Below are 109,004 nucleotides of genomic sequence, written 5' to 3' on the forward strand. Positions count from 1 at the left end.
CGAGACCTACGGCGGGCGCGCCAAGCAACTCGTCGGCCGCGCGAAAGACCAGACGCTGGCCGGCGAAATGTTCGAGGTGCAGCGCCGCAACCTCGAAGCCACGCACCAGCAGAGCGAGCAGGCGCTGCAGAAGGCCTGCGCGCTGATCGAGAAGGCGCCGGCCGTGCATGCCGCGGGCTTCAGGGCCTGCTTTCCGATCGCCTTTTCATTCGTCTACGTGTATCGGCTGTTCCGCACCAGCGTGCACCTGGTCGACGGCCAGGGCGGCTCGCTCGAAATGCAGCAGCGCGCCTTTGCCAAAGGCGACGCGCTGGTGGTGGCGAGCTTTGCGCCTTACTCGCGCGAGGCGCTGCAGGTGGCGCAGGCCGCGAAGGCGGCGGGCTGCCGCATCGTGGCGATCACCGACAGCGTGACGTCGCCGCTGTCGCTGCTGGCGGACGAAACGCTGCTCTTCACCATCCACAGCCCGTCGTTCTTTCCGTCGATCGCCGCCGGCGTGGCGGTGACGGAAGCGCTGGTCGAGCTGCTCGCAAGCCGCGCGGGCAAGCCGGTGATCCGGCGCATCGACCAGGCCGAGGCGCAGTTGTTCGAATCGGGCGCCTACCTGATGGCGCCGGTGGCGCGCGGCGGCTGAGCTGCCCGCGACCTGTCACACAAGCGGTCAAACAAGCGCGCGCGTGCGGCCGGCCTTCTGGCGCAGGTTGTCCACGAGCAGGTCGCGGTTGGCGGTGATGTGCTCGCGCATGACGCTTTCGGCAACGCCCGACTCGCACCGGCCCAGCGCGTCGACGATGCGCCGGTGCTCGGCCAGCGCGTTCTGGGCCTGTTCGCGCCGGTAGAGCAGCACCGAGGCGTCGCGGTTGTGCGGCCGCAGCTTGCTGTCGAAGATGATCGGCAACTGGCAGGAGCGCACCACCGCCTCGGTCAGCCAGCGGTTGTCGGCCAGCGCCAGCAGCTTGCGGTGAAAGTCGAGGTTCAGGTCGTGCCAGAGCATGGCGTGGGCGTCGGTCCATTCCTCGCCGTAGAGCAGCGCATGCTGCTCTTCGAGCATCTGCGCCAGTTGCTCCTGGCCACGGGCATCGAGCCCGCGCTCGCCGAGCAGGCGGCAACCCATGCCCTCCAGCGTGGCGCGCAGGCTGAAGGCGTCGAACACGTCCTTGGCATCGAAGCGGCGCACCTGAAAACCGCGCTGCGGGTGATAGACCAGCAACCCCTCGTCGGCCAGCCGCGCCATCGCGCCGCGCACAGGGGTGCGCGACACGCCGAACTCGTTGGCCAGCGTGATCTCCATCAGGTGGGCGCCGGGCGCGATGTCGCCGTCGAAGATGCGGGCGCGCAGCATGTCGGCCACGGACAGCGCGCGTGTCCGGGAGGGATCTGGGGGGTTCATCGGAGGTCGGAAACGGGGGCGGGCCGGAATCAGGCCGCGCGGATGTTACGGCTCAAGATCGGTGCGTGATATCCCCGATTTCCGTAAAAGTGCGTTTTCGGACTTTTTCGAGGATTACGGAAAATTTCTTAACATTTGCTAACACGTGTAAGCTAAAACACTGTAGTTCGCTTACAGAAAACGCCCCAAGGCGGTGCGCGCGCTGACGCGCCGGGGTCGGCCCTTTGGAACCCCGAGGGCTCCGCAAGGGTCCAACCGGTGTCGCGGCGCCTTGTCGCGACAGGAGGTAATGACCATGAAGCAAGTGAAGCATTGGCAAGACCCCGTCAACGCCGTGGCAGGCGCCTGGCTGATCGTCTCGCCCTGGGTTCTGGGCTTCCAGGACCTGACGCCCGCGATGTGGACCATGGTGGCGACCGGCATCCTGCTCGGCGCCGTGGCCCTGGGCGCGACCTTCGTGCCGCGCCAATGGGAAGAGTGGACCGAAGTCGCTCTGGCCGCCTGGCTCGCGGTTTCGCCCTGGGTGCTTGGCTTCCGCTCGGCGGAAACGGCACTGGTCAATGCGGTGCTCGTCGCCGCGGTGATCCTGGTGCTCGCGCTCTGGGTGCTGGTGACCGACAAGGACTACCTCGGTCACACCATCGACCGTCCGGCCCACTGAGCGAACGCGCGATGTTGAAGAAGGGCCCCGCGCGCAGCCGGCGGCCGGGCTCCGGGGAACGGGCGCACGCATCGTCCGTTCCCTCGATTCCTCAGGGCTTGGGCTCGGAGGCGGACGGTTGCTGCTGCTGCGTCGTCGCTGTCGTCGCAGCCTGCGCATCGCCGCCCATCCACCCGGCCTGCCAGCCACCGCCCAGCGCCTGAATGAGCGCCACGGCGGCGGTCTGGCGATTGAGTTGCACCTGCACCAGCGTGCGCCGTGCGCTCAAGGCGGCGACCTGCGCCGTCACCACGTCGGTGTACGCCACCTGGGCTTCGCGATAGCGGTTCAGCAGTTGTTGCTCGGTCTTGTCGGCCGCATTGGAGGCTTCGCGGTACATGCCCTCCTGCTGGGCGAGCGTGGCACCCGTGGTGAGCTGGTCTTCGACACCCTGGAAGGCGGCCAGCACCGTCTGGCGGTAGTGCGCCACGCTGGCGTCGTAGCTGGCCTTGGCCGCGTCGACGCTGGCACCGATGGCGCCCGCGTCGAACACCACCTGCGCCGCCGTCAGGCCGAGCGACCAGAGCGTGTTGGGGGCACTGAACAGGCTGCCGACCCGGCTGGCGCTGCTGCCGATCGAGGCACTCAGATTGAAGCTCGGGAAGTAAGCCGAACGCGCAATGCCGATCTGCGAATTGGCGGCGGCCACCGCGCGCTCGGCCGCCGCGATGTCGGGCCGGCGCTGCAGCAGCGTCGTGGGCACGCCGGTCGGAATGCCGGGCACGGTCTGCGTCCAGGGTGCGGGCGCCAGGCTGAAGTCGGCCGGTGCTGCGCCCACCAGCACGGCGATGGCGTGTTCGAGCGTGGCGCGGGTGCGCACCAGCGTCAGGCGCGTGGCGCGCGCGTTGGCCAGTTGGGTCTGGGCCTGCAGCACGTCGGTCTGCGCGGCGATGGCGGCGTTGTAGCGGTTGCGGGTGATCTCGAAGGCGCGCTCGTAGCCCTTGATGGTCTCGTCGAGCAGGCCGATCTCGACATCGGCCTCGCGCAACGACAGGTAGTTGGTCGCCAGGTCGCCGATGGCCGACAGCCGCGCCGATGCGAGGTCGGCCTCGCTGGCCTGCGCGTTGGCCGACGCGCTGTTCACCGACTCCCGCAGCCGCCCCCAGACATCGGGCGCCCAGGCGGCGCCGAGCGAGGCGGCGAAAGCGTTGCTCGGGCTGGTGTCGCCACCGCCCGTGCGCTTGCCGGAGCCATTGAGCGTCAGCGACGGGAACAGCGCCGCGCGCTGCCCCCGCACCAGCGCCTGGGCATTGGCGTAGTTGGCGACTGCCGCGGCGATGTTCTGGTTCGACACCTGTACGCGCGAGGCCAGTTCGTCGAGCGTCGGGTCGCCGAACAGCTTCCACCATTCGCCACGGTCCAGCGCATCGGCCGGCGCGGCGGGCAGCCAGCCTTCGGCGGCCTTCTGCTCCTTCCAGTAGGTGGGCGACGCGCTGGCCGGCAACTGGTAGCGCGGACCGACGGAACAACCCGCGAGCAAGGCAGCCAGGGCGAGCGCCGAGAGCGCGAAGCGGCTCGAACGATGAGGGAAAAGCGATGCGTTCATGGCGGTGTTCTCAGGCGGTCATCTCAGGCGTTCGCGGCGCGGCCCAGTTCGTTTTCATGGGCGCCGCGGCGGCGCAATTTGTCGAGCAGCAGGTAGACCACCGGCGTGGTCAGCAGGGTCAGCAACTGGCTGGCGATCAGTCCGCCGATGATGGCCACGCCCAATGGCCGGCGCAGCTCGGCGCCCTCCCCGAAGCCGATGGCCAGCGGCAGCGCGCCGAGCGCGGCCGCCAGCGTGGTCATCAGGATCGGGCGGAAGCGCAGCAGGCAGGCCTCGCGCACCGCCTCCATCGGCGAAAGGCCGCGCGAGCGCTCGGCCTCCAGCGCGAAGTCGATGATGAGAATGGCGTTCTTCTTCACGATGCCGATCAGCAGGAACACGCCGATGAGCGCAATGATCGAGAACTCCATGCGGAACATCAGCAGCGCCAGCACCGCGCCCACGCCGGCCGATGGCAGCGTCGACAGCACGGTGATCGGGTGCACCAGGCTTTCGTAGAGGATGCCCAGCACGATGTAGATCACGATCAGCGCGGCCAGGATCAGCATGGCCTGCTGGCTCTGCGATTGCTGCGCGCTCGCCGCCGTGCCCGAGAACGAACCGCGCACGTTGGTGGGCATGGCGATGTTGGCCTCGGCCTTGGCGATGGCCTCGCGTGCATCGCCCAGGTTCGCGCCTTCGACGAGGTTGAACGAGATCGTCGTTGCCAGTTCGCCGTCTTCGTGGCTCACGGACGTGGCGACCGAGTTCTCGAAGAACTTCGCCACGGCCGACAGCGGCACCAGGCTGGTGGCCGTGTTGCTCAGCACGTTGCCCGACGAGGCATTGCGCAGCGCGGGGTTCGCCGACACCGGCACCGAAGCGCTTGCACCGGTACTCGTGCCCGTGCTCGCCGCCGTCTTGCTGGCGGAAGCCGCTGAATTGGCGGTCGTGGTCGGGGCCGCGATCTGGGTGGTCACGGCCTGCCCGGCCACGACCACGGTCTTGGTCGCGGGCACGTACACGTCGCTCAATGCATTGGGGCTGAGCGTGTAGCGCGGCGCCCATTCCATCACCACGTGGTACTGGTTGAGCTCGGTGTAGATGGTCGCCACCTGGCGCTGGCCGAAGGCGTTGTAGAGCGCGTTGTCGACCGCCGTCGAGGTCAGGCCGAGCCGGCGCGCGCTGTCGGGATCGACCTGCGCCATCATCTCGACGCCGTTCTCGCTCTGGTCGGTGTCGATGTCGGCCAGCACCGGCTGCAGCTTCATCTCGTCGGCCAGCTTGTTGGCCCACACGCGCAGGTCGGCCAGGCTGTCGCTCTTGAGCGTGTACTGGTAGGTGGAGTTGCTGGAGCGGCCGCCCGATCGCACGTCCTGCACCGTTCCCAGGAACACGCGCAGGCCGGCCACCTCGTTGAGCTTGGGCCGCAGCCGGGCGATCACGGCCAGGCCGCTGTCCTTGCGCTGGCTGGCCGGCTTCAGGTTGACGAACATGAAGCCGCCGCCCGCGCGGCTGCCGCCGGTGAAGCCCACCACGGTATCGACCGCCTCGTCGGCACGGATGATGTCGACCACCTCGCGCAGCTTCGCGGCCATGGCCTTCGACGAAATGCTCTGGTCGGCGCGCAGGCCGCCGTTGAGCTGGCCGCTGTCCTGCTGCGGAAAGAAGCCCTTCGGCGCGGCGCTGAACAGGTACACGTTGAGCCCCACCACCGCCACCAGGACCAGCATGACCAGCCCCTTGTTGTCGAGCGCCCAGTCGAGGCTGTGCTCGTAGCGCTTGAGCACCCATTCGTAGCCGCGCGCCGCGATGCGCCCGAAGCGGCCCTGCGGCTTTTCCTTGTCGTGCTCGCCGCCCGGCTTGAGCAGCCACGCGCACATCATGGGCGTGGTGGTCAGCGAGATCACGAGCGAGATCATCACCGCCGCCGACAGCGTGACCGCGAACTCGCGGAACAGCCGGCCCACCTGCCCGCCCATGAACAGCAGCGGAATGAACACCGCCACCAGCGACACGCTGATCGACAGCACGGTGAAGCCCACCTCCTTCGCGCCGAGCAGCGCAGCCTTCATGCGCGACATGCCCGACTCGATGTGGCGGCTGGTGTTTTCGAGCACCACGATGGCGTCGTCGACCACGAAGCCGGTGGCCACCGTGAGCGCCATCAGGCTCAGGTTGTTGAGGCTGAAGCCCAGCAGATACATCACGCCGAAAGTGCCCAGCAGCGCCGCCACCGTGGCCACCGCCGGCACGATGGTCGCGCGCACGCTGCGCAGGAACAGGCTGACCACCAGCACCACCAACAGCACCGAGATGACCAGCGTCAGCTCGACCTCGCGCAGCGAACCACGGATGGAATTGGTGCTGTCCGACGCCACCTGCAGCGTCACGTCGGGCGGCAACTGGGCCTGCAGCTCGGGCAGCAGCGCGCGCACGCTGTCCACCGTTTCGATGATGTTGGCCGAGGGTTGCCGCGTGATCAGCACGATGATCGCGGGCTCGCCGTTGAACAGGCCCAGCGTGCGCGTGTCTTCCACGCCGTCGACCACCTCGGCCACGTCCTGCAGCCGCACGGCCGCGCCGTTGCGCCAGGCCACCACCATCGAGGCGTAGTCGCTGGCGCGCAGGGCCGGCGTCTGCGTATAGATCTGCAGCTTGCGGCCCTCGCCCTGCACCATGCCCTTGGGCCGGTTGGCATTCGAGGCCTGGATCGCGGCGCGCACGTCGTCGGTGCTGATGCCGTAGCGGCTGAGCGCAAACGGCAGCAGTTCCACGCGCACGGCGGGCAGCGAGCCGCCACCGATTTCGACGTCGCCCACGCCATCCACCTGCGACAGGCGCTGGCTCACGATGTTCGACACCGCGTCGTAGATCTGGCCCGGCGTCTTGGTCTTGGATGTGAGCGCCAGGATGATCACCGGCGAGGCCGCCGGGTTCGCCTTGCGGTAGGTCGGGTTGCTGCGCAGCGTGGCGGGCAGGTCGACCCGGCTGGCGTTGATGGCCGCCTGCACTTCGCGCGCGGCGCCGTCGATGTTGCGGCTCAGGTCGAACTGGAGCGTGACGCGCGCGGTGCCGACTGCGCTCGTCGAGGTCATTTCGTTGACGCCGGCGATGGTGCCGAGGTGGCGCTCCAGCGGTGTTGCAACGCTGGTGGCCATGGTCTCGGGGCTGGCGCCGGGGATGGCGGCGCTGACTGAGATGACGGGGTAGTCGACCTGGGGGAGCGGGGAGACTGGGAGGACGAAGAACGCGGCTATGCCGGCCAGGGCTACGCCGATGGTCAGGAGGACTGTGCCTATGGGGCGTTTGACGAAGGGGAGCGAGAGGTTCATCTTTGCGCTCCTTGCGGAGGGCAGAGACTCTGCTCTTGCTGGTCTTGCGCCTCTTGCAGAGGACGGAGGCCGGGTCTCGCCCCGGCGGGCGACCTACTTTTCTTTGCTTCGCCAAAGAAACGTAGGCAAAAGAAAGGCGACCCTGCTGTCTGCGACCCTCCGCTTCGCTCCGGGCAACCTGCGGTGCTCACGTTTCGCGGGGTCTCGCCCAAACTCGCTTCGCTCAAACAAGGGCGAGCCCTGATCCGCGAAACGCTCCGCTCCTCGGCGCAGCCAGAAGGGATTGGAGAACCCAACGCGCCATCGCTGCGCTCGGCGCTCAAGACATTGCGGGCCATCGCTACGCTCGGCTTTGCCTCATTTGACTTCGTCCCGCCAGGCTTTATCTCGCTTGGCTTCTTCTCGCCGGGCTTCGCCCCGCTTTGCTCGACTCGGCTCGACGCAGCCCAGCCGCAGTCAACAGACCCCAACCACCCGTTCAAGGCGGACACGCGCAAGCGCGTGTCCGCCACCCGGGCCGAGCGAAGCAATGGCCCGTTCGGTATCGAAGCCCCTCTGGCTGCGCCGAGGAGCGGAGCGTTTCGCGGATCAGGGCCGCAGCTGTTTGAGCGAAGCGAGTTCTGCGGACCCCGCGAAACGCGAGCACCGCAGGTTGCCCCGTAGCGCAGCGCAGGGGTCGCAGACAGCGGGGTCGCCTTTTCTTTGCTTACTTTCTTTTGGCGAAGCAAAAGAAAGTGAGTCGCCCGCCGGGGCGAGACCCGGCCCCGGAACTCAAAAAGGCAGCAGACCGGAATCAAACCGCCTCCTCCTCAACCACAGACCGCCGAGTACTCCCCCCACCCAGCCGATCAAACGCCAGATAGATCACAGGCGTAGTGAACAAAGTCAGCAGTTGGCTCACGATCAACCCGCCAAAGATCGCAAGCCCCAGCGGCCGCCGCAACTCGGCCCCATCGCCAAAGCTCAACATCAGCGGAATCGCAGCGAACAGTGCAGCCAACGTCGTCATCAAGATCGGCCGGAACCGCAGCAACGCCGCCTGATGGATCGCCTCGCGCGCCGACTTGCCTTCATTGCGCTCTGCATCGATCGCAAAGTCGATCATCATGATCGCGTTCTTCTTCACGATGCCGATCAGCAGGATGATGCCGATGATCCCGATCACCCCCAGGTCGTTGCCGGTGATCATCAACGCCAGCAGCGCCCCCACGCCCGCCGAAGGCAGCGTCGACAAGATCGTGAGCGGATGCACATAGCTCTCATAGAGCACGCCCAGCACGATGTACACGCAAACAACGGCCGCCAGAATCAGCCACAACTGGTTCGACAGCGATTTCTCATAAGCCCCCGAGGCCCCGAGGAAGGTCATGGTCACGCTGCTGGGCAGGCTGATTTCCTTCGCGGCCGCGCGGATCGCATCGACCGAGGTGCCGAGCGACACGCCCGGTGCCGTGTCGAAGTTCAACGTGCTCGCCGGGTATTGCGCCACGTGCGTGATCTGCAGCGGCGCCTGCTGCTCGCTGATGTCGGCAATGGCCGAGAGCGGCGTGGCCGTTCCGGAGCCGGCGATCAGGCTCAGTTGCCCCAGCGTCTGCGGCGTGTTCACCATGCCGGGCATCGCTTCGAGAATCACGCGGTACTGGTTGGTCTCGGTGAAGATGGTCGAGACGATGCGCTGGCCGAAGGCGCTGTAGAGCGCATCGTCGACCGTGCTCGCGGTGATCGACAGGCGCGCCGCGGTGTCGCGGTTCACGTTCACGAAAGCAGCCAGGCCCTGCGCGCCGGCGTCGCTGCTCACGTTGCGCACCTTGCTCGACTCCTGCAGCTTCGCCACGAGCTTCTTCATCCATGACGTGATCGCCGCGCTGTCCACGCCTTCGAGCGACATGCGGTATTCGGTCGGGCCTGTCTCGGCGTCGATGGTCAGGTCCTGCGTGGGCTGCAGGTAGAGCGTGATGCCCGCCACCTCGTGCGCACGCTCGCGCAGCCGGTCCATGATCTGCTGCTGGTTGCCATGGCCCGGCTTGAGGTTGATGAGCATGCTGCCGGTGTGCAGCATGGTGTTGTTGGCGGCGTCCACGCCGACGAAGGAGCTGAGGTTCTCGACCTCGGGGTCTTCCAGGATGGCCTTGGCCGCCTCCTGCTGCAGCTGCGACATGCGGTCGAAAGACACGTCCTGCGATGCCTGGATGCGCGCCTGCAGCTGGCCGGTGTCCTGCGTGGGGAACAGGCCCTTGGGAATCGTGAGGTACAGCACCACGGTCAGCACCATGGTCAGCAGCGCCACCAGCAAGGTGAGCGGCTGGTGCTCGATCACCCAGTGCAGCGAGCGGTCGTAGCGCACCATGACGCCATCGAAGAAGCGCTGGGCGCGCGCGCCGAAGCCGGTGCCGCCGGGTTCCTTCTTGGGTTCATGCTTGAGCCAGCGCGCCGACATCATCGGCACCAGCGTGAGCGACACCACCGCCGAGATCAGGATGGTGATGGCCAGCGTCACCGCGAACTCGCGGAACAGGCGGCCCACCACGTCGCCCATGAACAGCAGCGGGATCAGCACCGCGATCAGCGACACGGTGAGCGAGATGATGGTGAAGCCGATCTGCGTGGCGCCCTTGAAGGCGGCCTGCAACGGCTTCTCGCCCTCCTCGATGTAGCGGGCGATGTTCTCGATCATCACGATCGCGTCGTCGACCACGAAGCCGGTGGCGATGGTCAACGCCATCAGGCTCAGGTTGTTCAGGCTGTAGCCCAGCAGGTACATCAGCCCGAAGGTGCCGATGAGCGAGATGGGCACCGCGACGCTGGCGATGACGGTGGCGCGCAGGCTGCCCAGGAAGGCGAAGATCACCAGCACCACCAGCACCACGGCCAGCACCAGTTCCATCTCGACGTGCTGCACCGAGGCGCGGATGCCGGCCGTGCGGTCGCTCAGCACCTCGATCTTCAGGCCGGCCGGAAGGCCCGCTTGCAGTTCGGGCAACTGGGCCTTGATGGCGTTGACGGTGGCGATCACATTGGCGCCGGGCTGGCGCTGCACGTTCAGCACGATGGCCGGCGTGAGCTGGCCGCTGCCACTGGCCTTGCTGCCGGACCAGGCGCTGAGCTGCGTGTTCTCGGCGCTGTTGACCACCTGCGCCACGTCGATCATGCGGATCGGCGCGCCGTTCTTGTACGAGACGATCAGGTTCTTGTAGTCGTCGACCGTGACCAGCTGGTCGTTCGAGTTGATGCTGTAGGCGCGCTTGGGGCCGTCGAAGCTGCCCTTGGCGCCGTTCGAATTGGCCGCCGAAATGGCAGTGCGCAGCGTGTCGAGCCCAATACCGTTGGCGGCCAGCGCCTGCGTGTTGGCCTGGATGCGAACGGCCGGGCGCTGCCCGCCGCTGAGCGACACCAGACCCACACCCGAGACCTGGCTGATCTTCTGCGCGAGCCGCGTGTTGACGAGGTTCTGCACCTCGGTCAGCGGCAGCGTGTCGGACGTGATGGCCAGCGTGAGCACCGGCGCGTCGGCCGGGTTGACCTTGGCGTACACCGGAGGCGCCGGCAGGTCGGCCGGCAGCAGCGAGCCGCCGGCGTTGATGGCGGCCTGCACTTCCTGCTCGGCGACGTCGAGCGTCTGGCCGAGCGAGAACTGCAGCGTGATGATCGACACGCCGGCCGCGCTGGTCGAGCTCATGCGGTCGAGCCCCGACATCTGGCCGAACTGGCGCTCCAGCGGTGCGGTGACGGTGTTGCTCATGACCTCGGGGCTGCCCCCGGGGTAGAGGGTCTGCACCTGGATGGTCGGGTAGTCGACCTGCGGCAGCGCCGACAGCGGCAGGAAGCGGAACGCCACCAGGCCGGCCAGCACGATGGCGACCATCAGCAGCGAGGTCGCCACCGGCCGCAGGATGAACGGGCGTGAGGGACTCATTCGAAAGCCTCCGCGCTACGCGCTGCGGCAATCACCCGGGTGGAGAGGGCGGCCCGGCGGCTCATTGGCCTTGCCGGCCGTCACCCCGACCCTCTGACATGCGCTGCCAGCGCTCCAGCGCCGCCGGATCGCCACGGTCCAGGGCTTCGAGAAAGCGCTTGCGGCGCTCGAGCTGATCGGGTTGGTCCTTGACCGAATCGAGCATGCGCTGGCGCTGCTCGGCGGTGGGCAGCTTGGCTGGCGTCGCCGGGGCAGCCGCGGGGGCTGCGGCTTGTGGCGTGGTGCCAGTCGGTGCGGCCGGTGCGGTTGCGCCGGGCGTGGCAGGGGCAGAAGGCGCGGAAGCATCGCCCCTCGCGCCATTGCCGCCCTGCCGCTTGCCGCCGCGGTGCGTGCCCGATGCGGCCCCCGATGCCGGCACGGCCGGCCGGTCCACCGTGGTCTGCACGCGCGCGCCGTCCTTCAGCCGGTCGCCGCCTTCGGTCACGACGCGCTCGCCGGACTCCAGCCCGGACATGATCGCCACGTTGTCCACGCTCGCCTCGCCGCGCTTGACGGGGCGCTGCGACACGGTGCTGTCGCTGTTGATCACATAGACATAGTCGCCGTTGGGCCCGTGCCGCAGCGCCGTGACCGGCACCACCACCGAGCTGTCGACGGTGCGCAGCAGCAGCCGCAGGTTGACGAACTGGTTCGGGAACAGCGCGCCGTCGGCGTTCGAGAAACGGGCCTTGGCCTTGACGGTGCCGGTCTGCGTGTCGACCAGGTTGTCGAGCGTGGCGAACATGCCCTTGGCAAGCCGGCGCGTGCGCGTGCGGTCGAAGGCCGTGGCTTCGAGCTGCGCGCCCTGCGCCAGGCGCTCCTGCACCTCGGGCACGCGGTCTTGCGGAACGGCGAACTCGACGTCGATGGGCGCGATCTGGGTGATGGTGGCCACGCCGCCGGTGGTGCCCGTGGTGATGTAGTTGCCTGCATCCACCGGCCGCAGGCCGATGCGCCCGCTCACCGGCGCGGTGATGCGGCTCCACGTCAGGTTGAGCTTGGCCGTGCCTTCGTTCGCGCGGTCGATCGCGACGGTGCCTTCAAGTTGCTTGACCAGCGCAGCCTGCGTGTCGACGTCCTGCCGCGCGATGGAGTCCTGCCCGAGCAGGGTCTGGTAGCGCTTGAGCGTGACGCGCGCCGCATCGAGCGATGCCTCGTCGCGCAGCCGCGCGCCCGTGGCCTGCGCCAGCGCATTCTGGAAAGGTTGCGGGTCGATGGTGGCCAGCACGTCGCCCTTCTTGACCATCTGCCCTTCCTGGAAGAGCACGGCCGTGAGCACGCCCGACACCTGCGGCTGCACCGTGACATTGGCCAGCGGCGTGACCGTGCCCAGCGCTTCGAGCTGGACCGGGATATCGGCCCGCGTGGCCGTGGCCACGCCGACGGTGCTCGAAGCCGGGCCGCCGCCACCACCCGCGCCGCCGCGCCCGCCAGGCCCGCCCGCGCCCCCCGGACGGCCGCCGAGGCCGCCGGGTCCACCCACGCCGGCCACCGGCGTCTTCGAGCGCTGGATCAGGTACCAGGCGCCCGCCCCGAGCGCCGCGAGCAGCAGCAAGGTCAACAGGCCTCCCACCCACCGGCGCCTGCGCACCGGAGGATGTGTGGGAGACACGGTGGCAGGCAGGGGTTCGGGACGGTGGTTGGAATCCATGGGCGGTGCGTGATGCGTGGTGCGTGCGAAGGGGGCAGAGCTGCGACCTAGAGTACAGCGCCGAATGGTAGTCGCGCTGTTGGCTGCGCCGTAAAGCGGCGGTAAAGCTCCCGGCCGTGCCGCCGATCACGCCATTCGCGCCACCCGGCTGCAACTCGCGCCGCCACAGGGCATTCCGTCGCACGCCGATGGCAGGCGCGGGTGCCGCCCGGCACAGTCCGCTCCATCGCTTCCTGATCTTTTTTCAGCTTTTCTTCATCTTCCAACGGAGTGCCACCATGCTGATGCAAGTCATCCTCCATACCCCCAAGTGGGTGTTCGCCGTTCTCGTGCTGCTGGTCTGGCTCGGCGCCAGGCAGCTGCTCGCCAACAGCGTGAGCCTGAACCGTGTCACCTTGATGCCCGTCGCCATGGGCGGCCTGTCGGTGTTCGGTGTGATCTCGGCCTTCGGCGACTCCATCGGCGCTCTGCTCGGCTGGGCCGCTGCCGCCGCCGTGATGGTGGCGCTGCTGCTGCAGCGCCCCCTGCCCGCCACCACCCGCTACGACGCAGCCGAGCGCCGCTTCCACCTGGCCGGCAGCCCGGTTCCGCTGATGCTCATGATGGGCATCTTCCTGACCAAGTACGTGGTGGGCGCGGCCATGGCCATGCACCCCGAGCTGAACCACCAGGCCACCTTCGCGGTGGTGGTGCCCACGCTCTACGGCGCCTTCACCGGTGTCTTCGCGGCCCGCGCCCTGCGCCTGTGGAAGCTGGCCATCGCGACCGACTCGATGGCGAACAGCGTCCGCGCGGCCTAAGATCGTCGCCCGGCCCCAGCTTCCAGGAACCGCCATGAACGTGCTCTTGCTGATCCTCAAGATTTCGGTCACGGTGGTGCTTGTCGCCTCGATTCTCGAAGCGCTCGTGCTCTCATGGCGCAACGGCTGGCGCAGCTACGACTGGAAGGCGTCCGGCGTTTCGGTGTTCGACTTCCTGGTGCGCGAATATCCGCTGCGCTGGCTGCTGCCCCTGGCCTTCTGGACCAGCGCCATGGACTGGTTCTACGCCCACCGGTTCTTCACGCTGCCGATGGACCACTGGAGCGGCTGGGCCGCCTGCTTCATCGGCCAGGAGTTCTGCTACTACTGGTACCACCGGGCGGCGCACCGGGTGCGCTGGTTCTGGTGCACCCACGCCATCCACCATTCGCCCAACCAGCTCAACCTGTCGGCCGCCTACCGCTTCGGCTGGACCGGCCGGCTCACCGGCACGCTGGCCTTCTTCATGCTGGCGCCGCTGCTGGGCATGCCGCCCCGGATCGTGCTGCTGATGCTGACACTGAACCTGCTGTATCAGTTCTGGATCCACGCCACCTGGATTCCGCGCCTCGGCCCGCTGGAATGGTTCCTGAACACGCCCTCGGCGCACCGCGTGCACCACGCCTCGAACCTCGAATACCTCGACGGCAACTACGGCGGCGTGCTGACCGTGTTCGACCGCCTGTTCGGCACCTACATCCCCGAGCGCGCCGACCTGCCCTGCCGCTACGGGCTGGTGAACCCGATCACCTCGAACAACATCCTGGAGATCGAGTTCTCGCAGTGGCGCGCGCTGTTCCGCGACCTGGCTTCGGCACGCTCGGTGCGCGCTTTCGTGGGCTACCTCGTCAAGCCACCGGGCTGGCGGCCGGACGGCCCCGGCGAAACCACCGAAGAGCTGCGGCAGCGCGCCGCATCGGCCGTGCCCGCGCCCGCGCCCCACGAGGCACAGCCGCACCTGGCCGGCGAACGCATCGCGGGCAGCCAACTGTCTTGAGTCTTGAGACGGCCCCTCGCCATGAAGCCCCGTTCCCTTGTCCTGACCGCATCCGCCGTCGTGGCCCTGCTGCTGGCCGGTACCGCCGCGGCGCTCGCCTTCGGTGGCCCGACGACGCCCAAGCCGATGCAGAGCATCAGCGACCCGTTCAGCAACGTCGACTTTTCCGCCTTGCCGCCGCTGCAGCGCTACCCGGCGCGCGATGGCGCCCGGCTCGCCTATCGCAGCTACGCGGCAACCACTCCCGCCGGACAGAAGAGCCGCGGCAGCGTGGTGCTGGTGCATGGCTCGTCGGCCAACAGCCAGAGCCTGCATCCGCTCGCGCAAAGCCTGGCGCAGGCGGGCTTCACGGTCTATGCGCTGGACGTGCGCGGCCACGGCGAATCGGGCCCGCGCGGCGACATCGGCTACGTCGGCCAGCTCGACGACGACCTGCAGGACTTCGTGCGCGCCATCCAGCCCGCCGCGCCCCGCACGCTGGCCGGCTTTTCGGCCGGCGGCGGCTTCGCGCTGCGCATGGCCGGCGGCGAGCGGCAGGCGCTGTTCGACAACTACCTGCTGATGTCGCCCTACACCAACCGCCGCTCCCCCACCTACCGGCCCGATGCCGGCGGCTGGGTGTCGGTCGGCATCCCGCGCGTGGTGGCGCTGTCGCTGCTGAACCGTGTCGGCATCAGCGCGTTCAACCACCTGCCGGTGATCGACTTCGCGGTCAGCAACGCGCCGCGTGCCGAACTCACGCCTTCCTACTCATATGCGCTGGTGACGAACTTCCAGCCGCACATGGACTACCAGGCCGACATCCAGGGCATCCGCAAGCCCACCGCCGTGCTCGTCGGCAGCAACGACGAAGTCTTCGTCGCCGACAAGTTCGCCCAGACCTTCGCCGACGCGGGCCGGCCCGACATTCCGGTCACGCTGGTGCCGGGCGCCGGCCACATCACGCTGACCCTCGATCCGGCGGCGCGTGCCGCGGCGGTGGCAGCCATCGAGCGGCTCGACGCGGGCGGGCCGGCCGACCGGCCCTGAAGCGGCCGGCCTCGATCCATTTATGCTGAGGAGCACCGCCATGAACCACACCGACACGAACTCCGCGCGCCCCGACCTGGAGCGCATCGCCCGCCGCCGCGCCGGCGCCAAGATGGGCTGGTACATCCACGCCTTCGTCTACGTGCTGGTCAACGTCGGCCTCGTCACGATCTCGGCCGCCAACGGCCACAGCTGGGCGATGTACCCGCTCATGGGCTGGGGCCTGGGGCTGCTGATCCACGGCGCGGTGATCTGGCTCCTTGCGCCCGGTGGCGGCTTCTACGACCGGCTGCTCGAACGCGAGCGCCGCGCGCTGGGCGCCGGGGACCGCGGATGAGCCTGGGCCAGCCGTCGTTGTTTACCGCCCCGCCCCGGTTCCACTCCCAAAACCTTCGGGACATGCTGCGGCATGGCCTGATCACCGCCGTCTTCTGCTGCATCATCGCCGCCGCGCTGACCATCACGCAGGGTGGCAGCTGGAGCAACCACCTGGTCTATTCGCTGGCCATCGGCACCATCAGCTGGCTGTGCATCGACGGCGGCCGGCTGTTGCTCGCCGGACGCCACGAGATCCTCTGGCCGAAAGGGCCGTGGGGCTTCGTGCTGGTCGCTATCGGCGTGACCGTCGGCTTTCTCGTCGGCAACCTCATCGGCGACGCCTGGAGCGGCGCCCCGATGCTCGACTTTCTCGACTTCGGCGGACACAAGCTGGCCACGGCGGTCGTCATCACGATCACCGCCACCATCGGCATGTGCTTCTTCTTCTACAGCCTCGGCAGGAGCAAGCACCTGCTCGGGCAGATCGAGCTGGAACGGCGCAACGCCGCCGAGGCGCGGCTCAAGCTGCTCGAAACCCAGCTCGAGCCGCACATGCTGTTCAACACGCTGGCCAACCTGCGCGTGCTGATCACGATCGACCCGCCGCGCGCCGTGGCCATGCTCGACCGCCTCAACAGCTACCTGCGCATGACGCTCAGCGGCTCGCGCGCGCTGGCGCATCCGCTGTCGGCCGAGTTCGACCGGCTCGCCGACTACCTCGAACTGATGTCGGTGCGCATGGGCCCGCGCCTGCACTACACGCTCGACCTGCCCGAAGCCCTGCGCGACACGCCGGTGCCACCGCTGCTGCTGCAGCCGCTGGTAGAAAACAGCATCCGCCACGGGCTCGAACCCAAGGTGGAAGGCGGCCAGATCAGCGTGCGCGCACACCGGGACGCCGACCAGCTCGTGATCGAGGTGAGCGACACCGGTGTCGGCCTCGATGCGGCGCCGCCTTCGGAAGGCAGCGGCTTCGGGCTCGAGCAGGTGCGCGAGCGGCTGGCCACGGTGTATGGCGCGCAAGGCCAGATGCACCTTGCTGCCGCGCCGGACGGCGGCACCTGTGCCACGCTGCGTTTTCCTTTGCCTGCATGAACACCGTCGACGCCAAGAATCCCGTGAACCCCATGAACGCGATGCAACCCACCGCCCTCATCGCCGAAGACGAGCCGCTGCTCGCGCAGGCACTCCAGGCCGAGCTGGCCGCCGCCTGGCCCGAACTGAAGATCGTCGCCACCGCCGGTGACGGCCGCAGCGCCGTGCGCGAGGCGCTGCGCCTGCTGCCGCAGGTGCTGTTTTTCGACATCCGCATGCCCGGCCTCGACGGCCTCGGCGCCGCCGCCGAGCTGGCCGACTGCTGGCCCACCGACGAAGCGCCGATGCCTCAGCTGGTGTTCGTGACCGCCTACGACGAATACGCCACGCGCGCCTTTGAAGCCCAGGCCATCGACTACGTGCTCAAGCCGGTGCAGCCCAACCGGCTGCGCAAGACCGTGGCGCGGCTGCAGCAGGCGCTGCAAGCGATGCGGCAAACCGCGCCCGGTACGCCCGCCATTGCCGACGAAGCCCTCGAAAAGACGCTGGCCCAGTGGCGCCAGGTGCTCACGGCCGCCGGTGCCGGCGCGCCCCCCGCCCCGCTGCGCATGATTGCCGCCAGCGACGCCGGCGGCGCCACCGTGCGCATGGTGCCCATCGACGAGGTACTGTATTTCGAGGCGGCCGACAAATACCTGCGCGTGCTGACCGCCACGCACGAATACCTGATCCGCACGCCCCTCAAGCAGTTGCTGCCCCAGCTCGACCCCGACACCTTCTGGCAGGTGCACCGGGCGGTGGTGGTTCGCAGCGCGGCCATCGAGTCGGTGCACCGCGACGAGGCCGGCAAGCTGCACCTGATGCTGCGCGGCCGGGCCGAGAAGATTCCGGTGAGCCGTCTCTACGCCCACCTGTTTCGCGCCATGTGAAAAACGGGCGGCTCACGCGCCCAAGAAAAAACCGGCCCTTGCGGGGCCGGTTTTTCATTCAGTCACAAACGCCGTGGCGAATTAACGCCAGTGGCCATGACCGCGGTAGTAGCCGCGACCGTAGTAGCGCGGGCCGTAATAGGCCGGCGGGCCGTAGTAGACCGGGGCCGGACGGTAATACACCGGCGGCGGGCTGTAGTAGACCGGGGCAGGCGGTGCGTAGTAGACGGGTGCCGGCGGCACGTAGACCGGGGCCGGGTAGTAGCCCGGGTTGCCCACGCCGACAGCCACGCCCGGAACGCCGACGCCAATCGACCAGCTCACGTCGCTGCGGGCGCTGGCCGACGTGGCGGCAAACAATGCACCGGCTGCCACGACACCTGCGGCGGCCCATTTGAAGAAAGTGGAACGTGTAAGGCTCATGATGTTGGACTCCTTGTTTCGGGGGCTGCGTTCGGGTGTGAACCGCCCATGTGTGTATTGAACGCGGCAAATGCAAAGAGGGTGCACCCAGCAATGTGAAGAACGTTGCCAAAAGTAACCCTTCAGAGGCGCCCTCTAGAATGCCTGAATGACCTCCCCGACCGACAAAAACGGCGCCAAAACGACCGCTGCACCGAGCAATTTCCTGCGCCACGTGATCGAGAACGACCTCGCACAAGGTGCCTACGCAGGCCGCAAATGGGGCGGCTCGCCCGGCGACGCCGCCCACCACGCCCAGGGCATGCCCGACCCGGCCAAGGTGCGCATGCGCTTTCCGCCCGAGCCCAACGGCTACCTGCACATCGGCCACGCCAAGAGCATATGGCTGAACTTCGAACTCGCCAAGGAATACGGCGGCGTGAGCCACCTGCGCTTCGACGACACCAACCCTGAAAAAGAAGACCAGGAATACGTCGACTCCATCCGCGACGCCGTGAAGTGGCTGGGCTACGAAACCTACTTGGCCGACCGCCCCAGCGCCCCCGGCACCCTGCAGCCGCACGAGTACTTCGCCAGCAACTACTTCGACTTCATGTACGAAGCCGCCGAGTACCTGATCGGCGCCGGCCTTGCCTATGTCGACGAGCAGACGGCGGACGAAGTGCGCGCCAACCGTGGCGACTTCAACACCCCCGGCACCGACAGCCCCTTCCGCACCCGCACGCCCGCCGAAAACCTCGAGCGCTTTCGCGCCATGCGCGACGGCCACGTCGCCGACGGCGCCGCCATCCTGCGCGCCAAGATCGACATGGCCAGCACCAACATCAACATGCGCGACCCCGCGCTGTACCGCGTGCGCCGGGCCCACCACCACAACACGGGCGACAAGTGGTGCATCTACCCGATGTACACCTACGCGCACCCGATCGAAGACGCGCTGGAGCAGATCACCCACTCCATCTGCACGCTGGAATTCGAAGACCAGCGCCCCTTTTACGACTGGCTGCTCGACCGCCTCGCCGAAGGCGGCCTTGTCGCCAGTCCGCATCCGCGCCAGTACGAATTCGCGCGCCTCAACGTGACCCACGTCCTCACAAGCAAGCGCAAGCTGCGCCAGCTGGTCGAAGAAAAGTACGTCGACGGCTGGGACGACCCCCGCATGCCCACCATTGCCGGCCTGCGCCGCCGCGGCTACACGCCCGAAGCGCTGCGCCTGTTCTGCGAACGCAGCGGCACCACCAAGTCGGGCGGATGGATCGACTACGCCAGCCTCGAAGCCGCGTTGCGCGACAGCCTCGACCCCATCGCCCCGCGCGCCATGGCCGTGCTCGACCCCGTCAAGCTCGTCATTACCAACTGGGGCGAACTGATGGGCGGCGACGACGTGCTCGACGACTGCTCCGCCCCCGTGCACCCGCACCACCCCGAGATGGGCAAGCGCGACTTCAAGCTCGGCCGCGAAGTCTGGATCGAACGCACCGACTACGAAGAAGTGCAGCCCAAGGGCTTCTTCCGCCTGTTCCCTGGCAACAAGGTGCGGCTGAAGTACGGCCACGTCATCGAGTGCACCGGCGCCACCAAGGACGCCGACGGCAAGCTCGTCGAAGTGCAGGCCACGCTGGTGCCCGACACCAAGAGCGGCACGCCCGGCGCAGACGCGATCAAGGTGAAGGGGAACATCACCTGGGTGGCTGCGGCGGATGCGGTGCAGGCCGAAGTGCGGCTGTACGAGCGGCTGTTTGCCGAAGCCAACCCCGGCAGCGGCGAGCTGCTGGACGAGCTGAACAAGTCGAGCCTGGAAGTGTGCTCGGCGTTCGTGGAACCTTCATTGACGACGGCTGAGCCCGGTGTGGGGATTCAGTTCGAGCGCCACGGGTACTTCGTGGTGGATACGAAGACGAACGCGCCCTACAAGCGGGTATTCAATCGGGCTGCAGGGATGCGGGATAGCTGGGGACGATAAGTTCGCCCCTTAGCGACATTCAATTGCATCACTATACAGGTGCGGTCCCCCCTTTTTTAAGCAGCTTTGCGGCAACACGAAATAAATCAGGCATATCTAATCGCCCATCCTTTCGACTAAACATCACCCCAATTCGCTCCAACGCGAGAAATATATCCTTCTCAGAACTTTTATTTTCAATTTCGAATGGCGGCAAATATTTATTATTTTTTGCATCTGCGGAAAGCTGCGCAAGCGTTCTTGTTTTTTTCCAAGCCTTAAAAACCTCCAATTCATTCTGAGGCAAAAGCAATCCCGCCAAAGGTGCCAACACGCCTTTAATCCACAAAAACTCCTGATGCAATTGATCAACGCGTGTTTTTGAAGCGGCCCTGAGCCCGTGCCGAATTCCTTCTGAGGTAATAGCACGGTCATCAGGGACGCCGCCATATTTTGCCGCAGCAATGACCAATCCAAGAAAACTTCTTGGCGTTACCTCTGCAAATGCATCGGCCAAGTGCTTAACCGGCCAATCATAAGTTTTGCCTTTTTTGTGGCCATTCACCCCTTCACCCATGAAGGCACCGGCTAAAACCTCCATGACCTGAGATTGCGCTGCTTCTTTGTGTGCAAGCGACCATTGGCGAGCCAAGATTGCATTCTGCTGGGCGGGAGCAATTCCAAGCTCTTTCAGCAGCTTTGTAAAAGCTAGCCTCCCAGTCGAGACATTGCTTAGTATCAACCTCGCATAGAGCAAGCCATACAAGTCGGATTTCGACCAATTCAACCGAATAGCACCTGTTCGCAATTTGGGAAGTTCAATAAACCGAAGAGCATCGTCGTCTATTTGATCTGGCCTAAGGAATAGCTTGACTTTTATATGTCGATAAGCCCGCATCGCCCAAACCACTTCGAGCAAAGCCTCCGTCAGAAGGCGGCGCCTAGGCCAAGTGGATGCAACAGTATCCAACGCATCATACACAACCAAAAGAGTAATACGGCTCCTCTGAAATTTATCTTCGTACTTATCGAGCAACTCTCCTCGCAATTCCCAATCCCCGGCAACGCGTATTGCCTCTTTAAAAGACAGAGGAGCATCATTTATACCTCGCGCTGCCGCACGCAATATCGTTGACCACCAGAAGGCACGAGCCACCTCCGCGCTAGCATCTTGACTCACCGCCGAATTCAGCATTTCGGTAGTCACTCCGAGTGGTCCTCCTACTCCACCCGTAAACCCAAAACCAACTCTGGTTCGATCAAGACCTAAATTCGGGTAAGCTTTTGCAGCTGCTTTTCGCGTAGCGTCTTGACCCAAAACACCTGACCAAAAGCTTTTTCCCGTCCCTCTTGCTCCAACAACAATGGGTGTTGCGGGATCAAGCGCTGCAGCGTGCGTTTCTGGTGCAAACATGTCTTCGAGCTTCGGAACATTTTCACCTACTGCATCGTTTGAAACATCCGCGGGGATGGCTGAAATCGCCTGCCGAAGAGCATGAAAATCAATTTTTTTCAGCATTTTTTCTTTCCAAATCAGGAAACGACTCCAAGACGCGGTCAATAAATAATCCGTAGGACTTCATATAAACAGCCTCAGAGAGCAAATCCCTTCGCTGTACAGGGTCAAACTGCCTAAAAACATCACTATGCAATATTGCGACAGGTTCACGAAAATTCTTTTGCTCCGGAGGTAAAACCTCGTCATCGGAGGCTGCATCATTCCATGGAACATTATCAAATGGCTCAGCTGGAGGAAGTGGCTCGCTTATCAAGATCGACACAGGTTTCTCCAATCCACAGGAAACAAACAGCCTTTCGCATTTATCGCAAAATTCTTCTCTAGAACTAATATCCAGCGGAGCTTTTCCTTGCACCATTGAAATGCGCTCCAACCATTCCGGCTGAACAATTGCATCCGGCTTCGAAAATTTTGAAAGATGGGAAAGCAATGCTGAGTAGCCTTGAAACGTTTGAGGCTCATCCAATCCAAACAAGAAAACCTCCGCCCCTAATCCTAATATTGCCGTTGCCGTGGTCTCATGCAACCCAGCTCGTGCATCGATCAAAATCGCATCATATCGATCGGGCTTTGCAAATTGATCCACAATTTTTGAAATCTGGTCAAGCACAGTGCTTGGCCTTCCATCTGGGCCGATATCGTCAATGTATGCACGCGATATTTTTGAAAGTACATCTCCTGGATTCTTTATAGAGCGACGACCAAACGCTGGCATTACGTCGATTCGACCATTATTGTCTGCTAGATTTGATGGTCCAATTAAGTCAGCCAAAAATTCACTATCCAATGGACCCAATCCATTTTCCACCAGAGCATCGATTAGTCCAAATTCTGGCAAAGTGTTTTCATCCAAAAGCAATGAGCCCAGCCCCGGCGCCTCCATATCAAGATCGACAGCCAGTACGCGCTTACCTTTTGCAGCCAAATACGCCGCAGCAATGGAAAGAGCGGTTGATCGGCCGACTCCTCCCTTTAGGCTAGCAAAAACAAAGCGGGCAGGCGGCGAAGCCTTAGGTGCCGGGGTGCGAAGCCAATCCGCCCCAACTAGGCGTCGATCAATGAATCGTATGTTGCAATTCAAAACATCAACCGCTAACGCACTCTTCTCATTCAAAATCGAATCAACACCAAAGTCACCGACAGAGGCAAAAACTCTATCAACTCGAGCGTAAGCTCCCAGCTCCAACTTCAATTTGGCGGTCACTTTTTTTGAAATCTTTGCAGAGGTTTTCTCGGCAGATACGAATGCCAATCTTCCACCAATATCGCGAATCACCACACCGCCAACTACTGGGCCAAGCTCTTCTTTTAAAACTTCAATGAGTTTCGGAAAGCTATCATCGAAACGTATTTTCATTAAAATCCCTCAGGTTCCAATTGAGCCAACCACTTGAGTCGCTTGCAATGCCCACGTGTCGACCCATTTCTTCAATACTTTGGCTCCTTTTGCGTAACGCATCTCAACAGCCCAATTAGAGAAAAACCCGTGATCGGCCACGAAATTACTCAAGGGTCCGGCACGCCTTCCCTGCAAACTATCAAGCAAAACAGTTCGTAGTTGAGGAAAGTGAAGATAAAAGGGATCGTTTCGACGCTCCCCCTTAGGACGCATGCCGGCCTCAAGCATCATGGCCTTCAATGCACATTCGGCCGATATTCCATAAAGATATCCAGCCACATCTCGTCGATCTCCATCGTTGAGCTTATCTCCAGCCTCTAGATGTCGCCTGGCAGAAGCCGGCATATCAGGTGTAAACGCCATTTCAATCCCTCTGATCGTTAATTATAGTTACTCTTAATTTTTATTGGAGTAGCGTTGGTCGTGCGAACGCCTTATAAATGGTCAGAAAAATCCAAAAGAACTCCTGAACCACGAACTGAAGCGGTTTGAGACCCCGGAGCTTAGTCGAACAGTACCCTTATGTCTTCGTGGTCGGCCTCGGATTTCGCGAATAATTGATCAACGAGGCACGCCAACTGCAGCACTATATGTGCCCATCTCATGGATGCCGACAGCTCGAAGCGAGCATCTACAGCTATGAGGGCGGGGCAAGTTAACGCAGTGCGTCCCAGCGCACCAGTCGAGCTATTCTGCGGACAATGCCCTCCTCGAGCCCGCCTCACTTGATCCGCTTCAACAAACCCTACGGCGTCCTCAGCCAGTTCACGCCCGAGGGCCGCTGGCGCGGCCTGAAGGACTTCATCGACATCCCCGGCGTGTACGTCGCCGGCCGGCTCGATGCCGACAGCGAAGGCCTGCTGCTGCTCACCGGCGACGGCAAGCTCCAGGCGCGCATCGCCGATCCGCGCTTCAAGATGGAAAAGATCTACTGGGTGCAGGTCGAAGGCGTGCCCACCGAAGAGGCGCTCGCCGCACTGCGCGGCGGGGTCCAGCTCAACGACGGCCCCACTCGGCCGGCCAGGGCACGGCTGCTCGATCCGCCGCCCGAGGTGTGGGTGCGCGAGCCCCCCATCCGCGAACGCAAGAGCATCCCCACCGCATGGATCGAACTGGCGATCAGCGAGGGCCGCAACCGCCAGGTGCGGCGCATGACGGCCGCCGTCGGGCTGCCGACACTGCGCCTGATTCGCGCCGCCATCGGGCCGCACACGCTCGACGGGCTGGCACCGGGAACCTGGCGGGAATGACGCGGCCACGTGCTCGCCCGCCTGTACATCAACAACCACACATCCATTTCATTCGACGTCTGTTGTCCATGACCACTTCTTCTTTTTCTCCCTTCCCCGATTCTTCTTCCGCAGCCTTGAATCGACGCGCCGCCATGCTCGGCGCACTCGGCCTGCTGGCACTGCCCGCAACGCGCGCTGATGCAGCCGGCACTGCGAAGAAAGCACCGCAGCCGCAACAACAACCGCACGCCGCCGTCTGGCCCCACGCATCCCTGGTGCCCGGCGGCGTCGCCCGCCTCTCGCTCGGGCCGGCGGCTGTGCGCCCCACGGCTTTCACGGGCGACGTGCCATTGCTCGTGCTCGGCGACACGATCGAATGGACCGCGCTGGTCGGCATCCCGCTCGCGGCCACGCCGGGCGACGCGAGCATCACGGTCCGCACCGAAGGCCGTCCCGAACGGCAGATCGCCTACACGATCGCCCCGAAGCAATACCGCGAGCAGCGCCTGACCGTCGCACCGCGCACCGTTGATCTGTCGCCCGAAGATCAATCGCGCTACGAGCGTGAACGCGATCACCAGGCCACCGTGATCGCCACGCTCACCGACATGCGCCCAGACACCGCGCTGCAGATGCGCGTGCCCGTGCCGGGCCGCCGCTCCAGTTCGTTCGGCCTGCGCCGCGTGTTCAATGGGCAATCACGCAATCCGCACAGCGGCATGGACATCGCGGCGGGCACCGGCACGCCGGTGCTGGCACCGCTGCCGGGGAAGGTGATCGATACGGGCGAGTACTTCTTCAACGGCGGCACCGTGTGGGTCGATCACGGCGGCGGCCTGCTGACGATGTATTGCCATCTGAGCCGCATCGACGTGAAGGTGGGGGATGCGCTGAAGACCGGCGAGCGACTGGCCGCGGTGGGCGCGACCGGGCGGGTGACGGGGCCGCATCTGCATTGGTCTGTGATGTTGAATCGGGCGATGGTGGACCCGGCTTTGTTCATTGCGGCTTGAAGGTGTATTTACTCCACTCGAAAAAATCCCTCTCCAGAGCTCTTCGCAAGAGCCGAGATTTTTTCAAATAAGCCAAACCAATTGGATAAAAGCGAGCAAATATAATTTGCATCACCGATAACAAATTACAAAAGGAATCAACTTCTTATGAAAATTATCGAAAGACAATGGCAACGTTACGAAGCAGATGTGGCTGAGTCTGATACAGCAGGATTTCTATCCTTGATGTACGTAGGAGAAGCGCTGATAAAGACATTGACCTGTGCATTACTAGGTGCGGTCGAAGATGACCAAGGAAGCACACGCTATCAACTCGCATACAGGCTAGTGAGAGCTGATGGCATTGGAGAATGGGTTGCCGTGCTTGGTGAGCTTTCTAAGGGACCTGCATCCAATCTCTTACCAACAGCCTTAGGCTCGACACGAACCGCTCTTGCCCAACGGGTTGATGCAGAACAATGGCAAGCAATTTGTCATACTGCGATGAGTGCAGCAGCCACAGAGCTTGGACTGACACCTCAAAATCAAACGGCCAAAGTTGAATTAAGAGCTACGCTTGAACTTTTTGTACAAATTAGAAATAAAACTAGAGGTCATGGAGCAACTCAAGTAGACGACATGTCAAGAGCCAGTGTGCATCTAAAAAATGCTTTGCTTCACCTGGAAAACATTCCAATATTCAAAACATCCTGGGCCTATTTGAAGCAGAATATCTCAGGAAAATATAGAGTATCTTCGATATCCGACACGAGCAGCAATTTCAATTACCTCACAGTTGCCGCATCCACTCAAAAATTGGAGGACGGGATTTATTATTGGGGCGGCAAACCTCTAAAAGCGGCATTAATTGAAAGTACTCCGGATTTAGTGGATTTTTTCTTCCCCAACGGAAATTTTCGCAACGAAAAATATGAGACTCTCTCGTATATAACGTCTTCTCGAAAAGAAATAGAAGCGTCAAAGTACAATAGGCAGCCGATGCAGCTGCCAGCCAGTGAAACTGAAGGACTCTCGGAATTACAGGTTACTGGAGAATCATTCACGAACCTACCAAATGGCGCACCAAACTATGTGGGTCGAATCGATCTAGAAAAAGATTTGACAAAAATCCTTTCTGATGACAGACATCCTGTCATTACACTACATGGAATGGGAGGGATAGGAAAGACGTCTCTCGCCATAAAAGTCCTTCGTGATTTAGCAGATCTCGGAGAATATGAAGTAATCGTGTGGCTGAGTGCTAGAGATATTGATTTGCTAGATCATGGAGTCAAGCCAGTCCGCCCCAGTATTTTAAGTCTTGAAGATGTGGCAAAAGAGCTATATCGCCTAGTCAACCCCCTTCTTCCAGAGATGGCAAGAAGAACAGGGAAGCAATGCCTCTTGGATTTGACCGAAATTCTTGGTGATAAAAGCGTTTCAAAACCTCGCCTTTTTGTTCTCGATAATTTTGAGACCGTGAAAAATCCGGTAGAAGTTTTTACCGCCTTGAGTGATTGCATTCGACTTCCAAACAAATTGCTCATCACATCTCGATTTCGTGAATTCCGAGCAGACTACCCGTTGGAAGTCAGAGGAATGCAACTCCCTGAGGCCAGAGAGCTCATCAGCGGAGTTGCAGCAAAATTAGGAATTACATCAATAATTGATGAGGAATATTTCCTAGACCTATATCAAAGCGCCGGAGGCCATCCATACATCATGAAAGTCGCGTTAGGAGAGGCGTCCAAAAGAAATGCGCCAACTCAAGTCAGTCAGATATTAATCCGACAAGGCGACCTACTTGAAGCACTTTTTCAACGAGCGTATGCATCACTCTCTCTTCTTGGACAGCGCCTTTTTTTGCTAATTTCGTCTTGGTCCAGCCTAATTCCAAGGCTGGCCATTGAAACTGTGGTGCTCGTTTCTCTTGAAGAGATATCAAATCTTGATGGAGCAATCGATGAGCTAATCAGAACATCTCTAATCGACGAGACAAAAACCGGAGATTTCGACATGCTCTTTGCCCCAATTGCAGCAAAACAATTTGCCAAGCAGCAATTAAAAACAAGTCAACTTGGCCCTCAGGTTCGAGAGGATTTGACTGTACTTCAGACAATGGGCACCACAACAGCGCAAGAGAACTCAACCGGCATTGAAAAGAGATTGCAAAAATTAGCCTTCAACATGCTTCACGCAATTGATACAAAACGGGTTGCCGCCGAACAAATACTTCCAGCCTTAGAATATATGTCAAAATACTATTCCTCAACCAGATTTCGCCTTGCGACTTGGTTTGAGGAGCACGGAGAAATTGATAAGGCTTTGAGTGCTGCCGAGCTATTTTTGCAATCATCGGACGCAGATCCTAAGAACACTTTAAATTCTTGGGATTTGATAATTCGATGCAAAAAGCAAACTGGAGACAGTTTGGGCGAGCTCAATGCTCTCTGCAAAAAAGCACTGGTTCCTGAGATAGATCGATTTGAGTTCAGCAACACTGTCAACTCTATAAATCAAATCTTTGCAAGCACAGAAGCACCTACGGCACACCGCAGGGCATTGCTTAACGATGTTTGCACTGCGTATGAGACGCGTTTTTCCCAAAGCGATTTCGATGCAACCGATTTTTCCAGAATTGCATGGTTATATCTTCATGTGCACCGAACCGATGCAGCAAAGAAAACCCTCGACCGTGGTTTGCAACTTGAACCCGAAAATTCATACTGCTACAAACTCACAATTAAATTAGGGGGCACGCGCGGATCACGGAACCAAATTTAAATATTGATTCAACTCCAAGAAAAATCATGATTTCTCACAATCACTTACGACCTCTCCATAACAATGATTTTCTCTTCAAGAACATCAGCCTGCATTTAAATTGCAAGCAACGCCACTTAGTCATCTGATTATTTCTTATTCTTCAAACACAAGAGGTGTTGCTCATCTATCCCAAGTGAGTTAGGTCTGCGGTGCTTACACAATTAATTTCAGCAACACTGCTCGGCCTTGCAGTTGCACCACTAACCCCAAAACCGCTCGTATTCACACGAGATCCGGCAATACAGCGGAATTGCCATTATTGGTTGTCTGTCTTCAGAGCGGCTTGGTGAGGTACACCGCCTCGCGGCCCACGATCGTGCGTTGCGCGGGCATGAAGATCGTGCAGTCGTCGCACGGCGCGCGGATTTCGTCCGGACCGTTGGTGGCGATCAACTCGCCCTTGGCAAAGGTCTCGAAGCCGATGAGCGGGCGCACGAACGCAAAGTCTTCGGACTTGATGACGTGTGTCTGCAGCAGCTGAAAGCGGCGCTGCTCGCCGGGCACGGGCACGGTCGGGTCTTTGTCGATGAGGCCGAAGTGCGCCAGGAAGTCGAGCGAGATGGCCGTCGCCAGTTCCGATGCCGAGCGCAGGAAGTGCTGGCCGCATTCGGCCACCAGCGCCACGCCCTTGCCTTCGGGCAGGCCATGGCTGCCGTGCTGGATCAGCGGGGTGCCGGAGCCCAGGCCGTCGGGCATCACGAGGTGCACCGAGGGGCGGCCGATGGCCAGCGCCGCTTCGGCGTTGCGCTCGAAGGCGGGGTACACCCAGAACGGAATGACGGGCTGGCTGGTGGAGTGGATGTCGAGGATGTGATCGGCCGCGCTCACCACGGGGCGCAGTTCGCGGGCGCGGCGCAGTTCGGGGCTGTCTTCGGTGCCGTCGAGCCACTCGGGCGACCAGATGCGGTTGAGGTTGTGCACCAGCTGGCGGCTGTCGAAGGGCAGCGCCTCGTTGAAGGATTCGTACGCCGCCACGTTGGCAAAGCTGACGGTGAGCGTGCCGATCTTCGGGCGCACGTTGGTGTCGAGCAGGTGGGTGGCGGCGGTCATGCCGCAGATTTCGTTGCCGTGCGTGAGCGCATTGATCAGCACGTGCGGGCCGGGCTTGCCGGACTCGAAGCGGTGCACATAGTCGATGCCGGTGTTGCCCTTGCGATAGGCGGAAAGGTCGCGGGGCAAGACTTCGAGAGCGGGGGGAGATTGGGTCATGGGGCTGTGTGGGGGATTGAAGCGAAGCGGTCGGGCGAGTTTGCTACAGATGTCAATTTTTCGCCTCGCGCACCCCGCCTCGCCTGCCTCGCCTGCCTTACCTGCCTCACCCCGCCTTGCCCTGCCTCACCCCGCCTTGCCCTGCCCGCCCTGCGCGCAGAGCCGCCCGCTTACCAGTTCACCTCGCGCTCCGGCGTGGCCGAGATGTGGTGGATCGACAGGTCGGCCCCGTCGTATTCCTCTTCCTGCGACAGCCGCAGGCCCATCGTCGCCTTGAGCGCGCCGTACACCGCCGCGCCCGCCAGCGCGGCCCATGCCACGCCGATGAGGGTGCCGATGAGCTGCGCCCAGAGGTTCACGCCGCCGATGCCGCCCAGCATCTGCGTGCCGAAGATGCCGGCCGCGATGCCGCCCCAGGTGCCGCACAGGCCATGCAGCGGCCACACGCCGAGCACGTCGTCGATCTTCCATTTGTTCTGCGTGAGCGTGAACATCTTGACGAAGATGGCGCCCGCCACGCCGCCCACCACCAGCGCGCCCAGCGGGTGCATCAGGTCGGAGCCGGCACACACGGCCACGAGCCCCGCGAGCGGACCGTTGTAGACGAAGCCCGGGTCGTTCTTGCCCATGGCCAGCGCGACCAGCGTGCCGCCGACCATCGCCATCACCGAGTTGACGGCCACGAGGCCGGAGATCTTGTCGATGCTCTGCGCGCTCATCACGTTGAAGCCGAACCAGCCCACGCACAGGACCCAGGCGCCGAGGGCAAGAAACGGAATGTTCGACGGCGGATGCGCGCTGAGCGAGCCGTCGCCCCGGTAGCGGTTGCGGCGCGCGCCCAGCAGCAGCACGGCCGGCAGCGCGAGCCAGCCGCCCACGGCGTGCACGACCACCGAACCTGCGAAGTCATGAAACTCGTGCCCCGTGAGCGAGGCGATCCAGCCCTGGATGCCGAAGTGCTTGTTCCAGGCGATGCCCTCGTACAGCGGATAGACGAAGCCGACGATCACGGCGGTGGCGATCAGCTGCGGCCAGAACTTGGCCCGTTCGGCGATGCCGCCCGAGATGATGGCCGGGATGGCGGCCGCGAAGGTCAGCAGAAAGAAGAACTTGACCAGCTCGTAGCCGCTTCTTGCCGACAGTTCGGTGGCGCTCACGAAGAAATGCGTGCCGTAGGCCACGCCATAGCCCACGAGGAAGTAGACGATGGTCGACACCGAGAAGTCGACCAGGATCTTCACCAGCGCATTGACCTGGTTCTTCTTGCGCACGGTGCCCAGTTCGAGAAAGGCAAAACCGGCATGCATGGCCAAGACCATGATGGCGCCGAGAAGGATGAACAGCGCATCTGCGCCCTGTTTGAGTGCGTCCATTGGAGCTTCTTGCAGTTTTTGATTTGAATTGGTGCGTCGCACCCGAATTGCTCGGGGCGCCGGCGCAAGAAAGCAAAAATGGTGCCTAGAGGCTCTTTGATGGTGCAAAACGAACCATTAGCGGGACGATTCACCCGCTCACGCACCGGAACAGGCCATCGCCTGCCGTGTTGCCCGCTGCCCCGATTCAGCCGGCACCGGCGCGCAGCGCGTCGCGGTAGCGCCGGCTGCAGGGCACGGTGGTGCCGTCGTGCATGTGCAGTCGGGCGTCGCCGCCGTCCATCGGCTCGATCTCCTTGATGCGCCCCAGGTTCACCGCGTGGCTGCGGTGCACGCGCACGAAGCGCGCGGGGTCGAGCTGGGTCAGGAAGTCGGTGAGCGTGGCGCGCAGCAGGTAGTCGTGGCCGTTGACGTGCAGGCCGACGTAGTTGCCCTCGGCCTGGAGCCAGTCGATGTCAGTGGCGGCAATCAGGAATTCGCGGCGCAGCTTGCGCACCAGAAAGCGCTCGGGGCGGGCGACGGGTTGCGGTGGGGGCACTTCCGGCATCGAGGATTCGAACCCCTTCGGTTCCGCCAAAGCCGGGCCCAAAGGCGGCAGCGATGGCTCGGCCACGCCCTCCTCCGGCGCATCGAGCACCCGTGCCTCGCCCTGCAGCCGCAGCACGAACAGCCGGTAGGCCCAGATGCCGAAGATCATCGAGGCGTAAACGCGCACGTCCTTCAGGTACTCGTAGCCCCACTGGCTCACCCACCCGCCGAAGTCGTAGTGCGACCCGGCCATGGCGTAGACCAGCGCGCGCAGCCCGAACATCGCCACCACGTGGACCACGCTGAAAACAACGCTGGCCGCTACGTGCCAAGCCAGAAAGCGCACCAGGTGATTGCGCGCCAGCGGCGCCAGCCAGCGCTCGGTGGCCACCAGCGCCGGCACCAGCAGCAACAGCACGAAGTGGCTCGACACCTCCCAGGTCGCGACCTGCCATCGGGGGTGCGGCATGGCGGCGCGCGTGCTGGCGTCGACGATCGCGACGACGGTGCTGAAGGCGGCCTGCAGCGTCATCAGCACGATCCAGAAACCCACCTCCACATAGCGGCGGATCGGCTCGTAGCGTTCGTACAGGTTCTTGCGTGGTTCTCCCATGGCCGGAATTCTCGCGAAAACACCCCCTGGGACCGGCGAATTTCGTCCCTCGGGGCCACCGCTCGTCACAAAGCGGGGGCGATCCGTCCCGCCGACACGCAGTGCAGGGCCGGCGCGGCCGAGCATCGCGGCTTCTTTGCTTCAAGGAGCCCGCCATGCGCGCCACCGCCGCCCCGCCCGACCACGCCGCCGCCGCCCCTCATCGCCGCCACGACATCGACGCCCTGCGCGCCCTGGCCTTTCTGTTCGTGATCCTCTATCACGTGGGCATGTATTACGTGGCCGACTGGCCCTGGCACCTGAAAAGCCCGCACGCGGCCGAGTGGCTGCAATGGCCGATGCGCATCCTCAACCTCTGGCGCATGGACCTGGTGTTCCTGATCTCGGGCGTGTCGCTCGGCTTCCTGAGCCGCGGCCAGGGCACCTGGAGCCTGTTGCGCAGCCGTGGCGTGCGGCTGATGCTGCCGCTGGCTTTCGGCATGGCAGTGATCGTGCCGTACCAGGCCTATGCGCAGGGCGTGGCCAACGGGTTGGTCGCGCCGGGCTTCGGCACCTTCTTGCTGCGCTACCTGTCGATGGCCGAGCCGTGGCCGCGCAAGGCCTTCGACGGCGCGGAGTTCGGCATCACCTGGAACCATCTCTGGTACCTGCCCTACCTGTTCGCCTACACGGCCGTGATCGCGCTGACGCTGACGCTGTGGAACTCGGCCGCCGGCCAATGGATGCGCCGCCGCTTCAACGGGCTGCGCGGCTGGCGGCTGTTGCTGCTGCCGGTGGTGCCGCTGCTCGCCTGGACGATGCTGCTGGCCTCGCACTTTCCGCCCACGCACAACCTGGTGCGCGACTTTTACCTGCACAGCGTCTACTTCACGATGTTCCTCTACGGCTACTGGATGGGCGTGGACACCGGCGTGTGGCAAGAGCTGGAGCGGCTGCGCCGGGTGTCGCTGGCGCTGGCAGTCGCGGTGATCGCCACCCTCATCGTGCTGCGCATCGGCGCCAAGGGGCCGGCTTCGGGCCTGTTGATGGACGTGCTGCGCACGCTCTACCTGTGGCTGACGGTCACGACCATCCTGGGCCACGGCCATCGCTATTTGAACCGCCCGTGGCCGTGGCTGCGCTGGGCCAACGAGTCGGTGTACCCGTGGTACGTGCTGCACCAGACGCTGATCATCATCGGCGTGACGCTGCTGGCACCGCTCGCGCTGGGCCCGATGCTCGAGCCCGCGCTGCTGCTGGCGCTGACGCTGCTCGGCTGCTGGGCGCTGACCGACGGGCTGATCCGCCGCAGCAACTGGCTGCGGCCACTGTTCGGCCTGAAGCTGCGGCGCCGGGCCCAACCTACGCAGCAGCCGGCTTCGCCTGAAGCTCTTCCACCGGAACCAGGATGGCGTTCCCCGTCGCCACGAGCTTGAGCGCGTCGTCGCCCTTGCCTTCGGGCTGCGCGAACAGCTCGGCCCCGACGAACACCTGCTTGCGGCCGGCCTTGATCACCCGGCCGCGCGCCACGAAGGCCTGGCCGATGGCGGGCGAGATGCAGTTCACCGAGAAGTGCGAGGCCAGCACGCGGCCCGCCTGCGTGGCGGCCGCGTAGCCGCTCACGGTGTCGAGCAGCGCGGCGATCATGCCGGCGTGCAGGAAGCCGGCGTACTGGCCCATGTCTTCGGCGCGCCAGTTCATGCGCAGCTCGGCCTGGCCGTCGCCGGCGTGCGTCACCTCGAAGCCGGCCCAGCGGTTGAAGGCGGCGGACTGGTTGATGGTCTTGATGGTGTCGAGCATGGAAGGTCTCCTTGGCGTGGCGATGCCGGTGAGTGGTGATGGGTGGACAGGTATGGGCCACTCTAAGAAGCGCCGGCCGCGCGCGTCGTCGCGCGGGTGACGGCCCACGCCGTTGCGGTTGCATTGGCGACAGCGCCACCAGTCACCGCACCCCGGTGAAATTTTTTTGACACCGCCTTAACCCCGTTCCGCGAGCCCCGCCGTATGAGTGGAGACAAACCCATTCACTTCCTGCGAAGGCTCCTCATGAAAGCACCGTACCCCACCCTTCTTCTGCGTGCCACTGTCGTTGCCGCCGGCTGGCTGGTCCTGAACGCCACCGCCCAGGTGCCGCCCCCCATGGCCGACAGCTCGCGCATCACCCAGGTCAAGGTCTACCCCGGCAGCGCCACGGTGGAGCGCGTGGCGCGCGTCGCGGCGGGCAGCCGCTCGGTCACCTTCGCCTGCCTGCCCGCGGGGCTGGACGTGCAAAGCCTGCAGGTGTCGGCCGACGCCTCGGTGCGCGTGGGCGAGACCTCGGTGCTCAACGAGACACGCGAGCTGTCGGCACGCTGCTCCACCAGCGCGCTCGACGGCCGCATCCGCGAGCTCGAAGACCAGAAGGCCGCGCTGCAGGCCGAGACCGACGCGCTGGGCATGGTCACCGGCTACCTCAAGGGCCTGTCGGGTGGCAGCGGCGACGGGGCCCAGGGCGCACGCGCCCCGCTGGACGCACGCAACCTCGCCGCGATGACCGAGGCGATGCGCCGCACCGGGCAGGAATCGCTGCTCAAGCAGCACCAGATCCAGCGCAAGCAGACCGACATCGACCGCCAACTCAACCCGCTGCTGGCCGAGCGCACGCGCTCGCAAGGCAACGGCGGGCAGGTGGTGGCCGTCACCGTGACGCTGGCCGCCAGCGCCGATGCCGACGTCAAGCTCAGCTACCAGGTCAACGGCCCCGGCTGGACGCCCACCTACCGCGCGCTGCTCGACACCAACACGCGCAAGGTGCGCATCGAGCGGCAGGCGCTGGTGGCGCAGTCCACCGGCGAAGACTGGCGCGGCGTGAAACTGGTGCTGTCCACCGGCCAGCCACGCCGCGAAACCACGGGCCGCACGCCAGGCGCGTGGCGCATCGGCATCGAGCCGCCGCCGCGCAAGCTGGCCGCGCAGGCCGACGAGGTCTACATGGCCGCCCCTGCTGCGCCGGCCATGGCGCCGATCGCCGCCAAGCAGGCCGCCGTCGACCGCCGCGAGCCGGTGTTCGACGTGAGCGTGTTCGACAACAGCTTCGCCACCGAATTCGCAGTGCCCCAAAGCATCGACGTGCCCTCCAACGGCCAGCGCGTGACGATGGCGCTGGGCCAGCACGAAGACACGGCCAAGCTGGCGGTACGCACCAGCCCGCGCGTGGACGCCAGCGCCTTCCTGGTCGCCGAACTCCCGCAACCCGCGGGCGTGTGGCCGGCCGGCCCGATGCAGCTCTACCGCGACGGCAACTTCGTCGGCAGCGGCCGCTGGAACGCGCCGAGCGACGCCAGCCTCACGCTGTCTTTCGGCCGCGACGAGCTGGTGCGCGTGCAGGCCGAACCCGAGCGCGACAACCAGGGCACCGGCGGCTTTGCCGGCTCGCGCGCCGAGCGCAAGGTGCAGCGCGCCTACGTGGTCGAGAACCGCCATCGCACGCCCATCGCGGTGCAGGTGCTCGAAGCCGCTCCGGTGTCGGTCGACGAGCAGGTGCGCGTGGCATCGCAGTTCTCGCCGCAGCCCGCCGAGTTGGCCTGGAACAAGCAGCCCGGCCTGACGATGTGGCGCTTCGACCTCGACGCCGGCAAGACCGCCCGCGTGACGGCCGACTACACCATCGGCTATCCGAAGGACGCGCGGCTGCAGATGCGCTGAGGGTGCACCACCGGGCGAATCACCGGGCGCATCACCGGGCGCATCAGAAGTCGAACTTGGCCGACAGCTCGAAGGTGCGCCGTGGCGCCAGCAGCACCTGGCTGGTCGCGCGGCCGGCCCAGGTGGCGTAGAGCTTGTCGGTCAGGTTGCGCACGCGGAAGGTCAGCAGCGCCTTCTCGAGCCGGTAGCTCACCGCCGCATCCATGGTGGTGTAGCCGTTGATGCGGATCAGGTTGGCGTTGTCGGTGAACATGTGGCCGGTGCGGTTCAGCGACACGAAGTACTCGAACTTCGAGCCGTCGGGCCGGTGGGTCGCGAAGAGATTGGCCACGCGCTCGGGCACGTTCGGCGGCGTCTTGCCCACGCGCGAGACGCCACCCGCCTCGACCAGCGTGTCGAAGCGCGCATCGAGCGCCGCAAGATTGCCCGCCAGCGTCCATTCACGCGTGGGCCGCCACACGGTCGACAGCTCGATGCCGCGCGAAGACTGGCGCCCGTTGTTCACGGTGTTGGCGACGTTGTTCGGGTCACGCGAGAGCACGTTGCTCAGCTCGATCTTGTAGACCGCCGCCGTCCACTCCAGGTTGGCTTCGGGAATGCTCTGCTTGAAACCCACCTCGGCCTGCTTGCCGCGCGACATCGGAAACGCCGCGTTCGACGCCGACAGCAGGAACAGCGAGTTCACCGGCAGCGTGGCGTTGGTGTACTGCGCGTAAATGCTCGACTGCGGCGTGATGTCATACACCGCGCCGAGCCGGCCCGAGGTCGAGCGGTAGCTGGTGCCGAAGCGGTTGAGCGTGGCCAGGTTCAGGTCGAGGATGCCGCGTTCGACTTCGGTGCGGTCGTGGCGCAGGCCGCCGACCAGCGTGAGGTTGCGCATCGGCTTGAGCGCGTCTTCCATGAAGACCGAGGTGACCTTCACCTTGGCCGTGGTGTTGGTGCGGTTGCCGCCGCCCACGCTGAGGGCCGGGTCGTCGTTGAACAGGCCAACGTACGGGTTGAACACCGACACGCGCAATGCGTTCGCGGTGCTGGCGCTGCCGTTTGAAAAGCGGCGCTGGCTGCCGAAGCGCGTTTCGCTGTATTCGCCGCCGACGACGAAGCGGTTGTCCATGCCGCCGAGCGTGCCCTTGTGGGTGGCGTCGAAGCGGTTGAGCCAGAAGTCCTGATCGTGCGAAATCATCGTCTGGTCGCGCCCGATGTTGCCCGGCTGCTCGAAGGCGGCGAACTCCGAGTTGCGGAACATGCGCTTCGCCTTGTTGGCCGAGAACTCGTTGCGCCACGACCAGCCGCCATCGAGCTGCCCCGTCAGGCGTGCGCGCAGCCAGTAGGTTTCAGACGAGTTGTCGTCGTCGAGCACGTTGTAGTTGATGCCCGTCATGCGCCGGTCGATCACGCGGCCGTCGGGCGTGCTGACCACGCCGGTCGGCTGCGTGGCAAAGCTGCGCGGCACCAGCGGCGTGCCCCAGTAGGCCTGGTTGTTGTCGCGCAGGTAGTCGAAGGCCAGGTCGAGCTTGACCGAGCCGCCGAAGTCGACCATCAGCCCGCTGGTGAAGTGGTCGATGCGCTCGCCGTTGCGCGCGATGGTGCCGACCTTAGTGTCGTTGCGGCTGTAGTCCAGCCGGTAGGCGCTGGCGTCGCCGAGCGCACCGCCGAAACCGAAGGCCGCGCGCGTCGATCCATAGCTGCCGTAGGACAACAAGGCCTCCTTGTGCGGATTGTCGCGGTCGGGCCGCTTGGTCACGAAGTTGACGACGCCGCCGATGGCGCCTTCGCCATCGAGCACCGAGGCCGGGCCCTTCAGCACTTCGATGCGGTCGTAGTTCCAGGTGTCCTGCACCCGGTTGACCACGCCCGCACCGGAGCTGCGAACGCCGTCGTACAGATACATGATGCTCGTGAAGCCGCGCGTGGACAGCGTGGTCGGCGACGACGGCGGGCCGCCGCCCGACAGGCCGGCCATGCCGCGCAACGCCTCGCTGAAGGTGCGCGCGCCGCGCTGCTGCATGGCGTCTTGCGACAGGATCTCGACCGAGGCCGGTGTCTCGCGCACCGACAGGCCGAGCCGCGACGCGGTGCCGCTCGACTCCTCGAGATGCAGGCTGTTGGCGTCGCGGCTGCCCTCGATGGTGACGGTGCCAAGCTCGGCATTGGCTTGTTGCGCGTAGGAAGGCTGGAAGACGGTGGCGGCAGCCACTGCCATGGCCGTGCGGATGAACGGGGTCATTGGATTGTTTCTGAAGGCTGGAAAGAAAACGGAACGGACGCTCAGGCGACCGAGAAGCGGCGCAACCGCCACGCGGCCACGCCGAACAGCAGCAGGCTCGGCAGCAGCAGTTGCAGCACGGCGAGCGCGGCCTGGTTGCGCACGAGCGCGGCGGGCTCCTCCTGCCAGGTGAAGGCCGGAATGCGGTCGAAGTCGGCTGGCGAGAGTGCATCGCGCGCGTCGATGCGCGGGAAGAAGAAGGCCTTCCACGCCTCGTGGTAGGCGACCGTCTGCGCGTCGAAGCGCGCATGGCGGCGCGCGCCGGTGCCGGCCAGCGCGGTCATGCCTTCGTACGCCACCGCCGCCGGCGACACCGCGCCGAAGCGCCCCACCAGCACCTGCTGGCGCGCCTGCTGCGCGTCGAAACGATCCAGCTCGGGCCGGATGGCGTCGTCGACCTCGCGGTCGATGGCGTACATGGCCAGCGCGCGGCCGGCAATTTCGATCTTGCCGTCGCGCGGCAGAAGGATCGCGCCACGCCCGACATGCTGGTAGTCGGCACTCAGCAGGTCCGCATGCCGCTTCATGGCCTCGGCGGTGACCACGCGCTGGCGCGTGGCGAGTTCGGTGCGCGAAGGCGCGGGGCTGGCCTGCGTGACGGCGAGGTTGAGCAGCACCGGCGCGACCAGCACCAGCAGCACCCATGCGATGACCAGCACCATCGCATTCGTCGCCGACGAGGCACCGAAGGCGTTGACCGCGACCACCAGCGCAAACCAGAAGAGCGCATAGGCGCCCACCAGCAAGGCCCACCAGAGCGTGGCGCTGCCTGCATCGCCCGCACTGCCCGCGGTGCCGATCCACCCGGCCTGCCGCGCGATCAGCAACACCGCCACCGGCAGCAGCACCGCCGGCCCCAGCAGCACCGCGGCGCGCACCGAGAGCTTGCCCGCGAGCAGCGTGCGCAGGCGCAGCGGCTGCGACAGCAGCAGGCGCAAGGTGCCGTTCTCGCGCTCGGCCGACAGCAGGTTGTAGCTGAGCGCGAAGATCAGCAAGGGCAGCAGGTAGACGATGACAAAGGCCAGGTCGAAATGCCCGCTCATCAGGTGCCACGGGCTTTCGATGTCGCTCGGGTTCATGAACACGACACGGCTCTGGTTCGTGACCTCGTACTGGCTCGGGAACAGATCACTCTGCCCCAGAGCCACGGGTCCGAGCGGCGCGGTCGGCAGCAACGCGTGATGGCCGCCGTAGCTGCTCGCCATGCGCGATGGATCGGCCGGGTTCTGGAACGGCGTGGGCTGCGCGGTGCCCGCAAGGATCGCTTCGAGCTGCACGCGCTGCGCGGCGCGGGTGTCGCGGTCGGCCTTTGCCACGGCCGCCTGCGCGCGGTCGCGGTGCGCGCTTTGCAGCAGGCCGTTGCCGAGGGCATAGGCCACCAGCAGCAGGAACAGCGCGCCGACGAGCCAGAGGCCGCGCTCGGCGAGCATCAAGCGGCATTCCTGCCGCATCACGGCCAACAGGCGACGGCCCTGCGAGGGTTGGAGAGGTGTGTTCATGGTCATGCCCGTCCCCTCACAGCGCACGCTGGCGCACGGTGGTGAAGGCCGCGAAGGCGGCGGCCAGCAACAGCGCCACGCACAACACCGCAAGGCTGCGCGCCTGGTGCCGCAGCGCCCACGTCGCGCCGGGCGGGTGGTAGTCGAACGGCGGCACGGTGGCCCACAGTTCGCGCGGCGCCTGGTAGGCGAAGTGACGGTCGCCCAACGGATCGGCGTGTGCCACGAGGTCCTGGCTCATCAGGTCCTGGATGTCGCGGCGATGCAGTTCGGCCTCTGTCGTGAAGCTGCGGTGGTGCGCGAAGTCGGTGCCGGCCATGCCCATCGAGAAGCTGCGGATCGCAAGGATGGGCAGCAAGAGGCCGCTCCATTCCTGCACCGTCTGCTGCTGCTCCCAGGTGTCCCAGAGGCGGCCGTAGTGGCGGTCGTAGACGGCGTACGACGACTGGTCGTCGAGCCGCAGTGCCAGGCCCCACTTCGACAACGGCACGTCGCGCCCCCAGCGCTCGGTGGTGCCGAAGTTCTTCTGCCAGACCGCGTCGGACACGGCCTTGCGCTCGGCGTCCAGGGCCTGGTCGAAGGCCAGCCGCGTGGGGCTGGGGAACCATGCGCGCGAGAGTTCCGACATCACGCGCGGCGCCATCACCGCCTGCCCGATCCACAGCGCCAGCAGCACGGTGATCGCCATGCGCGAGGTCGACGACGCCGCCGACACGCCCAGCACCAGGAACACGAAGATGCCGAGGTACACGGCGTAGCCGAGCGCCCATGCGGCCAGCCGCAGCAGCGCGTCGAGCCGGTCGCCGGGCCCCGCGCCGACGGCCACCGCGATGGCCGCGACGATGGCGGCCGGCACCAGCAACACCGCCAGCGAAGCCACCAACGCCAATGCCTTGCCGCCGAGCAACCGAAGGGGCGACACGCCCAGGCTCAGGGTCTGGCGCAGGATGCCTTGTTCGCGCTCGCCCGCGAAGGCGTTGAAGCCGAGCACGATCACCAGCAGCGGCCCGAGCACCTGCAGGATCCAGCCGACCGACAGGTTGCCGAAGCGCTGCAGACCGGTCGCGTCTTGCGCGGCGTTGAACTTCACCTCGCTCTGGCGATGTGCCTGCAGCCACACGGTGCTGCCGATGTAGGGGTTGATGCCCGGGTCCATCATGGCCAGCGCGGCTTCGGGCTTGAAGGCGTGCATGCCCTGGTGCGCGGCATCATGCGGATGGCGCCGGTCTTGCTGCAGCCAGTCGCGGTAGTCCATGGCTTGCGCGGCGTGTTGTTCGGCGCGGGCGTCGCGCTGGTGCGTCCAGCCGACCGCGAGCGCGGTGAGCAGCAATACCAGCACCAGTCCGCCAGCCCAGTACAGGCGCCCGTCGCGCAGGCGTTCGAGAAATTCGCGCCTTGCGATCCAGATGAGCGACATGCCTATGCCCTCATGTGCTGAAGGTAGAGCGACTGCAGGTCGGTGCGCGCGATCTGCGCGTCGCCGTCCAGGCTTTCGACGAGCAGCCCGCGCTTCATGATCCCGACGCGCGTGGCGGTCTGCTGCGCATGGAACAGGTCGTGCGTGGTGGTGAGCACGGCCACGCCGTTGTCGGCGGCGCGCCGCAGCAGGCCCGAGAACTCGCTGGCCGCCTGCGGGTCGAGCCCCGAGGTGGGCTCGTCGAGCAACAGCGCCTTGGCCTGCTTGGCCAGCGCCACCGCGATCCACACCTTCTGGCGCATGCCTTTCGAGTACGCAGACACGCGCTTGTCGGCCGCCGCATGGTCGAGCCCGACCTCGGTCATCAGCTCGAGCAGCCGGTTGCGCGGCAGCTCGCGGCCCAGCGCCAGCCCGGCGAAGAAGCGCAGGTTTTCCAGCCCCGACAAGGTGCCGTACAGCGTGACCTGCTCGGGGATGTAGGCCACGTGCTGCTTGGTGGCGACCGGGTGGCGCGTGACGTCGATGCCGTTGATCTCGACCGTGCCAGCGGTCGGCGCGATGAAGTTCAGGAACAGGTTGATGGTCGTCGTCTTGCCGGCCCCGTTCGCGCCGAGCAGGCAGTAGATGTCGCCCGCGCGGATGTCGAGGTCGAGACGGTCGAGCGCGGTGTGCGTCCCGTACTGTTTGGTAAGGCCGATGGCTCGGAGCATGAAGAGGTTCCGGTTTGAAAAAAAACGCGCGCAGGCCAGCCCCGGCGGGCATGCGCCGATGCTTGTGTTCAGTGGTGGTCTGGGCGCCGGCGAAGGCCGCCAGCGCGCGAAAGAAAAAGAGGCGGAAGGGTCAGCGGCGGCGCATGGGCGCGCCGCGGCCCTTCAGGTTGCGATCAACGCTTGTGCTTGTTTTTCGCGCCGCCCTGCCTGGCCTTGAAGCGTGGGTTGGACTTGCAGATGACGTAGGTGCGGCCGCGCCGCGTCACCACCTGGCAATCGCGGTGGCGCTTCTTTGCTTCTTTGAGGGAGGACAGGACTTGCATAGGTAGGCCGAAAGGAGGAAGACCCGAGACTATACGTTATTGAGAATTCATTCTCAATAACATCGAGACCCTGACCGCCACCCTACCCCGCCATGCCGCCGCCCCTGCAACGGCCGTCCGCCCGAAGCGGCTCAGTGCGCTTTTGGCGTGCGCGCCTTCTTGCCGTTCGTGTCCGCGCACGATGCGCACAGCCCGTGCAAGGTCACCTCGTGGCTTTGCACCTGGAAGCCCTTGGGCACGAGATCGTCCATCGGCCCCGGGCAGGCGTGCAGCAGAAAGACCTGCCCGCAGCCCGCGCAATGAAAGTAGTGATGGTGGTGGTCGGCCTCTTTGCCGTCGTGCTGCGAATGGCGATGCGCATCGGGCTTGCACGCCACTTCGTAGCGCGCCGGCTCGCCCGGCAATTCGACCTTCGCGATCTCGCCGTCCGCCAGCAGCAGCGACACCTGGCGGTACACGGTCGACAGGCTGATTTCGGGAACGATCTCGCGTGCGCGCTCCAGGATCTGGGGGGCGGTGAGTACGCGACCGGCGTCGCTGAAGGCGGAGAAAACTGCGTTGCGCTGGCGCGTGAGACGTTGCATGTTTCGATGATAGTGGGCGGGCCCCAGCGCTTCAGCCGACGGTGCGAACGACCTTGCCGCTGGCGTCCTTGATCGTGGTCTTCTCGATCTGCCAGCGCACGCTGTCCAGGCTTTCGAGGGTGTAGGTGCCGGCGCGCGGCTGCAGTGTGCGGGCCAGTTCGCGCACCGCGTCGTCGGTCAGTTGCAGCGTCAGTTGGCCGTCGCTCTCGCTCACGCTGTTGGCGTCGCCGCGCTCGAACACCAGCGCGCCTTCTCGGCCGGCGACGCGAAAGCCCCGGCCGAAGGGCAGCCGCAGCGGCAGCAGCGTGACGAGTTCATCGACCTGGCGCGCGCCCAGCACGATCTCGGTGAGGGGCGTGCGCAGCAGGCGCTTCTTCACTTTCCAGCCGAGCACGTCGGTAAAGAGAAATCCGCTCGACGAACCATCGCGCTGCGTGCCTTCGGCCACCCGCGCACGCACCTCGGCGTTGTCGAGCAGCGAAGGCCGCGCCAAGTCGGTCACCCACAGCGGCATGTCGGGCAGCAGCACGTCGAGCAGCTTGCGGGTCTGCCATTGCTTGGCGGCGCGCTCTTCGTCGAACGTGAGGCCGACCACCTGGAGGAAGTCCACGCGCCCGTGCGGCGTGTCGATGGCCGGCAGTTCGGGGTCGAACACGAAGCCCATCGAGCAGATCAGCGTTTCGCGCTCCAGGGCAATGGGGCCGTTGGCCGTCATCCAGTGGCCGTCGTCGAACACGTTGCCGCTGTTGAACACGTAGCGCGCCAGGTTCTGCAGGAAGTTGATGGCCCAGGCGGGCGGCTCCTCTTCGACGGGATGGCAGGCCAGCCGGAAGGTCAGCTCGAAGCCGTAGCCGCTGGTGTCGGCGTCGTCCGATTCCTTGCGGTACAGCTCGGTCAGCCCGTAGCTCACGAAGTGCCAGTGCGGCACCGGGTCCATGCGCTTCCAGGCGCTGATGCCGTCGAGCGGATCGGGCCCGCCGAGCATCCACTTGATGACCGTGCCGTAATGCTTCGGTTCCTGTCCGGGGTAGAGGCGGTCGAGCGCGCCGCTGATGGCGTCCCAGCCCGGAGAGCTGTCGTCGGCCTCGTCGGCCCGGCCCTGCGTTGCATCCGTCATGTCGCTCCTCGCGATGTCGATGCGGGCAAGCCTACACCGGGGTTTCAGTCAGGGGTCAGGCCGTCGTGGCATCCTCGGGGGCCGAAACGTTTTCCCTTGGAGAAAAATCGTGAGTTGGATCCATCGACGGGGTGTGCTTGCCCTGTCGGCCGCAAGCGCCGCCTCTGCCCTGCTCGCCGCCGCCGGCTGCGGGCAGAAAGACGTGCCCGCAGCGGCCGCTCCACCGCAGACGCCTGCCCCGGGCAGCATCGCGATCACGCAGGACGACATCGACACCTTCCGCCGCAGCCATGCCGAGTGGATCGACTGCGAATCGGGCGCGCCCGCCATCGTGCCCGCCGACATGTCGCTCGAACAGTTCGGCGAGCTGCTCGACGGCGGCCAGTCGCCGGCCTTCGACCGCTTCGTGAACGTGGCGTCCGCCTTCTTTTTGCACGCGAGCTTCGCGGCCGGGCACTACGCCTTTCTGCCGCCCTTCGGCAAGCGCGCGAGCTTCGACGTCACGGACGAGCACATCCGCCTGCTGCAGCGGGCGAACTGGCAGACCTTCCTGATCGACTGCAAGCGCCCGTACGGCGACTTCACGCATTTCGAGATCGACATGGCCGACATCCTCGGCCTGCCGGTGACGAAAGACGCCAAGGGCCACGCACAGATCGGCAAGGACGCCGAAAAGCGCATGGACGCGTTGCATGCCGACATGCTCTTTGCGCTGCAGGCCTACATCCGCTTTGCGCGGCTGAATCCGGGGCGCTACGTGGTGCCCGACCGGCGCTTTTCGCTGCACCTGAGCCGGCCGCTGTGCCGGCCGGTTTCGGCCACCCGCATCGCGATGTACCAGCGCGCGCTGAAGGCCGCGGGGCCCACGCCCGATTCGCACCGGCTGGCGGCGCTCAGCGAAGCGGCGGCGGGGTTGTTCGCGCTGGACTGAGCCGGGCTGCTGCAAGGCAGCCCTTGCAACAGCAGAAGGCGCTGGGCGTCAGGCGTCGCCTTCCGGCGTGGCCTCGGGCGCACTTTCGGGCTTCTGCTTGCCCTTCTTCCCACGCGCCGCTTTCTTCGCGGCACGCTCCGCATCGATGCGTTGGCCTTCGGCCAGCCACTGCAGGAACTCTTCAGGCGTTTCGAGCGTGATGCGCCCGAGGTTGCCCGCGCGAAACTCGTGCATCACGATCTCGGCGGCCTTCTGCAGATTGACCTTGCCCTTGCCCAGCAACGCGCCGCGCTTGCGGCCGATGGTGTCGAGCAGTGCCTCGTCCTTCATCCCGGCCATGGTGGCGGCGTCGAGCTCCACGAGCTTGAAGCGCGCGGCCACGCCGTCGGCGTAGTTGACCTTGAGGTAGTTGAGCAGCTCGAGCGCCACTTCTTCCTCGTCGAAGGCATTGCGCCCGATGGCGCCGCTGGCCGCGAGGTTGTAGCCGCTCTTGGGCACCACGATGCGCGGCCACAGCATGCCGGGCGTGTCCCACAGGTAGAAGTCGTCGGCCAGCGTGATGCGCTGCTCGAGCTTGGTGATGCCGGCCTCGTCCCCGGTCTTGGCCTTGCGCCCGCCGGTCAGGGTGTTGATGAGGGTCGACTTGCCCACGTTCGGAATGCCGCAGATCAGCACGCGCATCGGCTTGGCCATGCCGCCGCGCCGGGGCGAAAGCTCGTGGCAGGCGCGCACGATCTGCTGCGCGGGCGTGGTCTGGCTGGCATCGAGGCCGATGGCGCGCGTGTCGGGCAACGCGTTGTAGTGCGCGAGCCAGAGCAGCGTGCGCGCCGGGTCGGCCAGGTCCTGCTTGTTGAGCACCTTGAGCGTGGGCCGCCCGGCCGTGAGCTCGGCCAGCATCGGGTTGGCGCTGGAGCCGGGCAGGCGCGCGTCGAGCAGCTCGATGACCACGTCGATGTCCTTCACCCGCTCGGTGATGGCCTTCTGGGTCGTGTACATGTGCCCGGGGAACCACTGGATCGCCATCGATGGATGCTCTTTCTTTCGCGCTGTCTGGAAGGGGTCGGCCAAGGGCCGGGGGAGGATTGTGGCCCGCGAACCTGAACAGTAGCTGGCTGCTATATCTTTGATAGCTGAAGGCCGCCATTCTGCCTTCGTTGCGGGCGAGATCGATCCTAGAATCCCCGCGCTGCGCCCGCGCAGCCATTTCAACAAAGACACCCGAGGGACATCCATGCTCAAGCGCCTTGCCGCTGCCGCCCTGCTGGCAGCCACCGCCCTGCCCGCCACCATCGTCCATGCCCAGCGGCCTTCGCCGCCGCCCGGCCCGATGCTCGACGGCTTCCTGTGCTGCAACATGCGGACCTACGGCGAGTCGATCAGCGACATCAACTACGACGAGCAGGGCACTCGCATCGTCGCGGTCGGCACGCCGGCGCGCATCACGGGCTACGACTTCCGCTGGTTCAGCCTCGACCTCGGCGGCAAGCCCCAGCGCATCAAGAACGACTACAGCCGCAACATCACGCTGCCCGAATTCGCGCAGCGCTACGTGGTGACCACCGACCCCAAGCAGAAGATGGCGGCGTTTGCGCCCGCGGTCCGCGACGCGATCCTGGCCGCGAAGGTGATGCCCGGCATGACGCGCGAGCAGGTGCTGATGGCCATCGGCTATCCGGTGGCCAGCGAGAACCCCAGCCTCGACGCGCCCACGTGGCGCTACTGGCGTGACAGCTGGTCGGAGTTCCAGGTCAACTTCGACGACAAGGGCCTCGTGAAGACGGTGGTCGGCGACGCGGTGGCGCTCAGCCGCGTGCTGGCCGCATCGGCAGCACCGGCGCAGCCTTAAGTTCTCGCACGGCGCACACGCGCAATCCCCTAGAGGGTTTTGCATCGCGAGGGGCCATCGCGCCCCTATCATTTGACCGAGTGCGGCGCACGCGCGTCGGTGTGAATCGAAACTTTATTCATGGAGTTACCGCGATGAAACCCGTCTCCGAACTGCTCAAGCGTCACGATTCCGCGGCCTGGCGCACCTCGCCCGATTCCAGCGTGTTCGACGCGCTGGCCACGCTGGCCCACTTCGAGGTGGGCGCGCTGATGGTGATGGACGGCGAAAAGCTGGTGGGCTTTCTTTCCGAGCGCGACTACACCCGCAAGGTGGCGCTGCAGGGCAAGAATTCGAAGGAGATGAAGGTCTCGGAGATCATGACGCCCGACGTGATGACCGTCACCCCGCAGACCCGCACGCGCGCCTGCATGACGCTGATGAGCCAGCGCAAGTTCCGCCACCTGCCGGTGGTGGACGGCGACAAGGTGGTGGGCATGATTTCCATCCAGGACTTGATGGACGACATCATCTCGGACCACGAGGCGACCATCGAACAGTTGACCACGTACATCCAGAGCTGATCAAGCCCGGCGAATTGCGGACCCTGCCCGGCTCGTGGGTAGGTAAAAGGCCTACGGACACCGGGGCGCTTCAGGGCGCACAGTGGGCACTCGTTCATCCATCCAGCAGGGACATTGCATGCAGATTCAGGTCAACACGAGCAACGGCATCGAGAACAAGGACACGCTGGAACGCTGGGCCGACACGGAGATCAAGCAGCATCTGAGCCGTTTCATCGAAGACGTGACGCGCGTCGAAGTGCATCTGAGCGACGAGAACCACGACAAGGCCGGCGGCGGCGACAAGCGCTGCGTGATGGAAGCCCGCCTTGCACACCACCAGCCCCTGGCCGTGACGCAGCACGCCAACACGCTCGACGAGGCCTTTCGCGGCGCGGCCGACAAGCTCAAGCGCCTGCTCGACAGCACGCTGGGACGCCTGAACAACCACCGCGACCGCGGCTCGATCCGCAAGGACGCGGGCTTTACCGCCGAGTAGCCTCTTTGCGCAGAAAGCCGAGCAGCAGGCGGCTCACCTCGCCGGGCTGCTCCTGCTGCACCCAGTGGCCCGCGCCTTCGATGAGGTGCACGCCGCGCATCCGCGTGCAGGCCGTGGCCTGCATCGCCTCGAAATCCCCGGGCTTCTGGTAGATGCCCCAGTCGCTGCGGCCCGCAATGAAGCACGAGGGCACGTCGATCGTGCGGCCCGACCAGGCCTGCATCTCGGCGGTGTAGCGGCCGCTGGTGCCGCAGCGATACCACTGCAGCCCGCCCTGAAAGCCGGTGCGCGCGTACTCGGCGGCGTAGGTGGCCAGTTCGTCGTCGGGCAGCCAGCGGCAGGCGGCGATCTGTTCGGGCGACGGCATTTCCTCGGCCACGGTCTCGGCCATGGTCCGGTCGGCGCGCATCACGTAGTAGCTCGGCAGGCGGGCCAGTTCGGCGCCGCTCATCGCGGCCAGCCTGAATGGCTGGTTGCCGGGCCAGTCGGCGCTCTTGTGGTGGTAGTAGGCGCGCAGGAAGGCGTGCAGGCCTTGCGGTGCGTGCTGCATGTGGCCATTGGCCTCGCGCGTCGAGTAGTACCACTGGTAGTGCTGGCGCGGCGGCTGCAGCGCCGCGAGGCCGTCGAGCAACTGCCGCGTGGCCTCGGCCAGCCCGGCCGTTGCAGCTGGCGGCGGACCGCCGAAGGGCGCGCTCATCAGCACGACCGAGCGAAACACGTCGGGTCGCGTCAGCGCGCACCACGCCGCCACCGGCGAACCGAAGTCATGGCCTACCACGGCGGCCACCGAGTCATGCCCCAGCACAGCCAGCAGCCCGAGCGCATCGCGCACGAGGTTGAGCAGGCGGAACTCGTCGAGCCCTGCGTCGTAGCCCTGCTGCCAGCCGGTGGTGCGGCCATAGCCACGCTGGTCGGGCGCGACCACGTGATAGCCCGCCTCGGCCAGCGGCAGCATCACCTTGCGCCAGCTGTAGGCCAGCTCCGGAAAGCCGTGCAGCAACAGCACGCAGGGCCGGCCCGGTGCCTCGAAGCCGGCTTCGAGCACGTGCATCGACAGGCCGTTGCCGTTGTCGACCTGGCGCGAACGGATGTCCACGGGCAGCGGCAAGGGAGCGAGGGTGGTGTCGGTCATCGGGCTTTCCCCTTGCGTCTGTTCGGCGGCTTGAGGCTCGGCGTCTCGGCGGGAATGAGCGGCGGCCGGTGGCCGCTTGCGATCCACGCGTCGTAGAAATCGATCTTGCGGTCGACCAGCGACAGTGCCCTCTTCCATTCGGCGATGGTCTCGGTCACGCGCGCGCGATGCGCCGCGAGCAGATCGCGCCGCTCGCGCAGCGTGACCTTGCCCTGCACCGCCAGCGCCGTGTATTCGCGCATCTCGGCGATCGACATGCCGGTGCGGCGCAGCCGCTCCATCAGGTCGAGCCAGCCCACGTGCAGTTCGCCATAAAGACGCCGGCCACCATCGTCGCGCGCCACGCCGGGCACCAGGCCCTGCGTCTCGTACCAGCGGATGGCGTGCACCGTGCGGCCGGTGCGCATGGCCAGTTCACCGATGTGGAAAGGCGTGCCTTTCGCCGATGCGGGTGCCGCCACCGGCGCGGCGAGCGGCTCAGTGGCCGGCATGGGCCACGGCCGAAGGCGCATCGAGCGCCTCCTGCACCAGTGCGGTATCGAAGTACTCCGTCAGCTCTTTCACCTGGCCTCCTTCGAGTCGGTAGATGTAGCAGTAGCGGTTGTTGTAGCGCTTGCCGGCCTTGGTGGGCACGTCGCCGCTGAAGAGCACGACCACGCGGTCGCCTTCGGCAATGATGCGCTCGGTCTTGCTCACGTAGGGGCCCGCGAACTGCGCGAAGAGCGGCTTCAGCAGCTCTTCGCGGATCGCCTTCTTGCCCGCATAGGTGCGCGACCACGGCGTGGTGCCTTCCAGTGTCCAGCAGGCGTCATCGGCCAGGCTGTCGACGAAGACCTGGCCGTTGCCCTTGTCCAGCTCGGCATGGATGCGCTGAACCAGGGCCTTGTTGTCGATGGTGGTGTTCATGGCGTGATTTCCTCGATGAATGATGGAACCGGGAAGCCCGGAAAATTCATTGGAAATGCTCGAGTGCACTCGAGGTCAAGCGCCACGAACGGCGCCATGAACGGCGCCGTGCGCTCAGCCCTTGCGGGCGCCCGCTCCGGCCTTCGCCTTGGCGACCTCGTTGCCTCCTTGTGCGGCACCGCTTTGCGGCACGGCCTCCCCATCGCGCGAAGTCACTTCGGCCAGCCGTTCGGCCAACTGCTCGGGCACGTCTGGGCCGATGCCCAGCCACGCGCCCTGCGTCAGCGTGATGTGGGCGGCTTCGAACACGCCGGCGCCGGCGCACAGCACGGTGCGGTTGGGTGCGTCCTGTGAGGCCAGCACCAGCATGGCGGGCACCACGGCCTCGGGCTGGAAGGCTTCGAGCATGTCCTTGGGAAACAGGTCCTCGGTCATGCGGGTGGCGGCGGTGGGCGCCAGGCAGTTCACGCGGATGTCGTTCTTGGCGCCTTCGATGCTCAGCGTCTGCATCAGGCCCACCAGCGCCAGCTTGGCGGCGCCGTAGTTGCTCTGGCCGAAGTTGCCGTACAGGCCGGTGGACGAGGTGGTCATCACGATGCGGCCGTACTTCTGCTCGTTCATGAGCGCCCAAACGGCCTTGGTGCAGTTCACGGCGCCCATCAGGTGCACGTCGACCACGAGCTGAAAGTCGGCCAGCTCCATCTTGGCGAAGCTCTTGTCGCGCAGGATGCCGGCGTTGTTCACGAGGATGTCGACGCGGCCCCAGGCATCCACCGCCTGCTTGACCATGGCCTGCACGGCCGCGAAATCGGTGACCGACGCGCCGTTGGCAATGGCTTCGCCGCCAGCGGCCTTGATCTCGTCGACCACCGCCTGCGCGGCGCTGACCGAGCCACCGGAGCCGTCGCGCGCGCCACCCAGATCGTTGACCACCACCTTGGCGCCGCGCGCCGCCAGGGCCAGCGCATGCTGGCGGCCCAGGCCGCCGCCCGCGCCGGTCACGATGGCCACGCGGCCCTTGAAGTCAATGCTGTTGCTGCTGCTCATGGTGTCTCTGTCGCTTTCCTTGGGAGTTGCCGGTATTCGGTTGCCGCACAGCGGCAGCGTGGCGTTTTACCCCAGAAAGACACCCCGGCGCAGTCACCCGCGCGCGGCCCCAGTCACTCGTGCGACGAACGGACCAGGTCGCAATAGGCCACGAGCTGGTCGAGCTCGGCCGATTTGTCGAAGAAGGCATCGGCGCCCAGCTGTTCGGAGCGCTGGCGCATGTCGGCGGTGGCGTAGTTGCTGAGCACCACCACCTTCTGGTGCGGTGCGCGGTTGCGGCACGCGTGGATCACGCCGAGCCCGTTGCCGCGCTTGAGGAACAGGTCGACGATGGTCATGTCCCAGTCGTCGCGGTGCAGGCCCAGCCAGGTGATGGCTTCGTCTTCGGTGCTGGCCGAAGCGACGACCTCCGCGTCGGCCACGTCCTCCAGAAAACCGACGAGGTTCTCACGGATCACGGGGCTGTCCTCCACCAGGTAGGCCTTGAAAGTCATGGCGACCTCGCCGGGTCGGAGCTTGCGCAATGCATGGATGCCATCCTCGCAGCCCCGGCGGCGCGTGCGGTGGGCCATACAGGTCAAACCCTGTAGGCCATCGGCCCCCGCCGCTGTCCGCCGTTGGATGTCGAGCTAGGCAGCGACGGCCATGCGGCCGCGCGCCATGCCCAGGCGCGCGGGCGAGACGTACTGCTCGCGGTAGATCTCGAAGGGCAGCGTGTCGGCCGCCTCGATGCGCTTTTGCTCCTGGATCGACTCGGCCGTCATCTGCTCGAACTCGGCCTGTTGCGCGGCCGAGAACGGCAGGCCCAGCAAGGTGGCGCGAGTCTGTTCGGACTGGGCCCGCACGAAACCGACGAAGGAGTTGCCGTGCTGCTGCTCGATGGCCGCGAGCACGCGTGCCGAAGGCAGGCTGTCGGGGTTCTGCAGCGCGGCCCTGGCGGCGTGCACCGCCTCGGTGTGCTGCGTGCCACCGTGGGCGGCATCGAGCGCGGCGGCGATGGGCAGGCATTGCTCTACCAGCTCGAGGCCCCAGTCGGCCAGCACCACTTCGCTGCCGCCACGCGCAAGGCGCAGGCCCGGCTCGCGGCCGCGCGCGGCCGTCAGGTGCTGGTTGCGGGCGAGGTCGGCAATTTCTTGCGGCGTGTCGTCGGGGCTGTCGCTCAGCAGGCAGTGCAGCAGGAACACGTCGATGAAGCGCATGGTCTGCGCGTTGATGCCGACGGTCTCGAAGGGGTCGAGGTCCATCAGCCGCACTTCGACGTATTCGACGCCGCGCTCGCGCAGCGCATGCAGCGGGCGCTCGCCGGGGTTGATCACGCGCTTGGGGCGGATGGTGCCGTAGAACTCGTTCTCGATCTGCAACAGGCTGGTGCCGAGCTGGTTGTAGTCGCCGCCCAGGTTGCGGATGCCGATGGCTTCGTAGGCTGGCCACGGGCGCGTGAGCGCGTCCTGCAGCGAGGCGCCGTAGCCGTCGAGGCTGTTGTAGCTCACGGCCAGCGAGGCCTGCGCGTCGCTCTGGTAGCCCAGGCGGCCCATGCGCAGCGAGGTGCCGTGCGGCATGAACATGCTGCCGTCGCCCAGCGGCTGCAGCTCGTGCGGGCGGCCCGCGACAAAGCTCGAACACAGCGCCGGCGAAGCACCGAACAAATACAGCAGCAGGAAGGCGTGGCGGCGGAAGTTGCGGATCAGCGCAAAGTACTGCTCGCTCGACACGTCGGGCAGCGACCAGTTGTAGTGAATGCCCGAGATGGTCTGCATGCGGCGGCCATAGCGGTGGCTCAGGCCCATGCGGTAGACGCTCTTGGCGCGACCCACGTTCGACGAGCCATAGCGGCCGATCGGAATGGTTTCGTCGGTCGGCAGGCCGCAGGGCATGCTCGACACCCAGAGGCGCTCGTCGCCCAGCTGGTCGAGCACGCGGTAGGTGAACTGGTGCACCCGGGTCAGCTCTTCGAGCGCCGATTCGACGCCCGCGTGCACGCCCGTGATGAGTTCGAGCTGCGATTCGCTGAAGTCGGTCGTGATGTGCGGATGCGTGAGCGCGGCGCCCAGCGCTAGCGGATGCGGCGTCAGCGCGAGCTTGCCGTCCGGCAGCGCGCGCAGGCTTTCCTTCTCGATCCCTCGGCGCATGCCCTGGAGGCGTGCGGCTGAGAGTGCACCCAACCTCTCCTGCAATCTGTTGCTCATATTGTTATCACCCATCAATCTTCTGAGGGGCTGGAAGGTAGCACGGGTGCGCGGGCACTGCTCGTGCAGGGAATCCCGGGGTTGGCTACCCTGTGATGCGCTACTTTTTTAATAGCAAACAACAGCAGCGGCATGGTCGTTGACCGGTTGTTCGGCGAACGCGATTCAGCCCTTGGCGCGGCCCGCCGACAGGTCGATCTCGTCCGACTGGTAGACGTGGATCTCCGGCGTGCCGTCGGCCATGGCCGCGAGCGCCTTGCCGAAGGCGCGCGAGGCATCGACGCGAAAGTGGGCCTGCAGCGTGGCCATGTCGCTCCAGCGCTCCACGAAGGTCAGGCGCAGCGGGTCTTGCACGTCGGTCGTGACTTCGTGCGAGATGCAGCCGGGCTCGGCGCGCGAGCGCAGCACGTGCTCCACGCTGATGGCCAGCATCGCCTGCAGGGTGTCGGGCTTGGCGAGGGCGTGTCCGATGACCAGGATCATTTCGTTGTCTCCTTTTCTCTCGTGGGCCTGCGCGAGGGGGCCTGTTCAGCCCAGCACGCGCAGCAGGAAGCGGTTCAGGTCGGCAATTTCTTCCATGCAGACCGAATGCGCCATCGTGTACTCGTGCCACTCGACGGTGTAACCCAATGCTGCGAGCGCATCGCGCGACTGGAGCGCCCTGGCAATGGGCACCATCGGGTCTTGCCGGCCGTGGCCGAGGAACACCGGCGTGTCGTGGTTGGCCGCATGGCGCTCGGCCGCGGTGCTGGCCGCCAGCGGCAACCAGCCCGACATGCCGACGATGCCCGCCAGGCGCTCGGTGTGGCGCAGGCCGGTCAGCAGCGCCATCGCGCAGCCCTGGGAAAAGCCCGCCACCACGATCCGGTCGGCGGCAATGCCTCGGGCCTTTTCGTTGGCGATCACCGCCTCGATGGTGGCCTGGGAGCGGCGCAGGCCGGCCGCGTCTTCCTGCACGTTGAAATCGGCCGCCGCGATGTCGAACCACGCCGGCATCTGGTAGCCGCCATTCAGCGTGACGGGGATCACCGGCGCATTGGGAAACACGAAGCGCACCGGGCCCACGCCCGACAGGTCGAGCTCATTGGCGATCGGCACGAAGTCGTTGCCGTCGGCGCCAAGGCCGTGCATCACGATCACCGTGGCGGTGGGGTTGGGGGCGGTTTCGATTTCGATGGGGGGACGGGACATGGTCGGGCAAAGGTATTCAAAGACGCGAATGGCCAGACCTTAGCGCATTCGGGCTGCCCCACCCAGGAAGGCCCCGAAACCACAAGCCCGCCGCGACGGCCATACCAAGGCCTTCGCCAGAGCACCGGCCGGCCGGTTCGGTCGTTGCCGAAAGTTACTCGGCCTTGATGCCGACCGCCTTCACGATCTGCGCGTAGCGCGCGTACTCGGCGTTCACCTGCGTCTGGAACTGGCGCTGCGGATGGCCGGTGGCCTCGATGCCCTGCAGCGCGAGTTCGGCGCGGGCGGCCGGCGCCTGAACGATGCGCCCGGCTTCGGCCGCGATGGCATCGAGCACCGGCTGCGGCGTGCGCGCCGGCGCGAACAGGCCGAACCACGTGCCCGAGCGGTAGCCCGCGTAGCTCTCGCCCACGGTCGGCACTTCGGGCAACAGGGCATGGCGCTTTTCGCCGCTGGTGCCCAATGCCACCAGCCGGCCGCTGCGGATGTGCGGCAACGCTGGGCCCACGGCAATGAACATCACGTCGACCTGCCCCGCGATCACGTCCTGCATGCCGAGCGGCCCGCCCCGGTACGGGATGTGGGTGACGTAGATGCCCGTCTTCTGCTTGAGCAGCTCCATGCTGAGCTGCTGCGGGCTGCCGTTGCCGGCCGAGGCGTAGTTCAGGTGGCCGGGATGCGCCTTGGCCGCGCGGACGAAGTCGGTCACGGTGCGAAAGCCCGTCTTCGGGTTGGCCACCAGCACGAAGTCGATCTGCCCGAGCGACACCACCGGCACGAGGTCGCGCCGCGCGTCGTAGGGCAAGCCGGCCTGGATGTTGGGAAGAATGGTGATCGGCCCGTCGGCGCCCACCAGCAGCGAATAGCCGTCGGGCTGCGCCTTGGCCAGCCCATCGGCCGCCAGGATGCCCGCCGCCCCGGCGCGGTTGTCGACCACCACCGGCTGCTTCCACTGCTCCGACAGGCGCTGCGCGAGGTAGCGCGCCAGCACGTCGGGCGAGCTGCCCGGCGTGTTGGCGACCGTGATGTGCACGGGCTTCGACGGATAGCTTCCCGCCTGCTGCTGTTGCTGCGCCTGCGCGCCCATGGCCAGCAAGGCACCGGCCCACAGTGCAAGGAAGGGTTTCAGCAGGGAATGGGCACGCATGGAAGGAAGACTCTCGGTTGCGGAAGGCAAAGCGCGCGATTCTGTCGCGCACCCGCCTCTGCGCAAACGACGTATTCGTCAGATGCTTAGCTGCATCCGGGCATATGCAGGCCCGTCAAACCGGCGGCGCGCGCAGCGCATCGAGTTCGCGATAGAAGGCATCGACCTGCTGCTGGGCCATCTCCCGCATCGCCATGTTGCGGCGCGCGCAACTCTCGGCGTCTTCCACCGCACCCGCCTCGCCGACCTTGCGCGAGGCGTCCTGAACGAACCGGCACATGGGATAGCGGCGCTCACCGAAGGCCTTCAGCACCTGCTCGCTGATACCGTCCGCCGCAAGCATTCCGGCGAGCACCACGGCATCTTCGACCGCCATCGCGCCGCCCTGCCCCATGAACGGCGTCGAGGCGTGCGCCGCATCGCCGATCAGCAGCACGCGGCCCGCGTGCCATGGCAAGGGCGCCTGCACTTCCTCGACCGCCGTGTAGAGCACTTCCGAATCCGCCGAGAGCTGATCGAGAAACTGCCGTGCCGGGCCACCGAATTCCGCGAACCGCTCGCGCATCAGCGCGGGCCATTGCGCCCGTGGATACCAGCGGTCGGCCGGTTCACTCACCGTGCCGAAGATGTAGAGCCTGTCGTCGCTGATCGGCATGATGCCCAGCCGCTTGCCGATGCCCATCATCATGATCTTCGCGTCCAGCGTGCGCGGGCGGTCGTGCACGCTGCGCCACACGCCGAAGCCGGTGTAGCGCGGCGCCACGGGTCCGGTCACGGCCTCGCGGACCTGCGAGCGGATGCCATCCGCGCCGATGATCAGGTCGAAGTGCTGCGTCGATCCGTCGGACAGCGTGACCTGTGCGTGATCGCTTCCGGCGGGCGAATGGATCTTCTCCACCGTCGTCGCCAGCCGGATTTCGACACCGAGCGCACCGAGCCGGCCAGCAAGGATGCGATGCATCTCCGCACGCTTGATGCCGAGGATCGGCACCGCGCCGCCGTGCGAGCGCGGATAGAACACATCGACGATCGGCGCGCCGTGGTGGTCGAGGTACACGTTGCGCCCGTCCGCGATGCCGAAACCCGCATCGAGGATCTGCGGCAGCACCCCGACGCTGCGCAACGCCTCCAGCCCGTTGCTGTAGATGAAGATGCCCGAGCTCTGGAAGCGCCACTCGGCCTGCTTCTCGATCAACGTGACGTGCATGCCCTTGTCGGCCAGCGCGATGGCCGCGGCACAACCCGCGATGCCGGCGCCGACGATCAGCACCCTGTTTGTAGTGGTCATGAACGGGCGCCTCAGAGTTGCGTGCGAACAGACCACAGCTCGGGAAAGAACCGGTGATCGACCACGCTGCGCAGCCACCCCACGCCGGCCGAGCCGCCCGTGCCCGGCTTGAAGCCGAGGATGCGCTCGACCGACACGAAGTGCCGCCAGCGGTATTGCGAGAACACGTCGGCAATGTCCATCAGCGCCTCGCCGAGCCGGTAGAGATCGTTCTCCGGCGTCGGGTCGCCGTACACCCACAGCCACGCGGCCTCGACGCCCGGGTTCACCACATAGGGCGCCGACCAGTCGCGCGACAACGCCTCGGGCGGCACCGCGATGTCGCGGCGGTGCAGCAGCGCGAGCACGTCGTCGTACAGGCTCGGCGAGTTCAGCGCCTTTTCCATGTAGGGCCACACGTCGGGGTTGTTCGCATGCGCGCGTGCCAGCGGCACCGACTTGTTGCCCAGCACGAACTCCACATGCCGGTACATGTACGACTGCTGGCCCGAGGCAATGCCCAGCGTGTTGCGGAACTGGTTGAACTCGTGCGGCGTGATGGTCGAGAGCACGTCCCAGGTCTTGCCCAGAAACTCCAGCAGCGCGCGCACCCGCGGCACCAGCTGCAGCGCACCGGCCACGTCGTCGACGCGGATGCGCATCTGCATGTTCACCAGCTCGTAGTGCAGCGCCTTGAAGGTCAGTTCCTTGCAATGCGTGATGCACATGAAGACCATCTCGTCGTGGCCTTCGCTGCGCATGTGCTGGATGCTCAGCAGCAGGTCGTTGCGCTGGTGCTCCAGGTAAGGGTTGCTGCGGCCCTCGAACTGCAGCAGCGGCTCGCCGTCGGTGTTCTTCACCGTGGCTTCGCGCTGCTGGTTGTCGCCGGTCGCGATCGGCTTCACGAGGGAATTTTCGAGCGCCGGGTTGCGGACTTCGGGAATGACTCTTTGGCGTTGGATGGGCATGCGCCGATTGTTCGGTGCACCTGCAGGCGGCTCAACCTCCGGCACGCCGGATTTGGGCACCATTCGTCCGGCGCGACAGGCCGGGCCCGAATCAGCCGGACGCGGGCCCGCCGTGCTGGCGGGCGTAGGCGCTGGGCGTCATGCCGGTCCAGCGCTGGAAGGCGCGCGAGAACGCCTTTTCTGATGCATAGCCCACGGCCTCGGCCACCTGGTGCAGGCTCAGTTGCCGGTTCTTGAGCTTCTCGGCCGCCAGCGTCATGCGCCAGGAGCCCAGGTAATGCATGGGCGTCACGCCCACCAGCGCACGGAAGCGCTCGCTGAAGATGGTGCGCGAAAGGTAGCTGGCCTGCGCCAGCGTCGCCACCGACCACGGATGCCCCGGCCGCTCGTGCATCAGCGACATCGCGCGGGCGATGCTCTCGTCGTCCAGCCCGCGCAGCCGGCCGGTCTGCTGCGCCTGCCGATCCTGGGGCTGGGCATAGAGGTGCTCGCAGAGGATGTGCACCAGCAGCAGGTCGGCCATGCGCGCCGCCGACAGTTGCCAGCCCGGCCGCTGCGCAATGGTCGCGTTCACCAGGGACTCCATGGTCTGCGCGAGCGATGCGGTGGTGGCAATCTGCGCCTGCCGCAGCACGATCAGCGGCGGCAGGCTGCCGATGATGGAGCCCAGGCCTTCCGCCGGCATCCAGAGGTGCAGCGAGAACAGCTCGGTCGCCGGGCCACCGCCGCCATGCGAAAACACGATCGGGTGGTCGCCGTGCCGGCCGACCAAATGGGCCGCGATCAGGTCGCGAAAGGGTTCGGCTTCAAGCCCCGGCGCGGACGACACCGTGTGGGCGCTGCCCTGCGGCAGCATCGCGATGTCGTGCGGCGCAATGACCACCGGCTCGGCACCGTCCACCGCGATCCAGTACGGCGCGCCGGTGCACATGCGGATCAGCGGGCCATCGACCCCGGTCGAGTGCAGCGCCCAGGGAGCGGTCAGCGAAAAGCGGGCCGTGACCGCCCGCTCGGACTTGTACGTCGCAAGCACGTGGCTGAGTACGTCGCCGCCCCGCTCTGTGTCCATGCTGTCCGTGCCGCCCGGTGATCTCGATGCGGGCGATTATCTGGCATGGCAGGCGGGCGATTTTTCGCGGATTTGCACAACAGGCCCGGGGATGCAACACAATGTCGTTTCGCATGAAGACCACGAACCCGCACCCGAAGCCCCCGCTCGCCGCCGCTGCATTCGACAGCGAATCCCTGTTGCGCGACAGCGGCCTGCGCGTGACACGCGCCGCCCAGACGGTGCTCGAACTGCTCGAACACAACTCCCAGCCCCTGACGCACGAGGAAGTGGCCGCCGCCTACACCGCCGCCGCCGGCGAGGCGCCCGACCGGGTGACCATCTACCGCGTGCTCGACCGGCTGGTCGAAGCCGGCCTGTGCGACCGCCGCGTGGGCCTCGACCGGGTCAACCGCTTCTCTCGCCACGTGGAAGCCGCCTCGGGCAACACCTTCGAATGCGACCAGTGCCACAAGGTGCTGGCGCTGCCTTCGGACCCCGAACTGCCCAAGGTGATGGGCCGGCTGGGGAAGGCGCTGCGCAAGCAGGGCATCGACACCCGTCACACGGCGCTGACGCTGCACGGCACCTGCGGCGACTGCGCCCGATAGGCACTCGGGCCCTCGGGCTTCGCGCACAGGTAGCGGCCTATGCGTTCCAGGACGGGAAGGGGTCCGAAAAGTTCTGCCACCACGAAGCTCCGAAGCGCATTTCGTTTTCAGTGAGCAGGCAGGCATCGAATTTCGCGCGAAGGTCGGCTTCGTCCATGCCGATGCCGATCAGCACCAGCTCCTGCCGGGCGTCGCCGGTGGCCGGGTCCCAGTTCTTGCGGATCATCTCGAGCGCCTCGGGGTCGGTCGGCCAGTGTTCGCGCGGCACCGCCGCCCACCAGAAGCCCGCCGCGCCATAACGGCAGGCGCCACCGGCCTGCGACCATGAGCCCGCCCGCGTGGCGCGGCTGGCAAGCCAGAAGAAGCCCTTGGAGCGCACCACGCCCTCCCATTCGGTTTGCACCAGCTTCCAGAAGCGCGTCGGGTGGAACGGCAGCCGCGAGCGGTAGACAAAGCTGCGGATGCCGTAGGTTTCGCTCTCGGGTGCGTGCTCGCCGCGCATTTCGGCCAGCCAGCCCGGCGCCTGCTCGGCCTGCTCGAAATCGAACAGGCCGGTGTCGAGCACGCGGTCGAGCGCCACGCGGCCGAACTCCGACACCTCGATGCGGGCACGCGGGTTCAGGCTGTGCAGGATCGCCATCAGGCGCTCGCGCTCTTCGAGCGTCACCAGGTCGGTCTTGTTGACCACCAGCACGTCGCAGAACTCGACCTGCTCGATCAAGAGGTCGACTACCGTGCGCGTGTCCTCGTCGCCGAGCGACTGGCCGCGTGCCCCCAGGCTGTCGGCCGAGCCGTAGTCGCGCAGGAAATTGAAGGCGTCGACCACCGTCACCATGGTGTCGAGCCGGGCCACGTCGGCCAGGCTCTTGCCGTCTTCACCGGCGAAGGTGAAGGTCTCGGCCACCGGAAGCGGCTCCGAAATGCCGGTGGACTCGATCACCAACTGGTCGAAGCGCCCTTCCTTGGCGAGCCGCCCGACCTCGATCAGCAGGTCTTCGCGCAAGGTACAGCAGATGCAGCCGTTGCTCATCTCGACCAGCTTCTCGTCGGTGCGCGACAGCTCGGCGCCACCGTCGCGCACCAGCGCGGCGTCGATGTTGACCTCGCTCATGTCGTTGACGATCACCGCCACGCGGCGCCCCTCCCGGTTGTGGAGGATGTGGTTCAGCAGCGTGGTCTTGCCGGCGCCGAGAAAACCGGACAGCACTGTAACGGGGAGACGGGCGGTCATCGTGGCGAACTCCATATATGCAACAGTATTGCATTATATGAATCATCGCAACCATGTTGCATTTCAGTCCGAACAACCGGCCCGGATCTCCCCTTTTCAGCCTCAGGCGGCCCGCGCAATCGCCTTCACGGAAATGTCGGGCTTGCGCTTGCAGCCCAGCGTCTTTTCGATCACGTACTCCACGCCCTTCCAGAAATTGATTTCTTCCAGCAACGGGTTGAGAAAGTTGGTGATCGAGCAGTAGTGCGAGTTCTTCTGCCCCGCGTGGTGCTGCGCATGGTGGCGCTGCGTCTGCAGCAGCCTGAGTTTTTGCAGCATCGTGATCAACCGGCCGTTTTCGTGCGGCGCGCGGTGCGCCCACTTGTGGACCTGGTTCGCATTGATGCTCACTGCCGTGAAGAGCCACACCTTCCAGGTCAGCGCCTTGAGCCACCAGGCCCCCATCAGCACCAGCGCACCGGTGAGCACCAGGTCCCACGAACTGGCCCACCAGCCGCGCAGCACGAAGGCCCGGGGCCGCACGTGGTGCTCGATGTTGGCCTCGCCGATCCATTTGCCCACCACGGGCGTTTCCTTGCGGACGTAGGCGTCTTCCGCCCAATGCACGAGACCACTGATGAAGTCGGCCAGAAGAACCACACCGACGAACTGGAACACAAGATCTCTCATACAAGCGACGCGGGAGCGTCATGGACTTTCCGGAGTTGAACACGCATGCCCTGGAGCGGGTTCGCACAAGGGCGAGGGCATTGTTTCCGGGCCGCGGGTTTTCGCGGTGTCGTGCTTGCGCAGTATCTTTCCGTGATGCCTGATGTGCCTTGCGGCGCTACTTCGGCGCGCGCGACGGCGCACTGCGGCTCATCTGCCGCACCTACAGCGCGACCTGCGCCATCTTCTGCAGATAGTGCGCCAGCGGCGGCGTCACCCTGCCCTTCACCTTGGCCAGGTCGTCGTAGCGGCGCACGCGCAGCGACTCTTCGGCGAACGGCAGGCGCATGAAAGCCTCGGCTTCTTCCTGCGTATGGCGCCCGCCCTGCAGCTCGAGGCTGTGTTGCGAAGCCGGCGACAGCGTGGCCAAGTAACCCGCATCGAGCGTGCACAGGCAGCGCTTCGCATCCACATGCAGGCGGATCGGCGCCAGCACGCCGGGCGGAAACACCCCGTGCAGGAAAGGCAGCGCGATGTACTGGTGCAGGTCGTCGCGCGCCCGTGGCGTCGCGGTTTCTTCCTGCGCGTTCTCGGGCGCGAGCAGATGGCCGAGGTCGTGCAGCAGCGCCGCCACCACGGTCTCGGTGCTCTCGCCCGCTTCTTCCGCCAGCGCCGCGCACTGCAGCGCGTGGTCGAGCTGGCTCACGGCTTCGCGGCCGTATTGCTGCTGGCCAGGTCCGGCCAGCAGCTGTGCGATGTCATTGAGGGTCAGAGCCATGCCGCGCGCCTAGACCAGCACCTTGCGGATGCGCGCCGACACCAGGTCGATGGCGCTCACGCTCACCACGATGATGATCATCACCGCGCAGGTTTCGGCGTACTGGAAGCCGCGAATGATCTCCCACAGCACCACGCCTATGCCGCCCGCGCCCACCATGCCCACCACCGACGCCGAGCGCACGTTCGACTCGAAACGGTACAGCGCATACGAGATCCACAGCGGCATCACCTGCGGCAGCACGCCGTACACGATCTCGTGCAGCGCGCTCGCGCCAGTGGAGCGGATGCCCTCGACCGGCTGCGGATCGATCGCCTCCACCGCTTCGGCAAAGAGCTTGGCCAGCACGCCCGTCGTGTGCACCCAGAGCGCCAGCACGCCGGCGAAGGGCCCCAGGCCCACGGCCACCACGAACAGCATCGCGAACACCATCTCGTTGATGGCCCGGCAGCTGTCCATCAGCCGGCGCATCGGCTGGTAGACCCACCACGGCACGATGTTGGCCGAGGCCAACAACGCCAGCGGCACCGCCGTCAGCACCGCCAGCGCCGTGCCCCACAGCGCGATCTGCAGCGTGACCACCATCTCCTGCAGGTACATGCGCCACTGCGTGAAGTTGGGCGGAAAGAACTCGGCGGCGTAGGTCGCCATGTTGCCGCTGTCCCGGATCAGGTCGAGCGGCCGCATGTCGGCCCCCTTCCACGAGGCGAGCAGCAGCACCAGCAGCACCGCCCACGAAAGCTGCCACGCCAGGTTGCGCTTGGGAACCGCGGTGGCAAGCGGCGGGCGGGTCATCGGAATCGCCGAGGGCATGGCGTTCGGTCGGTGGTGCTGCTGCGGCGTGCGCTCAGTTCAGCGCGGCCAGCTTCTTGTCGATGTCGGCCAGGCGCGTCTTCTTGTCGGCGTCGCTCAGCACGGTGTCTGCTTCGATCTTGGTGCGCTGGCCGAACAGGTCGAGCTGGCGAATCGGCACCAGTTGCTTGTCGCTCGACTCCTTGAAGCCCGAGAGCTTGGAGATCTTCATGACGATCTCTTTCTCGCGCGCATCGGTCTTGGCGTAGTTGAAAAAGAAGTTCTTCAGCTTCGTCTTGGTGGCTTCGGGCAGGTCCTTGCGCATGACCAGCGGGTCGAGCGGGATCAGCGGCGAGGTCCAGACGATCTTGATGTCCTTGAACTTCTCCGGAAAGCGCTCCTTGACCTTCTCCAGGTTCTCGCTGTTGTTGGTCGCCACGTCGACCTGCTTGTTGGCCACTGCCAGCGCGTTGGTTTCGTGGTTGGCGCTGCGCGTGACCTTGAACGCGGTCTTGGCATCGACCTTGTTCTGCGCAAAGACGTAGAAGCCGGGCACGAGGTAGCCCGAGGTGGAGTTCGGGTCGCCGTTGCCGAAGCTCAGGCTCTTGGCGTTCTTCAGCACGTCGTCGAGTGTGTTGAGCGGGCTTTCGCGGTTGACGATCAGGTGCGAGTAGTAGCCCTGCGTGCCGTCGGCATTGACCATCTGCGCAAACACTTCGCCGCTGGCGCGGTCCACGGCTTCCATGGCCGACTTGTTGCCGAACCAGCCGAGCTGCACCTTATTGAAGCGCATGGCTTCGATGATGCCGGCGTAGTCGGGTGCAAAGAAGGCCGTGACCTTCAGGCCGGTCTGCCGGCTCATGTCGTCGATCAGCGGCTGCCAGTCGCCCTTGAGGTTCTGCGTCGCCTCTGTCGAGATGATGCCGAAGTTGATGTCCTGCGCGAACGCGCCGACCATGCCCAGGCCGAGGACCATGGCTGCGCAGAGTTTCTTGATCATGGATGACTCCAAAAAGGGGAAGGAAAAAAGAGGAAGGAAACGTCGTAAAGACGCGTGCGGTTCAGGCGGCCTTTGCCGGGCGCGTCGCCCAGGACACCACGGCGGGCTGCGGCAGCACGTGCACGCTCGCGCCCTCAGCTGCAACAGGCCCCGTCGGCCCCGCCGGCCGCAGAAGCTCTTCGGCCTGCACGCCATACAGCGCATGCAGCAGCTCAGGCGTGAGCGCGGACGAAGGCCCGTCGAACACCACCTGGCCCTGGTTCAGCGCCACCACGCGCGGGCAGTACTTCATGGCGATGTCGACCTGGTGCAGCGACACGACCACGGTGCAGCCGTCTTCGCGATTGATGCGCGCCAGGATCTCCATGACCTTGCGCGACGATTCCGGGTCCAGCGATGCGATCGGCTCGTCGGCCAGCACCACCTTGGCGCCCTGCACCAGCGTGCGCGCGATGGCGGCGCGCTGCTGCTGGCCGCCCGACAGCGTGGACGCGCGCTGCGCATGGCAATCGGCAATGCCCACGCGCGCCAGCGCATCGAGGGCCAGTGCGCGCTCCTGCGCATTGAAGATCCGCATCCAGCTGCGCCACCACGGCATGCGGTGCAGCGAGCCCACCAGCACATTGACCAGCACCGGCAGCCGCGCGACGAGATTGAACTGCTGGAACACGAAGCCGACCTGCGAGCGCACCTGGCGGATGTCGCGGTGGATGCGGCCGCCCTGCTGCACGCAACGCCCGTCGATTTCCACCAGCGACTGCGTCGCGCCATCGGCCGCCACCAGCCCCGCGATGTGCCGCAGCAGCGTCGACTTGCCCGAGCCCGAGGCGCCGATCAGCGCCACCATCTCGCCGCGCGCCACGTCGAGGTTGATGTCGCGCAATGCATGCCGCCCGTTGGCGAAGTGCTTGTTGAGCTGGCGGATGTGAAGGAGAGTGTTCATGTGGCTGGGCCTCAAGTCGTCTAGACAAATGCAGTCTCGCCAACCGGTATGACGCGGCGGCGACACTTCCGCGACGCCCGCATGTCACGCGGATTTCAGATCAGATGACGCGACGCCCCTCGCGCCACACGCCGCGCACCAGCGGATGCCGCGCGCCATCGGACAAGGTGCACATGCGCACCTGCACCAGGTCCGCGCGCAGGCCGGGCGCGAGCGCGCCGCGGTCGTGGAGCCGCGCGGCGCGTGCCGGCGTGCGCGTCACCATGGTCACGGCCTGCGGCAGCGTGGCGAGCCCGTCGTCCACCAGCCGCATCGCCGCGCCCAGCAGGCTGCTCGGCACGTAGTCGGATGAGAGGATGTCGAGCAGCCCGTCGCGCGCCAGGTCGGCCGCCGCCACGTTGCCCGAATGCGAGCCGCCGCGCATCACGTTCGGCCCGCCCATCACATTCGCCAGGCCGTGGGCACGCGCCGCGCGCGCGGCCGCCATCGTGGTCGGAAACTCCGACATGCTCGCGCCCTCGGCGTGGGCCTGCTCCACATGCGCCACCGTGGTGTCGTCGTGGCTTGCGAGCGCAATGCCATGCGTGCGGCAGTAGTCGACGAAGTGCCGGCGATGCGGCTGCGCGTACTCGGTCTGCAGCCTGCCCGACTCGGCCACGCGCAGCTCGAACTTGCTGTCGCTCCAGCCCTTCTTGCCGGTGTAGTAGACGCGCGCCAGCTCGATGTTCTCCCACTGCCGCTGGCCCGGCGTGTGGTCCATCAGCGAGATCAGCGACACGCGTGCGTGCCCGCGAAAGGGCTCGAACAGCTCGATGGTGTTGGGCGCGGGCAGCTCGCAGCGCACGTGCAGGTGATGGTCGGCGCGCAGCACGTCCTGCGCGGCGCAGGCGTCGAGCATCGACAGCGTCGAGCCCCAGGTGCTGCCGCGCAGGCTCTCGGGGTCGGCCTCGCCCACGCCGAGCGCATCGAACACCGTGGTGATGCCTGCGGCGGCCACTTCGGCGTCGTGCGCCAGCAGCGCGGGCAACGGGTTCCAGTGCACCTTGGGCCGTGGCATCAGGTGGCGCTCGAAGTTGTCGGTGTGGATCTCCACCAGGCCGGGCAGCAGGTAGTCGCCGTCCAGGTCGATCGTGCCTTCGGCGCTCGGGCCACCGTGAATGGCGTCGATGCGGCCACCAACCACCGACAGCGACCCCGACACCACCTCGCTCGGCAGCACCATGCGTGCGTTCGAGAACACCATGCCCGCGCTCATGACTGGCTCCTGAATTCGCCGACGTTGACGCGGCGCGTGGCCACCGCCGCGCCCACCTCGGCATCGTGAAAGATCCCGACCGTGGCGGCGCCGCGCGCCGTGGCCTCGCGGATCAGCGCGATGACCGTGTCGGTGTTGGCCGCGTCCAGCGATGCGGTGGGTTCGTCCAGCAACAGCAGCGGCTTCGGCTTGATCATGTTGCGGGCGATGTTGATGCGCTGCTGCTCGCCGCCCGAAAAGGTGGCGGGCGGCAGGTGCCACAGGCGCTCGGGGATGCGCAGGCGCGTGAGCCAGCGGCGCGCCTCTTCGCGCGCGGCCTCGATGCCGGCGGGGTCGTCACCGGCGTCTTCGGCCAGCGGCTCGGCCACCACGTCGAGCGCCGGCACGCGCGGAATCACGCGCAGGAACTGGCTCACGTAGCCGAGGGTGTCGCGGCGCAGGCGCACCAGCTCGCGCGGCGTGACCTGCGTCACGTCGACCGGGCCGTCTTGCGACTGCACGGTGATGCGGCCTTCGCTCGCGCGGTAGTTGGCGTAGATGAGCTTGAGCAGCGTGCTCTTGCCCAGGCCCGAGGCACCGTCGAGCACCACGCATTCGCCGGCGGACACGCTCAGCTCGACCTGATCGAACACCGACAGCTCGAGCTGGTTCTGGTGGTGCAGCGTGAAGCGCTTGGCCACGCCCTGGATGCAAAGCAAAGGGGTCGTCATGGGGTCAGTACCGAAGAAACGAGCAGTTGGGTGTAGGCGTGCTGCGGGTCGTCCAGCACCTGGTCGGTAAGGCCCGACTCGACCACGCGGCCGTGCTGCATCACGACCATGCGGTGCGCGAGCAGCCGCGCCACGGCCAGGTCGTGCGTGACCACGATGGCGGCCAGCTGCATCTCCCGCGTGAGCTGGCGCAGCAGGTCGAGCAGGCGCGCCTGCACCGACACGTCGAGGCCCGAGGTGGGCTCGTCCATGAACATCAGGCGCGGCTGCGTCACGAGGTTGCGCGCGATCTGCAGGCGCTGGCGCATGCCGCCCGAGAAGGTGCGGGGCGCGTCGTCGATGCGCTGCGGATCGATCTCCACGCGCTGCAGCCATTCGGCGGCGGCGGCGCGCAGGCGGCCGTAGTGGCGCTCGCCCAGGCCCATGAGCCGTTCGCCGACGTTGGCACCGGCCGACACGTCCATGCGCAGGCCATCGGCCGGGTTCTGGTGCACGAAGCCCCAGTCGGTGCGGGCCAGCAGGCGCTGCTGGGCCTCGGTCATCGCGAAGACGTCCTGCAGCCCGCCGCCGCGCACCTGGAACTCGACGCTGCCCGCATCGGGCTTGTCGCGTGCGGCAATCGCGTTGAGCAAGGTCGACTTGCCGGAGCCCGACTCGCCGACCACCGCCAGCACCTCGCCGGGCCAGAGATCGAAAGACGCGTCGTGCAGCGCCACGCGGTCGCCGTAGCGCTTGCCGATGCCGCGCACGCGCAGCAGGGGAGGATGGGAAAGTGCGGCGTTCATGCGGGGACCTGTTGTTCTTCAGGCGCGGCCTGTTCGGTCGATGCCTGCTGGCGCGACTGGCAGTAGTCGGAGTCCGAGCACACATGCATGCGCGAGCCCCGGTCGTCGGTGATGATTTCGTCGAGAAAGCTGTCGGTCGCGCCGCACAGCGCGCAGGGTTCGTCCCAGCGCTGCACCTCGAACGGGTGGTCTTCGAAGCCGAGGCTTTCGACCGGCGTGTACGGCGGCAGCGCGTAGATGCGCTTTTCGCGGCCGGCGCCGAAGAGCTGCAGCGCGGGGTTCATGTGCAGCTTGGGGTTGTCGAACTTCGGGATCGGCGACGGCGACATCACATAGCGGCCGTTGACCAGCACCGGGTAGTCGTAGGTGGTGGCGATGTGGCCGTAGCGCGCGATGTCCTCGTACAGCTTCACGTGCATCAGGCCGTACTCGGCCAGCGCGTGCAGCGTGCGCGTGGTGGTCTCGCGCGGCTCCAGGCGCTGCATCGGCTCGGGCACCGGCACCTGGTAGACCAGCACCTGCCCTTCGGCCAGCGGCGTTTCGGGGATGCGGTGGCGCGTCTGGATCAGGGTGGCATCGGTGGTGCGCGTGGTGGTTTCCACGCCCGTGGTGCGCTGGAAGAAGCGGCGGATGTTGACCGCGTTGACGGTGTCGTCCGAGCCCTGGTCGATGACCTTGAGCACGTCCTTCGGCCCGATCACGGCGGCCGTGACCTGGATGCCGCCGGTGCCCCAGCCATAGGGCAACGGCATCTCGCGCGAACCGAAGGGCACCTGGTAGCCGGGAATGGCCACCGCCTTCAGGATGGCGCGGCGGATCATGCGCTTGGTGCGCTCGTCGAGGTAGGCAAAGTTGTAGCTGATGGCGGTGGTCATGGCTGTTCTCCCGTGGCTTCCTCGTTCTTGCCGGAGGTCGCGCGCATCTTTCGCACCAGTTCGAGTTCGGACTGGAAGTCGACGTAGTGCGGCAGCTTCAGGTGCTGCACGAAGCCCGAGGCTTCGAGGCTGTCGCTGTGCGAGAGCACGAACTCCTGCATCTGCGCGGGCGCTTCAACCGGCTCGCCCAGTTCTTCGGCACGCAGCGCGCGGTCGACCAGGCTCATCGCCATGGCCTTGCGTTCGCTGTGCCCGAAGGCCAGGCCGTAGCCGCGCGTGAACTGCGGCGGCTCGGTCTTGCTGCCGGCGAACTGGTTCACCATTTCGCATTCGGTGAGCTCCATGTCGCCGATGGAGATGGTGAAGGGCAGCTCTTCGGGCGCCAGTTCCAGCTCGACGGTGCCCACGCGGATCTCGCCGACGAAGGGATGGCTGTGCGAGTAGCCGCGCTGCGTCGAATAGGCCATGGCCAGCAGAAAGCCTTCGTCGCCACGCACCAGGTTCTGCAGGCGCGTGGCGCGGTCGGCCGGAAAACGCAGCGGCGTGCGCGTGAGGTCCACGGGTGCCGGGTCGCCGGGCGGCACCTCGTGGGTTTCGATCAGGCCTTCGTGGTTCAGCAGGTCGACCACGCGCGGCGTGACGGTGGGTGCGGCCGCGCCTTCGCGCGCTTCGGCCTGCTGCGACGGCTGGGCATTCGCCAGCAGCGTGAAGTCGAGCAGGCGCTGCGTGTAGTCGTAGGTCGCGCCCAGCACCTGCCCGCCCGGCAGGTCCTTGAAGGTGGCAGAGATGCGGCGGTCGAGCTGCATGCGCGCGGTGTCGAGCGCAACGCTGGTGCCCAGGCGCGGCAGCGTGGCGCGGTAGGCGCGCAGCAGGAAGATGGCTTCGACCATGTCGCCCGACGCCTGCTTGATGGCAAGCGCGGCCAGCTCGGGGTCGTACACCGAGCCTTCGGTCATCACGCGATCGACCGCGAGCTTGAGCTGCCCGCGGATCTGCGACACCGACAGCTCGGGCGTGCCCGCGTCGCCGCGGCGTTGTTCGGCCAGCAGTTCGTAGCTGCTGAGGATGGCGGCTTCACCGCCCTTGACGGCAACGTACATCTCAAGCCCCCTGTTCTTCGACGTGCGCTTCGATGCGCGTGGTGCGCGGCAAGCCGACGATCTGCTGCGGCGCGGCCAGGAACAGGTCGATGCCGCGTGGGAAACCGGCGTGGTTGGCCGCCCATTGCGCGGTGAAGTCGGAGGCGCCGGGATGCGGCAAACCATCGACCTCGATCCGCGTGCTGTGCTGGATGCCGGGGCCGCGCAGCGTCCACCCGGCCGTGCCGCCTTCGGTCAATGCGGCCACGTCGAGCACGCAAGTGGCCGACTGGTCGGGGTAGGCGTCGCTGCCATGGGCGAAGCTGCCGAGCGGCGGGCATGCATCGCCCTGTGCAACCCATGCGAACTGCGCGTTCTCCGGCGCGTCGACCAGCACGCAGCCGGTGTGAAAGCGCAGCCAGGCAGCGGCATCGCTGCCCGCCAGCGAAGGCGAAAGCCAGAGCGTGCAATCGGGATCGAGCAGCGCCAGCAGCAGCGCGGCGGATGCGGCATGGCCACGCGACGGCGTCTGCGCGTCGTGCGGCAGCGCGATCACGCGGCCGGGGTGCGACAGCGCCTGCAGCGCCGCGCGAAACACCGACTGGCTGCCCAGTGCCGCATCGGAAAAGCCGGCGCCGAGTTTCGACAGATCGTGCGCGTTCATTCGTCGCCCTCCTCTTCATCGGCGCCACCGGCTTCGCGTGCAACGGTGAAGAACTCGACCCTGCTGCTCTGCGCACGGGCGTGGCCCTTGGCACGCTGCAGCGCGAGGTGGCGGCGCACCGGCACCAGCAGTTGCGTGTTCAGCGTGGCCTGCTGCGCCGGGTCTTGCAGCAGTGCATCGGCCACGGCCGCCAGTTGTGCGTGGCGGTGCGAGCGGCCCAGCACGTAGGCAACGCCGACGGCATCGCTCACATCGCCCAGACGCAATGCGCAACGCGTGACCGTGACCTCGCCCACGTTGAATCGCTCGCCCGTGCCGCCGGCGCGGCCCTGCACCATCACCAGCCCCGTTTCGGGCGGGCGCAGCCAATGCGGCGCACGCTGCGCATGCGCGCCCAGCGCGGGTTCGAGCATGTCGAGCGGTGCCCGCGCCAGCGTCGCCATCCACTGCGCACGGTCGAGCGGGCGCTCTGCGGGTTCCGTGTCAAAAGCATGAAACATGAAAGTGATATTCTGAAAGTTGTATAGACAAATTGAACAACCGGCGCGAGCTTAGAGAGCGCACAAGACGACTTCATGACAAGCACAACAAGTTCTCCCGCATCGCTTCCCGCACGCTCCGAACGCCCGGCGCGCGACAGTTTCTGGACCCGCATCGCCGCCGATCTCGCCGACGCCATCGCGCGCGGCGTCTATCCGCCGGGGCAGCGCCTGCCCTCCGAACACGCGCTGGCCGAGCAGTTCGGCGTCAATCGCCACACCATCCGGCGCTCGCTGGCCGACCTCATCAGCCAGGGCCTGTTGCGCGCGACGCAAGGCAGCGGCACCTACGTCGAGGAGTTCGCGGTCGACATCGCACTGGGCAAGCGCCCGCGCCACCATCAGCGGCTGGCGCAGGCGGGGTTGCGCGGTGCGCTGCATGTGGTGGCATCGAGCACCGTGCGCGCCACTGCCGCACAGGCCCGCGCACTCGGCGTGCCGGCGCGCAGCACACTGCTGTGCCTGAACGTGATCGGTGACGCCGAAGGCCAGCCGCTGCACTTCAGCGAGCGCTTCTTTCCGCTGCCGCGCTTTGCAGGGCTGGAGGCCGTGGTGCGCGAGACCGGCTCCATCACCGCCGGCTTCGCGGCCCACGGCGTGGACGACTACACGCGGCGCGAAAGCCGCATCACCGCGCAGATGCCCGAGTCGCCGGTGGCCGCGCAATTGCGACAGCCGGTCGGCCGGCCGGTGCTCTTCGTCGAGAGCGTGAACGTGGACACGGCCGATGTGCCGATCGAATACGCGCGCACCTGGTTCGCCGGCGACCGCACCACGCTGACGGTGAAACACGATGACTGAGCGCCACGCCCACTCGCTTCCACTGCATCGCAAGGCACACCGCTACGCCGCGTACTTCGCGCCCGCCATCGACAGCGCGTGGTGGAAGGCCGGCAGCGACTGGCTCGGCCGCTGCGCGGCCAGCGGCGAAGCAAGGCCGCAGCCGGTCTTCGACAGACTGCCGGTCGACCTGCAACGCAAGGCGACGGCCGCGCCACGGCGCTACGGATGGCACGCCACGCTCACGGCGCCCTTCACACCGTGGCCGCACATCGAGGAAGCGACTTTGCGCGACGGACTGCAAACGCTCTGCCAGGCCTGGGAGCCGTTCACCATGCCTGCGCTCGAAGTCGCGCTGCTCGACGACTTCCTGGCACTGGTGCCCGCGCGGCCGAGCCCCGCGCTGCAGGCGGTGGCCGGTGCCTGCGTGACGGGGCTGCATGCCTTTGCCGAACCGCTGTCGCCCAGCGAACTGCAGCGCCGCCGCGCGGCCGGCCTCACACCCGAAGAAGACGCGCTGCTGGTGCGATGGGGCTACCCCTTCGTGCTGGAGCGCTTCCGCTTTCACATGTCGCTGACGGGCGCGCTGCGCGACACCGAGCCCGCCATGGTCGACGCCCTGCGCGCGGCGGCGCGGCGGCATTTCGCACCGCTGCTGGCGTCGCCGCCCTTGCGCTTCGAAGCCGTCAGCCTCTTCGCCGAACCCACGCCAGGCGCCGACTTCATGTGCCTGGCGCAGATGGAGCTGGGCCGGTGACCGGGCGGCTCGTGTACGTCGCCGGCCCCTCGGGCGCGGGCAAGGACAGCCTGCTCGCGTGGCTCAAGGCGCAACTGGCACCCGACGCTCCGGTCGCCTTTGCACGCCGCACGATCACGCGCGCCGCCACGGCCGATGGCGAGCAGCACGACAGCGTCGACATGCGCGGCTTTCTGCACCTGCGCGAAGCCGGCGCCTTCGGGCTCGACTGGGCGGCCAATGGCCTGTGCTACGGCGTGCGCCATGCCGAGCTGCCACCGCGACGCGGCAGCGAGGTCGTGATCGTCAACGGGTCGCGCGCCTACCTGCCCGAAGCGGCGCGGCGCTATCCGGACATGACGGTGGTCCACGTCACGGCCAGTGTCCAGACCCTGCGGCAGCGCCTCATGGCCAGAGGGCGCGAGTCGGCGGAGATGGTCGAAGCGCGGGTGCAGCGGGCGCTCGATTTCCGGATGCCGCCAGGCCTGGCCAGCATCGAGATCCACAACGACCGTGCGCTGGCCGAGGCCGGCGCGCAGCTCGCGCACGCGCTCCAGTTGACCGCCTTTGCATGAGGCGCGGCTGCCGCGCCTACATCTCGAACGCTTCGACCTGCCGCCCGTCGATGTCGGTGAAGCCGTATTCCCGTGCGAGGTCGGCCACGCGCAGCACCTCGCCGCTCTTGGCCATCACCTCTGGATCACCCGCCAGCGCGGCGATCGCGCGCCCCAGGTAGCGCGGCGATTCCGTGCGCGCCAGCGGCGGGTGCTCGTGCCAGTGCGCCTCGTCGGTCTTGTAGGCGGCCAGCACGAATTCGGTACGCATCCAGCCCGGCGACACGGCGATGGACGCGACGTTGTGCGGCCGCAGGTCTTGCGCCATGCCGAAGGCCAGGCGGGTCATCGAGGCCTTGGCAAGGTCGTAGAAGAGGCTGCCGCGCAGGTAGTGGCCACGGTTCCAGAAGGTGGTGGTGAGCACCAGCCCCTTCTTCTGGCGCACCATCAGCGGCGCGGCGCAACGGCTGGCCACGAGGTGGTTGCGCACGCCACGGTCGAACATCGAATCCCAGTTCGACAGCGGGTGCTCCCAGAACGGCGCCTCGAACACGCCGTTGAAGGTCTCGTGGCCGCCCCATGCGTTGTTGACCAGCAGGTCGAGCCGGCCCGCTTCTTTCTCCACGCGGGCGAAGAGTGCCGCCACGTCTTCTTCGCGCGTGTGGTCGCATCGCACGGCGATGCCGCGGCCTCCCATGCGGGTGACTTCGTCGGCCGTGTCGTCGATGCTGCCGGGCACGGCCTGCATGTCTGACAGGGCCAGCAGCTGCCCGTAGGTGGCCGCGGGTTGTTCGCGCGTGCTGCGCCCGGTGACGTACACGGTGGCGCCGGCGGCGCCCAATTCAAGCGCAATGCCGCGCCCTGCCCCACGGCTTGCACCGGTCACCACGGCCACGCAGTCTTTCAATGGGCGGTTGGCGCTTTCTGTCTTCATGTCGGGTTGCTCCTTCGATCTGCTTCGATCTGCCTGCTTGAGAGCCGGCGAAGATAGTCCGCCCTCAGGCCGCCGTCTTGGAAGAACCCGAAACCGCATGCCCCATGAACTCGGTCGGCGTGACACCGCAGAGCGCCCGGAATTCGTTCACCAGATGCGACTGGTCGTAGAAGCCTCCATCGACCGCCACGTCCGCCCAGGCGGGCGAAGGCTGCAGGCGCAATGCGCGCAGGCAGGCATGCAGCCTTGCGAGCCGGCTCCATGCGCGCGGCGACAGGCCCACGTGGGCGTGAAAGAGCTGCTGCAGGCGCCGCTCGCCCACGCCGACAGCGGCAGCCACGTCGCGCACGGACTTGCGCCCGCCCGATGCGGCGATGAGCCGTGCCGCATGCATCGCGGTGGCAGCGGAGCCGCGCGCGACATCGCCGTCGAGCAGCCGGCGTCGCAAGGCAGCGTGCAGCAACACACCGCGCGCTGCATCGTCCGGCGCCTCGGCCATGCGTTCCAGCAGCTCGGCGCCTTCGCCATGCCACAGCGCATCGAGATGCACGGCCGTGCCACCAATTTCACCGGCCGGCACGCCCAGCAAGGCTGCGGCGGCACCGGGGCGCAACGTGACGGAGAGCCCTTCCACCCGCCGGCGCATGCGCACCACCACCGGGGCGGTCGATGCGCCGATGGCTTCCACTGCGTGCCCCTCGCCTTCGTCCGCGGACGGTGCGTCGCCGAAGTTGAAGATCAGCCGCACCGCGCCATCGGGCAGCACGCGCTCGCGCATCTCGTGGCCTTCGGCGAAGGTCTCGCGGTACAGCAGGATGTGCGATACGTGCGCCCGCAACGCGGCCCCTACCGGCAATGCGCGCAGTGTGCCGGCGGGCACGCCCGATTCCGGCCCGTGCAGCGGGTCGTCGTCGAGGCGAAGGAAGAGGCGTTCGGCCATGGCTGCCGATTGTGATGAAAACCCCGTGCCGGCGCGAGCCGCCGGCCGTCGCTGAAAATCGGCTGCTTCGCCCGCACGCACGCATGTCCGCCACCGCCCTCCCCGTTCTTTATTCGTTCCGCCGCTGCCCCTATGCGATGCGGGCCCGGCTCGCGCTGGTCGCGAGCGGCCAGCCCTGCGAACTGCGCGAAGTCGTGCTGAAGAACAAGCCCGCCGAAATGCTGGCCGCCTCGCCCAAGGGCACGGTGCCCGTGCTGGTGATGGCCGACGGCACGCTGCTCGAACAAAGCCTGGACGTGATGCGCTGGGCCCTGCAGCGCAGCGACCCGCACCATTGGCTGCAGCCCGATAAGGGCACGCTCGGCGACATGCTGGCGCTGGTGGCCGCATGCGACGACGGGTTCAAACCCCTGCTCGATCGCTACAAGTACCCCGGCCGGTTCACTGATACGAACGTGGGCAGCGCCGCCCGCGAGCAGGGTGCGCAGTTCCTTCGCGATCTCGAAGCCAGGCTCTCGACCTCGGCCCACCTGGCGGGCGCGCACGCCACGCTGGCCGACGCCGCCGTCATGCCCTTCGTGCGCCAGTTCGCGATGGTCGAGCCGGCATGGTTCGATGCACAGCCCTGGCCGCATCTGCACGCCTGGTTGTCGGACTGGACGGCCTCGGCGCTGTTCGCACGCGCCATGCACAAGTACGCGCCCTGGCAAGGCGGCGAACGCGGCGTCGACTTTCCTCCGGCCTGAGTCGCGCCCTTCGGCTTAGCCCGCCTTCGCGGCCATCGCAGCCGCCGACGCACGCTGCACGCATTCCACGAAGTGCTGCGCCGCCGGCGTCAGCAGTTGGCCCTTGCGCTTGATGACGCACACGTTCAGCGTCGGCAGCGCCTCTTCGATCTCCACGCGGCGGATGCCGTGGCGCTTGAAGGCGAGCTTGACCAGCGGCTCGACGAACAACCCGATCAGGTCCATGTGCCCGACCAGCCCGAGCGCGACAGTAACCGACTGCCCCTGGATGACGCGCGCCGGCGGCGGCAGGCCCAGCGGCATGAACAGCGGCGCCACCGCATCGCCGCCGCGCTGGCCGTGGTCGTCGCCCGGCAGGATCCATTCGCCTTCGTACAGGTCCATCAGCGAGCGGCTCGCGCGCAGCGGATGGCGCTCGCGCAGGCCCACCACCAGTTGCACAGGGAACAGCTCGATGGTCTCGAACTGCGGGTCGAGCCGGCCCGGCACCACGTGCGCGACCGCGAAGTCCAGGTAGCCGTCGCGCAGCCGCGCCAGCATCCACGGCAGCACCGCTTCGCTGAACTGCACGTCGACCGCGGGCAAGCGCGTGTGGAAGTCCTTGAACGCGGCGGGCAGCACGGTCAGCGCGAACGATGCGCTCACCGCCAGCGAGATGGAACCGGTGGCGCCGTTGCGGATCTGCGCGATCTCGTCGCGTGCGCGCTGCATGTCGGCCAGCAGCAGCCGAGCCCGGGGCGCGAAGGCCCTGCCGAACTCGGTGAGCCGCACGCCCTTGACGCTGCGCTCGACCAGCGGCGCCCCCACTTCGCGCTCCAGCTCGCGCACGATCTTGGTCACGGCCGGCTGCGAAATGCCCAGGACGCGCGCGGCGGCGCGGATGCTCATCTGCTCGATCACCGCCACGAAGGCGTGCAGCTGGTTGGGCTTCATGAAAACCAAAAGTTATCTTTGACGCCCAATTATTGTCTTTTCATGACAGCGGCGAGTCTCTAGCATCCGGCGCGGTCGCGGTGTATGCAGATACCTTCGACCGACATCCTCGAAAAGCAAGACACACACTGGAGAGACATGAGCACCCCAAGCAAGCAGCCCTCGGCGTCCGCGCAAAGGCGCCAGACCATCGTGGCCACCACCATCGGCAACGGGCTGGAATTCTTCGACTTCACGGTCTATGGCTTCCTGGCCCTGGTGATCGGCAAGCTGTTCTTTCCGACCTTCAATTCATACGGCCAGTTGCTGCTGACGGTGGCCAGCTTCGGCGTGGGGTTCATCATGCGGCCGCTGGGCGGCATCGTCATCGGCGCGTATGCCGACCGCGCGGGCCGCAAGAAGGCCATGACGCTGACGATCTTCCTGATGGCGCTGGGCTGCGCGCTGATCGCCTTCACGCCCACCTACGCGAGCATCGGCGTCGCGGCACCGATCATCATCGTGCTGGCGCGGCTGATCCAGGGCTTTTCGGCCGGCGGCGAAGTGGGCGCATCGACCACGCTGCTGGTCGAGCACGCCACGCCGGCCAACCGCGGCTACATGGCGAGCTGGCAGTTCGCAAGCCAGGGCCTGGGCGTGCTGCTCGGCGCCGTGGTGGTGGGCGCGCTGACCGCCGCGCTGTCCACCGAAGCCATGCAGAGCTGGGGCTGGCGCGTGCCTTTCGTCCTCGGCATGCTGATCGCGCCGGTGGGCATGTACATCCGCCGCCACCTCGAAGAGTCGCTCCACATCTCGCCGGCCGAAGCCGCCGCCCCGCGCGAAAGCAGCCTGAAGATCGTCTGCACGCAGCACGGCAAGACGGTGCTGGCCGCCATCCTCGCGCTGATCGGCGGCACCACGGCCGCCTACGTGGTGACCTTCTACATGCCGACCTACGCCGTGCGCGAGCTGGGCTTCACGCCATCGGTGGCGCTGATCGGCGCGGCCCTGACCGGCCTGATCTCGTTCGCGTTCGCACCCTTCGTCGGCAAGCTGTCGGACGTGGTGGGCCGCAAGCCGCTGATTCTGTGGAGCCGCGTCGCGCTCGCGATCGTGATCTACCCGGCCTTCCTCTGGCTCAATGCCTCGCCGACGCCGACGGTGCTGTTCGTCGTGCTCGGCGCGCTGAGCGTCGGCCTCGTGGCGCAGACCGTGCCCGGCATCACGATGCTGCCCGAGATGTTCCCGAAGGCGGTGCGCGCCAGCGGCATGTCGCTGGTGTACAGCGTGGGCGTGGCGCTGTTCGGCGGCTTCGCGCCCTTCATCAGCACCTGGCTGGTGAACGCCACCGGCAGCAAGCTCGCACCGGCCTGGTACCTGGTCGCGATGACGGTGGTTTCGCTGCTGGGCCTGCTCTGGCTGCGCGACCACACCGGCCGCGACATCGATGCCGCCAACGCGTACGCGCGGACCTGACCGCCCCCCATTCCCCCCACTTACCGCACAGGAGCCACTCCATGCCAACCACACAACGCAGCGCCGCCACCCGCCACTTCTCGGGCACGTATGTCGAAGCCCGCGCCAAGTTCCTCGATGCCGCCGCACAGCGCGGCGCGGCCGTCGAATCTTTCGTGCTCAACGCGCACCGCGGCGCGCTCGGTGAAGAACTCGCCACCGACGTGGCGCTGATCGGCGCCATCGACGCCAAGAAGCTGCTGCTCGTCACGTCAGGCACGCACGGCCCCGAGGGCTTCTGCGGCTCGGGCGCGCAGATCGCCACGCTGAACGACGCGGACCTGCTCTCGCGGCTGGCGCAGGCCGGCGTGGCGCTGCTGCTGGTGCACGCGGTCAACCCGCACGGCTTCTCGCACCTGCACCGCACGAACGAAGACAACATCGACCTGAACCGCAACCACATCGATTTCAATGCGCCGCTGCCGGTGAACGCCGGGTACGCCGAGGTCGAGCCGCTGGTGCTGCCCGCCACCTGGCCGCCGACACCCGCGGACGAAGCGGCCGTGGTCGCCTACATCGGCAAGCACGGCATGACCGCCTTCCGCGCGGCCGTCACCAAGGGCCAGTACACCTCGCCCGATGGCCTGTTCTACGGCGGCACCGCGCCGTCGTGGAGCAACAAGACCATCCGCGCGATCCTGCGCAAGTACGCCGCATCCGCCACGCACATTGGCTGGATTGACGTTCACACGGGCCTGGGCCCCTACGGCCATGGCGAGAAGATCTACCCGGGCCGCAACACGCCCGAAGACCTCGCGATGGCGCATGCATGGTGGGGCGCCGACGTGTTCGCGCCCTTCGCGGGCGACTCGGCCTCGGCCGACGTGTCGGGGCCGGTCATCTCGACCGCCTACGACGAATGCCCGAACGCGCGCGTCGCGCCGATGGGCCTGGAGTTCGGCACGCTGCCCGACCTGGAAGTGCTGACCTGCCTTCGCGCCGACACCTGGCTGCGCCGTCACCCCGAAGCACCGGAAGCGCAGAAGCGCGAGATCCGGGCGCAACTGCGCGATGCCTTCTATTGCGACAACGAAGAGTGGAAGGGCATGGTGCTGGGCCAGACGCGTGTCGTGCTGCTGCAGACGCTGCAGGGCCTCAAGTCGAGCTAACCCCCAGTCTTCGCGCACTTCGTGTCGCTTCGCCAACCCCCTTGCAGGGGCGACACCAGCGGCCCGGTAAAGCCGGTTCCGCGGTGTCCCGCGAGAAATCAGGAAATCAGCCGAAGTTCGGCGCGCGCCGCTCGCGCAGCGAGGCCACGCCTTCGCGCACGTCGGCGCCCGCGAAGCCCATGAATTCGAGCGCCAGCGAGGCGTCGAAGGTCGGCCCGGCCTGGCGCAGCCAGTTGTTGAGCGCGTACTTGGTCAGACGGATCGCGCTCTGGCTGCCGGCCGCGAGCCGGTCGGCCACTTCGTAGGCACGCGGCAGCAGGTCGGTTTCGTCCACCGCGAGCGACACCAGGCCGATGCGCTCGGCCTCTTCGCCGCTCACCGGTTCGCACAGCAGCAGGTGGTACTTGGCCTTGGCCATGCCGCACAGCAGTGGCCACACGATGGCCGCGTGGTCGCCCGCCGCCACGCCCAGGCGCGTGTGGCCGTCGACGATCTTCGCGTTCTTCGCGGCGATGGAAATGTCGGACAGCAGACCGGCCACCAGCCCCGCGCCCACCGCCGGGCCATGCATGGCGCTCACGATGGGCTTGTCGCAGTTGATGAGGTTGTAGACAAGGTCGCGCGCCTCTTTCCACACGCGCTGGCGCACCGCGTCGTCGGTGGTCATGTCCTGCACCATGGCCAGGTCGCCGCCACCCGAAAAGCCCTGCCCTTCGCCCCGCAGCACCGCGCAGCGCACCGTGTCGTCGGCCGACACGTCGCGCCAGATCTCGGCCAGCTCGCGATGCCCGTCGTGGCCGGCCGTCGGCAGCTTGCCGTTGGCGGCGCGCATCTGGATGTCGAGCACCGCCCCGTTGACGCCACGGCGCGTGATGGCAAGGGTCTGGTAGCGGGCGTAGTCCATGGCGGGGCGTCTCTTTCTTTCGTCTCTCTCTTGCCTATTTCCTGGCGGCCACTTCGCGGCAGCGCTGCACGTTGGCATCGAAACGCGACGCCAGCCCGGGCTCGCATTCCTCGGAAGGCGTGAGCCTGCACATGCCGACGACCACGTAGTCCATGACCGCCGAAGTGCACATCGGGTAGGCCGCCAGATCGGGGTTGGCCTTGACCTTGAAGCCCCAGCGCTCTGAAAACTGCACCGTGCGAGCCATCGCACCGCTGAAGAAGCTGCGGTCTTTCGCGGCGATGGCGGCCTCCATGCGGGGCAATTCCTCGTTCAGGTAGCCGACCGAATCCAGCGGAAAGGCGGACGGGTCCTGCTGCGCGCCGGCCAGCGAGGCCGCCAACACGAGCGGCAGGACGGCAAGGGTGCGCGGCAGCGAACGGAACATGGAGCGGATGAGCGTGCGGTGGTGTTGCATGGCTTCGGATTCTGCAACGTTTGGAAGCACTTTTGAATTCGTCGCGATGCGCCGACGCGACGCTCCGGGGTCGGGGCGCCGGTATGGGCCCGTGCCTAGCGCCCCTTTTTCTGCTTGTCGAACTTGCGCCAGTACTGGAATTCGTCCTCGTGCACTTCGAGGTCGACCTCCGAAAGGCGGGACTGCAGCCGCTCCTGTACGTCGGTGACGGCCTTGTTGTAGACCACGGGCCCGACCTCTTCGAGAAAGAAACCGAGCAGCGCACCCGCCCCGATGTTGCCGATGGGCTCTTCCATGTTCTCGCGGAAATAGCGCTCGATGGAGGTGATGGCCTGCTGTCGCGCTTCCTTCGATATCTCGATGCTCACGGGTGTCTCCAGGGGTTCGGTCAATCGATTGTGCCGGGGGCAGGCTTGGCGACGAAGCCGCGTTCCACGTCGCCACGGAATCCGACGGACTCGTAGAGGCCGTGCGCCTCCTGGCGCGCCACGCCCGACAGCAGCAGGACCTTGCAGCAATCCTGCCGCCAGGCCAGCGCCAGTGCATGCTGAAGCACCACGCGGGCCAGCCCGCGCCTGCGGAAAGCCGCCGCCGTGATCACATGCTCGATGACGCCGATGCGGCGGCCGCCACTGGCGAGGTTGGGAATCGTCGCCAGCATGCAGGTGGCGCCCAGCCGGCCATCGATCTCGGCGACGACGACGCAGGCATGCGGGTCGTCGACGATGCCGGCCCACAGCCGCATCGCGTCGGCCGGCAACAGCACCGGGTCGTGCGGCCTGAGCTCGGCGTACAGCGCCTGCACCGCGGCGAGGTCGTCCATCCGGGCTTCACGCACATGGGCTCCTGCATTGGCGGAAATGGCAGAAGAGGTGTTTGTCGAGGTGTTCATGGCAGGACCGGATGGCGGCGATTTTTCGCATTCTCGCTACCATCCGCTGCCGGGCCGCGCGGCACGGACCACGACGACACAACAACACGGAGACAGCGCCATGAAGTTTCGCCCTGCCGCACTGGCGGCCCTTGCCCTCGCCGTCCTCTCGGGCTGCACCACCCTCACACCCACCGTGCCGCAGCGCCAGCTGATGCTGGTCGCCAACGACGAGAAGCAGTCGTGGAACGACGCCGGCGCCGTGATCCTCGGGCCGATGGGGCGCGACACGGTGCAGGTGCTGGACATCGGCACCGATCCGCTGGCGCCCAAGATCCTCGGTACCCTGCAGCTGGACAACACCATCGCCGGCCCGCCGACCAACCTGGCGATCACGCCCGGCGAAACGCTGGCACTGGTCGCCAATTCGCTCAACGTGGTCGAAGACAACGGCACGCGCAAGCAGGTGCCCGACAACCGCCTCTTCGTGATCGACCTGACCACCACGCCGCCGAAGCTGATCGACACGCTGCAGATCGGCAAGCAGCCCTCGGGCCTGTCGATCAACCGCGCGGGCAACCTTGCGCTGGTGGCCAACCGCGCCGACAACTCGGTGAGCGTGCTGCGCATCGCGGGCAAGAAGGTCACGCTGATCGACACCGTGGCCATGGGCGACTCGGTGGCGCACGTGCGCTTCACGCCCGACGGCAAGCGCGCGCTGGCCGCCAAGTTTCCGAGCCACAAGATCGCGCTGCTCGACGTGAACGGCGAGAAGGTCAGCTACAACAAGGTCGACCTCGCGGCGGGCCTGTGGCCCTACAACGTGGACGTGACGCCCGACGGCAAGCTCGCGCTGACGGCCGACAACGGCAACGCCGGCGCATCGGATGGCCAGATCGACACCGTGAGCGTGATCGACATGGAGGCCGCGCCGCCGCGCGTGGTCGACAAGGTGGTGGTAGGCGACGGCCCCGAAGGCCTGGCCGTGAGCCCGACCGGCAGGCACGCGGTGGCGGTGATCCTGCGCGGCAGCAACGCCGCGAAGAACGCCTACTTCTACAACCGCAACGGCTCGGTCGTGCTGCTGAAGATCGACGGCAAGAAGGTCACCCGCGCCAACGAGGTCGAGGTGCGCGGCCTGCCCGAAGGCGTGGTGTGGAGCGCGGACGGCAAGTACCTCTACGTGGGCAACTTCATCGACCAGGACATCACAATCCTGCGGCTCGACGGCGATACGCTGGTGCCGACGGGGAAGTCGTTTCCGCTGCAGGGGCATCCGGCCTCGATGCGCGGCGCGATGACGCACTGACGAAGACAGGACCACGCGGCACAGATGAATCGGCATTTCTTCGAGCCGTCAATCGAAGATCAAAAAATCAAACTGAGGAAGAGGGAATTCATGTTGTTCAATTCATTGAAGCGTTTTTTGAGCGCGCTCGGCTACCTTTTGCTTTTTGGTATCGCGGTTTCCAGCCATGCTGGTCCCCTTGGCAATCCAATCCTGGTCAATACGAATACAGCCGGCACGCAAGGCCTCTCTGGCCAGTTCGCCCTGACCGCGGGACGCAATGGAGAGAAGTTGCTGATGTGGCGGGACTCGGCGGCGAACATGACCTATGTTCAGCGGATCAGTTCCTCCGGGGAGCTTTCCCCCCTCAAGTACCCCATCAGCAGTGGGAATTGCATCTCGGCGGATCGGGTCGGGAATTTCGCGGTCATCGGTGACCTTGGGGCGATCACGCTCTACGACCGGAACGGAAACATCAGGACCAACGCATTTCGCCCCAATCCTGGCGCCGAAGGTGGCTGCATCAGCGTCGATCCGGACGGCAACATTTCGGCCTTCTACTCTGTCTACTCTGGCGGCAACCGCTGGCTCGCGCTGAGACGGTTCACTGTTGCGGGCGTGGCGGTGGGCAACGAAATCCAAATTACGCCTCCCTCGACCTTGGTGGTCGCAGCCAACAGCGTCGCTTCGGATGCATCGGGAAACATCACCATTGCCTGGACGACCGACAACCCCACGACCTCCGGCGACGTGTGGATGCAGCGCTTCAACAGCGCCGGGGCTGCGCTCATTGCGGCAACGCCAGTCGTCACCGCACCTCGCACGCAAGATGGCGCATCGCTTGCCGTGGGTCCGCTCGGTAATTTCCTGATCGCATGGAACACATACGAGAACGACAACACGCAGAACGCGTATGTCCAGAGATTCAACTCGGCGGGGGCCGCCGTCGGAACACCGCTTCGCATCACCAAGACCGCGTCCTCTGCGCCGGCCTTCCTGAACGTGAGCATGATGGAGGACGGCAGCTTTTTCACCGTCTGGAACGTCGACAATCCGACGCCGGGGTCGTGGCCGATCATCGTGGCCCAGCAATTCACGAGCGATGGCGTGCCCATCGGCAACGAGTTCCAGGTGGACCTGCCAGGAATCGCGGGGCGCTATGCCAACATCGCCAGCGACCTTGCAGGCAACTTCACCGTCGCCTGGAACGCCTACGACCCCGTCTCGGGGTTCGACGTGAAGATCCGCTCGTACAAGATCGACACGCAACCTGCCATCACCACGCTCACCAACAACCAGCCAGCACAGGGCCTGGCAGGTGGTACCGGAAGCTGGCGCTATTTCAAGGTCACCCTGCCCGCGGGCGTCACGCAGATGAACATCAACATGGCGGGCCCTGCGGGCGGCGACGGCGACATGTACGTCCGCTTTGGCGGATTGCCGAGTGCAAGCACGTGGGACTTTCGCCCCTACGTCAACGGCAGTAACGAAGCGCTGGCCATCGGCACCCCACCACCGGGCGACTTCTACATCGCGATCTACGGATACAGCGCCTACTCGGCGGTCAGCCTGAACGTCAGCTATTGGTGATCCATCGGCCGACTACACTCTCGCGCTCATGACACGCCCCTCTCGCCCCCTCCGCACCCTCGAACGCGGCATCCTCTGCCTCGTGATCGGCGCCGCCGTTCTGCTGGGGCCCCGCTTCCTGCAAGGCACGCGCTGGTTCGAGATGGTGGCGGGGGCCTATCTGGTCGGCTGGTTCGCGCTGGTGCTGGGGGCCGCGTTGATCGTGGTCGAGCTGGTCAAGCGCGGCAAGTCGCGCCAGTAGCAGCAGCAGGAAACGCGCGGCGGCAGGCTCAGGCCTTCTTGCCGCGCAGCTTGCCGACCAGCTCCACGCCCACCAGCACGATGGCGCCGGCCACGACGCCCACGCCGGCGTTTACGCCCATCGAGCCGAGCGTGCCGAACACACCGCCCGTGGCCTTGGCCCAGTCTTCGACCGCATGGCCGAGCGCGGGCACGCCGTGCACCAGGATGCCGCCGCCCACGAGGAACATGGCCGCCGTGCCGGCAACCGACAGGGCCTTCATAAGCCAGGGTGCGGTAGCGAGGATGCCCCGGCCCATGGCGCGTGCGGCGGCGCTGGCGCGCTGGCTCAGGTAGAGGCCCGCGTCGTCGAGCTTCACGATGCCGGCCACGAGGCCATAGACGCCGATGGTCATGATGAGAGCGATGCCGACCAGCACGCTGAGCTGCGTCGTGAACGGCTGGCCCTGCACGGTGCCGAGCGTGATCGCGATGATTTCGGCCGAGAGGATGAAGTCGGTGCGCACGGCGCCCTTGATCTTGTCCTTTTCCATCGCCACCACGTCGATCGCGGCATCGGCCACGGCCTTCTCGTGGCGCTCGGTGTCAGCCTCGTGCGTCTTCTTGTGCAGGAACTTGTGCGCGAGCTTTTCGGTGCCTTCGAAGCAGAGAAAAGCGCCGCCCACCATGAGCAGCGGCGTCACCAGCCAGGGCAGCCAGGTGCCGATGGCCAGCGCCGCGGGCACCAGGATGGCCTTGTTGATGAACGAGCCCTTGCACACGGCCCACACCACGGGAATCTCGCGCTCGGCCCTGACGCCGGACACCTGCTGCGCATTGAGCGCCAGGTCGTCGCCCAGCACGCCGGCGGTTTTCTTGGCGGCCACTTTGGTGAGGATCGACACATCGTCAAGAACGGTCGCGATGTCGTCGAGCAGCAGGAGCAGGCTGGTGGCCATGGGCAAGGAAGGGGCTGAAAAGAAGCGGCGAGCTTATCCGCAGCCGCCAGGTACTCCGGCAATACCCGTACGCCCGAGCCCCGAACGAAGGGGCCGGATGCGAAATTTGTCTGCGGGCTAGAGCGCGCTGAGCGCGATCGCCAGCATGGCAGCCAGCGAGGCCCCAAACAGAGCGAGCCCCACGCGGCGGCGGCGGTGCGTGAGCATCCACAGCGCCACGCCCGAGATCGACAGAAAGATCAGGCTGCCGGCCAGCGTATCGACCAGCAGGATCCACGGCAGCGACATGCCGCCGCCCTTGTGCATGTTGGTGAGCGTGGCGACAAAGCCGTTGTGCGTGGTGTTCACGCCGACCGAGCGGTTGCCCTGCCAGTACTCGGCCTGCACCATTTCGTTGGGGCCGCCGAAATTGAACACCCAGTGCGCCGGCTGCGTGAGCGCGGGGGCGCTCTTGTCGCTCTTGTCGGCCCAGGCCACCGGCTTGGCCGGTTCGATGCGGGTGCTGTTGGGCGGCCCGCTCATGCGCAGCGCGCCCTGCAGCCACTGGCTCATGGCCTCGGGGGTTTCGGGCACCGGATCGGGCAGCGCCAGCTGGGCGCGGGTGCGCTCCTGGGCCTGCGGCAGCTTCAGCACGTTGCGGTGGTTGAGCCAGATGCCGCTGAAGCCGAACAGCAATCCCAGCACCGCGCCCCACAGCCCGAACCAGCCGTGGGTACGGCGAATCCATTGCACGGCAGTCGTGCGGCGCTGGTGGGCCCGCACGCGTGCGGCGTGGCCGGGAGAGCTGTCGTGCGTCATCAGGCCACGCTGCGCTTGAGGCGAATTTCTTCCACGCGCACGGTGCCCAGGGCGGTGGTCTTGGCGGTCTTCATCTCGCGCTTGAAGCCGGCGAGCTCGTGGAAGCGCATGGCGCGGTCGTTGCGGATGGGCACCCAGATGGTGACCGTGGTGCAGCCCTCTTCTTCGAGGCCTTCGCGGGCCGCGTCCCAGAGGGCCACGCCCACGCCCTTGTCCCAGTGTTCGGGCTTGACGTAGATGGCCCAGATTTCGCCGGTGGTGGGCGGCGTCTTGGGGTCGCGCGAGCGGTCGAAGCCGACGAAGCCGACGATTTCGCTGCCGAGCACGGCCACGCGCACCTGCGGTTCGCTGTATTCGATGGCTTCGCGCCACTTGGCTTCGCGGGAGGCCGGGGCCAGAACGCGCAGGTCTTCTTCCGGCAGGATGCCTTCGTAGGCGGCCTTGGCGGCCAGGGCATGGACTTCGGCGACGGCCTTGGCGTCGCGCAGAGTGGCGGGGCGAACTTCGTAATCTGACATGAATGCGGGGAAATCAATGGAACCGCGTATTGTCGCCGCACCGCTAAACTGCCCGTTGCATCCGTAGCATCAACAGGAGAAATCATGGCCAAGGGTCAGCAACGCAGCACCAAGGAAGCAAAGAAACCGAAGAAGGACACCTCGCCACCCAAGCCCGTGGGCACGGGCGGCATCGAGCCGGTCCGCACGATCACCACCGCGGTGATCCCTCGCGGCAAGCTCAAGAACAAGTGACCGACGAGACGCCGGCGCCGGCCAGGCCCACCCAGCCGCGCAACCCGTTGCACGGGCTCACGCTGGAGGCCATCGTGACGGCGCTGGCCGACTACTACGGCTGGGAGCACCTGGGCGAGCTGGTGCCCATCCGCTGCTTCATGATCGACCCCAGCGTGGGCTCCAGCCTCAAGTTTTTGCGCAAGACGCCGTGGGCGCGCGAGAAGGTCGAGAGCCTCTACCTCTTCATGCTGCGCGAGCAACGCCGCGAACAGCAGCAACAGAATCCGACGTCGCCGTGACGATGAGGGTCCGCCTCGAACCGTCAGGCCTGGAATTCGAGACCGAAGCCGGCACCACGCTCCTGAAGGCCGCCGAGGCGGCCGGCATCGAGCTGCCGAGCTCGTGCCGCAACGGCACCTGCCGCACCTGCATCTGCCAGAAGCTGTCTGGCGAAACGCGCCACACCATCGAATGGCCCGGCCTGAGCGTCGACGAAAAAGACGAAGGCTGGATTCTTCCCTGCGTGGCCGAGGCGCTGGGCGACCTCGTGCTCGACGCGCCGAAGGCGTTTTCGCTCTTCTCCGACAGCTGAAACGCTAGACCGCGCCGGGCGACTTGGCGGCGACTGGCGCAGGCGCAGGCGCAACGGGCCTTGCCACCGTCATCCGGTCGCGCTGCGCCAGCGACGGGAACAGCCGGAACCAGGTCAGCGCCACCAGCATCGTTCCCACGCCACCCACGACCACCGAGCCGACCGGCCCGAGCAGCGCCGCCGTGGCACCCGACTCGAACTCGCCGAGCTGGTTGCTCGCTCCGATGAAGATCGAATTGACCGCGCTCACCCGCCCGCGCATGGCATCGGGCGTCTCGAGCTGCACCAGCGTCTGGCGGATCACCACGTTGACCATGTCGGCCCCGCCGGACACCGCCAGCGCGATCAGCGACACGATGAAGCTCTTCGACAGGCCGAACACCACCATGCACAGGCCGAAGAGCGCAATCGCCATCAACAGCGTGCGCCCGATGTGGCGCTCCACCGGCCGCCGCGTGAGCGCGATCGACATGACCAGCGCCCCCACCGCGGGCGCCCCGCGCAGCAGGCCCAACCCCCAGGGCCCGGTGTGCAGGATGTCCTTGGCGTAGATCGGCAGCAGCGCCACCGCCCCGCCCAGCAGCACCGCGAACAGGTCGAGCGAGACGGCGCCCAGCACGGGCTTGCGCTTCCAGATGAAGTCGACGCCCGCGAATACCGCGGCCAGCGTGACCGGCTCGCGCGCGGCCGGCGTGTAGGCATAGCGCAGCCGCAGCACCAGCGCGCAGGCCGCGGCGAAGAAGGCCACGCTCGCGCCATAGACCACCGCCATGCCCGCCACGAACAGCAGACCGCCGAGCGCGGGCCCGCCGATGATCGCGCCCTGCATGCCGGCCGAGCTGAAGGCCATCGCGCGCGACAGCATGGTGGGCGGCACCAGCAACGGCGTCAGCGCCTGTTGCGCGGGCATCTGGAAGGCCCGCACCGCGCCGAGCACCAGCGACAGGCCCAGCAGCAGCGCGCGCGAGTCGTGCTTTTCGAGCACCGCCAGCAGCAGAGTCAGCGCCACCAGCCCCTGCACCGCGAAACAGGCGGCCACGATGCGGCCGCGATGGTGGCGGTCGACGATGTGGCCGGCCAGCAGGGCCAGCAGCAACGCGGGCACGAACTGGTAGAGCCCCACGAGGCCGAGGTCCCAGGCGCTGCCGGTCAGGTCGTACATGTGCCAGCCGATGGCCACCAGCAGCATCTGCGAGGCGGCGGTGCCGAAAAGCCGCGCCGTCCACATCTGCATGAACGGGCGCTCGCGCGTCAGGTCGGAAAAGCTCGGTGGAGGGGCCACGGTGCCGGGCAAGACGGCGGCAGGGTCTGGGAGAGGGTTGGAGGCAGGAGCGGGGCCGGACATTCGCTCAAGGATAGCCGAGGCTCCGTGAGCGGCGCATGAGCGGGCCGCCGCCCCCGGCAGGCAGGTGCCGCCCCTCTCTACACTCGACGGCATCCATGACCGCGCCGCCACCGCTTCTGCAACCGATCCACGAAGACCCGTACCTGCTGGTGCTCGACAAGCCTGCCGGCCTGCTCTGCGTGCCCGGCCGCGGCGAAGAAAAGCAGGACTGCCTGAGCGCGCGCGCCATGCGCCAATGGCCCGACGCGCTGATCGTGCACCGCCTCGACATGGGCACCAGCGGCCTCGTGGTGATGGCGCGCGGCATCGAGATGCAGCGCGCACTGAGCGCGGCCTTTGCCGAGCGCCGGGTGCACAAGCGCTACGAAGCCGTCGTCGATGGCCGCATGCCGCTGCACGAAGACTGGTCACTCATCGACACGCCGCTGATGGCCGACTGGCCGCGTCGTCCGCTGCAGAAGACCGACCCGGCCGGCAAGCCCAGCCTCACGCGCTGGCGTGCTTTGGCCTTCGCTTCATCACCCGGCGAGCCCGAGGCCACCCACGTGCTGCTGGAGCCGCTGACGGGCCGCTCGCACCAGTTGCGCGTGCACCTGCTCTCGATCGGACATCCGATCCTGGGCGATGCGCTGTACGGCGATGCGGCGGTGCAGGCACGTGCGCCGCGCCTGCTGTTGCATGCGAGCGAGCTGGGTCTGGTGCACCCGGTGACGCAGCAAGACCTTCGCTGGAAAAGTCCCTCAGGGTTTTCGCTCAGCCGGCCTTGACGACCAACACCGGCATGCGGGCGTCTTGCAGCACGCGCTGCGTCACGCTGCCGAGCAGCAGTTTCTCGATGCCGCTGCGGCCATGCGAGCCCATCACGATCAGGTCGGCCGCGATGGCGATGGCGGTGTCGACGATGCCTTCATGCACCACATGGCCGTCGATCACGCGCTGGTCGCTGTGCAGGCCCTCGGCCGCGAGCGCCGCGACGCCGCGCGCCAGGGCCGCGTTGGCACTTGCCGTGGCCGCGGCCAGGTATTCGTTCTGGCCGAGCGCGTAGTCCGCGCCCACGCCGATGAAGGGATAGTTGTCGATCACGTGAATCAACGTGATGCGGCTTCCAAAGGCCAACGCCAGGCCACTGGCCTTGCTGACCGCGAGCATGGAAGTTTCGGAGCCGTCGATGGGTACCAGGATGTGATTGAACATGGCGGACCTCGCTTTCGTTCGCAGACAGACACGGCTCGATGTCGAGCCGGGCCCCGAATTTAACCTCTGTTCCCAGGGGTGGCTGTAGGACTCCAGCCAGCGACGGCACACGGCCTGCGTGCGCGCGTCGCGCGGGGCTTCAGTCCCCCTGGAAACCCTTGGCTCTGCAGGTGATCACGAGCGTGTCGCGCCATCCTTCGCCGCCCTCTTCCAGCGGCTGGATCGGCGTCGACTCGTGGATCACGCGCGCATCGTCGAGCACCAGCAGGGTCCATGGCTCGGTCATCGTGAAGCGTTCGCCGCGACGGCCGTTGGCCTCGAACACACGCGTTTCTCCGCCCTTGATGCCATGGCGTGCGACCAGCGCCACCGCCACCAGGTCGACACCGTCGCGGTGCGCGCCTTCGGGTGTCGGCCGGCCGATGCCGCCCGCGGTGTCGATGCGGAACTGGTGCGCCTCGACGTACCAGCGTTGCGGTGCGCCGCGCATGTCGCTGCTGGCCTTGCCGAGTTGCTGCAGCAGCCGCTGCCACACGGGCTGCGCCACCGTGGCGTCGAGCATCGGCGCGAACCAGCGCTGCATGCCGCCGTGCAGCGCGTTGTATTCCACCGGCTGCCAGTGCGCGCGATGCGGCACCTGCTGCAGCGTGGTGTGGTCGTCGGCCTCGACGGTGAAGCAGGCATGGCGCCGCGTGCGATAGCGGCCGCCGTCCTTCAGGTAGTCGTCGGGCGGAAGATCGTTCCAGTCCGCGTGCAGTGCGTTGAGTTGTTCAAGCGGCACGCCGAGCCAGTCGGACACGCCTTGCGGGCTCAGCACCGCGTAGCCCTGCTCGCGCAATGCGGCGGGCAGTTCGGCCGGGGCGATGAATGGTGGGGTGAATGCGGCCGTTGTCACGCGGCGACCTTCACGTCCTTCCAGAACGCGACGCGGTCGCGAATTTCCTCGGCTTCGGGCTTCGGGTCGGCGTAGTACCAGGCGGCGTCGGTGTTGAGCTCGCCGTTGACCAGCAGCGAGTAGTAGTTCGCGGTGCCCTTCCAGGGGCAGGTGGTCTTGTGGTTGCTGAAGGTGACGTGATCGCGGTTGAGCGAGCTCATCGGGAAGTAGTGGTTGCCTTCGACGAGCACGGTGTCGTCGCTTTCGGCGATGGTGACGCCGTTCCAGGTTGCTTTCATGGTCTTGGTCTCCAGGGGGAGGGGTGGCGGGGGCGCTGGCCGTTGCGCTGCCGCACGGGGCTTGGGTATTGTGCCGTTGCTTGGTTTGGCTGCTGTTTTGGTGGTTTGTATGAACCTTATTGGTTTGTTTGTTTTCTCAGGGGGTTTTGCTTCCCTCGGCTTTTGGAGTGCTTCGGTTGCGGGCTTGCTTTTCGCTGCTGGGGGTTTGCTTCCCGAGGCCGGGTCTCGCCCCGGCGGGCGACCTACTTTTCTTTGCTTCGCCAAAGAAACGTAGGCAAAAGAAAGGCGACCCCACTGTGCGCGACCCTCCGCTTCGCTACGGGCAACCTGCGGTGCTCACGTTTCGCGGGGTCTCGCAGAACTCGCTTCGCTCAAACAGCTGCGAGCCCTGATCCGCGAAACGCTCCGCTCCTCGGCACGCCCAGAGGGGCTTCGAAACCACTCGGGCCTTTGCTTCGCTCGGCCTCCAAGGCACTGCTGGCGCTTCGCGCCTGCAGTGCCTTGGTATGGCGGTTGAAGCTTGGCGTTGGTGGTGTGCTGCGCGTCAGCGCAGTGTGGGGTCAGTGGAGTTGGGCGTGCTGCCCGTTGCCGGTTGTCCGTTGGCGGTTGCAGGGCCGAGCGAAGCGACGGCCCGTCGGTTTCCAAGCCCTTCTGGCTGCGCCGAGGAGCGGAGCGTTTCGCGGATCAGGGCTCGCCCTTGTTTGAGCGAAGCGAGTTTGGGCGAGACCCCGCGAAACGTGAGCACCGCAGGTTGCCCGGAGCGAAGCGCAGGGACGCAGACAGCAGGGTCGCCTTTTCTTTGCTTACTTTCTTTTGGCGAAGCAAAAGAAAGTAAGTCGCCCGCCGGGGCGAGACCCGGCCCCGGGAAACAAAACTAAGCAGCCAGCCAGTGCACGCTGAAGAGCCTCTCGGGGTCCGTCCAAACAGCCCTAGGCCGAAACCCGGCCCGCACAGCCAAAGCACGCAACCCCTCAACGGTGAACTTGTGCGAGTACTCCGTATGAATCGTCTCCCCCTCCTCGAACCCGAACCGTTCCCCATTCAAGAAAACGCTCTGAGCCCGGCGACTCACAAGATGCATCTCGATCCGCTGCCGCGGCGCGTTGTAGAACGCCGCATGCGCGAACCCATCCAGATCGAAGTCCGCATCCAGCTCCGCATTGGCCCGACGCAGCAGGTTGAGATTGAACTCCCCCGTCACCCCTTGCGCATCGTTGTAGGCCGCATGCAGCCGCCCCGGGTCTTTCACCAGATCGACACCAATCAGCAGCCCGCCGCCACGCAACATCCGCGCAGCCAACTGCAAAAACGCCAGCGCCTCTTCGGGTTCGAAATTACCGATCGTCGACCCGGGAAAGAACCCCACGCGCCGCCCCGCCCCCACCATCGGCGCAGGCAGCACAAGCGGCATCGTGTAGTCCGCCGCAATGGGCTGCACCACCAGCTTGGGGTAGTCCGCCTTCAACCGTTCGGCGGCAGCCTCGAGGTGCTCGCCTGAAATGTCGATCGGCAGATAGCGCTTGGGCGTCTCCAGCGCATCGAGCAGCAGCCGCACCTTGGTCAACGACCCCGCGCCAAACTCGACGATCTCGGCATTCGGCCCGATCTGCCCTGCGATCTCTCCCGCGCACTCACCAAGAATCCGCAGTTCGGTGCGCGTGGGGTAGTACTCGGGCAATTCGCAGATGCGGTCGAACAGCTGCGACCCGGCAGCGTCGTAGAAGAACTTGGGCGAGATGCTGCGCGGCGTGCGCGCCAGGCCCGCCTGCATCTCGCGCCCAAACTCGGAAAGCGGCTCGCTCGCCGATGGCGCGCGCGGCGACTGCGACGGCTTTTGCTGTTGCGGCTTCGCGGACACGAACGACAGCGACGAAGGCGAGGTGTTTGGATTGCGCATGATCAAAGGTCTTTCGCGAGCCGCAGCCCCGAGAACTGCCAGCGCGCCGCCGGCGGAAAGAAGTTGCGATAGCTGGGCCGCGTGTGCCCGGCCGGCGTGGCCACGCTGCCACCGCGCAGCACCAGTTGCCCCACCATGAACTTGCCGTTGTATTCGGCCGCGATGCCGGGCATCGGACGAAAGCCGGGGTACGGGTCATAGGACGAACGCGTCCACTGCCAGACATGGCCGGTCATCTGCGAAATGCCGGGCGCATCGCATGCGGCTTCCCACTCGAACTCGGTCGGCAGGCGCGCACCGGCCCACTCGGCGTACGCGGCCGCCTCGTAGAAGCTGAGTTGCGCCACCGGTGCATCGGCCTCCATCGGGCGCACGCCGTGCAGACCGAACACATGCCAGCCGGCTGCAGGAGCACCTTGCTGCGATGGCTGTTGTTGCAGCCCGAAGCCCAGACGCGGATCGTCGGGCGCCAGCCAGTACGCCGGATGGCGCCACCCATGCGCCTGCACCGTAGCCCAGCCATCGGACAACCACAGTTCGGCCCGCTGGTAGCCGCCATCGGCAATGAACTGCGCGTAGTCGCCACAGTTCACAAGGCGGTCGGCGATGGCATAGGGCTGCACCAGCGCCTGGTGGCGCGGCGTTTCGTTGTCGAAAGAAAAATCGGAACCCGCATGCCCCACCTCGACCACGCCACCGGGCCGCGAGAGCCAGCGCACCGCAGGCGGCACGGCGGCCAACCGCAATGCGGGCCCGCTCACGGGCTTGTAGGCCGGCAGCAAAGGGTTGCACGACAGCGCATGCAGGATGTCGGTGAGCAGCAGTTCCTGGTGCTGCTGCTCATGGTTGAGCCCGAGCGTGACGATGGGCTCGATCGCGCCCCAGTCCAGCCCGCTTTCTTCTTCGAGCAGCGCGACCACCGCTTCATCCACATGCCGGCGGTACGCATGCACCTCGTCCACCGAAGGCCGCGTCAGCAGCCCGCGATGCGGCCGCGGATGGCGCGGCCCCAGCGCCTCGTAGTACGAGTTGAAGAGGTAATGGAATCGCGGATCGAAAGCCTGGTAACCCGCCGCATGCGGCTGCAGCAGCACGGTCTCGAAGAACCACGTGGTGTGTGCCTGGTGCCACTTGGTCGGACTCGCGTCGGGCATCGACTGGATGCACTGGTCTTCGGCGGAGAGCGACGCGGCAAGCGCCAGGCTCATGGCGCGCACCTCACGAAACTTGTCGCGCAGTGCGCCCGCCGCTTGTGTGATCGGCTGGGAAAGCGTCATGGGGTCTCCAGTGAGGTCAGCCGCAAGTTTTAGCCCATTCGGGTTGCGGCGGTGCGTAGGACAAAACGCCGCGGGCCCGCAGCCGTGAATTCGACGGGCAGCCACTGTGGCACAAGATTCCGGGGCGTGCAAAACGCCTGCGTATCATCCGTCGAATGCAAACGACCAACCCTTCGGACAGGCCCCGCGTCGTCATCGTCGGCTGCGGATTCGGTGGACTCGAAGCGGCGCGCAAGCTGCAGGGCGCCGACGTCGATGTCACGGTGATCGACAAGACCAATCACCATCTGTTCCAGCCCCTGCTCTACCAGGTGGCGACCGCCGGACTCGCCGCGCCGTCGATCGCGGCACCGGTGCGTTCGCTGTTCCGCAAGCAGCCGCGCATCACCACGCTGCTGGGCGAAGTGAGCGCCATCGACCCGGCCGCGCGCTCGGTGCAGCTGGGCAACGGCGACCAGGTGCCGTACGACCACCTCATCGTGGCCGCCGGCGCCACGCACAGCTACTTCGGGCACGACGAATGGGCGCCCGTTGCGCCCGGCCTGAAGACGCTGGCCGATGCCTTCGAGATCCGCCGCCGCGTGCTGCTGTCGTTCGAAACCGCCGAGATCACCGCCGACCTCGAACACCGCCGCGCCCTGCTCACCTTCGTGGTGATCGGCGCCGGCCCCACGGGCGTCGAGATGGCCGGCACGCTGGCCGAGATCGCCAAGCACACGCTCTCGGGCGAGTTCCGCCACATCGATCCATCGAGCGCGCAAGTGCTGCTGATCGAAGGCGGTCCGCGCGTGCTGCAGGCCATGCCCGAATCGCTGAGCCAGAAGGCGCTGGAGCAACTCGAGAAGCTGGGCGTCGAAGTGCGGCTGAACGCGCGCGTCACCGCCATCGATGCCACCGGGCTCGAAGTGCAGACCGGTGGCGGCGCAGACGGCACGGCCGTCACGAGCTACCGAATCGATAGCAGCTGCGTGGTCTGGGCGGCCGGCGTCGCGGCCTCGCCGCTGGGGCGCATGCTCGGCACCGCCACCGGCGTCGAATGCGACCGCGCAGGCCGCATCAAGGTCGAGCCCGACCTGAGCCTGGCGGGCCACCCCGACATCAGCGTGGTGGGCGACCTGGCCGCCGCCATGAGCCACGCGCCCGGCAAGCCGCCGAGGCCGGTACCCGGCGTGTCACCCGGTGCCAAGCAGATGGGCCGCGCCGCGGCCGCGAACATCCTGCGCCGCATCGCGGGCCAGCCGACCGTGCCGTTCCGCTATGCGGACTACGGCAACCTTGCCACCATCGGCCGCAATTCGGCGGTGGTGGACCTGGGCACGCCCTTCGGCCCGCTGCGCTTCAGCGGCCGGCTCGCGTGGCTGTTCTGGCTGTTCGCGCACGCGTACTTCCTGATCGGCTTTCGCAACCGCATCGTCGTGATGATGGACTGGGCCGGCGCCTACTGGAGCTTCCAGCGCAATGCGCGCGTGGTGGCGGATGTTCAAGGCAAAGGCGAATCCTGACCGGCCATGTCGCTGTTCTGGTGGACCGTCTTCCACGCACTCGACGCCACGCTCTGGCTCTGGATACTGCGCTGGGGCGGCGCGGCCTGGCTTGAAGGCACCTTTCTCTCGGGCTTCATCGTCAGCACCTTCGCGCCGCGATGGAACGCTGAAGGGCTGCGCATGGCGGCGCTGATCATGCTGGTCTTCTGCGCGATCAGCTTCGCCCTGGGCTTGTTCATGCCCGAGGTGCGCTGCTGGTACTCGCGCAGTTGCTGAGGGCACCGCGCGAGGCGGTGCACGCGCGCCCTACCCGGCTATTTAGAAAAAACCGCCCCAGTGCGGTTGCTGCGCCCGCTGGCGCTTTCGCCAATCCCACGGCGGGGTCGGCCTGGCGTCGGCCCACAGGCCCAGGCGCCTGGCCCGCGCGCCGTCCTGCAGCTTGAACAGACCGCCACCGCGCCTGGTGGCCAGCCGGTTGTAGTCGTAGACCCAGGCCCAGCCTTGCGACACCATGCGGCTGCCGACGTCTTCGCCGTTGCAGCTCACGTCGGCCACGGTGCGGCCATAGCGGTCGGTGTCGATCGCGGTGATGAGCGCCTGCTCGCGAAAGCAGAGGTCGCTCAGCGCCTGCTTGCTGCGCTGGCCGTAGGGCTGCGCCTTCTCGGGCGCGTCGATGGCCGCGATGCGCACCCTCACGCGCTCGTAGGCGCCGATGCGGCCGCAGCGCGCGGTGAGCGTGTCGCCGTCGCTGATGCCGACGACAAGGCAGGTTCGGGGGGCCGCGTGGGTCAGGAGAGGAGAAAAGGCAAGAAGGCCGGAAAGCAGCAGCGCGCGCAGGAGCATGAAGAAGAAACGGGAGGTAGGCAGAATGGCGAAACCGATCGAGGCTAAGTGATCCGTTCGCCGGAACGAATCGGTACACAGACTTTTTCTTTTGAGCAGCGCTTCGAAGGAGAGCACGCACCATGCAAGAACCCACCCAGGACGACTGGTTCCTCGCGGCGAACGACGCATGGGATGCCGGTGCGCACAAGAAGGCGCTCTCGCTGTTCCTCAAGGCCGCGGCGGCGGGCGAGATCCACGCGCTGAACAGCGTCGGCTATTTCCTCGACCACGGCATCGGCGTGAAGAAGAACGCCGCAGCCGCACGCGACTGGTACCGCAAGGCCGCCAAGGCGGGCGACGCGGCAGGGTGCGCCAACCTCGCCATCTGCTACCGCGACGAAGGCAACTTCCGCTGGGCCCGGTTCTGGTTCGAGCGCGCCTATGCGCAAGGCGACGGCGACGCGGCGCTGGAACTGGGGCGGCTTTTTCTGTGGGAGGGGGCGAACCGGAACGACCACAAGGTCGTTCACTACCTGGGCAAGGCGGCGGCGTCGCCCTCGATCACGCCGAATGGCAGGAAAGAAGCGCAGGCGCTGCTGAAGTCGCTGGGGCGCAAGCAGAGCCCCAGCGCCCGGTAGCTTTCGCAGGCAGGCTTGGCGGGCCTGCTCTGCTTACTTCTTCGCCCCGTTCTCGTCTTCCTGCAGCAGGCGCCACATCACCTTGCCGCTGCCGCTCTTGGGCAGTGCATCGACAAACTGCACCTTGCGCGGGATCTTGTAGACCGCCATGTTCTCGCGGCACCAGTCGATGATCTGCTGCTCGGTGGTGTCCTTGTGCGTGGGGCGCAGCACTACCACGGCCTTGACCGATTCGCCGCGGTAGTCGTCCTTGGTCGAGATGACGCAGGCCTCCTGGATCGCGGGGTGGCGGAACATCAGCAGTTCGACCTCGGCCGGCCAGACCTTGAAGCCGCTGGCGTTGATCATCCGCTTGAGGCGGTCGGTCATGAAGAAGTAGCCGTCCTCGTCCATGCGGCCCATGTCGCCCGAACGGAAGAAGCGCTTGCCCTCGAACTCGACGAAGGCGGCGGCCGTGGCGTCGGGGCGCTTCCAGTAGCCCTGGAACACCTCGGGGCCGTGGATGATGATTTCGCCCGATTCGCCGATGGGCATTTCCTTCAGCGTGTCGGGGTCGACCACGCGCGCGTCGGTGCTCATGAACGGAATGCCCAGGCACTGCTGCTTGGGGTTGTCCGACGGATTGGTGTGCGAGGGCGCGGCGGTCTCGGTCAGGCCGTAGCCCTCCTGGTACTTCAGGCCGTACTGCTCCAGCAGGCGCTGCGCCACGGCCTGCGGCATCGCGGCGCCGCCGCCGCCGATGTAGTTCATGCTCGACAGGTCGTAGCTTGCGAAGTTCGGGCTGGCCATCAGGTCGATGACCATGGTCGGGATGTTGGTCCACGCCGTCACCTTCCAGCGCGAGATGAGCCGACCGGCCACGTCGCGGTCCCAGCGCGGCATGATGATCAGCGTCGCCGCCGCCAGGATGGCCGTGTGCATCATGCTCACCACGCCGGTGATGTGGAACATGGGCACCACGGCCAGCACCACCGCCTCCGAGGTCGAGCCGCCCCACATCTGGCCGGCAACGGCGTTGTGCATCAGGCTCGAATGGTGATGGACGCAGCCCTTGGGCAGGCCGGTGGTGCCGCTGGTGTAGGGCAGCAGCGCCATGTCGTTGGCGCCCACCACGTGCTCGGGCGGCGGGTGGCCGGCCTCGAGCGCATCGGTCCAGGCGATGACCTTGCCGCCGTCCAGCGCGGGCAGCGGATGGCGGGTGGTGAGCCAGTCTTTCCAGGCAGGTGCCGGGGCGTCGTCGCCCGAAGCGTCGGCGTCGAAGGCGTCGGTGAACTGGGTCACGATCATGTGGGCCAGCCGCTGCTCGGGCGGCAGGGCATTGCTGGCCTTGGCCAGTTCACCGGCCAGGTCGCCCGTGATGAAGGCCACCTTGGCGTCGGGGTCGGTGATGTAGTGCTTGAGCTCTTCGGCCCGGTTCATGGGGTTGACCGGCACCACCACGGCATTGGCCCGCAGGATCGCGAAATGCGCGATCACCAGTTGCGGGCAGTTCTGCATGTCCAGGATCACGCGGTCGCCGCGCTTCACGCCCAGCGCATGCAGCGCGCCGGCCAGCCGCTCGGCCTGGGCGGCGAAATCGCGGTAGCTCACCACACGGCCGAAGAACACCAGCGCGGGCTTGTCCGGGTAGCGCGCGGCCGAGGTGGCCAGGTTGTGCCACATCGATGTGGCGGGCACGGTGATCGAATGCGGCAGGCGTTTGGGCCAGAACTTGTAGTGCGGGCGTTGTTGCATGGTGAAAACGGCGGGGAAGGGAGAAGAAAAAAGAACGGGAGGAAGGCGAAGGAAGACGCACCAGCCTAAGCCGCCCCGGCCACGCCTCCCATCGGGGAAGCCCCCGGTGCGTCACATTGGCGACGCCCTTTCTTCTCACACTCGCCGCAGATGGCGGATGCGCCGTGCGACTACAGACACGGCCGGTTTTCCGCGCGATACCTGACGCTCTCTTTCACGACCCCATCCACCCAACCACCGAAGGAACCCACCATGGCAGCAGACAAGCACGCAAGCGTTCACTGGGAAGGCGCCGGCAAGACCGGCAAGGGCCAGATCAGCACCGAGACTGGCGCCTTGAAGGACTACCCCTATGGCTTCGCGAGCCGCTTCGAGGACGACAAGCGCGGCACCAACCCCGAGGAGATCGTCGGCGCGGCCCATGCGGCCTGCCTGACGATGGCCTTTGCCTTCGCGCTGGAAGCGGCGGGCCTGACCGCGACACGCATCGACACCAAGGCCGCCGTGCGGTTAGCCAAGGACGGCGCCGGTTTCAAGATCGACCGCATCCAGCTCGAACTGGACGCGGCCGTGCCCAACCTCGACGAAGCGAAGTTCCAGGAAATCGCGGCCGCCGCCAAGGCCGGCTGTCCGCTGTCGAAGGCGCTCGCGAGCGTGCCCGAGATCACGCTGAAGGCCACGCTGGCCAGTTGATCGCGCCTCCGAAGAGAAAAAAGGGCGGGCGGATGGCGCACTGACGGGGCGCATCGCGTCCCGCCCCAAGGCACGCGCCGCACGGCACCGATCCATTTCGGTGCACAGATCTTGCATACCAGTTGGCACAAAAGCTGCTGGTATGCAGGCGAATGTCTACATCCGCATCCGAAATCAGTGCGCGCATCGTCGAGGCGGTGATGGCGCAGAAGCTCGCACCGGGTTCGCGCCTGGGCGAGCAGCAGCTGGCCATGCTGTTCGACTGCAGCCGCACCATCGTGCGCGAAGCCCTCACCCGGCTGGCGGCGCGCGGCATCGTCACGGTGAGCGCGCGGCGCGGCTGGTTCGTGATCGAGCCCTCGCAGGACGAAGCGCGTGAAGCCTTCGAGGCACGCCGCGTGATCGAGCTGGGCCTCATCCGCAGCACCGGCCGCATCGACAAGGCCGCCCTGCGCCAACTGAAGGCGCACCTGCAGCGTGAAAAGGCCGCACTGAAAGAAAGCGACGTCGGCAACCGCAGCTTTCTGCTGGGCGACTTCCACGTGTGCCTGGCCGAGTGCCTGGGCAACACGCTGCTGGCCGACACGCTGCGCGACTTCACCGCGCGCACCACGCTGATCGCCATGCTTTACCAATCCACGCACGACGCGGTGCAGTCGTGCGAAGACCACGTACGGATCGTCGTGGCGCTGGAGCGCGGCGACCACGCCGCCGCCGAGGCGCTGATGGCCGAGCACATCGGCACGGTGCAGTCGGCGCTGCGGGTGCAGGCGCCCAGCGATCCGCTCGCGCAGCTGCGCGATGCGCTGGCGCCGCTGCAGAACACGGCGACCGCAAAACCCAGGCGCCGCAACAAGGCCGCCACGCCCTCCCCCGACGACGCCACAGATTCTTCGACTTACCTAGGAGCCCTGCTATGAACTTCTCTTCGTCCAAACGCCATCTCTCGCTCGCGCTGGTGTCCGTCGCCATGCTGGCCGCCGCCGGTGCCGCCCAGGCCCAGAACGCCCTGGACAACGTGCTCAAGGCCAAGACCATCAAGATCGCCGTGCCGACCGACTACCCGCCCTACGGCTCGGTCGACAAGAACATGAAGCCGCAGGGCCTCGACGTCGAAATGGCCGAGCTGATCGCCGCCAAGCTCGGCGTGAAGGTCGAGCTGGTGCCCGTGACCAGCGCCAACCGCATCCCGTACCTGCAGACGCGCAAGGCCGACCTCGTGATCTCCACGCTCGGCAAGAACCCCGAGCGCGAGAAGGTGATCGACTTCTCTTCGGCCTATGCCCCCTTCTTCCAGGCCGTGTACGCCGCCAAGAGCATGAAGCTCACCAACTTCTCCGAGATGGCCGGCAAGACCGTTGCCGTGACGCGCGGCGCGATGGAAGACCAGGAGCTGAACAAGGTGGCGCCGCCGAACGTCGACTACCGCCGCTTCGAGGACAACAACGCGACCATCGCGGCCTTCGTGGCCGGCCAGACGCAAACCCTTGCGACCAGCGCGGCCGTCGCTGGCGACATGCTCGCCAAGAACCCGAAGGTGAGCGCCGAGTTCAAGCTGCTGCTGAAAGACAGCCCCTGCTTCGTCGGCATCGCCAAGGGCGAAACCGCGTTGAAGACCAAGGTCAACGAGATCATCGCCGCCGCCAAGAAGGACGGCACGCTGGACGCCATGTCGAAGAAGTGGCTCGGCAAAGCCGCCGGCGATCTGCCGGTCTGATCGCATCGCGCGGCCATGAACATCGAGTTTGACTTTGGCGCGGTGCTCGCCGAATGGCCGCTGCTGCTGCGCGGCGTGGCGTGGACCGTCGGCCTCACGGCCGTGGGCACGGTGCTGGGCATGGCCGTGGGCACCTTCTGCGCCTGGGCGCGCTCAGGCGGGCCACGCTGGCTGCGGCTCATCGTGGGCACGTATGTGGAGCTGATCCGCAACACGCCCTTCATCGTGCAGCTGTTCTTCATCTTCTTCGGGCTGCCGGCCGCGGGCGTCAAGCTCTCGCCCGAAGTCGCATCGGTGATCGCGATGGTGATGAACCTGGGCGCCTACTCCACCGAGATCATCCGCGCCGGCATCGAGGCCACGCCCAAAGGGCAGATCGAGGCGGCCGTGAGCCTGGCGCTCAGCAAGGCGCAGGTCTTTCTGCGCGTGGTGCTGCCACCGGCACTGAAGAAGGTGTGGCCCGCGATGGTGAGCCAGATCGTCATCGTGATGCTGGGCTCGGCGGTGTGCGGCCAGATCTCGACCGAAGAGCTGAGCTACGCGGCCAACCTGATCCAGAGCCGCAACTTCCGCGCCTTCGAAGCCTTCATCGTCGCCACGCTGATCTACCTGGCGCTGTCGGTGGCGCTGCGGCGGCTGCTCGACTGGGCGGGGCCGAAGTTCTTCTTCGGCCGCTGAACGCAGGAACCCGTCGCCATGACCGATTTTTCTCTGTGGGACATCCTGCGCAACCTGTTGATGGCACTGCGCTGGACTGTTGTGCTCTCGCTCATTGCCTTCATCGGCGGCGGCATCGTGGGGGCGCTGCTGCTGTTCTTGCGCATGCGCGGCGGCAAGGTCGCGGACAAGGCCGTCGGCCTGTACGTGCAGCTCTTTCAGGGCACGCCGCTGCTGATGCAGCTCTTTCTTGCCTACTTCGGCATTGCGCTGTTCGGCATCGACGTGTCGGCGTGGACTGCGGCCAGCGTCGCGCTCACGCTCTACACCAGCGCCTTTCTCACCGAGATCTGGCGCGGCTGCGTCGCCTCGATTCCGAAGGGCCAGTGGGAAGCCTCGGGCAGCCTGGCCCTGAGCTTCGGCGAGCAGATGCGCCACGTGATCCTGCCGCAGGCCGTGAAGATCGCGATCGCGCCCACGGTCGGCTTTCTGGTGCAGGTCATCAAGGGCACGGCGCTGGCTTCGGTGATCGGCTTTGTCGAACTCACCAAGGCCGGCAGCATGATTTCAAACGCCACCTTCCAGCCCTTCGTGGTGTTCAGTTGCGTGGCCCTGCTTTACTTCGTGCTGTGCTTCCCCGTGAGCCTGTACGCCAAGAACCTCGAGAGGAAGACCCATGGCCGCCGTGCTTGAAAAACAACCGGAGCCCGCCACCTCGGTGGGCGCGCCCATCGTGCGCATCACCGCGCTGCGCAAGTCGTACGGCACCAACGAAGTGCTCAAAGGCATAGACCTGGACGTGAAGCGCGGCGAGGTCATCGCCATCATCGGCAAGAGCGGCTCGGGCAAGAGCACGCTGCTGCGTTGCATCAACGGGCTGGAGGTGTTTCAGCAAGGCTCGCTCACCGTCGACGGCAAGCCGCTGCTGCACGAAAGCGCCATGGCCATGCGCACGTTGCGTCAGCGCGTGGGCATGATCTTTCAGAGCTTCAACCTGTTCCCGCACCTCACGGTCGGCAAGAACGTGATGCTCGCGCCCACGCTGGTGAAGAAGCGCTCGGCCACCGAAGCCGCCTCGCAGGCGCGCAAGCTGCTCCAGCGCGTGGGGCTGGCGGAAAAATTCGACGCCATGCCCGAGCAACTGTCGGGCGGCCAGCAGCAGCGCGTGGCCATTGCGCGCGCGCTCGCGATGGAGCCCGCGGTGCTGCTGTGCGACGAGATCACTTCGGCGCTCGACCCCGAACTGGTGGGCGAAGTGCTGCGCGTGGTGGAGTCGCTGGCCGACGAAGGCATGACGCTGCTGATGGTCACGCACGAGATGAGTTTCGCGCGCAAGGTCAGCGACCGCGTGATCTTCATGCACCAGGGCCGCGTGCACGAGATGGGTCCGCCGGCAGAGCTGTTCGGCAATCCGCAGACAGCGGAGCTGAAGCAGTTTTTGTCGTCGCTGCATGACTGAAGGCTTCGGCCTCGGCTATCCTCGGCCCATGGCCTGCCTCCGGATCGCGTCGATTATTCGCACCATCGCAAAGATGGTGGGTTAGCGCGCGATCCGAAGAAGAAGTTCACGCCACACGACCCGCCCCACGAGGCGGGTTTTTTGTCTCCTGGGGTCTTGTTCCAAAGCCACAGGAGATGAAATGAAATTGACCCCATCGACGCCCGCCACGCTTCACATGGTCTGCGGCAAGATCGGTGCCGGCAAATCGACGCTCACCCGGCGCCTTGCGCTGGAGCCCGCCACGGTGCTCATCAGCGAAGACGCCTGGCTCGATGCGCTGTACCCGGGCGAGATCCGCGAGCTGCCCGACTACGTGCGCACCTCGGGACGACTGAAGCAGGCGATGGCGGGCCACGTCTCGGCGCTGCTGGCCGCCGGCGTTTCGGTGGTGCTCGACTTTCCGGCCAACACGGTGAGCAACCGGGCCTGGGCGCGCGGCATCTTCGAGGCGGCCGGTGCGGCGCACCAGCTTCACTTTCTGGACGTGCCCGACGCGGTCTGCAAGCAGCGGCTGCGGGCACGCAACGCCAGCGGAGAGCACCCGTTCGAGACGAGCGATGCGCAGTTCGACCTGATCACGAGCCACTTCGTCGCGCCATCAAAAGACGAAGGGTTCCATGTGGTCCGCCACGCCTAGGGCCGACCGATGCACGGCGCATGCTTATGCTTGCGCCCCATGCAGATCGAACAAGCCCACCCCACAGAAGCAGCCACCGTTGCGGCCGTCCTGACCGAAGCCGCCCAGTGGCTGGCCACCGCAGGCCGGCCGTTGTGGTCGGCTGCCGACACCGGTCTCGAGCGCGTGCAGCGCGACACCGACGCCGGGCGCTACTTCATCGCCCGGAAAAACGGCGAGGCGCCGGGCGTGATGCGCTTCGACCTGGAAGACCCGCACTTCTGGCCCGAGATCGAGAGCGGCAGTTCGGCCTTCGTCCACAAGCTGGCGGTGGGCCGGCGCTGGGCGGGGCACGGCGTGTCGACGGCGCTGCTGAATTTCGCGCGTGAACGTGCCTCGAGCCTGGGCCTCAAGCATCTGCGGCTCGACTGCGTGGCAGACCGCGCACCGCTGCGCTCGCTCTACGAGCGCTTCGGGTTCTCGCTGCACAGTGAGATCCGCAAAGGGGCCACCTCCTTTGCACGCTACGAACTTCCGCTGGAACGCCAGTAACCGAAACGGAGAACTCGTCCATGACCGCCACCCAAGACAACGCCTACCCCACGCCGTACGAAAGCGGCAACCACAACCAGACCGCTACCTGGGCCGAGTGCGTCGCCTTCTACGAACGGCTGGCCGGGCACTTTCCGACGGTGCTGCGCTGGGCGCAGATCGGCGTGTCGGACAACGGCATTCCGATCCATGCCGGCGTGGTGACGGCCGATGGGGAATTCGACCGCGAAGCGCTGCAGCGCCAGCGCCGGCCCGTGTTCTTCAACAACAACGGCATCCACCCCGGCGAGCCCGAAGGGATCGACGCCTGCATGGCGCTGGTGCGCGATTTCTGCACGCAGCCAGATCGGCTGGCCGCGCTGGGCAACACGGTCTTCCTGTTCATTCCGGTCTACAACGTGGACGGTTGCCTCAACCGCCAGACGACCTCCCGCCCGAACCAGCAGGGGCCGGAGTCTTTCGGCTTTCGCGGCAACGGACGGCACCTGGACCTGAATCGCGACTTCATCAAGTGCGACAGCCTCGCCGCGCAGGTGTTCAACCGCTTCTTCACCGCGTGGGACCCGGACGTGATGGTCGACACGCACACCTCCAACGGCGCCGACTACGCCTGCACGATGACGCTGATTCCGACCCAGCCCGACAAGCTGGGCGCGGGGCTCGGCCAGTTCCTGCGCGAGCGCATGCTGCCGGCGATCTACGGCGGCATGGACCGGCGCGGATGGCCCACCAGCCCGTATGTGAACTGCGTGGCCGAGACGCCGGACGACGGCATCGCCGATTTTCTCGACCTGCCGCGCTTTTCCACCGGCTATGCAGCGCTGCACCACACCATCGGCTTCATGCCCGAGACCCACATGCTCAAGCCCTACGCCGATCGCGTGGCGTCCATGCGCACGCTGGTCGAGGTGGTGCTCGATTTCACCGTGGCGCATGCGGCGCAGATTCAAGCGCTGCGGCGCGAGGCCAAGGCCGGTGCCGCACGGCAAGTGCACTGGCCCCTGCTGTGGAGGTCTGACCTCGGCCAGCCGGCCAGCCTGCGCTTCAAGGGGTACCGGGCGGTGCGCACGCCCAGCAGCCTCGGCACCTACCAGCGCCTGTCTTATGACCGCAACCAGCCGTGGGAAAAAGACATCCCCTACTTCGACCGCTACCTCGAAGACGCCTCGGCCACTGCGCCCAAGGCCTACCTCATTCCGCAGGCCTGGCGCGAGGTGATCGAGCGCCTGCAATGGAACGGCGTGACGCTGGAGCGGCTGACGCAAGACCAGGTTTTTCATTCCGCGAGGGTCTACCGCATCCAGAGCGTGGTCTCGCGGGCGGGCCCGTACGAAGGGCACATGTTCCATGACGAAGTGGTGCTCGCGACCCGAGCCGAGACCGTGCACGCCCGTGCCGGCGACGTGCGTGTTTCCCTGGACCAACCCAAGGCCCGCTACGTCGTCGAGACGCTGGAGCCCGAAGCCCACGACAGCTTCTTTCGCTGGGGTTTCTTCAACAGCGTGCTGGAGAAGAAGGCGGGCTTCTCGGATTACGTCTTCGAGGACACGGCCCACCAGATGCTGGAAGACGAACCCCTGCTGAAGGCCGGCTTCGAGCAATGGAAGCGGGACAACCCCGACAAGCTCTCCGATCCGCAAGCGGTGCTGCGCTACATCTTTGCGCACGGACAGCGCCACGCGGAACCCGAATGGCGGCGCTACCCGGTGGCGGGCCTGAACTAGCACACGCACGCAACCCGCGAGCCGCGCCACACACCATGCAATTCAAGTGGATGGAAGACTTCATCGCGCTGGCGCAGACGCGCAGCTTCACGCGCGCGGCCGAGCTTCGGCACGTCACGCATCCAGCCTTCGGGCGGCGCATCCGCGCGCTCGAGTCGTGGGCCGGCACGACGCTGATCGAGCGCGGCAGTTCGCCCGTCGTGCTGACGGCCGCGGGCGAGAGCTTTCTGGACAACGCCAGCCAGATGGTGCGCAGCCTCGAAGGCTCACGCGAGGAAGTGCACAACGTGGCCGGCCGGCAGGCCCGCACCGTGACGGTGGTCACGGGCCGCACGCTGGCGCGCACGGTGATGGCCGACTGGCTGGTGCGGCTGCAGCCCGTGCTGGGCCAGGGCGAGGTGCGCGTGCTGACGGGCGCGCTGGCCGAAACCGTGCGGATGCTCGAGCACAACGAGGTCGACTTCTCGCTCATCTTTCACCACGCCGCGCTCACCTTCCGGCTCGACGGGCGTCAGTTCGCCCATGTGACGGTGGCCTCCGACAAGCTGGTGCCGGTGTCGCTCGCCGACGCGCAGGGCCGCGCAGTGCACAGTTTCGACGGTGCCGGCGAGGTGCCGTTCCTGTCGTACGTTCGCACGCTCGCCATGGGGCGCATGGTCGAAGACCTGCTCGCCAACAACCCGCAGGCGCCGCGCCTGAAGCGCCGCATCGAATGCGATTCGGCCGACGCGCTCTACGAATACGTGCTCAGGGGGCTGGGCGTGGCGTGGTTGCCGTGGTCGATGGTGCAAGGCGATTGCAAGTCGGGCCGGCTGGTGCAGGCCGGCGGACGGCGGATGGAAGCGCGTTTCGAAGTCCGGCTGTACCGGCCGAAGCGCCGCCTGGGCCCGCTGGCCGAAGATGTGTGGCGGGCCATGACCCCGCGCTGACCCCGCATCGCCCCCTTTTCAACCCAATCGGCACGGCTTCGTGCCAGCACGGCACCGCGCAGGCAGGGCCGGCTCCGCAAAATCCCCGGGATTACTACAACTCCGAGGCAACGATGCGTCTTCCCCGTCCTTTTTCCTCCTGTCTTGCCGTCGCCCTGTGCGGCCTTGCCTGGGCAGCGTCCGGCCCGGCCGGCGCCGAGACCTACCCGAACAAGCCCATCACGCTGGTGGTGGCCTACCCGCCGGGCGGCTCGACCGACCTGACCGGCCGCGCGCTCGGCGTCGAGCTGTCGCACCGCCTGGGCGTGCCGGTGATCATCGACAACGTGGGCGGCGCCGGCGGTGCCATCGGCGCACAGAAGGTCGCCAATGCCGCGCCTGACGGCTACACGCTGCTTGCCGGTGCCAGCAACGAGATCGCCATCAACAAGCTGGTCAACAGCAACGTGAAGTACGAGCCGAAGGACTTCACGCCCATCGGCCTGATCGCCTCGCAGCCGCTGGTCCTGGTGGCGGCGCCGGGCGTGGGCGTGAAGAACAGCGGCGAATTCCTCGCGCTGCTGAAGAAGAACCCCGGCAAGTACAGCTACGGCAGCTCGGGCGTCGGCACTTCGCTGCACCTGGCCGGCGAAATGCTCAAGCAGCAGGGCGGCGTCTTCATGACGCACGTGCCCTACCGCGGCGTGGCACCGCTCACCAACGACCTGCTGGGCGGCAACATCGACTTCGGCGTGTTCGTTCTTTCCAGCGCGCTGCCCTACATCCGCAGCGGCAAGATGGTGGCGCTGGGCACCACCGAGGCCAGGCGCTCGGCCATCACGCCCGACCTGCCGGCGCTGAGCGAGAACCCGAACCTCAAGGGGCTGGACATCGGCGTCTGGTTCGCGCTGATGGGGCCGGCCAAGCTGCCGGAGCCGGTGCTCGCCAAGCTGAAGACCGCGCTGAACGAAACCCTGCAGTCGCCCGACTTCCGCAAGAAGATGGAGGCCACCAGCTCGGTCGTCCCGACGTCGAACGTGGACATCGACAAGTTCCTGGTCACCGAGACCGCCAAGTACAAGACCATCGTCAAATTCGCCAACATCAAGGAATGAGCTTGTCCACGCTGTTCGAACTCCCCGCCCCCGACCTTTCCGCCTGGCGCGCCGGCAACACCGGCGTCGAAGGCGTCTGGCATTTCGAGGCCGACGCGCCCGGCCGCCACGTGATGATCAGCGCGCTCGTGCACGGCAACGAGGTGTGCGGCGCCTGGGCACTCAAGGGCCTGCTCGAAGCGGGCGTGCGTCCGCAGCGCGGCAAGCTCACGCTCGCGTTCTGCAACCTGGAAGCCTTCGACACCTTCGATGCGGCCGATCACGATGCCTCGCGCTTCGTCGACGAAGACCTCAACCGCCAGTGGCTGCCCGATCGCATCGAGGCCGGCGGCACGCGGGAGCGGCGCCGTGCCGCCGCGCTGCAGCCCTACGTGACGCAGGCCGACTGGCTGCTCGACCTGCACTCGATGCACGAGCCTTCGGCGCCGCTGACGCTCACCGGCATCCAGCCGCGCAACCTGGTGCTGGCGCAGGCGATGCGCAGCCCGGAGCACGTGGTCATCGACGCGGGCCACAAGGACGGCGTGCGCATGCGCGACTTCGGCCGCTTCGGTGCGCCCGATGCCGACGCGCAGAGCGATGCGCTGGCACTGCTGGTCGAATGCGGCTTCCACGGCGATCCGGCCAGCCGCACCGTGGCGCAGGACCAGTGCGCGCGCTTCCTGCGCGCCGCCGGCACGCTCGGCGACGACGCCATCGCGCAGCAACTGCCCGGCTGGCTGCAACCCGATGCGCCCCGCCAGTGGGCGCTGGACGTGACCGGCCCGGTGGTGGCGCGCGGCGAAGACTTCCGCTTTGCGCAGCCCTTCACCGGCCTCGAAGTGATCGAACGCGCAGGCACCGTGATTGGCTGGAACGAGGGCGAGCCCGTCGTTACGCCTTATGACGACTGCGTGCTGGTGATGCCCTCCACGCGCCAGGCCAAGCCGGGCGTGACTGTCGTGCGGTACGCCCGTCGCCGGCCACTCTGAAACAACGCCGGGGCGGCTGGCGGGAACCTTTGCGGCTGTGGCAAGCTCGGGACGGTATGAACCTCCGCACCCCGTCCCCCACCACCTCCCGCCGTCGGTTGCTGCGTGCGCTGCTGGGCGCCGTGGCCCTGCCGGCGCCGTTCGCGGCGCTGGCAGGCTTCAACTTTTTCACCAGCGAATACACCGCGACGCGCGACGAGCTGCAGGCGCAGATCGCCAAGCGCTTTCCGGTGGCCGAGCGCTATGCCGAGATCTTCATGGTCGGGCTGCGCGATCCGCAACTGGCCCTCGATGCGCAGGCCAACCGCGCGGCCATCACGGCCACGCTGACCATCGCGAGCCCCCTGCTGGCGGCATCGCCGGTGCAGGGCATCGTGTCGGTCAGCAGCGCGCTCAGGTACGACGCCGCCACCCGCGCGCTGCGGCTCG

General features: G+C 66.4%; 112 protein-coding genes (2 of these 112 running past the window's edge). 48 read left to right on the plus strand and 64 right to left on the minus strand.

Annotation, left to right across the window (positions count from 1 at the left end; all coding sequences use genetic code 11):
• A protein-coding gene (locus ACGLHS_RS23705; RefSeq protein ID WP_093239145.1) for a MurR/RpiR family transcriptional regulator crosses the window boundary here: on the plus strand, window positions 1-634 show its 3' portion. The gene continues 233 nt to the left of window position 1, outside the view; the window shows 634 of its 867 coding nt (coding positions 234-867); its start codon lies beyond the left edge, outside the window; its stop codon occupies window positions 632-634.
• Window positions 635-661: 27 nt separating this feature from the next.
• Here the strand turns inward: ACGLHS_RS23705 and ACGLHS_RS23710 are convergent, their stop codons facing one another.
• Entirely contained in the window at window positions 662-1,390 is a 729-nt protein-coding gene (locus tag ACGLHS_RS23710; RefSeq protein WP_093239143.1) for a GntR family transcriptional regulator, read from the minus strand.
• A gap of 295 nt (window positions 1,391-1,685) precedes the next feature.
• Here ACGLHS_RS23710 and ACGLHS_RS23715 point away from each other — a divergent pair, with 295 nt between their 5' ends.
• Window positions 1,686-2,051: an SPW repeat protein gene (locus ACGLHS_RS23715; protein ID WP_394483772.1), complete on the plus strand. Its 366-nt coding sequence runs from the start codon at window positions 1,686-1,688 to the stop codon at window positions 2,049-2,051.
• A gap of 91 nt (window positions 2,052-2,142) precedes the next feature.
• Here the strand turns inward: ACGLHS_RS23715 and ACGLHS_RS23720 are convergent, their stop codons facing one another.
• From ACGLHS_RS23720 to ACGLHS_RS23735, 4 genes are all read right to left on the minus strand, one after another.
• Entirely contained in the window at window positions 2,143-3,636 is a 1,494-nt protein-coding gene (locus tag ACGLHS_RS23720; RefSeq protein WP_394483774.1) for an efflux transporter outer membrane subunit, read from the minus strand.
• Window positions 3,637-3,659: 23 nt separating this feature from the next.
• A complete protein-coding gene (locus ACGLHS_RS23725) occupies window positions 3,660-6,950 on the minus strand; it encodes an efflux RND transporter permease subunit (protein ID WP_394483776.1) in 3,291 nt (1,096 codons plus the stop codon).
• A 793-nt stretch (window positions 6,951-7,743) separates the two neighbouring features.
• Window positions 7,744-10,863 carry an efflux RND transporter permease subunit gene (locus tag ACGLHS_RS23730; RefSeq protein ID WP_394483778.1) on the minus strand — a complete coding sequence of 1,040 codons (3,120 nt, stop codon included), beginning with the start codon at window positions 10,861-10,863 and terminating at the stop codon, window positions 7,744-7,746.
• A 61-nt stretch (window positions 10,864-10,924) separates the two neighbouring features.
• The gene (locus ACGLHS_RS23735) at window positions 10,925-12,553 is read right to left on the minus strand and encodes an efflux RND transporter periplasmic adaptor subunit (protein WP_394483780.1); all 1,629 of its coding nucleotides are present in this window, start codon (window positions 12,551-12,553) and stop codon (window positions 10,925-10,927) included.
• Between the two features lie 278 nt (window positions 12,554-12,831).
• On the opposite strand from ACGLHS_RS23735, the gene ACGLHS_RS23740 reads away from it, so the two are divergent.
• The 6 genes from ACGLHS_RS23740 to ACGLHS_RS23765 all read left to right on the plus strand — a co-directional run bounded on the left by ACGLHS_RS23740 (window position 12,832) and on the right by ACGLHS_RS23765 (window position 17,661).
• The gene (locus ACGLHS_RS23740) at window positions 12,832-13,353 is read left to right on the plus strand and encodes a DUF6622 family protein (RefSeq protein ID WP_093239466.1); all 522 of its coding nucleotides are present in this window, start codon (window positions 12,832-12,834) and stop codon (window positions 13,351-13,353) included.
• A gap of 34 nt (window positions 13,354-13,387) precedes the next feature.
• Complete coding sequence (locus ACGLHS_RS23745) at window positions 13,388-14,350, plus strand: sterol desaturase family protein (protein ID WP_394483782.1); 963 nt, start codon at window positions 13,388-13,390, stop codon at window positions 14,348-14,350.
• A 21-nt stretch (window positions 14,351-14,371) separates the two neighbouring features.
• On the plus strand, window positions 14,372-15,379 hold the full coding sequence (locus tag ACGLHS_RS23750; RefSeq protein ID WP_394483784.1) for an alpha/beta hydrolase: 1,008 nt from the start codon (window positions 14,372-14,374) through the stop codon (window positions 15,377-15,379).
• Window positions 15,380-15,419: 40 nt separating this feature from the next.
• On the plus strand, window positions 15,420-15,716 hold the full coding sequence (locus tag ACGLHS_RS23755; RefSeq protein ID WP_394483786.1) for a 2TM domain-containing protein: 297 nt from the start codon (window positions 15,420-15,422) through the stop codon (window positions 15,714-15,716).
• A gap of 62 nt (window positions 15,717-15,778) precedes the next feature.
• On the plus strand, window positions 15,779-16,792 hold the full coding sequence (locus ACGLHS_RS23760) for a sensor histidine kinase (RefSeq protein WP_394483788.1): 1,014 nt from the start codon (window positions 15,779-15,781) through the stop codon (window positions 16,790-16,792).
• Window positions 16,793-16,833: 41 nt separating this feature from the next.
• Window positions 16,834-17,661, plus strand: coding sequence for a LytR/AlgR family response regulator transcription factor (locus ACGLHS_RS23765; protein WP_394484338.1), 828 nt, complete (start codon window positions 16,834-16,836; stop codon window positions 17,659-17,661).
• An 81-nt stretch (window positions 17,662-17,742) separates the two neighbouring features.
• Here ACGLHS_RS23765 and ACGLHS_RS23770 read toward each other — a convergent pair whose 3' ends face one another.
• The gene (locus ACGLHS_RS23770; protein WP_093239129.1) at window positions 17,743-18,084 is read right to left on the minus strand and encodes a hypothetical protein; all 342 of its coding nucleotides are present in this window, start codon (window positions 18,082-18,084) and stop codon (window positions 17,743-17,745) included.
• 148 nt (window positions 18,085-18,232) lie between these two features.
• On the opposite strand from ACGLHS_RS23770, the gene ACGLHS_RS23775 reads away from it, so the two are divergent.
• The gene (locus tag ACGLHS_RS23775) at window positions 18,233-20,047 is read left to right on the plus strand and encodes a glutamine--tRNA ligase/YqeY domain fusion protein (RefSeq protein WP_394483790.1); all 1,815 of its coding nucleotides are present in this window, start codon (window positions 18,233-18,235) and stop codon (window positions 20,045-20,047) included.
• A gap of 31 nt (window positions 20,048-20,078) precedes the next feature.
• Here ACGLHS_RS23775 and ACGLHS_RS23780 read toward each other — a convergent pair whose 3' ends face one another.
• The 3 genes from ACGLHS_RS23780 to ACGLHS_RS23790 are packed head-to-tail and all read right to left on the minus strand — an operon-like array spanning window position 20,079 to window position 23,307.
• Complete coding sequence (locus ACGLHS_RS23780; protein ID WP_394483792.1) at window positions 20,079-21,545, minus strand: hypothetical protein; 1,467 nt, start codon at window positions 21,543-21,545, stop codon at window positions 20,079-20,081.
• Window positions 21,529-22,902 carry a ParA family protein gene (locus ACGLHS_RS23785; RefSeq protein ID WP_394483794.1) on the minus strand — a complete coding sequence of 458 codons (1,374 nt, stop codon included), beginning with the start codon at window positions 22,900-22,902 and terminating at the stop codon, window positions 21,529-21,531. The genes ACGLHS_RS23780 and ACGLHS_RS23785 overlap by 17 nt, the downstream gene beginning before the upstream one ends.
• A 9-nt stretch (window positions 22,903-22,911) precedes the next feature.
• Window positions 22,912-23,307 carry a hypothetical protein gene (locus ACGLHS_RS23790; protein WP_394483796.1) on the minus strand — a complete coding sequence of 132 codons (396 nt, stop codon included), beginning with the start codon at window positions 23,305-23,307 and terminating at the stop codon, window positions 22,912-22,914.
• Window positions 23,308-23,645: 338 nt separating this feature from the next.
• Here ACGLHS_RS23790 and ACGLHS_RS23795 point away from each other — a divergent pair, with 338 nt between their 5' ends.
• From ACGLHS_RS23795 to ACGLHS_RS23805, 3 genes are all read left to right on the plus strand, one after another.
• Window positions 23,646-24,194 (plus strand): pseudouridine synthase, encoded by a 549-nt coding sequence (locus ACGLHS_RS23795; RefSeq protein ID WP_394483798.1) that lies wholly within the window; start codon window positions 23,646-23,648, stop codon window positions 24,192-24,194.
• Between the two features lie 68 nt (window positions 24,195-24,262).
• Window positions 24,263-25,189 carry a peptidoglycan DD-metalloendopeptidase family protein gene (locus tag ACGLHS_RS23800; protein ID WP_394483800.1) on the plus strand — a complete coding sequence of 309 codons (927 nt, stop codon included), beginning with the start codon at window positions 24,263-24,265 and terminating at the stop codon, window positions 25,187-25,189.
• A gap of 147 nt (window positions 25,190-25,336) precedes the next feature.
• Entirely contained in the window at window positions 25,337-27,952 is a 2,616-nt protein-coding gene (locus tag ACGLHS_RS23805) for an NB-ARC domain-containing protein (RefSeq protein ID WP_394483802.1), read from the plus strand.
• Window positions 27,953-28,267: 315 nt separating this feature from the next.
• Here ACGLHS_RS23805 and ACGLHS_RS23810 read toward each other — a convergent pair whose 3' ends face one another.
• The 3 genes from ACGLHS_RS23810 to ACGLHS_RS23820 form a co-directional block, all read right to left on the minus strand.
• A complete protein-coding gene (locus ACGLHS_RS23810; protein ID WP_093239120.1) occupies window positions 28,268-29,203 on the minus strand; it encodes a succinylglutamate desuccinylase/aspartoacylase family protein in 936 nt (311 codons plus the stop codon).
• Between the two features lie 170 nt (window positions 29,204-29,373).
• Complete coding sequence (locus ACGLHS_RS23815) at window positions 29,374-30,576, minus strand: ammonium transporter (RefSeq protein ID WP_093239119.1); 1,203 nt, start codon at window positions 30,574-30,576, stop codon at window positions 29,374-29,376.
• A 187-nt stretch (window positions 30,577-30,763) separates the two neighbouring features.
• On the minus strand, window positions 30,764-31,717 hold the full coding sequence (locus tag ACGLHS_RS23820) for a LytTR family DNA-binding domain-containing protein (RefSeq protein WP_394483804.1): 954 nt from the start codon (window positions 31,715-31,717) through the stop codon (window positions 30,764-30,766).
• Between the two features lie 155 nt (window positions 31,718-31,872).
• Between ACGLHS_RS23820 and ACGLHS_RS23825 the strand changes: the two genes are divergently transcribed.
• Window positions 31,873-33,132 (plus strand): acyltransferase family protein, encoded by a 1,260-nt coding sequence (locus ACGLHS_RS23825; protein ID WP_394483806.1) that lies wholly within the window; start codon window positions 31,873-31,875, stop codon window positions 33,130-33,132.
• On the opposite strand, the gene ACGLHS_RS23830 is transcribed toward ACGLHS_RS23825, so the two are convergent.
• The gene (locus ACGLHS_RS23830; RefSeq protein ID WP_394483808.1) at window positions 33,059-33,496 is read right to left on the minus strand and encodes a PaaI family thioesterase; all 438 of its coding nucleotides are present in this window, start codon (window positions 33,494-33,496) and stop codon (window positions 33,059-33,061) included. The genes ACGLHS_RS23825 and ACGLHS_RS23830 overlap by 74 nt on opposite strands.
• 246 nt (window positions 33,497-33,742) lie before the next feature.
• Between ACGLHS_RS23830 and ACGLHS_RS23835 the strand changes: the two genes are divergently transcribed.
• Window positions 33,743-35,380, plus strand: a complete 1,638-nt coding sequence (locus ACGLHS_RS23835) for a DUF4139 domain-containing protein (RefSeq protein ID WP_394483810.1) — start codon at window positions 33,743-33,745, stop codon at window positions 35,378-35,380.
• A 43-nt stretch (window positions 35,381-35,423) separates the two neighbouring features.
• On the opposite strand, the gene ACGLHS_RS23840 is transcribed toward ACGLHS_RS23835, so the two are convergent.
• From ACGLHS_RS23840 to ACGLHS_RS23870, 7 genes are all read right to left on the minus strand, one after another.
• A complete protein-coding gene (locus tag ACGLHS_RS23840; RefSeq protein ID WP_394483812.1) occupies window positions 35,424-37,607 on the minus strand; it encodes a TonB-dependent receptor in 2,184 nt (727 codons plus the stop codon).
• Window positions 37,608-37,648: 41 nt separating this feature from the next.
• Window positions 37,649-39,145: an ABC transporter permease subunit gene (locus tag ACGLHS_RS23845; protein WP_394483814.1), complete on the minus strand. Its 1,497-nt coding sequence runs from the start codon at window positions 39,143-39,145 to the stop codon at window positions 37,649-37,651.
• Between the two features lie 16 nt (window positions 39,146-39,161).
• Complete coding sequence (locus ACGLHS_RS23850; protein ID WP_394483816.1) at window positions 39,162-40,562, minus strand: ABC transporter permease subunit; 1,401 nt, start codon at window positions 40,560-40,562, stop codon at window positions 39,162-39,164.
• A 2-nt stretch (window positions 40,563-40,564) separates the two neighbouring features.
• A complete protein-coding gene (locus tag ACGLHS_RS23855; RefSeq protein WP_394483818.1) occupies window positions 40,565-41,272 on the minus strand; it encodes an ABC transporter ATP-binding protein in 708 nt (235 codons plus the stop codon).
• Window positions 41,273-41,445: 173 nt separating this feature from the next.
• Window positions 41,446-41,595 (minus strand): type B 50S ribosomal protein L36, encoded by a 150-nt coding sequence (gene ykgO, locus ACGLHS_RS23860; RefSeq protein ID WP_125951190.1) that lies wholly within the window; start codon window positions 41,593-41,595, stop codon window positions 41,446-41,448.
• Between the two features lie 131 nt (window positions 41,596-41,726).
• Window positions 41,727-42,179 carry a Fur family transcriptional regulator gene (locus tag ACGLHS_RS23865; RefSeq protein ID WP_394483820.1) on the minus strand — a complete coding sequence of 151 codons (453 nt, stop codon included), beginning with the start codon at window positions 42,177-42,179 and terminating at the stop codon, window positions 41,727-41,729.
• Between the two features lie 31 nt (window positions 42,180-42,210).
• Window positions 42,211-43,296 (minus strand): suppressor of fused domain protein, encoded by a 1,086-nt coding sequence (locus ACGLHS_RS23870; RefSeq protein ID WP_394483822.1) that lies wholly within the window; start codon window positions 43,294-43,296, stop codon window positions 42,211-42,213.
• A 109-nt stretch (window positions 43,297-43,405) separates the two neighbouring features.
• Here ACGLHS_RS23870 and ACGLHS_RS23875 point away from each other — a divergent pair, with 109 nt between their 5' ends.
• On the plus strand, window positions 43,406-44,227 hold the full coding sequence (locus tag ACGLHS_RS23875; RefSeq protein WP_394483824.1) for a hypothetical protein: 822 nt from the start codon (window positions 43,406-43,408) through the stop codon (window positions 44,225-44,227).
• 48 nt (window positions 44,228-44,275) lie between these two features.
• Here ACGLHS_RS23875 and ylqF read toward each other — a convergent pair whose 3' ends face one another.
• Entirely contained in the window at window positions 44,276-45,250 is a 975-nt protein-coding gene (gene ylqF, locus ACGLHS_RS23880; protein WP_394483826.1) for a ribosome biogenesis GTPase YlqF, read from the minus strand.
• 208 nt (window positions 45,251-45,458) lie between these two features.
• On the opposite strand from ylqF, the gene bamE reads away from it, so the two are divergent.
• The 3 genes from bamE to ACGLHS_RS23895 all read left to right on the plus strand — a co-directional run bounded on the left by bamE (window position 45,459) and on the right by ACGLHS_RS23895 (window position 47,114).
• A complete protein-coding gene (gene bamE, locus ACGLHS_RS23885; protein ID WP_394483828.1) occupies window positions 45,459-46,073 on the plus strand; it encodes an outer membrane protein assembly factor BamE in 615 nt (204 codons plus the stop codon).
• 134 nt (window positions 46,074-46,207) lie between these two features.
• A complete protein-coding gene (locus tag ACGLHS_RS23890) occupies window positions 46,208-46,636 on the plus strand; it encodes a CBS domain-containing protein (protein WP_093239099.1) in 429 nt (142 codons plus the stop codon).
• A gap of 118 nt (window positions 46,637-46,754) precedes the next feature.
• A complete protein-coding gene (locus tag ACGLHS_RS23895) occupies window positions 46,755-47,114 on the plus strand; it encodes an HPF/RaiA family ribosome-associated protein (RefSeq protein WP_093239097.1) in 360 nt (119 codons plus the stop codon).
• On the opposite strand, the gene ACGLHS_RS23900 is transcribed toward ACGLHS_RS23895, so the two are convergent.
• The 12 genes from ACGLHS_RS23900 to ACGLHS_RS23955 all read right to left on the minus strand — a co-directional run bounded on the left by ACGLHS_RS23900 (window position 47,101) and on the right by ACGLHS_RS23955 (window position 58,027).
• Window positions 47,101-48,246 carry an alpha/beta fold hydrolase gene (locus ACGLHS_RS23900; RefSeq protein ID WP_394483831.1) on the minus strand — a complete coding sequence of 382 codons (1,146 nt, stop codon included), beginning with the start codon at window positions 48,244-48,246 and terminating at the stop codon, window positions 47,101-47,103. The two genes, ACGLHS_RS23895 and ACGLHS_RS23900, sit on opposite strands and share 14 nt — an antisense overlap.
• Window positions 48,243-48,737, minus strand: a complete 495-nt coding sequence (locus ACGLHS_RS23905) for a MerR family transcriptional regulator (protein ID WP_394484340.1) — start codon at window positions 48,735-48,737, stop codon at window positions 48,243-48,245. Before ACGLHS_RS23905 ends, ACGLHS_RS23900 begins: the two co-directional genes overlap by 4 nt.
• The gene (locus ACGLHS_RS23910) at window positions 48,724-49,152 is read right to left on the minus strand and encodes a nuclear transport factor 2 family protein (RefSeq protein ID WP_394483833.1); all 429 of its coding nucleotides are present in this window, start codon (window positions 49,150-49,152) and stop codon (window positions 48,724-48,726) included. Before ACGLHS_RS23910 ends, ACGLHS_RS23905 begins: the two co-directional genes overlap by 14 nt.
• Window positions 49,153-49,266: 114 nt before the next feature.
• A complete protein-coding gene (locus tag ACGLHS_RS23915) occupies window positions 49,267-50,199 on the minus strand; it encodes an SDR family NAD(P)-dependent oxidoreductase (protein WP_093239091.1) in 933 nt (310 codons plus the stop codon).
• Between the two features lie 113 nt (window positions 50,200-50,312).
• Window positions 50,313-50,693 carry a response regulator transcription factor gene (locus tag ACGLHS_RS23920; protein WP_093239461.1) on the minus strand — a complete coding sequence of 127 codons (381 nt, stop codon included), beginning with the start codon at window positions 50,691-50,693 and terminating at the stop codon, window positions 50,313-50,315.
• A 135-nt stretch (window positions 50,694-50,828) separates the two neighbouring features.
• Window positions 50,829-52,385 (minus strand): glutamate--cysteine ligase, encoded by a 1,557-nt coding sequence (gshA, locus tag ACGLHS_RS23925; protein WP_093239090.1) that lies wholly within the window; start codon window positions 52,383-52,385, stop codon window positions 50,829-50,831.
• 165 nt (window positions 52,386-52,550) lie between these two features.
• Window positions 52,551-52,868: a putative quinol monooxygenase gene (locus ACGLHS_RS23930; protein ID WP_093239088.1), complete on the minus strand. Its 318-nt coding sequence runs from the start codon at window positions 52,866-52,868 to the stop codon at window positions 52,551-52,553.
• A gap of 45 nt (window positions 52,869-52,913) precedes the next feature.
• Complete coding sequence (locus ACGLHS_RS23935) at window positions 52,914-53,576, minus strand: alpha/beta hydrolase (protein ID WP_394483836.1); 663 nt, start codon at window positions 53,574-53,576, stop codon at window positions 52,914-52,916.
• Between the two features lie 154 nt (window positions 53,577-53,730).
• Window positions 53,731-54,723, minus strand: a complete 993-nt coding sequence (locus tag ACGLHS_RS23940; protein ID WP_394483838.1) for a Bug family tripartite tricarboxylate transporter substrate binding protein — start codon at window positions 54,721-54,723, stop codon at window positions 53,731-53,733.
• 115 nt (window positions 54,724-54,838) lie between these two features.
• Window positions 54,839-56,011, minus strand: a complete 1,173-nt coding sequence (locus ACGLHS_RS23945) for an FAD-dependent oxidoreductase (RefSeq protein ID WP_394483840.1) — start codon at window positions 56,009-56,011, stop codon at window positions 54,839-54,841.
• 11 nt (window positions 56,012-56,022) lie between these two features.
• A complete protein-coding gene (locus ACGLHS_RS23950; RefSeq protein ID WP_394483842.1) occupies window positions 56,023-56,958 on the minus strand; it encodes a tryptophan 2,3-dioxygenase in 936 nt (311 codons plus the stop codon).
• Between the two features lie 91 nt (window positions 56,959-57,049).
• A complete protein-coding gene (locus tag ACGLHS_RS23955; RefSeq protein WP_394483844.1) occupies window positions 57,050-58,027 on the minus strand; it encodes an AraC family transcriptional regulator in 978 nt (325 codons plus the stop codon).
• A 113-nt stretch (window positions 58,028-58,140) separates the two neighbouring features.
• Between ACGLHS_RS23955 and ACGLHS_RS23960 the strand changes: the two genes are divergently transcribed.
• Complete coding sequence (locus ACGLHS_RS23960) at window positions 58,141-58,617, plus strand: Fur family transcriptional regulator (RefSeq protein ID WP_394483846.1); 477 nt, start codon at window positions 58,141-58,143, stop codon at window positions 58,615-58,617.
• Between the two features lie 37 nt (window positions 58,618-58,654).
• Here the strand turns inward: ACGLHS_RS23960 and zigA are convergent, their stop codons facing one another.
• The 13 genes from zigA to phnG form a co-directional block, all read right to left on the minus strand.
• On the minus strand, window positions 58,655-59,848 hold the full coding sequence (zigA, locus tag ACGLHS_RS23965) for a zinc metallochaperone GTPase ZigA (protein WP_394483848.1): 1,194 nt from the start codon (window positions 59,846-59,848) through the stop codon (window positions 58,655-58,657).
• Between the two features lie 102 nt (window positions 59,849-59,950).
• Window positions 59,951-60,517, minus strand: a complete 567-nt coding sequence (locus ACGLHS_RS23970; protein WP_093239079.1) for a fatty acid desaturase CarF family protein — start codon at window positions 60,515-60,517, stop codon at window positions 59,951-59,953.
• A 202-nt stretch (window positions 60,518-60,719) separates the two neighbouring features.
• Complete coding sequence (locus ACGLHS_RS23975) at window positions 60,720-61,274, minus strand: phosphonate degradation HD-domain oxygenase (protein ID WP_394483850.1); 555 nt, start codon at window positions 61,272-61,274, stop codon at window positions 60,720-60,722.
• A 9-nt stretch (window positions 61,275-61,283) separates the two neighbouring features.
• Window positions 61,284-62,087, minus strand: coding sequence for a phosphonate ABC transporter, permease protein PhnE (phnE, locus tag ACGLHS_RS23980; protein ID WP_394483852.1), 804 nt, complete (start codon window positions 62,085-62,087; stop codon window positions 61,284-61,286).
• A gap of 34 nt (window positions 62,088-62,121) precedes the next feature.
• Window positions 62,122-63,066 carry a phosphonate ABC transporter substrate-binding protein gene (gene phnD / locus ACGLHS_RS23985; protein ID WP_394483854.1) on the minus strand — a complete coding sequence of 315 codons (945 nt, stop codon included), beginning with the start codon at window positions 63,064-63,066 and terminating at the stop codon, window positions 62,122-62,124.
• A 61-nt stretch (window positions 63,067-63,127) separates the two neighbouring features.
• Window positions 63,128-64,009: a phosphonate ABC transporter ATP-binding protein gene (gene phnC / locus ACGLHS_RS23990; RefSeq protein WP_093239073.1), complete on the minus strand. Its 882-nt coding sequence runs from the start codon at window positions 64,007-64,009 to the stop codon at window positions 63,128-63,130.
• Between the two features lie 100 nt (window positions 64,010-64,109).
• The gene (locus ACGLHS_RS23995) at window positions 64,110-65,264 is read right to left on the minus strand and encodes an alpha-D-ribose 1-methylphosphonate 5-triphosphate diphosphatase (RefSeq protein WP_394483856.1); all 1,155 of its coding nucleotides are present in this window, start codon (window positions 65,262-65,264) and stop codon (window positions 64,110-64,112) included.
• Window positions 65,261-65,974, minus strand: coding sequence for a phosphonate C-P lyase system protein PhnL (gene phnL, locus ACGLHS_RS24000; RefSeq protein WP_394483858.1), 714 nt, complete (start codon window positions 65,972-65,974; stop codon window positions 65,261-65,263). The genes ACGLHS_RS23995 and phnL overlap by 4 nt, the downstream gene beginning before the upstream one ends.
• Window positions 65,971-66,759: a phosphonate C-P lyase system protein PhnK gene (gene phnK / locus ACGLHS_RS24005; RefSeq protein WP_394483860.1), complete on the minus strand. Its 789-nt coding sequence runs from the start codon at window positions 66,757-66,759 to the stop codon at window positions 65,971-65,973. Before phnK ends, phnL begins: the two co-directional genes overlap by 4 nt.
• Entirely contained in the window at window positions 66,756-67,634 is an 879-nt protein-coding gene (locus tag ACGLHS_RS24010; protein ID WP_394483862.1) for an alpha-D-ribose 1-methylphosphonate 5-phosphate C-P-lyase PhnJ, read from the minus strand. Before ACGLHS_RS24010 ends, phnK begins: the two co-directional genes overlap by 4 nt.
• Window positions 67,631-68,734, minus strand: a complete 1,104-nt coding sequence (locus tag ACGLHS_RS24015; RefSeq protein ID WP_394483864.1) for a carbon-phosphorus lyase complex subunit PhnI — start codon at window positions 68,732-68,734, stop codon at window positions 67,631-67,633. Before ACGLHS_RS24015 ends, ACGLHS_RS24010 begins: the two co-directional genes overlap by 4 nt.
• Window position 68,735: 1 nt before the next feature.
• Window positions 68,736-69,377 carry a phosphonate C-P lyase system protein PhnH gene (phnH, locus tag ACGLHS_RS24020; RefSeq protein WP_394483866.1) on the minus strand — a complete coding sequence of 214 codons (642 nt, stop codon included), beginning with the start codon at window positions 69,375-69,377 and terminating at the stop codon, window positions 68,736-68,738.
• On the minus strand, window positions 69,374-69,877 hold the full coding sequence (phnG, locus tag ACGLHS_RS24025; RefSeq protein WP_394483867.1) for a phosphonate C-P lyase system protein PhnG: 504 nt from the start codon (window positions 69,875-69,877) through the stop codon (window positions 69,374-69,376). Before phnG ends, phnH begins: the two co-directional genes overlap by 4 nt.
• Window positions 69,878-69,952: 75 nt before the next feature.
• Here phnG and phnF point away from each other — a divergent pair, with 75 nt between their 5' ends.
• Genes phnF through phnN form a run of 3 tightly spaced genes read left to right on the plus strand, consistent with a single transcriptional unit; the run spans window position 69,953 to window position 72,007 of the window.
• Window positions 69,953-70,717 carry a phosphonate metabolism transcriptional regulator PhnF gene (gene phnF / locus ACGLHS_RS24030; RefSeq protein ID WP_394483868.1) on the plus strand — a complete coding sequence of 255 codons (765 nt, stop codon included), beginning with the start codon at window positions 69,953-69,955 and terminating at the stop codon, window positions 70,715-70,717.
• Entirely contained in the window at window positions 70,710-71,453 is a 744-nt protein-coding gene (locus ACGLHS_RS24035; protein ID WP_394483870.1) for a DUF1045 domain-containing protein, read from the plus strand. Before phnF ends, ACGLHS_RS24035 begins: the two co-directional genes overlap by 8 nt.
• A complete protein-coding gene (gene phnN, locus ACGLHS_RS24040; RefSeq protein ID WP_394483872.1) occupies window positions 71,450-72,007 on the plus strand; it encodes a phosphonate metabolism protein/1,5-bisphosphokinase (PRPP-forming) PhnN in 558 nt (185 codons plus the stop codon). The genes ACGLHS_RS24035 and phnN overlap by 4 nt, the downstream gene beginning before the upstream one ends.
• 16 nt (window positions 72,008-72,023) lie before the next feature.
• On the opposite strand, the gene ACGLHS_RS24045 is transcribed toward phnN, so the two are convergent.
• Together ACGLHS_RS24045 and ACGLHS_RS24050 are read right to left on the minus strand one after the other, a co-directional pair.
• Window positions 72,024-72,920, minus strand: coding sequence for an SDR family oxidoreductase (locus ACGLHS_RS24045; RefSeq protein ID WP_394483874.1), 897 nt, complete (start codon window positions 72,918-72,920; stop codon window positions 72,024-72,026).
• 64 nt (window positions 72,921-72,984) lie between these two features.
• Window positions 72,985-73,860, minus strand: coding sequence for a helix-turn-helix domain-containing protein (locus tag ACGLHS_RS24050; protein WP_394483876.1), 876 nt, complete (start codon window positions 73,858-73,860; stop codon window positions 72,985-72,987).
• Between the two features lie 83 nt (window positions 73,861-73,943).
• On the opposite strand from ACGLHS_RS24050, the gene ACGLHS_RS24055 reads away from it, so the two are divergent.
• On the plus strand, window positions 73,944-74,606 hold the full coding sequence (locus tag ACGLHS_RS24055; protein WP_394483878.1) for a glutathione S-transferase: 663 nt from the start codon (window positions 73,944-73,946) through the stop codon (window positions 74,604-74,606).
• A 15-nt stretch (window positions 74,607-74,621) separates the two neighbouring features.
• On the opposite strand, the gene ACGLHS_RS24060 is transcribed toward ACGLHS_RS24055, so the two are convergent.
• Window positions 74,622-75,539 carry a LysR substrate-binding domain-containing protein gene (locus ACGLHS_RS24060; protein ID WP_093239457.1) on the minus strand — a complete coding sequence of 306 codons (918 nt, stop codon included), beginning with the start codon at window positions 75,537-75,539 and terminating at the stop codon, window positions 74,622-74,624.
• Between the two features lie 138 nt (window positions 75,540-75,677).
• Here ACGLHS_RS24060 and ACGLHS_RS24065 point away from each other — a divergent pair, with 138 nt between their 5' ends.
• On the plus strand, window positions 75,678-76,994 hold the full coding sequence (locus ACGLHS_RS24065; protein WP_394483880.1) for an MFS transporter: 1,317 nt from the start codon (window positions 75,678-75,680) through the stop codon (window positions 76,992-76,994).
• Between the two features lie 41 nt (window positions 76,995-77,035).
• Window positions 77,036-78,142 (plus strand): M14 family metallopeptidase, encoded by a 1,107-nt coding sequence (locus ACGLHS_RS24070; RefSeq protein ID WP_394483882.1) that lies wholly within the window; start codon window positions 77,036-77,038, stop codon window positions 78,140-78,142.
• A gap of 106 nt (window positions 78,143-78,248) precedes the next feature.
• Here ACGLHS_RS24070 and ACGLHS_RS24075 read toward each other — a convergent pair whose 3' ends face one another.
• From ACGLHS_RS24075 to ACGLHS_RS24090, 4 genes are all read right to left on the minus strand, one after another.
• Window positions 78,249-79,046, minus strand: a complete 798-nt coding sequence (locus ACGLHS_RS24075; protein ID WP_394483884.1) for an enoyl-CoA hydratase/isomerase family protein — start codon at window positions 79,044-79,046, stop codon at window positions 78,249-78,251.
• Between the two features lie 34 nt (window positions 79,047-79,080).
• Entirely contained in the window at window positions 79,081-79,503 is a 423-nt protein-coding gene (locus tag ACGLHS_RS24080; RefSeq protein WP_394483886.1) for a hypothetical protein, read from the minus strand.
• A gap of 95 nt (window positions 79,504-79,598) precedes the next feature.
• Window positions 79,599-79,871 carry a DUF2164 domain-containing protein gene (locus tag ACGLHS_RS24085; protein ID WP_093239047.1) on the minus strand — a complete coding sequence of 91 codons (273 nt, stop codon included), beginning with the start codon at window positions 79,869-79,871 and terminating at the stop codon, window positions 79,599-79,601.
• Between the two features lie 20 nt (window positions 79,872-79,891).
• On the minus strand, window positions 79,892-80,395 hold the full coding sequence (locus ACGLHS_RS24090) for a GNAT family N-acetyltransferase (protein WP_394483888.1): 504 nt from the start codon (window positions 80,393-80,395) through the stop codon (window positions 79,892-79,894).
• Between the two features lie 100 nt (window positions 80,396-80,495).
• On the opposite strand from ACGLHS_RS24090, the gene ACGLHS_RS24095 reads away from it, so the two are divergent.
• Genes ACGLHS_RS24095 through ACGLHS_RS24105 form a run of 3 tightly spaced genes read left to right on the plus strand, consistent with a single transcriptional unit; the run spans window position 80,496 to window position 83,493 of the window.
• Window positions 80,496-81,683, plus strand: a complete 1,188-nt coding sequence (locus tag ACGLHS_RS24095; RefSeq protein ID WP_394483890.1) for a YncE family protein — start codon at window positions 80,496-80,498, stop codon at window positions 81,681-81,683.
• Window positions 81,684-81,707: 24 nt separating this feature from the next.
• Window positions 81,708-83,252: a PPC domain-containing protein gene (locus ACGLHS_RS24100; RefSeq protein ID WP_394483892.1), complete on the plus strand. Its 1,545-nt coding sequence runs from the start codon at window positions 81,708-81,710 to the stop codon at window positions 83,250-83,252.
• A 28-nt stretch (window positions 83,253-83,280) separates the two neighbouring features.
• Window positions 83,281-83,493 (plus strand): hypothetical protein, encoded by a 213-nt coding sequence (locus tag ACGLHS_RS24105; RefSeq protein ID WP_394483894.1) that lies wholly within the window; start codon window positions 83,281-83,283, stop codon window positions 83,491-83,493.
• Window positions 83,494-83,521: 28 nt separating this feature from the next.
• On the opposite strand, the gene ACGLHS_RS24110 is transcribed toward ACGLHS_RS24105, so the two are convergent.
• From ACGLHS_RS24110 to ACGLHS_RS24120, 3 genes are all read right to left on the minus strand, one after another.
• A complete protein-coding gene (locus ACGLHS_RS24110; RefSeq protein ID WP_394483896.1) occupies window positions 83,522-84,430 on the minus strand; it encodes a DUF808 domain-containing protein in 909 nt (302 codons plus the stop codon).
• 117 nt (window positions 84,431-84,547) lie between these two features.
• Window positions 84,548-85,228: a PepSY-associated TM helix domain-containing protein gene (locus tag ACGLHS_RS24115; RefSeq protein ID WP_394483898.1), complete on the minus strand. Its 681-nt coding sequence runs from the start codon at window positions 85,226-85,228 to the stop codon at window positions 84,548-84,550.
• Window positions 85,228-85,746 carry a GNAT family N-acetyltransferase gene (locus tag ACGLHS_RS24120; protein ID WP_093239038.1) on the minus strand — a complete coding sequence of 173 codons (519 nt, stop codon included), beginning with the start codon at window positions 85,744-85,746 and terminating at the stop codon, window positions 85,228-85,230. The genes ACGLHS_RS24115 and ACGLHS_RS24120 overlap by 1 nt, the downstream gene beginning before the upstream one ends.
• A gap of 84 nt (window positions 85,747-85,830) precedes the next feature.
• On the opposite strand from ACGLHS_RS24120, the gene ACGLHS_RS24125 reads away from it, so the two are divergent.
• From ACGLHS_RS24125 to ACGLHS_RS24135, 3 genes are read left to right on the plus strand one after another with little or no spacing between them, the layout of a single operon-like run.
• A complete protein-coding gene (locus tag ACGLHS_RS24125; RefSeq protein ID WP_007833921.1) occupies window positions 85,831-85,980 on the plus strand; it encodes a hypothetical protein in 150 nt (49 codons plus the stop codon).
• Window positions 85,977-86,261, plus strand: coding sequence for a VF530 family DNA-binding protein (locus ACGLHS_RS24130; protein ID WP_093239036.1), 285 nt, complete (start codon window positions 85,977-85,979; stop codon window positions 86,259-86,261). Before ACGLHS_RS24125 ends, ACGLHS_RS24130 begins: the two co-directional genes overlap by 4 nt.
• A gap of 2 nt (window positions 86,262-86,263) precedes the next feature.
• A complete protein-coding gene (locus tag ACGLHS_RS24135; RefSeq protein ID WP_394484342.1) occupies window positions 86,264-86,554 on the plus strand; it encodes a 2Fe-2S iron-sulfur cluster-binding protein in 291 nt (96 codons plus the stop codon).
• A gap of 4 nt (window positions 86,555-86,558) precedes the next feature.
• Here the strand turns inward: ACGLHS_RS24135 and ACGLHS_RS24140 are convergent, their stop codons facing one another.
• Window positions 86,559-87,788 (minus strand): MFS transporter, encoded by a 1,230-nt coding sequence (locus ACGLHS_RS24140; RefSeq protein ID WP_394484344.1) that lies wholly within the window; start codon window positions 87,786-87,788, stop codon window positions 86,559-86,561.
• Between the two features lie 206 nt (window positions 87,789-87,994).
• Between ACGLHS_RS24140 and ACGLHS_RS24145 the strand changes: the two genes are divergently transcribed.
• Window positions 87,995-88,666: an RluA family pseudouridine synthase gene (locus tag ACGLHS_RS24145; protein ID WP_394483901.1), complete on the plus strand. Its 672-nt coding sequence runs from the start codon at window positions 87,995-87,997 to the stop codon at window positions 88,664-88,666.
• Here the strand turns inward: ACGLHS_RS24145 and ACGLHS_RS24150 are convergent.
• The 5 genes from ACGLHS_RS24150 to egtB all read right to left on the minus strand — a co-directional run bounded on the left by ACGLHS_RS24150 (window position 88,653) and on the right by egtB (window position 93,440).
• Window positions 88,653-89,093 (minus strand): universal stress protein, encoded by a 441-nt coding sequence (locus tag ACGLHS_RS24150; protein ID WP_093239033.1) that lies wholly within the window; start codon window positions 89,091-89,093, stop codon window positions 88,653-88,655. The genes ACGLHS_RS24145 and ACGLHS_RS24150 overlap by 14 nt on opposite strands.
• A 139-nt stretch (window positions 89,094-89,232) precedes the next feature.
• Window positions 89,233-89,988, minus strand: a complete 756-nt coding sequence (locus tag ACGLHS_RS24155) for a 2OG-Fe dioxygenase family protein (RefSeq protein WP_394483903.1) — start codon at window positions 89,986-89,988, stop codon at window positions 89,233-89,235.
• Complete coding sequence (locus ACGLHS_RS24160; RefSeq protein ID WP_093239030.1) at window positions 89,985-90,266, minus strand: DUF427 domain-containing protein; 282 nt, start codon at window positions 90,264-90,266, stop codon at window positions 89,985-89,987. The genes ACGLHS_RS24155 and ACGLHS_RS24160 overlap by 4 nt, the downstream gene beginning before the upstream one ends.
• A gap of 874 nt (window positions 90,267-91,140) precedes the next feature.
• Complete coding sequence (gene egtD / locus ACGLHS_RS24165) at window positions 91,141-92,163, minus strand: L-histidine N(alpha)-methyltransferase (RefSeq protein ID WP_394483905.1); 1,023 nt, start codon at window positions 92,161-92,163, stop codon at window positions 91,141-91,143.
• 2 nt (window positions 92,164-92,165) lie between these two features.
• Entirely contained in the window at window positions 92,166-93,440 is a 1,275-nt protein-coding gene (gene egtB, locus ACGLHS_RS24170) for an ergothioneine biosynthesis protein EgtB (RefSeq protein ID WP_394483907.1), read from the minus strand.
• 155 nt (window positions 93,441-93,595) lie between these two features.
• On the opposite strand from egtB, the gene ACGLHS_RS24175 reads away from it, so the two are divergent.
• Window positions 93,596-94,942: an NAD(P)/FAD-dependent oxidoreductase gene (locus ACGLHS_RS24175; protein WP_394483909.1), complete on the plus strand. Its 1,347-nt coding sequence runs from the start codon at window positions 93,596-93,598 to the stop codon at window positions 94,940-94,942.
• A 6-nt stretch (window positions 94,943-94,948) separates the two neighbouring features.
• Complete coding sequence (locus tag ACGLHS_RS24180; protein WP_093239023.1) at window positions 94,949-95,200, plus strand: hypothetical protein; 252 nt, start codon at window positions 94,949-94,951, stop codon at window positions 95,198-95,200.
• Between the two features lie 42 nt (window positions 95,201-95,242).
• On the opposite strand, the gene ACGLHS_RS24185 is transcribed toward ACGLHS_RS24180, so the two are convergent.
• Complete coding sequence (locus ACGLHS_RS24185) at window positions 95,243-95,767, minus strand: thermonuclease family protein (RefSeq protein WP_394483911.1); 525 nt, start codon at window positions 95,765-95,767, stop codon at window positions 95,243-95,245.
• A 122-nt stretch (window positions 95,768-95,889) separates the two neighbouring features.
• Here ACGLHS_RS24185 and ACGLHS_RS24190 point away from each other — a divergent pair, with 122 nt between their 5' ends.
• Window positions 95,890-96,387: a tetratricopeptide repeat protein gene (locus ACGLHS_RS24190; RefSeq protein WP_093239020.1), complete on the plus strand. Its 498-nt coding sequence runs from the start codon at window positions 95,890-95,892 to the stop codon at window positions 96,385-96,387.
• A 33-nt stretch (window positions 96,388-96,420) separates the two neighbouring features.
• On the opposite strand, the gene ACGLHS_RS24195 is transcribed toward ACGLHS_RS24190, so the two are convergent.
• Window positions 96,421-98,121 (minus strand): long-chain fatty acid--CoA ligase, encoded by a 1,701-nt coding sequence (locus ACGLHS_RS24195; RefSeq protein ID WP_394483914.1) that lies wholly within the window; start codon window positions 98,119-98,121, stop codon window positions 96,421-96,423.
• A gap of 252 nt (window positions 98,122-98,373) precedes the next feature.
• Here ACGLHS_RS24195 and ACGLHS_RS24200 point away from each other — a divergent pair, with 252 nt between their 5' ends.
• The 13 genes from ACGLHS_RS24200 to ACGLHS_RS24260 form a co-directional block, all read left to right on the plus strand.
• On the plus strand, window positions 98,374-98,814 hold the full coding sequence (locus ACGLHS_RS24200) for an OsmC family protein (RefSeq protein ID WP_093239017.1): 441 nt from the start codon (window positions 98,374-98,376) through the stop codon (window positions 98,812-98,814).
• A 152-nt stretch (window positions 98,815-98,966) separates the two neighbouring features.
• Window positions 98,967-99,734, plus strand: coding sequence for a GntR family transcriptional regulator (locus ACGLHS_RS24205; RefSeq protein ID WP_394483916.1), 768 nt, complete (start codon window positions 98,967-98,969; stop codon window positions 99,732-99,734).
• Window positions 99,731-100,531 carry a transporter substrate-binding domain-containing protein gene (locus tag ACGLHS_RS24210; RefSeq protein WP_093239014.1) on the plus strand — a complete coding sequence of 267 codons (801 nt, stop codon included), beginning with the start codon at window positions 99,731-99,733 and terminating at the stop codon, window positions 100,529-100,531. Before ACGLHS_RS24205 ends, ACGLHS_RS24210 begins: the two co-directional genes overlap by 4 nt.
• Window positions 100,532-100,546: 15 nt before the next feature.
• Window positions 100,547-101,209 carry an amino acid ABC transporter permease gene (locus tag ACGLHS_RS24215; protein ID WP_394483918.1) on the plus strand — a complete coding sequence of 221 codons (663 nt, stop codon included), beginning with the start codon at window positions 100,547-100,549 and terminating at the stop codon, window positions 101,207-101,209.
• Between the two features lie 18 nt (window positions 101,210-101,227).
• Entirely contained in the window at window positions 101,228-101,881 is a 654-nt protein-coding gene (locus ACGLHS_RS24220) for an amino acid ABC transporter permease (protein ID WP_394483920.1), read from the plus strand.
• Window positions 101,865-102,647, plus strand: a complete 783-nt coding sequence (locus ACGLHS_RS24225; protein ID WP_394483922.1) for an amino acid ABC transporter ATP-binding protein — start codon at window positions 101,865-101,867, stop codon at window positions 102,645-102,647. The genes ACGLHS_RS24220 and ACGLHS_RS24225 overlap by 17 nt, the downstream gene beginning before the upstream one ends.
• 181 nt (window positions 102,648-102,828) lie before the next feature.
• Window positions 102,829-103,326: an AAA family ATPase gene (locus ACGLHS_RS24230; protein ID WP_394483924.1), complete on the plus strand. Its 498-nt coding sequence runs from the start codon at window positions 102,829-102,831 to the stop codon at window positions 103,324-103,326.
• A gap of 39 nt (window positions 103,327-103,365) precedes the next feature.
• Window positions 103,366-103,857, plus strand: coding sequence for a GNAT family N-acetyltransferase (locus tag ACGLHS_RS24235; RefSeq protein ID WP_394483926.1), 492 nt, complete (start codon window positions 103,366-103,368; stop codon window positions 103,855-103,857).
• A gap of 20 nt (window positions 103,858-103,877) precedes the next feature.
• On the plus strand, window positions 103,878-105,581 hold the full coding sequence (locus ACGLHS_RS24240; RefSeq protein WP_394483928.1) for a M14 family zinc carboxypeptidase: 1,704 nt from the start codon (window positions 103,878-103,880) through the stop codon (window positions 105,579-105,581).
• Between the two features lie 35 nt (window positions 105,582-105,616).
• Window positions 105,617-106,510 (plus strand): LysR family transcriptional regulator, encoded by an 894-nt coding sequence (locus ACGLHS_RS24245; protein ID WP_093239003.1) that lies wholly within the window; start codon window positions 105,617-105,619, stop codon window positions 106,508-106,510.
• Window positions 106,511-106,623: 113 nt separating this feature from the next.
• Window positions 106,624-107,604, plus strand: a complete 981-nt coding sequence (locus ACGLHS_RS24250) for a Bug family tripartite tricarboxylate transporter substrate binding protein (RefSeq protein ID WP_394483930.1) — start codon at window positions 106,624-106,626, stop codon at window positions 107,602-107,604.
• The gene (locus ACGLHS_RS24255; protein ID WP_394483932.1) at window positions 107,601-108,575 is read left to right on the plus strand and encodes a succinylglutamate desuccinylase/aspartoacylase family protein; all 975 of its coding nucleotides are present in this window, start codon (window positions 107,601-107,603) and stop codon (window positions 108,573-108,575) included. Before ACGLHS_RS24250 ends, ACGLHS_RS24255 begins: the two co-directional genes overlap by 4 nt.
• Before the next feature lie 56 nt (window positions 108,576-108,631).
• A protein-coding gene (locus ACGLHS_RS24260; RefSeq protein ID WP_093238998.1) for a DUF1439 domain-containing protein crosses the window boundary here: on the plus strand, window positions 108,632-109,004 show its 5' portion. Its footprint extends 212 nt past the window's final position; the window shows 373 of its 585 coding nt (coding positions 1-373); the start codon lies at window positions 108,632-108,634; the stop codon falls past the right edge of the window.

It is taken from the genome of Variovorax sp. VaC1 (genome assembly GCF_043658315.1).
Lineage (GTDB): Bacteria > Pseudomonadota > Gammaproteobacteria > Burkholderiales > Burkholderiaceae_C > Variovorax.

Excerpts from the sequence above, each read along its gene's own strand:
- ACGLHS_RS23710 (WP_093239143.1), bottom strand. The coding sequence starts at position 1,390 with ATGAACCCCCCAGATCCCTCCCGGACACGCGCGCTGTCCGTGGCCGAC.
- ACGLHS_RS23715 (WP_394483772.1), top strand. The coding sequence starts at position 1,686 with ATGAAGCAAGTGAAGCATTGGCAAGACCCCGTCAACGCCGTGGCAGGC.
- ACGLHS_RS23720 (WP_394483774.1), bottom strand. The coding sequence starts at position 3,636 with ATGAACGCATCGCTTTTCCCTCATCGTTCGAGCCGCTTCGCGCTCTCG.
- ACGLHS_RS23725 (WP_394483776.1), bottom strand. The coding sequence starts at position 6,950 with ATGAACCTCTCGCTCCCCTTCGTCAAACGCCCCATAGGCACAGTCCTC.
- ACGLHS_RS23730 (WP_394483778.1), bottom strand. The coding sequence starts at position 10,863 with ATGAGTCCCTCACGCCCGTTCATCCTGCGGCCGGTGGCGACCTCGCTG.
- ACGLHS_RS23735 (WP_394483780.1), bottom strand. The coding sequence starts at position 12,553 with ATGGATTCCAACCACCGTCCCGAACCCCTGCCTGCCACCGTGTCTCCC.
- ACGLHS_RS23740 (WP_093239466.1), top strand. The coding sequence starts at position 12,832 with ATGCTGATGCAAGTCATCCTCCATACCCCCAAGTGGGTGTTCGCCGTT.
- ACGLHS_RS23745 (WP_394483782.1), top strand. The coding sequence starts at position 13,388 with ATGAACGTGCTCTTGCTGATCCTCAAGATTTCGGTCACGGTGGTGCTT.
- ACGLHS_RS23750 (WP_394483784.1), top strand. The coding sequence starts at position 14,372 with ATGAAGCCCCGTTCCCTTGTCCTGACCGCATCCGCCGTCGTGGCCCTG.
- ACGLHS_RS23755 (WP_394483786.1), top strand. The coding sequence starts at position 15,420 with ATGAACCACACCGACACGAACTCCGCGCGCCCCGACCTGGAGCGCATC.
- ACGLHS_RS23760 (WP_394483788.1), top strand. The coding sequence starts at position 15,779 with ATGCTGCGGCATGGCCTGATCACCGCCGTCTTCTGCTGCATCATCGCC.
- ACGLHS_RS23765 (WP_394484338.1), top strand. The coding sequence starts at position 16,834 with ATGCAACCCACCGCCCTCATCGCCGAAGACGAGCCGCTGCTCGCGCAG.
- ACGLHS_RS23770 (WP_093239129.1), bottom strand. The coding sequence starts at position 18,084 with ATGAGCCTTACACGTTCCACTTTCTTCAAATGGGCCGCCGCAGGTGTC.
- ACGLHS_RS23775 (WP_394483790.1), top strand. The coding sequence starts at position 18,233 with ATGACCTCCCCGACCGACAAAAACGGCGCCAAAACGACCGCTGCACCG.
- ACGLHS_RS23780 (WP_394483792.1), bottom strand. The coding sequence starts at position 21,545 with ATGCTGAAAAAAATTGATTTTCATGCTCTTCGGCAGGCGATTTCAGCC.
- ACGLHS_RS23785 (WP_394483794.1), bottom strand. The coding sequence starts at position 22,902 with ATGAAAATACGTTTCGATGATAGCTTTCCGAAACTCATTGAAGTTTTA.
- ACGLHS_RS23790 (WP_394483796.1), bottom strand. The coding sequence starts at position 23,307 with ATGGCGTTTACACCTGATATGCCGGCTTCTGCCAGGCGACATCTAGAG.
- ACGLHS_RS23795 (WP_394483798.1), top strand. The coding sequence starts at position 23,646 with ATGCCCTCCTCGAGCCCGCCTCACTTGATCCGCTTCAACAAACCCTAC.
- ACGLHS_RS23800 (WP_394483800.1), top strand. The coding sequence starts at position 24,263 with ATGACCACTTCTTCTTTTTCTCCCTTCCCCGATTCTTCTTCCGCAGCC.
- ACGLHS_RS23805 (WP_394483802.1), top strand. The coding sequence starts at position 25,337 with ATGAAAATTATCGAAAGACAATGGCAACGTTACGAAGCAGATGTGGCT.
- ACGLHS_RS23810 (WP_093239120.1), bottom strand. The coding sequence starts at position 29,203 with ATGACCCAATCTCCCCCCGCTCTCGAAGTCTTGCCCCGCGACCTTTCC.
- ACGLHS_RS23815 (WP_093239119.1), bottom strand. The coding sequence starts at position 30,576 with ATGGACGCACTCAAACAGGGCGCAGATGCGCTGTTCATCCTTCTCGGC.
- ACGLHS_RS23820 (WP_394483804.1), bottom strand. The coding sequence starts at position 31,717 with ATGGGAGAACCACGCAAGAACCTGTACGAACGCTACGAGCCGATCCGC.
- ACGLHS_RS23825 (WP_394483806.1), top strand. The coding sequence starts at position 31,873 with ATGCGCGCCACCGCCGCCCCGCCCGACCACGCCGCCGCCGCCCCTCAT.
- ACGLHS_RS23830 (WP_394483808.1), bottom strand. The coding sequence starts at position 33,496 with ATGCTCGACACCATCAAGACCATCAACCAGTCCGCCGCCTTCAACCGC.
- ACGLHS_RS23835 (WP_394483810.1), top strand. The coding sequence starts at position 33,743 with ATGAAAGCACCGTACCCCACCCTTCTTCTGCGTGCCACTGTCGTTGCC.
- ACGLHS_RS23840 (WP_394483812.1), bottom strand. The coding sequence starts at position 37,607 with ATGACCCCGTTCATCCGCACGGCCATGGCAGTGGCTGCCGCCACCGTC.
- ACGLHS_RS23845 (WP_394483814.1), bottom strand. The coding sequence starts at position 39,145 with ATGAACACACCTCTCCAACCCTCGCAGGGCCGTCGCCTGTTGGCCGTG.
- ACGLHS_RS23850 (WP_394483816.1), bottom strand. The coding sequence starts at position 40,562 with ATGTCGCTCATCTGGATCGCAAGGCGCGAATTTCTCGAACGCCTGCGC.
- ACGLHS_RS23855 (WP_394483818.1), bottom strand. The coding sequence starts at position 41,272 with ATGCTCCGAGCCATCGGCCTTACCAAACAGTACGGGACGCACACCGCG.
- ykgO (WP_125951190.1), bottom strand. The coding sequence starts at position 41,595 with ATGCAAGTCCTGTCCTCCCTCAAAGAAGCAAAGAAGCGCCACCGCGAT.
- ACGLHS_RS23865 (WP_394483820.1), bottom strand. The coding sequence starts at position 42,179 with ATGCAACGTCTCACGCGCCAGCGCAACGCAGTTTTCTCCGCCTTCAGC.
- ACGLHS_RS23870 (WP_394483822.1), bottom strand. The coding sequence starts at position 43,296 with ATGACGGATGCAACGCAGGGCCGGGCCGACGAGGCCGACGACAGCTCT.
- ylqF (WP_394483826.1), bottom strand. The coding sequence starts at position 45,250 with ATGGCGATCCAGTGGTTCCCCGGGCACATGTACACGACCCAGAAGGCC.
- bamE (WP_394483828.1), top strand. The coding sequence starts at position 45,459 with ATGCTCAAGCGCCTTGCCGCTGCCGCCCTGCTGGCAGCCACCGCCCTG.
- ACGLHS_RS23890 (WP_093239099.1), top strand. The coding sequence starts at position 46,208 with ATGAAACCCGTCTCCGAACTGCTCAAGCGTCACGATTCCGCGGCCTGG.
- ACGLHS_RS23895 (WP_093239097.1), top strand. The coding sequence starts at position 46,755 with ATGCAGATTCAGGTCAACACGAGCAACGGCATCGAGAACAAGGACACG.
- ACGLHS_RS23900 (WP_394483831.1), bottom strand. The coding sequence starts at position 48,246 with ATGACCGACACCACCCTCGCTCCCTTGCCGCTGCCCGTGGACATCCGT.
- ACGLHS_RS23905 (WP_394484340.1), bottom strand. The coding sequence starts at position 48,737 with ATGCCGGCCACTGAGCCGCTCGCCGCGCCGGTGGCGGCACCCGCATCG.
- ACGLHS_RS23910 (WP_394483833.1), bottom strand. The coding sequence starts at position 49,152 with ATGAACACCACCATCGACAACAAGGCCCTGGTTCAGCGCATCCATGCC.
- ACGLHS_RS23915 (WP_093239091.1), bottom strand. The coding sequence starts at position 50,199 with ATGAGCAGCAGCAACAGCATTGACTTCAAGGGCCGCGTGGCCATCGTG.
- ACGLHS_RS23920 (WP_093239461.1), bottom strand. The coding sequence starts at position 50,693 with ATGACTTTCAAGGCCTACCTGGTGGAGGACAGCCCCGTGATCCGTGAG.
- gshA (WP_093239090.1), bottom strand. The coding sequence starts at position 52,385 with ATGAGCAACAGATTGCAGGAGAGGTTGGGTGCACTCTCAGCCGCACGC.
- ACGLHS_RS23930 (WP_093239088.1), bottom strand. The coding sequence starts at position 52,868 with ATGATCCTGGTCATCGGACACGCCCTCGCCAAGCCCGACACCCTGCAG.
- ACGLHS_RS23935 (WP_394483836.1), bottom strand. The coding sequence starts at position 53,576 with ATGTCCCGTCCCCCCATCGAAATCGAAACCGCCCCCAACCCCACCGCC.
- ACGLHS_RS23940 (WP_394483838.1), bottom strand. The coding sequence starts at position 54,723 with ATGCGTGCCCATTCCCTGCTGAAACCCTTCCTTGCACTGTGGGCCGGT.
- ACGLHS_RS23945 (WP_394483840.1), bottom strand. The coding sequence starts at position 56,011 with ATGACCACTACAAACAGGGTGCTGATCGTCGGCGCCGGCATCGCGGGT.
- ACGLHS_RS23950 (WP_394483842.1), bottom strand. The coding sequence starts at position 56,958 with ATGCCCATCCAACGCCAAAGAGTCATTCCCGAAGTCCGCAACCCGGCG.
- ACGLHS_RS23955 (WP_394483844.1), bottom strand. The coding sequence starts at position 58,027 with ATGGACACAGAGCGGGGCGGCGACGTACTCAGCCACGTGCTTGCGACG.
- ACGLHS_RS23960 (WP_394483846.1), top strand. The coding sequence starts at position 58,141 with ATGAAGACCACGAACCCGCACCCGAAGCCCCCGCTCGCCGCCGCTGCA.
- zigA (WP_394483848.1), bottom strand. The coding sequence starts at position 59,848 with ATGACCGCCCGTCTCCCCGTTACAGTGCTGTCCGGTTTTCTCGGCGCC.
- ACGLHS_RS23970 (WP_093239079.1), bottom strand. The coding sequence starts at position 60,517 with ATGAGAGATCTTGTGTTCCAGTTCGTCGGTGTGGTTCTTCTGGCCGAC.
- ACGLHS_RS23975 (WP_394483850.1), bottom strand. The coding sequence starts at position 61,274 with ATGGCTCTGACCCTCAATGACATCGCACAGCTGCTGGCCGGACCTGGC.
- phnE (WP_394483852.1), bottom strand. The coding sequence starts at position 62,087 with ATGCCCTCGGCGATTCCGATGACCCGCCCGCCGCTTGCCACCGCGGTT.
- phnD (WP_394483854.1), bottom strand. The coding sequence starts at position 63,066 with ATGATCAAGAAACTCTGCGCAGCCATGGTCCTCGGCCTGGGCATGGTC.
- phnC (WP_093239073.1), bottom strand. The coding sequence starts at position 64,009 with ATGAACACTCTCCTTCACATCCGCCAGCTCAACAAGCACTTCGCCAAC.
- ACGLHS_RS23995 (WP_394483856.1), bottom strand. The coding sequence starts at position 65,264 with ATGAGCGCGGGCATGGTGTTCTCGAACGCACGCATGGTGCTGCCGAGC.
- phnL (WP_394483858.1), bottom strand. The coding sequence starts at position 65,974 with ATGACGACCCCTTTGCTTTGCATCCAGGGCGTGGCCAAGCGCTTCACG.
- phnK (WP_394483860.1), bottom strand. The coding sequence starts at position 66,759 with ATGAACGCCGCACTTTCCCATCCTCCCCTGCTGCGCGTGCGCGGCATC.
- ACGLHS_RS24010 (WP_394483862.1), bottom strand. The coding sequence starts at position 67,634 with ATGACCACCGCCATCAGCTACAACTTTGCCTACCTCGACGAGCGCACC.
- ACGLHS_RS24015 (WP_394483864.1), bottom strand. The coding sequence starts at position 68,734 with ATGTACGTTGCCGTCAAGGGCGGTGAAGCCGCCATCCTCAGCAGCTAC.
- phnH (WP_394483866.1), bottom strand. The coding sequence starts at position 69,377 with ATGAACGCGCACGATCTGTCGAAACTCGGCGCCGGCTTTTCCGATGCG.
- phnG (WP_394483867.1), bottom strand. The coding sequence starts at position 69,877 with ATGTTTCATGCTTTTGACACGGAACCCGCAGAGCGCCCGCTCGACCGT.
- phnF (WP_394483868.1), top strand. The coding sequence starts at position 69,953 with ATGACAAGCACAACAAGTTCTCCCGCATCGCTTCCCGCACGCTCCGAA.
- ACGLHS_RS24035 (WP_394483870.1), top strand. The coding sequence starts at position 70,710 with ATGACTGAGCGCCACGCCCACTCGCTTCCACTGCATCGCAAGGCACAC.
- ACGLHS_RS24045 (WP_394483874.1), bottom strand. The coding sequence starts at position 72,920 with ATGAAGACAGAAAGCGCCAACCGCCCATTGAAAGACTGCGTGGCCGTG.
- ACGLHS_RS24050 (WP_394483876.1), bottom strand. The coding sequence starts at position 73,860 with ATGGCCGAACGCCTCTTCCTTCGCCTCGACGACGACCCGCTGCACGGG.
- ACGLHS_RS24055 (WP_394483878.1), top strand. The coding sequence starts at position 73,944 with ATGTCCGCCACCGCCCTCCCCGTTCTTTATTCGTTCCGCCGCTGCCCC.
- ACGLHS_RS24060 (WP_093239457.1), bottom strand. The coding sequence starts at position 75,539 with ATGAAGCCCAACCAGCTGCACGCCTTCGTGGCGGTGATCGAGCAGATG.
- ACGLHS_RS24065 (WP_394483880.1), top strand. The coding sequence starts at position 75,678 with ATGAGCACCCCAAGCAAGCAGCCCTCGGCGTCCGCGCAAAGGCGCCAG.
- ACGLHS_RS24070 (WP_394483882.1), top strand. The coding sequence starts at position 77,036 with ATGCCAACCACACAACGCAGCGCCGCCACCCGCCACTTCTCGGGCACG.
- ACGLHS_RS24075 (WP_394483884.1), bottom strand. The coding sequence starts at position 79,046 with ATGGACTACGCCCGCTACCAGACCCTTGCCATCACGCGCCGTGGCGTC.
- ACGLHS_RS24080 (WP_394483886.1), bottom strand. The coding sequence starts at position 79,503 with ATGCAACACCACCGCACGCTCATCCGCTCCATGTTCCGTTCGCTGCCG.
- ACGLHS_RS24090 (WP_394483888.1), bottom strand. The coding sequence starts at position 80,395 with ATGAACACCTCGACAAACACCTCTTCTGCCATTTCCGCCAATGCAGGA.
- ACGLHS_RS24095 (WP_394483890.1), top strand. The coding sequence starts at position 80,496 with ATGAAGTTTCGCCCTGCCGCACTGGCGGCCCTTGCCCTCGCCGTCCTC.
- ACGLHS_RS24100 (WP_394483892.1), top strand. The coding sequence starts at position 81,708 with ATGAATCGGCATTTCTTCGAGCCGTCAATCGAAGATCAAAAAATCAAA.
- ACGLHS_RS24105 (WP_394483894.1), top strand. The coding sequence starts at position 83,281 with ATGACACGCCCCTCTCGCCCCCTCCGCACCCTCGAACGCGGCATCCTC.
- ACGLHS_RS24110 (WP_394483896.1), bottom strand. The coding sequence starts at position 84,430 with ATGGCCACCAGCCTGCTCCTGCTGCTCGACGACATCGCGACCGTTCTT.
- ACGLHS_RS24115 (WP_394483898.1), bottom strand. The coding sequence starts at position 85,228 with ATGACGCACGACAGCTCTCCCGGCCACGCCGCACGCGTGCGGGCCCAC.
- ACGLHS_RS24120 (WP_093239038.1), bottom strand. The coding sequence starts at position 85,746 with ATGTCAGATTACGAAGTTCGCCCCGCCACTCTGCGCGACGCCAAGGCC.
- ACGLHS_RS24125 (WP_007833921.1), top strand. The coding sequence starts at position 85,831 with ATGGCCAAGGGTCAGCAACGCAGCACCAAGGAAGCAAAGAAACCGAAG.
- ACGLHS_RS24135 (WP_394484342.1), top strand. The coding sequence starts at position 86,264 with ATGAGGGTCCGCCTCGAACCGTCAGGCCTGGAATTCGAGACCGAAGCC.
- ACGLHS_RS24140 (WP_394484344.1), bottom strand. The coding sequence starts at position 87,788 with ATGCAGATGTGGACGGCGCGGCTTTTCGGCACCGCCGCCTCGCAGATG.
- ACGLHS_RS24145 (WP_394483901.1), top strand. The coding sequence starts at position 87,995 with ATGACCGCGCCGCCACCGCTTCTGCAACCGATCCACGAAGACCCGTAC.
- ACGLHS_RS24150 (WP_093239033.1), bottom strand. The coding sequence starts at position 89,093 with ATGTTCAATCACATCCTGGTACCCATCGACGGCTCCGAAACTTCCATG.
- ACGLHS_RS24160 (WP_093239030.1), bottom strand. The coding sequence starts at position 90,266 with ATGAAAGCAACCTGGAACGGCGTCACCATCGCCGAAAGCGACGACACC.
- egtD (WP_394483905.1), bottom strand. The coding sequence starts at position 92,163 with ATGCGCAATCCAAACACCTCGCCTTCGTCGCTGTCGTTCGTGTCCGCG.
- egtB (WP_394483907.1), bottom strand. The coding sequence starts at position 93,440 with ATGACGCTTTCCCAGCCGATCACACAAGCGGCGGGCGCACTGCGCGAC.
- ACGLHS_RS24175 (WP_394483909.1), top strand. The coding sequence starts at position 93,596 with ATGCAAACGACCAACCCTTCGGACAGGCCCCGCGTCGTCATCGTCGGC.
- ACGLHS_RS24180 (WP_093239023.1), top strand. The coding sequence starts at position 94,949 with ATGTCGCTGTTCTGGTGGACCGTCTTCCACGCACTCGACGCCACGCTC.
- ACGLHS_RS24185 (WP_394483911.1), bottom strand. The coding sequence starts at position 95,767 with ATGCTCCTGCGCGCGCTGCTGCTTTCCGGCCTTCTTGCCTTTTCTCCT.
- ACGLHS_RS24190 (WP_093239020.1), top strand. The coding sequence starts at position 95,890 with ATGCAAGAACCCACCCAGGACGACTGGTTCCTCGCGGCGAACGACGCA.
- ACGLHS_RS24195 (WP_394483914.1), bottom strand. The coding sequence starts at position 98,121 with ATGCAACAACGCCCGCACTACAAGTTCTGGCCCAAACGCCTGCCGCAT.
- ACGLHS_RS24200 (WP_093239017.1), top strand. The coding sequence starts at position 98,374 with ATGGCAGCAGACAAGCACGCAAGCGTTCACTGGGAAGGCGCCGGCAAG.
- ACGLHS_RS24205 (WP_394483916.1), top strand. The coding sequence starts at position 98,967 with ATGTCTACATCCGCATCCGAAATCAGTGCGCGCATCGTCGAGGCGGTG.
- ACGLHS_RS24210 (WP_093239014.1), top strand. The coding sequence starts at position 99,731 with ATGAACTTCTCTTCGTCCAAACGCCATCTCTCGCTCGCGCTGGTGTCC.
- ACGLHS_RS24215 (WP_394483918.1), top strand. The coding sequence starts at position 100,547 with ATGAACATCGAGTTTGACTTTGGCGCGGTGCTCGCCGAATGGCCGCTG.
- ACGLHS_RS24220 (WP_394483920.1), top strand. The coding sequence starts at position 101,228 with ATGACCGATTTTTCTCTGTGGGACATCCTGCGCAACCTGTTGATGGCA.
- ACGLHS_RS24225 (WP_394483922.1), top strand. The coding sequence starts at position 101,865 with ATGGCCGCCGTGCTTGAAAAACAACCGGAGCCCGCCACCTCGGTGGGC.
- ACGLHS_RS24230 (WP_394483924.1), top strand. The coding sequence starts at position 102,829 with ATGAAATTGACCCCATCGACGCCCGCCACGCTTCACATGGTCTGCGGC.
- ACGLHS_RS24235 (WP_394483926.1), top strand. The coding sequence starts at position 103,366 with ATGCAGATCGAACAAGCCCACCCCACAGAAGCAGCCACCGTTGCGGCC.
- ACGLHS_RS24240 (WP_394483928.1), top strand. The coding sequence starts at position 103,878 with ATGACCGCCACCCAAGACAACGCCTACCCCACGCCGTACGAAAGCGGC.
- ACGLHS_RS24245 (WP_093239003.1), top strand. The coding sequence starts at position 105,617 with ATGCAATTCAAGTGGATGGAAGACTTCATCGCGCTGGCGCAGACGCGC.
- ACGLHS_RS24250 (WP_394483930.1), top strand. The coding sequence starts at position 106,624 with ATGCGTCTTCCCCGTCCTTTTTCCTCCTGTCTTGCCGTCGCCCTGTGC.
- ACGLHS_RS24255 (WP_394483932.1), top strand. The coding sequence starts at position 107,601 with ATGAGCTTGTCCACGCTGTTCGAACTCCCCGCCCCCGACCTTTCCGCC.